General features: G+C 60.8%; 80 protein-coding genes and 1 pseudogene. 35 read left to right on the top strand and 46 right to left on the bottom strand.

The window, feature by feature from the left end; all coding sequences use genetic code 11:
• Positions 1-208, bottom strand: a 208-nt coding sequence (rpsB, locus tag ACIP8I_RS19150) for a 30S ribosomal protein S2 (protein ID WP_400763042.1), incomplete at its 3' end; no start/stop codon positions are given.
• Positions 209-528: 320 nt separating this feature from the next.
• Here rpsB and map point away from each other — a divergent pair.
• The 5 genes and pseudogenes from map to ACIP8I_RS19125 form a co-directional block, all read left to right on the top strand.
• Positions 529-1365: pseudogene (gene map / locus ACIP8I_RS19145) on the top strand (type I methionyl aminopeptidase); the annotation flags it as partial.
• Positions 1366-1406: 41 nt separating this feature from the next.
• Positions 1407-4109 (top strand): [protein-PII] uridylyltransferase, encoded by a 2703-nt coding sequence (locus ACIP8I_RS19140; protein WP_400763040.1) that lies wholly within the window; start codon positions 1407-1409, stop codon positions 4107-4109.
• Between the two features lie 209 nt (positions 4110-4318).
• A complete protein-coding gene (gene dapC / locus ACIP8I_RS19135; protein WP_400763038.1) occupies positions 4319-5518 on the top strand; it encodes a succinyldiaminopimelate transaminase in 1200 nt (399 codons plus the stop codon).
• A gap of 117 nt (positions 5519-5635) precedes the next feature.
• Positions 5636-6373, top strand: coding sequence for a M12 family metallopeptidase (locus ACIP8I_RS19130; protein WP_400763036.1), 738 nt, complete (start codon positions 5636-5638; stop codon positions 6371-6373).
• Positions 6374-6632: 259 nt separating this feature from the next.
• Positions 6633-7283 (top strand): hypothetical protein, encoded by a 651-nt coding sequence (locus ACIP8I_RS19125; protein ID WP_400763034.1) that lies wholly within the window; start codon positions 6633-6635, stop codon positions 7281-7283.
• 20 nt (positions 7284-7303) lie between these two features.
• Here the strand turns inward: ACIP8I_RS19125 and ACIP8I_RS19120 are convergent, their stop codons facing one another.
• On the bottom strand, positions 7304-8935 hold the full coding sequence (locus tag ACIP8I_RS19120) for a Na+/H+ antiporter (RefSeq protein ID WP_400763032.1): 1632 nt from the start codon (positions 8933-8935) through the stop codon (positions 7304-7306).
• 293 nt (positions 8936-9228) lie between these two features.
• Here ACIP8I_RS19120 and ACIP8I_RS19115 point away from each other — a divergent pair, with 293 nt between their 5' ends.
• The 4 genes from ACIP8I_RS19115 (at position 9229) to ACIP8I_RS19100 (ending at position 12401) form a co-directional block, all read left to right on the top strand.
• Positions 9229-9591, top strand: coding sequence for an ArsC family reductase (locus ACIP8I_RS19115; protein WP_003222107.1), 363 nt, complete (start codon positions 9229-9231; stop codon positions 9589-9591).
• 32 nt (positions 9592-9623) lie between these two features.
• The gene (gene dapD, locus ACIP8I_RS19110) at positions 9624-10658 is read left to right on the top strand and encodes a 2,3,4,5-tetrahydropyridine-2,6-dicarboxylate N-succinyltransferase (RefSeq protein ID WP_003222105.1); all 1035 of its coding nucleotides are present in this window, start codon (positions 9624-9626) and stop codon (positions 10656-10658) included.
• A gap of 130 nt (positions 10659-10788) precedes the next feature.
• A complete protein-coding gene (locus ACIP8I_RS19105) occupies positions 10789-11994 on the top strand; it encodes an aminotransferase class V-fold PLP-dependent enzyme (RefSeq protein WP_400763029.1) in 1206 nt (401 codons plus the stop codon).
• Positions 11991-12401 carry a SufE family protein gene (locus ACIP8I_RS19100; protein ID WP_400763027.1) on the top strand — a complete coding sequence of 137 codons (411 nt, stop codon included), beginning with the start codon at positions 11991-11993 and terminating at the stop codon, positions 12399-12401. The genes ACIP8I_RS19105 and ACIP8I_RS19100 overlap by 4 nt, the downstream gene beginning before the upstream one ends.
• A gap of 132 nt (positions 12402-12533) precedes the next feature.
• Here the strand turns inward: ACIP8I_RS19100 and tcdA are convergent, their stop codons facing one another.
• Positions 12534-13352, bottom strand: coding sequence for a tRNA cyclic N6-threonylcarbamoyladenosine(37) synthase TcdA (gene tcdA, locus ACIP8I_RS19095; protein ID WP_400763025.1), 819 nt, complete (start codon positions 13350-13352; stop codon positions 12534-12536).
• A gap of 383 nt (positions 13353-13735) precedes the next feature.
• Between tcdA and ACIP8I_RS19090 the strand changes: the two genes are divergently transcribed.
• The 4 genes from ACIP8I_RS19090 (at position 13736) to ACIP8I_RS19075 (ending at position 18979) form a co-directional block, all read left to right on the top strand.
• Positions 13736-16327 carry a glycosyltransferase gene (locus tag ACIP8I_RS19090; protein ID WP_400763023.1) on the top strand — a complete coding sequence of 864 codons (2592 nt, stop codon included), beginning with the start codon at positions 13736-13738 and terminating at the stop codon, positions 16325-16327.
• Between the two features lie 238 nt (positions 16328-16565).
• Positions 16566-17717: a succinyl-diaminopimelate desuccinylase gene (gene dapE / locus ACIP8I_RS19085; protein WP_400763021.1), complete on the top strand. Its 1152-nt coding sequence runs from the start codon at positions 16566-16568 to the stop codon at positions 17715-17717.
• On the top strand, positions 17717-18526 hold the full coding sequence (locus ACIP8I_RS19080) for a putative RNA methyltransferase (RefSeq protein ID WP_400763019.1): 810 nt from the start codon (positions 17717-17719) through the stop codon (positions 18524-18526). The genes dapE and ACIP8I_RS19080 overlap by 1 nt, the downstream gene beginning before the upstream one ends.
• Positions 18527-18601: 75 nt before the next feature.
• Positions 18602-18979 carry a hypothetical protein gene (locus ACIP8I_RS19075; RefSeq protein ID WP_007964251.1) on the top strand — a complete coding sequence of 126 codons (378 nt, stop codon included), beginning with the start codon at positions 18602-18604 and terminating at the stop codon, positions 18977-18979.
• Between the two features lie 144 nt (positions 18980-19123).
• Here the strand turns inward: ACIP8I_RS19075 and ACIP8I_RS19070 are convergent, their stop codons facing one another.
• Complete coding sequence (locus ACIP8I_RS19070; protein WP_003222087.1) at positions 19124-19333, bottom strand: cold-shock protein; 210 nt, start codon at positions 19331-19333, stop codon at positions 19124-19126.
• 236 nt (positions 19334-19569) lie between these two features.
• Here ACIP8I_RS19070 and plsB point away from each other — a divergent pair, with 236 nt between their 5' ends.
• The 4 genes from plsB (at position 19570) to ACIP8I_RS19050 (ending at position 24012) form a co-directional block, all read left to right on the top strand.
• On the top strand, positions 19570-22068 hold the full coding sequence (plsB, locus tag ACIP8I_RS19065; protein ID WP_400763016.1) for a glycerol-3-phosphate 1-O-acyltransferase PlsB: 2499 nt from the start codon (positions 19570-19572) through the stop codon (positions 22066-22068).
• A 97-nt stretch (positions 22069-22165) separates the two neighbouring features.
• Positions 22166-22852: a hypothetical protein gene (locus tag ACIP8I_RS19060; RefSeq protein WP_400763014.1), complete on the top strand. Its 687-nt coding sequence runs from the start codon at positions 22166-22168 to the stop codon at positions 22850-22852.
• 50 nt (positions 22853-22902) lie between these two features.
• Entirely contained in the window at positions 22903-23301 is a 399-nt protein-coding gene (locus ACIP8I_RS19055; protein WP_003222082.1) for a YbaY family lipoprotein, read from the top strand.
• 21 nt (positions 23302-23322) lie between these two features.
• A complete protein-coding gene (locus ACIP8I_RS19050; protein WP_367083327.1) occupies positions 23323-24012 on the top strand; it encodes a DUF4197 domain-containing protein in 690 nt (229 codons plus the stop codon).
• A gap of 63 nt (positions 24013-24075) precedes the next feature.
• Here ACIP8I_RS19050 and ACIP8I_RS19045 read toward each other — a convergent pair whose 3' ends face one another.
• The 3 genes from ACIP8I_RS19045 to ACIP8I_RS19035 all read right to left on the bottom strand — a co-directional run bounded on the left by ACIP8I_RS19045 (position 24076) and on the right by ACIP8I_RS19035 (position 29858).
• Positions 24076-24471: a DUF6124 family protein gene (locus ACIP8I_RS19045; RefSeq protein ID WP_400763012.1), complete on the bottom strand. Its 396-nt coding sequence runs from the start codon at positions 24469-24471 to the stop codon at positions 24076-24078.
• 1211 nt (positions 24472-25682) lie between these two features.
• On the bottom strand, positions 25683-28751 hold the full coding sequence (locus ACIP8I_RS19040; protein WP_400763010.1) for an efflux RND transporter permease subunit: 3069 nt from the start codon (positions 28749-28751) through the stop codon (positions 25683-25685).
• A gap of 6 nt (positions 28752-28757) precedes the next feature.
• Positions 28758-29858, bottom strand: coding sequence for an efflux RND transporter periplasmic adaptor subunit (locus ACIP8I_RS19035; RefSeq protein WP_400763008.1), 1101 nt, complete (start codon positions 29856-29858; stop codon positions 28758-28760).
• Between the two features lie 94 nt (positions 29859-29952).
• On the opposite strand from ACIP8I_RS19035, the gene ACIP8I_RS19030 reads away from it, so the two are divergent.
• Positions 29953-30588: a TetR/AcrR family transcriptional regulator gene (locus ACIP8I_RS19030; RefSeq protein ID WP_007964234.1), complete on the top strand. Its 636-nt coding sequence runs from the start codon at positions 29953-29955 to the stop codon at positions 30586-30588.
• A 129-nt stretch (positions 30589-30717) separates the two neighbouring features.
• Here ACIP8I_RS19030 and ACIP8I_RS19025 read toward each other — a convergent pair whose 3' ends face one another.
• Positions 30718-31500 carry a class I SAM-dependent methyltransferase gene (locus tag ACIP8I_RS19025; RefSeq protein ID WP_400763006.1) on the bottom strand — a complete coding sequence of 261 codons (783 nt, stop codon included), beginning with the start codon at positions 31498-31500 and terminating at the stop codon, positions 30718-30720.
• A gap of 93 nt (positions 31501-31593) precedes the next feature.
• On the opposite strand from ACIP8I_RS19025, the gene ACIP8I_RS19020 reads away from it, so the two are divergent.
• The gene (locus ACIP8I_RS19020; RefSeq protein WP_041063310.1) at positions 31594-32214 is read left to right on the top strand and encodes a hypothetical protein; all 621 of its coding nucleotides are present in this window, start codon (positions 31594-31596) and stop codon (positions 32212-32214) included.
• A 4-nt stretch (positions 32215-32218) separates the two neighbouring features.
• Here ACIP8I_RS19020 and ACIP8I_RS19015 read toward each other — a convergent pair whose 3' ends face one another.
• The 7 genes from ACIP8I_RS19015 to ppc form a co-directional block, all read right to left on the bottom strand.
• Positions 32219-32911 (bottom strand): extensin family protein, encoded by a 693-nt coding sequence (locus ACIP8I_RS19015; protein WP_400763004.1) that lies wholly within the window; start codon positions 32909-32911, stop codon positions 32219-32221.
• A 2-nt stretch (positions 32912-32913) separates the two neighbouring features.
• On the bottom strand, positions 32914-33750 hold the full coding sequence (locus tag ACIP8I_RS19010; RefSeq protein ID WP_400763002.1) for an oxaloacetate decarboxylase: 837 nt from the start codon (positions 33748-33750) through the stop codon (positions 32914-32916).
• Between the two features lie 31 nt (positions 33751-33781).
• Positions 33782-34642 (bottom strand): DUF72 domain-containing protein, encoded by an 861-nt coding sequence (locus ACIP8I_RS19005; protein WP_400763000.1) that lies wholly within the window; start codon positions 34640-34642, stop codon positions 33782-33784.
• Complete coding sequence (locus ACIP8I_RS19000) at positions 34642-34950, bottom strand: hypothetical protein (protein WP_003222071.1); 309 nt, start codon at positions 34948-34950, stop codon at positions 34642-34644. Before ACIP8I_RS19000 ends, ACIP8I_RS19005 begins: the two co-directional genes overlap by 1 nt.
• Before the next feature lie 312 nt (positions 34951-35262).
• Positions 35263-35937: a tRNA (adenosine(37)-N6)-threonylcarbamoyltransferase complex dimerization subunit type 1 TsaB gene (tsaB, locus tag ACIP8I_RS18995; protein WP_400762998.1), complete on the bottom strand. Its 675-nt coding sequence runs from the start codon at positions 35935-35937 to the stop codon at positions 35263-35265.
• Between the two features lie 93 nt (positions 35938-36030).
• Positions 36031-36678, bottom strand: coding sequence for an adenylate kinase (adk, locus tag ACIP8I_RS18990; RefSeq protein WP_258678598.1), 648 nt, complete (start codon positions 36676-36678; stop codon positions 36031-36033).
• Between the two features lie 289 nt (positions 36679-36967).
• Complete coding sequence (gene ppc, locus ACIP8I_RS18985; protein WP_400762996.1) at positions 36968-39598, bottom strand: phosphoenolpyruvate carboxylase; 2631 nt, start codon at positions 39596-39598, stop codon at positions 36968-36970.
• Positions 39599-39811: 213 nt separating this feature from the next.
• Here ppc and ACIP8I_RS18980 point away from each other — a divergent pair, with 213 nt between their 5' ends.
• The 3 genes from ACIP8I_RS18980 (at position 39812) to ACIP8I_RS18970 (ending at position 41771) form a co-directional block, all read left to right on the top strand.
• On the top strand, positions 39812-40156 hold the full coding sequence (locus ACIP8I_RS18980; protein ID WP_400762994.1) for a pilin assembly protein: 345 nt from the start codon (positions 39812-39814) through the stop codon (positions 40154-40156).
• A 365-nt stretch (positions 40157-40521) separates the two neighbouring features.
• On the top strand, positions 40522-40926 hold the full coding sequence (locus tag ACIP8I_RS18975) for a DUF4398 domain-containing protein (RefSeq protein WP_007964219.1): 405 nt from the start codon (positions 40522-40524) through the stop codon (positions 40924-40926).
• Positions 40927-40982: 56 nt separating this feature from the next.
• Positions 40983-41771: an OmpA family protein gene (locus ACIP8I_RS18970; RefSeq protein WP_007964218.1), complete on the top strand. Its 789-nt coding sequence runs from the start codon at positions 40983-40985 to the stop codon at positions 41769-41771.
• 141 nt (positions 41772-41912) lie between these two features.
• Here the strand turns inward: ACIP8I_RS18970 and ACIP8I_RS18965 are convergent, their stop codons facing one another.
• From ACIP8I_RS18965 to ACIP8I_RS18895, 15 genes are all read right to left on the bottom strand, one after another.
• Positions 41913-42242: a hypothetical protein gene (locus ACIP8I_RS18965; RefSeq protein WP_007964217.1), complete on the bottom strand. Its 330-nt coding sequence runs from the start codon at positions 42240-42242 to the stop codon at positions 41913-41915.
• The gene (locus tag ACIP8I_RS18960; RefSeq protein ID WP_400762991.1) at positions 42239-43144 is read right to left on the bottom strand and encodes an alpha/beta hydrolase; all 906 of its coding nucleotides are present in this window, start codon (positions 43142-43144) and stop codon (positions 42239-42241) included. Before ACIP8I_RS18960 ends, ACIP8I_RS18965 begins: the two co-directional genes overlap by 4 nt.
• A gap of 177 nt (positions 43145-43321) precedes the next feature.
• The gene (locus ACIP8I_RS18955; protein WP_095667407.1) at positions 43322-44599 is read right to left on the bottom strand and encodes a flavohemoglobin expression-modulating QEGLA motif protein; all 1278 of its coding nucleotides are present in this window, start codon (positions 44597-44599) and stop codon (positions 43322-43324) included.
• Positions 44600-44623: 24 nt separating this feature from the next.
• Positions 44624-45181 carry a hypothetical protein gene (locus ACIP8I_RS18950; protein WP_367083304.1) on the bottom strand — a complete coding sequence of 186 codons (558 nt, stop codon included), beginning with the start codon at positions 45179-45181 and terminating at the stop codon, positions 44624-44626.
• A 156-nt stretch (positions 45182-45337) separates the two neighbouring features.
• The gene (locus ACIP8I_RS18945; RefSeq protein WP_007964212.1) at positions 45338-46051 is read right to left on the bottom strand and encodes a TetR/AcrR family transcriptional regulator; all 714 of its coding nucleotides are present in this window, start codon (positions 46049-46051) and stop codon (positions 45338-45340) included.
• Positions 46052-46156: 105 nt separating this feature from the next.
• Complete coding sequence (gene lysS, locus ACIP8I_RS18940) at positions 46157-47659, bottom strand: lysine--tRNA ligase (RefSeq protein ID WP_041063265.1); 1503 nt, start codon at positions 47657-47659, stop codon at positions 46157-46159.
• A gap of 113 nt (positions 47660-47772) precedes the next feature.
• A protein-coding gene (gene prfB / locus ACIP8I_RS18935; protein WP_400762988.1) for a peptide chain release factor 2 occupies positions 47773-48868 on the bottom strand; the annotation gives its coding sequence in 2 pieces (ribosomal slippage) (positions 47773-48795 and positions 48797-48868; 1095 coding nt in all).
• Positions 48869-49178: 310 nt separating this feature from the next.
• Positions 49179-50180 (bottom strand): PleD family two-component system response regulator, encoded by a 1002-nt coding sequence (locus tag ACIP8I_RS18930; protein WP_367083302.1) that lies wholly within the window; start codon positions 50178-50180, stop codon positions 49179-49181.
• A gap of 48 nt (positions 50181-50228) precedes the next feature.
• Positions 50229-51239 (bottom strand): chemotaxis response regulator protein-glutamate methylesterase, encoded by a 1011-nt coding sequence (locus tag ACIP8I_RS18925; RefSeq protein ID WP_007964205.1) that lies wholly within the window; start codon positions 51237-51239, stop codon positions 50229-50231.
• Positions 51236-53524, bottom strand: a complete 2289-nt coding sequence (locus ACIP8I_RS18920; RefSeq protein ID WP_400762985.1) for a hybrid sensor histidine kinase/response regulator — start codon at positions 53522-53524, stop codon at positions 51236-51238. Before ACIP8I_RS18920 ends, ACIP8I_RS18925 begins: the two co-directional genes overlap by 4 nt.
• On the bottom strand, positions 53521-54216 hold the full coding sequence (locus ACIP8I_RS18915; protein ID WP_400762983.1) for a chemotaxis protein CheW: 696 nt from the start codon (positions 54214-54216) through the stop codon (positions 53521-53523). Before ACIP8I_RS18915 ends, ACIP8I_RS18920 begins: the two co-directional genes overlap by 4 nt.
• Positions 54213-55490 carry a CheR family methyltransferase gene (locus tag ACIP8I_RS18910; protein ID WP_400762982.1) on the bottom strand — a complete coding sequence of 426 codons (1278 nt, stop codon included), beginning with the start codon at positions 55488-55490 and terminating at the stop codon, positions 54213-54215. The genes ACIP8I_RS18915 and ACIP8I_RS18910 overlap by 4 nt, the downstream gene beginning before the upstream one ends.
• Complete coding sequence (locus ACIP8I_RS18905) at positions 55487-56005, bottom strand: chemotaxis protein CheW (protein WP_400762980.1); 519 nt, start codon at positions 56003-56005, stop codon at positions 55487-55489. The genes ACIP8I_RS18910 and ACIP8I_RS18905 overlap by 4 nt, the downstream gene beginning before the upstream one ends.
• Positions 56005-57627 carry a methyl-accepting chemotaxis protein gene (locus ACIP8I_RS18900; RefSeq protein WP_007964198.1) on the bottom strand — a complete coding sequence of 541 codons (1623 nt, stop codon included), beginning with the start codon at positions 57625-57627 and terminating at the stop codon, positions 56005-56007. The genes ACIP8I_RS18905 and ACIP8I_RS18900 overlap by 1 nt, the downstream gene beginning before the upstream one ends.
• A gap of 352 nt (positions 57628-57979) precedes the next feature.
• Positions 57980-58711 carry a tellurite resistance TerB family protein gene (locus ACIP8I_RS18895; protein ID WP_400762978.1) on the bottom strand — a complete coding sequence of 244 codons (732 nt, stop codon included), beginning with the start codon at positions 58709-58711 and terminating at the stop codon, positions 57980-57982.
• 197 nt (positions 58712-58908) lie between these two features.
• Between ACIP8I_RS18895 and ACIP8I_RS18890 the strand changes: the two genes are divergently transcribed.
• The 8 genes from ACIP8I_RS18890 (at position 58909) to ACIP8I_RS18855 (ending at position 68937) form a co-directional block, all read left to right on the top strand.
• On the top strand, positions 58909-59823 hold the full coding sequence (locus ACIP8I_RS18890) for a LysR family transcriptional regulator (protein ID WP_007967749.1): 915 nt from the start codon (positions 58909-58911) through the stop codon (positions 59821-59823).
• 130 nt (positions 59824-59953) lie between these two features.
• Positions 59954-61411 carry a gamma-aminobutyraldehyde dehydrogenase gene (locus tag ACIP8I_RS18885; protein WP_045122138.1) on the top strand — a complete coding sequence of 486 codons (1458 nt, stop codon included), beginning with the start codon at positions 59954-59956 and terminating at the stop codon, positions 61409-61411.
• A gap of 83 nt (positions 61412-61494) precedes the next feature.
• Complete coding sequence (ydcS, locus tag ACIP8I_RS18880) at positions 61495-62646, top strand: putative ABC transporter substrate-binding protein YdcS (RefSeq protein WP_258678590.1); 1152 nt, start codon at positions 61495-61497, stop codon at positions 62644-62646.
• Positions 62647-62870: 224 nt separating this feature from the next.
• Entirely contained in the window at positions 62871-63908 is a 1038-nt protein-coding gene (locus tag ACIP8I_RS18875; RefSeq protein WP_400762976.1) for an ABC transporter ATP-binding protein, read from the top strand.
• Position 63909: 1 nt separating this feature from the next.
• Positions 63910-64845 (top strand): ABC transporter permease, encoded by a 936-nt coding sequence (locus ACIP8I_RS18870; RefSeq protein ID WP_400762974.1) that lies wholly within the window; start codon positions 63910-63912, stop codon positions 64843-64845.
• The gene (locus tag ACIP8I_RS18865) at positions 64835-65644 is read left to right on the top strand and encodes an ABC transporter permease (RefSeq protein WP_003222021.1); all 810 of its coding nucleotides are present in this window, start codon (positions 64835-64837) and stop codon (positions 65642-65644) included. Before ACIP8I_RS18870 ends, ACIP8I_RS18865 begins: the two co-directional genes overlap by 11 nt.
• 165 nt (positions 65645-65809) lie before the next feature.
• Positions 65810-67234: a gamma-aminobutyraldehyde dehydrogenase gene (locus ACIP8I_RS18860; RefSeq protein ID WP_400762971.1), complete on the top strand. Its 1425-nt coding sequence runs from the start codon at positions 65810-65812 to the stop codon at positions 67232-67234.
• Between the two features lie 218 nt (positions 67235-67452).
• Positions 67453-68937, top strand: coding sequence for an APC family permease (locus ACIP8I_RS18855; RefSeq protein ID WP_400762969.1), 1485 nt, complete (start codon positions 67453-67455; stop codon positions 68935-68937).
• Positions 68938-68995: 58 nt separating this feature from the next.
• Here the strand turns inward: ACIP8I_RS18855 and ACIP8I_RS18850 are convergent, their stop codons facing one another.
• Both ACIP8I_RS18850 and ACIP8I_RS18845 read right to left on the bottom strand, forming a co-directional pair.
• A complete protein-coding gene (locus tag ACIP8I_RS18850) occupies positions 68996-69553 on the bottom strand; it encodes a hypothetical protein (protein ID WP_007967760.1) in 558 nt (185 codons plus the stop codon).
• A gap of 5 nt (positions 69554-69558) precedes the next feature.
• Complete coding sequence (locus ACIP8I_RS18845) at positions 69559-70140, bottom strand: ComF family protein (RefSeq protein ID WP_400762967.1); 582 nt, start codon at positions 70138-70140, stop codon at positions 69559-69561.
• A 346-nt stretch (positions 70141-70486) separates the two neighbouring features.
• Between ACIP8I_RS18845 and ACIP8I_RS18840 the strand changes: the two genes are divergently transcribed.
• On the top strand, positions 70487-70999 hold the full coding sequence (locus ACIP8I_RS18840) for a Bro-N domain-containing protein (RefSeq protein WP_400763046.1): 513 nt from the start codon (positions 70487-70489) through the stop codon (positions 70997-70999).
• A gap of 376 nt (positions 71000-71375) precedes the next feature.
• On the opposite strand, the gene ACIP8I_RS18835 is transcribed toward ACIP8I_RS18840, so the two are convergent.
• Positions 71376-71561: a hypothetical protein gene (locus ACIP8I_RS18835; RefSeq protein WP_041063212.1), complete on the bottom strand. Its 186-nt coding sequence runs from the start codon at positions 71559-71561 to the stop codon at positions 71376-71378.
• 393 nt (positions 71562-71954) lie between these two features.
• On the opposite strand from ACIP8I_RS18835, the gene ACIP8I_RS18830 reads away from it, so the two are divergent.
• Complete coding sequence (locus tag ACIP8I_RS18830; RefSeq protein WP_115988137.1) at positions 71955-73583, top strand: glucan biosynthesis protein D; 1629 nt, start codon at positions 71955-71957, stop codon at positions 73581-73583.
• A 125-nt stretch (positions 73584-73708) separates the two neighbouring features.
• Here the strand turns inward: ACIP8I_RS18830 and ACIP8I_RS18825 are convergent, their stop codons facing one another.
• From ACIP8I_RS18825 to ACIP8I_RS18810, 4 genes are all read right to left on the bottom strand, one after another.
• Positions 73709-74242: a GNAT family N-acetyltransferase gene (locus ACIP8I_RS18825; RefSeq protein ID WP_400762966.1), complete on the bottom strand. Its 534-nt coding sequence runs from the start codon at positions 74240-74242 to the stop codon at positions 73709-73711.
• An 89-nt stretch (positions 74243-74331) separates the two neighbouring features.
• Positions 74332-75438 (bottom strand): NADH:flavin oxidoreductase/NADH oxidase, encoded by a 1107-nt coding sequence (locus ACIP8I_RS18820; protein ID WP_400762965.1) that lies wholly within the window; start codon positions 75436-75438, stop codon positions 74332-74334.
• Positions 75439-75708: 270 nt separating this feature from the next.
• Entirely contained in the window at positions 75709-77418 is a 1710-nt protein-coding gene (recJ, locus tag ACIP8I_RS18815; protein ID WP_367083270.1) for a single-stranded-DNA-specific exonuclease RecJ, read from the bottom strand.
• Between the two features lie 55 nt (positions 77419-77473).
• On the bottom strand, positions 77474-78016 hold the full coding sequence (locus ACIP8I_RS18810) for a YaeQ family protein (protein ID WP_041063193.1): 543 nt from the start codon (positions 78014-78016) through the stop codon (positions 77474-77476).
• Positions 78017-78162: 146 nt separating this feature from the next.
• On the opposite strand from ACIP8I_RS18810, the gene ACIP8I_RS18805 reads away from it, so the two are divergent.
• Both ACIP8I_RS18805 and ACIP8I_RS18800 read left to right on the top strand, forming a co-directional pair.
• Positions 78163-79362: a CaiB/BaiF CoA transferase family protein gene (locus ACIP8I_RS18805; RefSeq protein ID WP_400762963.1), complete on the top strand. Its 1200-nt coding sequence runs from the start codon at positions 78163-78165 to the stop codon at positions 79360-79362.
• Entirely contained in the window at positions 79310-80269 is a 960-nt protein-coding gene (locus ACIP8I_RS18800) for a TIGR02285 family protein (RefSeq protein WP_400762961.1), read from the top strand. Before ACIP8I_RS18805 ends, ACIP8I_RS18800 begins: the two co-directional genes overlap by 53 nt.
• Positions 80270-80444: 175 nt before the next feature.
• Here the strand turns inward: ACIP8I_RS18800 and ACIP8I_RS18795 are convergent, their stop codons facing one another.
• From ACIP8I_RS18795 to xerD, 7 genes are all read right to left on the bottom strand, one after another.
• Entirely contained in the window at positions 80445-80726 is a 282-nt protein-coding gene (locus ACIP8I_RS18795; RefSeq protein ID WP_367083266.1) for a DUF3509 domain-containing protein, read from the bottom strand.
• A gap of 162 nt (positions 80727-80888) precedes the next feature.
• Positions 80889-81296, bottom strand: coding sequence for a response regulator (locus ACIP8I_RS18790; RefSeq protein WP_367083264.1), 408 nt, complete (start codon positions 81294-81296; stop codon positions 80889-80891).
• 128 nt (positions 81297-81424) lie between these two features.
• Positions 81425-82777, bottom strand: coding sequence for a transporter substrate-binding domain-containing protein (locus tag ACIP8I_RS18785; protein WP_400762959.1), 1353 nt, complete (start codon positions 82775-82777; stop codon positions 81425-81427).
• A gap of 119 nt (positions 82778-82896) precedes the next feature.
• Positions 82897-84306 (bottom strand): threonine synthase, encoded by a 1410-nt coding sequence (gene thrC, locus ACIP8I_RS18780; protein ID WP_108181786.1) that lies wholly within the window; start codon positions 84304-84306, stop codon positions 82897-82899.
• Between the two features lie 66 nt (positions 84307-84372).
• Positions 84373-85677 carry a homoserine dehydrogenase gene (locus ACIP8I_RS18775; protein ID WP_400762957.1) on the bottom strand — a complete coding sequence of 435 codons (1305 nt, stop codon included), beginning with the start codon at positions 85675-85677 and terminating at the stop codon, positions 84373-84375.
• Positions 85678-85808: 131 nt separating this feature from the next.
• Complete coding sequence (gene dsbC, locus ACIP8I_RS18770) at positions 85809-86540, bottom strand: bifunctional protein-disulfide isomerase/oxidoreductase DsbC (protein WP_007967782.1); 732 nt, start codon at positions 86538-86540, stop codon at positions 85809-85811.
• Between the two features lie 210 nt (positions 86541-86750).
• Positions 86751-87647: a site-specific tyrosine recombinase XerD gene (xerD, locus tag ACIP8I_RS18765; RefSeq protein WP_096795208.1), complete on the bottom strand. Its 897-nt coding sequence runs from the start codon at positions 87645-87647 to the stop codon at positions 86751-86753.
• Positions 87648-87755: 108 nt separating this feature from the next.
• Here xerD and ACIP8I_RS18760 point away from each other — a divergent pair, with 108 nt between their 5' ends.
• Complete coding sequence (locus ACIP8I_RS18760; RefSeq protein WP_400762954.1) at positions 87756-89564, top strand: cation:proton antiporter; 1809 nt, start codon at positions 87756-87758, stop codon at positions 89562-89564.
• Between the two features lie 115 nt (positions 89565-89679).
• Here ACIP8I_RS18760 and ACIP8I_RS18755 read toward each other — a convergent pair whose 3' ends face one another.
• Together ACIP8I_RS18755 and ACIP8I_RS18750 are read right to left on the bottom strand one after the other, a co-directional pair.
• Positions 89680-90093 carry an acyl-CoA thioesterase gene (locus ACIP8I_RS18755; RefSeq protein WP_108591035.1) on the bottom strand — a complete coding sequence of 138 codons (414 nt, stop codon included), beginning with the start codon at positions 90091-90093 and terminating at the stop codon, positions 89680-89682.
• A 148-nt stretch (positions 90094-90241) separates the two neighbouring features.
• Positions 90242-90327: 50S ribosomal protein L19 (locus ACIP8I_RS18750; RefSeq protein WP_400763044.1), on the bottom strand; the 86-nt coding region annotated here is incomplete at its 5' end.

Raw genomic sequence — 90327 nt, 5'->3', positions numbered from 1 at the left:
CGAACAGAATATTTTTGTTGCCCTTTGACATTTTATATAAGAATTTCATATCTTCTTTGTACTTTTGCTGGGTTTTTTCAAGGTTGATGATGTGAATCTTGTTACGCGCGCCGAAAATGTACTTACCCATTTTCGGATTCCAGTAACGGGTTTGGTGACCGAAGTGCACACCGGCCTTCAGCATATCGCGCATGTTGACTTGGGACATGATAGTTCCTTAATAAGTCGGGTTTGGCCTCCACGTATCCCAATGACCAACCAGTAGCATAAAGCCAAAGGCACCCAGGTCATCGTGTCGACACGTGTGTGGATTTAAGCTTTTCGGGGTATCCCCGGAAAGCGGCGCATTTTATACCACAGGGTGCGCAGAAACGGAACCCGGAATCTGTAATCGCACCAGGGACATGGGCGCAGCCCCCTTGGAATCGCCTCAAGGCCCACCATTGTATAGAGAGAGACGATGCATGCAGGCGCGGATTTGCGCCTTTCGTCTGTTAGAATCGGGTTTTTCAGGGTCGCAAATCGCACACCTGCCACCCTCGTCCGTATCAGCAAGCGCCGCCGAGCGCAGAGAGAGCCTGTATGACCGTCAACCTCAAAACCCCCGAGGACATCGCTGGCATGCGTGTCGCCGGCAAACTGGCCGCCGATGTGCTGGAAATGATTGCCGAACACGTCAAACCGGGCGTGACCACCGATCAACTGAACCAGATCTGCCACGAATACATCGTCAACGTGCAGCAGGCCATCCCTGCCCCGCTCAACTACAAGGGCTACCCGAAGTCGATCTGCACCTCGATCAACCACGTGGTCTGCCACGGCATTCCGAATGACAAGCCACTGAAGAATGGCGACACGCTGAACATCGATGTCACCGTGATCAAGGACGGCTACCACGGCGACACCAGCCGCATGTTCCACGTCGGCGAAGTGCCGGTCTGGGCCGAGCGCCTGTCGCAGGTCACCCAGGAATGCATGTACAAGGCGATCGAAATCGTCAAGCCTGGCTGCCGCCTCGGCGACATCGGTGAAATCATCCAGAAGCACGCGGAAAAGAACGGCTTCTCGGTGGTTCGCGAATTCTGCGGCCACGGCATCGGCAAGGTGTTCCACGAAGAGCCACAGATCCTGCATTACGGCCGTGCCGGCACCGGCATGGAACTGAAGGCCGGCATGACCTTCACCATCGAGCCGATGATCAACCAGGGCAAGGCCGACACCAAGGTACTGGGCGACGGCTGGACCGCGATCACCAAGGACCGCAAGCTCTCGGCGCAGTGGGAACACACCCTGCTGGTGACCGACACCGGCTACGAGATCTTCACCCTGCGCGCCGACGACACCATCCCGCGCGTCTCGGCCTGATCCCAAGAACGCTCCCAGCCTTATAGAAGGAAAGCCAATCGATGCCGCAGGTGGATCCCGAACTCTTCGACCGCGGCCAGTTCCAGGCTGAACTGGCCCTGAAAGCGAGTCCCATCGCGGCGTTCAAGAAGGCGATCCGCCAGGCTCGCGAGGTCCTCGACACGCGCTTTCGCAGTGGCCGCGACATCCGCCGGCTGATCGAAGACCGGGCGTGGTTCGTCGACAACATCCTGCAAAAGGCCTGGGAGCAGTTCAACTGGAGCGAAGACGCCGATATCGCGCTGGTCGCGGTCGGCGGGTACGGCCGGGGTGAGTTGCACCCCTATTCCGACATCGACCTGCTGATCCTGCTCGACAGCGCCGATCACGAAGTCTTCCGCGATTCCATCGAGCGTTTTCTGACGCTGCTGTGGGATATCGGCCTGGAAGTCGGTCAGAGCGTGCGCTCGGTCGACGAATGCGCCGAAGAGGCCCGCGCCGACCTGACGGTGGTCACCAACCTGATGGAAAGCCGCACCATCTGCGGCCCCGAACGTCTGCGCCAGCGCATGCTCGATGTCACCAGCACCGCGCACATGTGGCCGGCCAAGGAGTTTTTCCTGGCCAAGCGCGCCGAGCAAAAGGCCCGTCACCACAAGTACAACGACACCGAATACAACCTGGAACCCAACGTCAAAGGCTCGCCCGGCGGCCTGCGGGATATTCAGACGATTCTGTGGGTGGCCCGGCGTCAGTACGGCACCCTGAACCTGCGCGCTCTGGCCGGCGAAGGTTTCCTGGTCGAAAGCGAAAACGCCCTGTTGGCGTCCTCCCAGGAATTTCTCTGGAAAGTGCGTTACGCCCTGCACATGCTCGCCGGGCGCTCCGAAGACCGCCTGTTGTTCGATCATCAACGGACCATCGCCGGCCTGCTCGGTTTTGAAGGCGACGACGCCAAACAGGCGGTCGAAAACTTCATGCAGCAGTACTTCCGCGTGGTGATGAGCATCGCCCAGCTCAGCGACCTGATCATCCAGCATTTCGAGGAAGTGATCCTCGCCCCGGAAGACGAAGCGCCGCCGCAGCCAATCAATTCGCGCTTCCAGTTGCACGACGGCTACATCGAAGCACGCAACGACAACGTGTTCCGCCGCACGCCGTTCGCCATGCTCGAGATCTTCGTGCTGATGGCCCAGCAGCCGGAAATCAAAGGCGTGCGCGCCGACACCATTCGTCTGCTGCGCGAAAACCGGCACCTGATCGACGACAACTTCCGCAACGATATCCGCAACACCAGCCTGTTCATCGAGCTGTTCAAGTGCAAGATCGGCGTGCACCGCAACCTGCGCCGGATGAACCGCTACGGCATCCTCGGGCGCTATCTGCCGGAGTTCGGCTTCATCGTCGGGCAGATGCAGCATGACCTGTTCCACATCTATACGGTCGATGCGCACACCCTGAACCTGATCAAACACCTGCGTAAGTTGCAGTACACCCAGGTGTCGGAAAAATTCCCGTTGGCCGCCAAGCTCATGGCCAAACTGCCCAAGCCCGAACTGATCTACATGGCCGGTCTGTACCACGACATCGGCAAAGGCCGGCATGGCGATCACTCGGACATCGGCGCGGTCGATGCCGAAGCGTTCTGCCAGCGCCATCAGTTGCCGCTGTGGGACAGCCGCCTGATCGTCTGGCTGGTACAGAACCATCTGGTGATGTCGACCACCGCGCAGCGCAAGGATCTGTCCGATCCCCAGGTGATCCACGACTTCGCGCAAATCGTCAGCGACGAAACCCGTCTGGACTACCTGTACGTGCTGACCGTGGCCGACATCAACGCGACCAACCCGACCCTGTGGAACTCATGGCGCGCCAGCCTGTTGCGCCAGCTCTACACCGAGACCAAGCGTGCCCTGCGCCGAGGCCTGGAAAACCCGGTCGATCGCGAAGAGCAGATTCGCCAGACCCAGAGCGCGGCACTGGACATCCTGGTGCGCGGCGGCACCGATCCGGACGACGTCGAGCAGTTGTGGGCGCAGTTAGGTGATGACTATTTCCTGCGTCACACCGCCGGCGATGTGGCCTGGCACAGTGACGCGATCCTGCAGCAGCCGGCCGATGGCGGCCCGCTGGTGCTGATCAAGGAAACCACCCAACGCGAGTTCGAGGGTGGCACGCAGATCTTCATTTATGCCCCCGACCAGCACGACTTTTTCGCGGTGACTGTGGCCGCGATGGACCAGCTCAACCTGAACATTCACGACGCCCGGGTCATCACCTCGAGCAGCCAGTTCACCCTCGATACCTACATCGTGCTCGACAACGACGGTGAATCCATCGGCGACAACCCGACCCGGATCAAACAGATCCGCGACGGCCTGACCGAAGCCCTGCGCAACCCTGACGACTACCCGACGATCATCCAGCGCCGGGTGCCGCGCCAGCTCAAGCACTTCGCCTTTGCGCCGCAGGTGACGATCCACAACGACGCCCAGCGTCCGGTGACGGTGCTGGAACTGACGGCACCGGATCGCCCGGGTTTGCTGGCACGCATCGGCGGGATCTTCCTCGAATTCGACCTGTCGCTGCAGAACGCCAAGATTGCGACCTTGGGCGAACGGGTGGAAGACGTGTTCTTCATCACCGACGCCCACAACCAGCCGCTCTCCGACCCGCTGCTGTGCAGCCGCCTGCAGGATGCAATCGTCGAGCAACTGAGCGTCAATCAGGAACCGGATATCAAGCTTTCGCGCATCAGTATTTGAATTGAATTAATCCATTACCCCGGTGGGAAGGATCACTCCGATACCAACCTGTTAATCACCCCCCTGTAGGAGCGAGCCTGCTCGCGATAGCGGCACATCAGTTTGCATGGATGTTGAATGTGCAGCCCTCATCGCGAGCGGGCTCACTCCTACAGATTTTGTGCATTGGTCAGTATCAGAGTTTTCTTTCCACATTGAACGAGGCCCCCATGAACAACGCTCTGAACCAGCTCCAGCCCTACCCGTTCGAAAAGCTCCGTGCCTTGCTTGGCACTGTGACCCCGAACCCGGACAAACGCCCGATCGCCCTGTCGATCGGCGAGCCGAAACACCGCTCGCCAAGCTTTGTCGCCGAAGCGCTGGCGAACAATCTGGATCAAATGGCGGTGTATCCGACCACCCTCGGCATCCCGGCCCTGCGCGAAGCCATCGCCGGCTGGTGTGAACGTCGCTTCGGCGTGCCGAGCGGCTGGATTGATCCGGCGCGCAATGTGCTGCCGGTCAACGGTACCCGCGAAGCGCTGTTCGCCTTCACCCAGACCGTGGTCAACCGCGGTGACGATGCACTGGTGGTCAGCCCGAACCCGTTCTATCAGATCTACGAAGGCGCAGCGTTTCTCGCCGGGGCCAAGCCGCACTACCTGCCGTGCCTGGACGAAAACGGCTTCAACCCGGATTTCGACGCTGTGTCGCCAGATATCTGGAAACGCTGCCAGATCCTGTTTCTGTGCTCCCCTGGCAACCCGACCGGCGCGCTGATTCCTGTCGATGTGCTGAAAAAACTCATCGCTCTGGCCGACGAATACGACTTCGTGATCGCCGCCGACGAGTGCTACAGCGAACTGTACTTCGACGAACAGACCCCGCCGCCGGGCCTGCTCAGCGCCTGCGTCGAATTGGGCCGCAAGGACTTCAAGCGTTGCGTGGTGTTCCACAGCCTGTCCAAGCGTTCGAACCTGCCGGGGCTGCGCTCCGGGTTCGTCGCCGGTGACGCCGACGTGCTCAAGGGCTTCCTGCTGTACCGCACCTACCACGGCTGCGCGATGCCGGTGCAAACCCAACTGGCCAGCGTCGCCGCCTGGAATGACGAAGTGCACGTTCGCGCCAACCGTGCGCTGTACCGCGAAAAGTTCGACGCCGTTCTGGCGATCCTCAGCCCGGTGATGGACGTGCAGCGTCCGGACGGCAGCTTCTACCTGTGGCCGAACGTGGCCGGTGACGATGCCGCATTCTGTCGCGACTTGTTCGAACAGGAACACGTGACCGTGGTGCCAGGCTCGTATCTGTCGCGCGAAGCAGACGGTGTCAATCCAGGCGCAGGCCGAGTGCGGATGGCGCTGGTTGCACCGTTGGCTGAATGTGTTGAAGCAGCAGAACGGATTCGCGACTTCATTACCCGCCAACACTAACTTTCTAATATCCGTGCCAGTCATCTGGCACGGACACATCCCCAAGTTACATTTAAAACCACTTTACGACTATTCCAGACACTGCCCAAAGCTTAATCTTGCGCAGTGATCTTTTGCATGCGCAAAAAACAACTAAAACAAATCAAGGAAGAAAACAAAAATATGGATAGTTTTCAATACTGCACACTTCAGGAACCGCCTAAAGAGGCAAAAGCCAAGAGTCTCGGAAACAGCCGAAAAAAACGTGCTTTAGTGCACTACTCCAAAACCTGGCCAAGCCGATCCACCCTGAAAATAGCGTTCATGGACAATCCAACTCCGGAACACAAAAAGAAAATCATTGCCGCCGCCGAACGCTGGCTTCCTTATATCAGTTTGAAATTTGAGTTCGTCGAGGGCGCAGAGGGTCACATCCGAATTTCCACAGAGGGCGTTGGGAACAGTTCATTTCTGGGCACCGACGCACTGGAGATGTTTCCTGACACGCCAACCATGTGGCTTGGCATCGACCCCGAACACGAAGACTTCGAGACCGTCGTCACGCATGAGTTTGGCCACGCACTGGGCGCGATGCACGAACACCAGCACCCCAAGGCGCAAATCCCCTGGAACAAAGAAAATGTTTACAACTACTATCAAAACAGACCGTTAGATCCTCTGTCGCGAGGCCAAGTTGACGACAACATATTCACCCCTTTTAACGATGCCGACGCGCTTTATTTACCCTACGATCGAAAATCCATCATGCACCATCCGATTTCCAACAATTTGACACTTGGCAATTGGGCAAACCCGATAAACCGTGAAATCAGTGAGAAAGACAAAGAGCTCATGCGCTTGATTTACCCACGTTGAATCGGGACTTTCCGTGCCAGTGCTTCTGACACGGTAATCCGCCATAAAAACCTTACACAATCAATTTACCTACTCAAGCTCTGCTACTACCCCCCCACTCAAATGACTTTTCGAAAATAACAAACAACTCAAAAAGTCAAATTTCACTATCGAAAACATGGATGTTCAATTATGTACCTGACACGGCTTCAGCCAAACAAAAAACCCGAACACACACTTGACTGCCGCAACATCAAGCGCACGCGGGAGATTCAATAAAATGTGGGCCAAGAACAATCCGGCAAAATTCTGGACGCCTGGCAGCACACTGCGCATCGCCTTCCTCAACGGCACGCAGGCATTCAAGGATGCGACCATCGCCGCTGCCAGCAACTGGTTGCCGCACATCAACCTGAGGTTCGATTTCGTCGAGGGTGAAGCAGGCGACATCCGCATACTCAGTGAAGAAGGAACGTTTTCGTCTCGGATAGGTACGGATGCCCTGTTATATCCCGATGAGCCGACCATGAAACTCTGGCCGCATCCGAGCCTGCCACGTTACTTTGCCGCCAATGTCATGCATGAGTTCGGTCATATGCTGGGCGCGGAGCATGAACAGACCAATCCCGTGGCAGATATTCCCTGGGACAAACCAGCCATCTACGCGCTGCATGGAATCACCGAAAATCCGGAAGATGATGACGCTCAAGGCAGAGAGACGCGTAAAAGACTGCACCAATGGTATCTGGATCGTGCAGATCCCAGCGCGAGCATTTATTCGGAGTACGACCGAAAATCGATCATGCACTACGTCATTTATCAGTCCTGGACACAAGGCGACTTCCAGAACCTTTTAAATTTCAGTTTGAGCGACAAGGATAAAGCCTTCATGGCGAAGGCCTATCCCTATCCGGCAGCAACAAGTCAGTAAGATCATCCGACAGCGAACAGCTATTTGACCTGTCCCAGATTCGCTTCGCTTAAATCCAGGTCTGCCAATACTTCGCGCAACACGTCGTCCCCGATCTGGTGCTGACGGCTGAGACTATAGAGCTCAAGGCGCTGCGCACGCAGCGCCTTGAGCCGCAGACGGCGTTCGAGCAGGTCCATCTGGAACGCCAGCGCCTGCGCCTCTGCAGAATCGTTGAACACCTCGAGTTGATGGCGATACTCGGACATGATCCGTGCCTTGAGTTCCGCCGAGAGCGCGGCTTGGGCGGCATCCTGCGGCGCGACCTCTTCGGTTTCCAGCGCATGGATCGCCGCCTCGGCAGTCTTGCGCCAGGCATCGCGCACTTCCTGACGACGCTTGTCGTCCGGGCTTTTCTCGATGCCGCGCAGCAGCAACGGCAAGGCGATGCAGGCACAAATCAGCGACAACAGAATCACCCCGGCGGCGATGAAGATCAGTAGATCACGCTCGGGGAACGCCTCGCTGCCCATCAACATCGGCACCGACATCACACCGGCCAGCGTCACCGCCCCGCGCACCCCGCCAACGGTCAACAGCCAGCAGGATCGCGCGGTTGGCACTTGCGTCAGGTCGCCCTTGCCGCGCAAACGGCGCAACAGCACTGACAAGCGCCAGATGCTTTGCACCCAGATAAAGCGCAACAGCACCAGGGCAAGGAAAATCGCCACCACGTCGAGGCCGCGGTACAGCAGCGTCGGCCACAGCGTCGGTTCGTGGCTGACCACCGCTTTGATGATGTCCGGCAGTTGCAGGCCCAGCAGCAGAAAGATCAGGCCGTTGAAGGCAAATTCCAGCAGCGACCAGACACTGCGATTGAGCAGGCGGGTGCTGGTCTGTCGGGGCAACAGATCGAGCCAGCTCTGCATCATGCCCGCCGCGACGGCCGACAGAATCCCCGAAGCGCCCAGTCGCTCGGCCAATACATAGGCGGCGAACGGCAGCAACAACATGAACACCACGTGGGTGGCCGGGTCGTCCCAGCCACGGGCGATCATCCACGCGCGCAAGCGCCCGACCAGCCAGCTCAGCGCGACACCGACGGCCAAGCCCCCGACCGCCACCAGCACGAACGTCAGGCTGGCATTGGCCAGCGAGAACACCCCGGTCACCGCCGCCACCAAGGCAAACTTGAACGTCACCAGACCCGACGCATCGTTCATCAGCGCCTCGCCTTGCAGGATGTGCATCAGCGGCGTCGGCAAGCGGTTCTGCGAGATCGCCGAGACCGCCACGGCATCGGTCGGCGACAGCACGGCGGCCAGCGCGAAGGCCACCGGCAGCGGAATGCTCGGCAGCAGCCAGTGAATGAAGTACCCGGCGCCGACCACGGTGAACAGCACCAGCCCGACCGCCAGCGTCAGGATCGGCCCACGTAGGTGCCAGAACTCGCGTTTGGGCATGCGCCAACCGTCGGAAAACAGCAGCGGCGGCAGGAACAGAAACAGGAACAGTTCGGGGTCCAGCGCGACGTGCAGGCCCAGTGTCGGCCAGGCCAGCAAGGCACCGGCAGCGATTTGCACGAGGGGCAGCGGCAGCGGGATGACCCGTCCTACCAGACGCGAGACGCTGACCAGCATCAGCAGGATCAGGACGGTGTAAGCGGTTTGCATAAAGCGGAAATCTCAGACAATCGACAGCGTTGAACTGCCATATTAGCCGCTTAGCATGCGTCTGGCGTTTGCACCTATGTCGCACGCCCGCAACGCCATTCCAATGTGGGAGCGAGCTTGCTCGCGAATACGGTTTGTCATTAACAGAGATTTTGACTGACACGCCCCCTTCGCGAGCAAGCTCGCTCCCACAGGGTTTTGCATTGCCAAATGAAGCCGGGCGCCGCGAAACGCTTTGGTCATGGCATAATCCGACACCATTTTTTTCCAGCACCTGTAAAGGGGGCGATTCCTTGACCGTTTCAAGTAAAACGTTGCACCTTTTCGGCATCAAAGCCTGCGACACCATGAAGAAGGCGCGCACCTGGCTCGATGAACACGCTGTCAGCTACGACTTCCACGATTACAAAACCGCCGGCATCGACCGTGAGCACCTGACCCAATGGTGTGACGAGCACGGCTGGCAAACGGTGTTGAACCGTGCAGGCACGACCTTTCGCAAACTCGACGACGAACGTAAAGCCGATCTCGACCAGTCGAAAGCCATCGAACTGATGCTCGCTCAACCCTCGATGATCAAGCGCCCGGTGCTCGATCTCGGTGACCGAACCCTGATTGGCTTCAAGCCAGACATCTACGCGGCCGCACTCAAGTAAGCAGCCCGTCACTTATTGCTAGAGGTATTCACATGTCCAACTCTCTGTTCAGCATCGCCTTTGGTGTCGGCACTCAGAACCGTCAAGGCGCGTGGCTGGAAGTGTTCTACGCCCAGCCACTGCTCAACCCGTCGGCCGAACTGGTCGCTGCCGTTGCGCCGATCCTCGGCTACACCGAAGGCAACCAGGCCATCACCTTCACCACCGCGCAGGCGGCGCAACTGGCTGAAGCGGTCAAAGGCATCGACGCCGTTCAAGGCAAACTGCTGACCCGTCTGGCCGAGAGCCACAAACCGCTGGTCGCCACCCTGCTGGCCGAAGACGCACAGCTGACCTCGACGCCAGAGGCCTACCTCAAGCTGCACCTGCTGTCGCATCGTCTGGTCAAGCCGCACGGCGTGAGCCTGGCCGGGATCTTCCCGCTGCTGCCGAACGTGGCCTGGACCAGCCAGGGCGCAATCGACCTGAGCGAACTGGCCGAGATGCAACTCGAAGCGCGTCTGCGTGGCGAGCTGCTGGAAGTGTTCTCGGTGGACAAGTTCCCGAAAATGACCGACTACGTGGTGCCGGCCGGTGTGCGTATCGCTGACGCGGCACGTCTGCGCCTGGGCGCCTACGTGGGCGAAGGCACCACCGTGATGCACGAAGGCTTCATCAACTTCAACGCCGGCACCGAAGGCCCGGGCATGATCGAAGGCCGCGTTTCCGCTGGCGTATTCGTCGGCAAGGGCTCGGACCTGGGCGGCGGTTGCTCGACCATGGGCACCCTGTCGGGCGGCGGCAACATCGTGATCAAGGTTGGCGAAGGCTGCCTGATCGGCGCCAACGCCGGTATCGGTATTCCGTTGGGCGACCGCAACACCGTCGAGTCGGGCCTGTACGTGACCGCCGGCACCAAGGTCGCGCTGCTCGACGAGCACAACAACCTGGTCAAGGTTGTGAAGGCGCGTGAGCTGGCCGGTCAGACTGACCTGCTGTTCCGTCGCAATTCGGAAACCGGTGCCGTGGAGTGCAAAACCCACAAATCGGCGATCGAGCTGAACGAAGCGCTGCACGCTCACAACTAAGCGTTTAGACGATCCATTGTAGGAGTGAGCCTGCTCGCGATGCTTTTGGCGTCCTTGCGGACGCTATCGCGAGCAGGCTCACTCCTACAAGTCTGGCGTACACCCCGCCCAAGTTCACAGGGCTGAACAGATGATGATTCCCTCCCCGTGGCGCGCCGACTTTCCGGCCATCGCCGCCCTGCAACGGCAAGACCAGACCTATCTGGACAATGCCGCCACCACGCAAAAACCCCAGGCCCTGCTCGACGCACTGACGCATTACTACGCCAATGGCGCGGCCAATGTGCATCGCGCGCAGCACCTGCCCGGCGCCCACGCCACGCAGGCGTTCGAAGACAGTCGGCTCAAGGTTGCCCAGTGGCTGAATGCCGGTGACAGCGGGCAGATCGTCTTCACTCACGGCGCCACCAGTGCGCTGAATCTCTTGGCCTATGGCCTGGAACATCTTTTCCGCCCGGGCGATGAGATTGTCATCAGCGCCCTGGAGCATCACGCCAACTTGCTGCCGTGGCAGCAACTGGCACAGCGTCGCGAGCTGAAACTGGTGATCCTGCCGCTGGACGCCGACGGGGTGATCGACCTCGGCGCCGCCGTGCGCCTGATCACCCCGCGCACCCGCTTGCTGGCGGTCAGCCAGCTGTCCAACGTGCTCGGTGCCTGGCAACCGTTACCGGCGCTGCTGGCGATGGCCAAGGCGCACAACGCGCTGACCGTGGTCGATGGCGCCCAAGGTGTGGTGCATGGTCGCCACGACGTGCAGGCGCTGGGTTGCGACTTCTATGTGTTTTCCAGCCACAAGCTGTACGGCCCCGATGGCCTCGGCGTGCTGTTCGGGCGCAACACCGCACTTGAGCAACTGCAGCCGTGGCAGTTCGGCGGCGAAATGGTGCTGGAAGCCAACTATCACGATTCACGCTTCCGCCCTGCCCCGCTGGGTTTCGAGGCGGGTACGCCGCCGATTGCCAGCGTGATCGGCCTCGGCGCGACCCTCGACTATCTGGCCGGGCTGGATCAGGACGCGGTGTCGGCCCACGAAGCGGCGCTGCACGCCTATCTGCTGCAAGGCCTCGCCGCGCGTAACGGCATTCGCCTGCTGGGCAAGCCGCAATTGGCGCTGGCGAGTTTTGTTGTCGAAGGTGTGCACAACGCCGATCTGGCGCACCTGCTGACCGAGCAAGGCATCGCCGTGCGCGCCGGGCATCATTGCGCAATGCCGTTGCTGAAAAGCTTCGAACTGGCGGGCGCGATCCGTGTGTCGCTGGCGCTGTACAACGATTCCGAGGATCTGGAACGTTTCTTCGAAGCGCTGGATCAGGCCCTGGAGTTGCTGCGATGAGCCTGCCGCTGGCCGCCGCCGAAGCGTTGCTGACTTTTCAGAATGCTGCCGGTTGGGAACAACGCGCACGGTTGCTGATGCAGTTTGGCGATCGTCTGCCACCGCTGGATGACGCGGACAAATGCGAGGCCAACCGGGTGCATGGCTGTGAGAGTCAGGTGTGGCTGGTGGGGGAATTGCAGGACGGCCACTGGCAGTTCAGCGCTGCCAGCGATGCGCGGATGATTCGCGGATTGGTGGCGTTGCTGCTGTTGCGGGTCAACGGTTTGAGCGCTGGCGAGTTGCAGCAGGTGGACTTGCCGGACTGGTTCAATCAGCTGGGACTTTCGCGTCAGCTATCGCCGTCGCGCAGCAATGGCTTGAATGCCGTGCTCAAGCGCATGAATGAACTGGCCACCACCCTGTAGGAGCTGCCGCAGGCTGCGATCTTTTGATCTTGCTTTTTAAAAATCAGGATCAAAAGATCGCAGCCTGCGGCAGCTCCTACAAGGGAATTGTGGGAGCTGGCTTGCCAGCGATGAGGGCATCAGCCTCACAGATCAGACCTGAGGCTTGCCCCTATCCGCCGGCCGCCGCACACCCGCCACAATCTTGTCCACTGCCTTGGTCGCCGCGACCATGCCGAACGTCGCCGTGACCATCATCACCGCGCCAAACCCGCCGGCGCAGTCGAGCTTCACCCCGTCGCCGACAAAACTCTTCTGCAAACAGATGCTGCCATCCGGTTTCGGATAGCGCAGTTGCTCGGTGGAAAACACACACGGTACGCTGTAATGGCGGGTCACGGTACGCGAGAAGCCATAGTCGCGACGCAACGTCGAACGCACTTTCGAGGCCAACGGATCGTTGAACGTGCGGTTGAGGTCGCAGACCTGAATCAGCGTCGGATCGATCTGCCCACCGGCACCGCCAGTGGTAATGATCTGAATCTTGCGACGTTTGCACCAGGCGATCAGCGCAGCCTTGGCGTTGACCGCGTCGATGCAGTCGATCACGCAGTCGATGTTCGGCGTGATGTATTCGGCCATGGTGTCGCGGGTAACGAAATCCCCCACCGCATGCACGGTGCAGTCCGGGTTGATCCCGCGCAGACGCTCGGCCATCACCTCGACCTTGGGTTTGCCGACGGTACTGTCCAGCGCGTGCAACTGGCGGTTGGCGTTGCTGACGCAGACGTCATCGAGGTCGAACAGCGAAATTTCGCCGACGCCACAGCGGGCCATGGCTTCCGCCGCCCAGGAACCGACACCACCGACGCCGACAATCGCCACATGGGCCGCACGCAGGCGCTCGAGGCCCTCGATGCCATACAAACGGGCGATGCCTGCAAACCGTGGATCTTCTGTACTCATGACCATTACCCCAAAAACCGGCGCGCATTATAGGGCCGTCGGCGGCCAAGAGCATCTTTGACGCTATGAACGGCAACCACAGCCGTTTTCACACAACCTTTGTGGCGAGGGAGCTTGCTCCCGCTGGGTCGCGAAGCGGCCCTCAAAAAGCGGCCTGCTTCGCAGTCCAGCGGGAGCAAGCTCCCTCGCCACTGGGAATTGCTATAACTGAACAACAAAGTTTTCTCTTACAAGCTGTTACTAAAGAACTTAAATCAGGTTGGACTGCCCAACATCGGGCATTTCCCTGTCCGGTGTACGACCAGTGAACTGCCGGTGTAGGATTCGCGCCCTTTTGGCGTAAGCCGAACCGTTCCTTCGTTCCACAGCCTTTGGAACCCGAAATAGCTATGTCATCGCGTAAATTTGGTCTCAACCTGGTGGTGGTTCTGGCAATCGCCGCCCTGTTCACCGGTTTCTGGGCGCTGATCAACCGCCCGGTCTCCGCGCCCAACTGGCCGGAGCAGATCTCCGGTTTCTCCTATTCGCCATTTCAGCAGGGCCAATTCCCACAGAAGGATCAGTATCCGACTGACGACGAAATGCGCCGCGACCTGGAGATCATGAGCAAGCTGACGGACAACATCCGCATCTACTCGGTCGACGGTTCGCTGCAGGACATCCCGAAACTGGCGGAAGAGTTCGGTCTGCGCGTGACCCTCGGGATCTGGATCAGCCCCGATCAGGAACGCAACGAGCGCGAGATCGCGAAAGCCATCGAACTGGCGAACTCTTCGCGCAGTGTTGTTCGCGTGGTGGTTGGTAACGAAGCATTGTTTCGAGAGGAGATCACTCCCGAGGCACTGATCGTCCTGCTGGATCGTGTTCGCGCAGCGGTGAAAGTACCGGTCACAACCTCCGAACAGTGGCATATCTGGGAAAAATACCCGCAACTTGCCAAGCACGTCGACCTGATCGCCGCGCACGTGCTGCCGTACTGGGAATTCATTCCGGTGGACAAGGCCGGGCAGTTTGTTTTCGACCGCGCCCGCGACCTGAAAAAGCTGTTCCCGAAAAAACCGTTGCTGCTGTCCGAAGTCGGCTGGCCGAGCAACGGTCGCATGCGCGGTGGCGCCGATGCGTCGCCGGCGGATCAGGCGATCTACCTGCGCACGCTGGTCAACAAACTCAACCGTCAGGGCTTCAACTACTTCGTGATCGAAGCCTTCGACCAGCCGTGGAAGGCCAGTGATGAAGGTTCGGTGGGCGCTTACTGGGGCGTGTTCAACGCCGCGCGCCAGCAGAAATTCAACTTCGAAGGCCCGGTCGTCGCCATCCCGCAATGGCGCGTGCTGGCCATCGGCTCGGTGGTCTTGGCACTGCTGTCGCTGACCCTGCTGATGATCGACGGCTCGGCCCTGCGCCAGCGTGGCCGGACCTTCCTGACCTTTATCGCGTTCCTTTGCGGCTCGGTGCTGGTGTGGATCGGCTATGACTACAGCCAGCAATACAGCACGTGGTTCAGCCTGACGGTGGGTTTCCTCCTGGCGCTCGGTGCGCTCGGGGTGTTCATCGTGCTGCTGACCGAGGCCCACGAACTGGCCGAAGCGGTGTGGATTCACAAGCGTCGGCGGGAATTCCTGCCGGTGATCGGTGATTCGCACTACCGGCCGAAAGTCTCGATTCACGTGCCCTGCTACAACGAGCCGCCGGACATGGTCAAACAGACCCTCGACGCCTTGGCCGCTCTCGATTACCCGGACTATGAAGTCCTGATCATCGACAACAACACCAAAGACCCGGCCGTGTGGGAGCCGGTGCGTGACTACTGCGCAACCCTCGGCCCGCGTTTCAAGTTCTTCCACGTATCGCCCCTGGCCGGGTTCAAGGGCGGCGCGCTGAACTACCTGATTCCGCACACCGCCAAGGACGCCGAAGTCATCGCGGTGATCGACTCCGACTACTGCGTGCACCCGAACTGGCTCAAGCACATGGTGCCGCACTTCGCCGATCCGAAAATCGCCGTGGTGCAGTCGCCGCAGGACTACCGCGACCAGAACGAAAGTACTTTCAAGAAGCTCTGCTACGCCGAATACAAAGGCTTCTTCCACATCGGCATGGTCACCCGTAACGACCGCGACGCGATCATCCAGCACGGCACCATGACCATGACCCGGCGTTCGGTTCTGGAAGAGCTGGGCTGGGCCGACTGGTGCATCTGTGAAGACGCCGAACTCGGTCTGCGCGTGTTCGAAAAAGGCCTGTCGGCGGCGTATTACCACGATAGTTACGGCAAGGGTCTGATGCCGGATACGTTTATCGACTTCAAGAAGCAGCGTTTCCGCTGGGCCTACGGCGCAATCCAGATCATCAAGCGCCACACCCGCAGCCTGCTGCGCGGCAAGGACACCGAGCTGACCCGTGGCCAGCGTTACCACTTCCTCGCGGGCTGGCTGCCGTGGGTCGCGGACGGCATGAACATCTTCTTCACCGTCGGCGCCCTGCTGTGGTCGGCGGCGATGATCATCGTGCCGCAACGGGTCGATCCGCCGCTGCTGATTTTCGCCATCCCGCCATTGGCGCTGTTCGTGTTCAAGGTCGGCAAGATCATCTTCCTCTACCGTCGCGCCGTCGGCGTGAACCTCAAGGATGCGTTCTGCGCGGCACTGGCCGGACTGGCGTTGTCGCACACCATCGCCAAAGCGGTGCTGTACGGCTTCTTCACCAGCAGCATTCCGTTCTTCCGCACGCCGAAAAACGCCGACAACCACGGCTTCTGGGTGGCGATTTCCGAGGCACGCGAAGAGCTGTTCATCATGCTGCTGTTGTGGGGCGCGGCGCTGGGGATCTACCTGGTGCAGGGCATACCGAGCAACGACATGCGTTTCTGGGTCGCAATGCTGCTGGTGCAGTCGCTGCCGTACGTCGCGGCGCTGATCATGGCGTTCCTCTCGTCGCTGCCGAAACCGGCCGCTGCGCCTGAGCCGACGCCTGTCGTCTAATTCTTCTTCGAAGCACTAAACGGCGGCCAATGGTCGCCGTTTTGCTTTAAGATAACCGCCATTTTGCGGGGCTTGGCGTGATACGCGGTGTAACCGACCGAACCCAATCCCTGTGGGAGCGAGCTTGCTCGCGAAGGCTTTGTAACATTCAACCCTTAAGTTGCCTGATACACCGCTTTCGCGAGCAAGCTCGCTCCCACAGTGGCCCCAGCCCAATTTCAAGCTCCCGGAGTTTCCCATGACGGCCCACGCCGACCTTTCGTCGACCCTCCAACTCGCCATCGACCTGATCCGCCGTCCGTCCGTGACGCCGGTCGACGCCGATTGCCAGAAGCAGATGATGCAGCGCCTGGGCGATGCCGGTTTCACCCTTGAGCCGATGCGCATCGAGGATGTGGACAACTTCTGGGCCACCCACGGCAATGACGACGGCCCGGTGCTGTGCTTCGCCGGCCATACCGACGTGGTGCCGACCGGTCCGGTGACCGCCTGGCAGATTGACCCGTTCAACGCCGTCATCGACGAACACGGCATGCTCTGCGGCCGTGGCGCGGCGGACATGAAAGGCAGCCTGGCGTCGATGACCGTGGCCGCCGAGCGCTTCGTCGCCGACTACCCGAATCACAAGGGCAAGGTCGCGTTCCTGATCACCAGCGACGAAGAAGGCCCGGCGCACCACGGCACCAAGGCTGTGGTAGAACGTCTCGTCGCGCGCAAGGAACGTCTGGACTGGTGCATCGTCGGCGAACCGTCGAGCACCACGCTGGTCGGTGATGTAGTGAAAAACGGTCGTCGCGGCTCGTTGGGCGCCAAGCTCACCGTGCGCGGTGTGCAGGGTCACGTGGCCTACCCGCACCTGGCGAAGAACCCGATCCACCTCGCCGCCCCGGCGCTGGCCGAACTGGCCGCCGAGCACTGGGACCACGGCAACGATTTCTTCCCGCCGACCAGTTTCCAGATTTCCAACCTCAACTCGGGCACCGGCGCGACCAACGTGATCCCGGGTGATCTGGTGGCGGTGTTCAACTTCCGCTTCTCCACCGAATCCACCGTCGAAGGCCTGCAGAAACGCGTGGCCGACATCCTCGACAAACACGGTCTGGACTGGCACATCGACTGGGCGCTGTCCGGCCTGCCGTTCCTCACCGAGCCGGGCGCGCTGCTCGACGCGGTGTCGTCGAGCATCAAGGACATCACCGGCCGCGAGACCAAGGCGTCGACCAGCGGCGGTACATCCGACGGTCGTTTCATCGCGACCATGGGCACCCAAGTGGTTGAGCTGGGCCCGGTCAACGCGACCATTCACCAGGTCAACGAGCGTGTGCTGGCGGCCGATCTCGACGTGCTGACCGAGATCTACTACCAGACCCTGATCAAGTTGCTCGCCTGATGCTCGCGTGCCCGATCTGCAGTGAACCGCTCAATGCGGTGGACAACGGCGTGGTCTGCCCCGCCGGCCACCGCTTCGACCGTGCGCGTCAGGGTTACCTGAACCTGTTGCCGGTACAGCACAAGAACAGCCGTGATCCTGGCGACAATCAGGCGATGGTCGAGGCACGCCGCGACTTCTTGAACGCCGGGCATTACGCGCCGGTGGCCAAGCGTCTGGCCGAGCTGGCGGCGAGTTATGTGCCGGCACGCTGGGTCGATATCGGTTGCGGCGAGGGTTACTACACCGCACAAATCGCCGAAGCTTTGCCGGATGCCGATGGCTACGCGCTGGACATCTCCCGCGAGGCGGTGAAACGCGCGTGCAAGCGCAACCCGGCGCTTACCTGGTTGATCGCCAGCATGGCCCGCGTGCCGTTGGCGTCGGGCAGTTGCCAGTTTCTTGCCAGCGTGTTCAGTCCGCTGGACTGGGAGGAAGCCAAGCGCCTGCTCAGCGTCGGCGGCGGCCTGATGAAGGTCGGCCCGACCAGCGGCCACTTGATGGAACTGCGCGAACGCCTGTACGACGAAGTGCGCGAGTACACCGACGACAAGCATCTGGCATTAGTGCCCGAAGGCATGGCGCTGGCGCACAGCGAAACCCTGGAATTCCAACTGACGCTGGACAAGCCCGAGGATCGCGCCAACCTGTTGGCGATGACACCCCACGGCTGGCGCGCCAGTGCCGAACGCCGCGCCGCAGTGATCGAACAGCCCGAGCCGTTCGTGACCACCGTGTCGATGCGCTACGATTATTTCGTTCTTCAATAATTTTTGGTCTCGGGCAAGTGCCCGGGGCCGGCTAAATCCGCGAATGGATTTTTCAGAACCGCAGTGAGGACATCCATGCGCCAACCGGATATTGAGATTTACCTGAAAGACGCCGACGTCGACCACAAGGCGATTTCCGCCTGGCTCGGTGAGGCTCTGGGCCCGTGCAGCGACTGGGTACAGAAAGGCCAGACCTACAAGTGCAAGGCCGGCAACATCCCGGTGACCTGGCTGCCGAAAGCCGTGGGCAAGTGGAACAGCCTGTACCTGGAAAGCGATGCGACCCCATGGGACGACGACATCGCCTGCGCCCGCGCCGCCTTTGCCGCGCTGAACGTCGAAGTGCGTTGCGCGCCGGGCACCTGGGTCGAGGAAGAAGGTGAGGAAACGGCGGATCGCTGGATTCGCATCAGCGCCGATGGTGAAGAAGAGATCACCTGGAAAACCGCTTAAACGAAGATCCCATGTAGGAGTGAGCCTGCTCCGGGCGGCGTTCCGACGATTGCGGTGCATCAGTCAACATTGATATCGACTGGTGCTACGCAATCGCGAGCAGGCTCACTCCTACAATGGTTTTTGGCGTTCTGAAGGTTTGCGCTACAGACCTACCACATCCTCAGCCTGCAACCCCTTCTCGCCAGTCACCACCGCATATTCAACCTGCTGACCTTCAGTCAGCGAGCGATGCCCTTCGCCGCGGATCGCGCGGTAGTGCACGAACACGTCCACCCCGTCGTCGCGCTGGATGAAGCCATAGCCCTTGGCGTCGTTGAACCACTTCACATTGCCGGTTTCACGTGTTGCCATCTGTTCATACTCCTTTTTTATTATTGAACAGGCTTTTCGCAGGAAAGCCTTTGCGGAACGTCAGCCTGCGCCCGACGTCCATAAAGGGCCCCGGCGACAGATTGCCGAGTATATGACAGGCGCAAAAACTCTCAACAGGAGATTACTTCGCCGCTTTTTTGCCGATTTTCGATGAATCCGGCAAACTGTCCGCCCCCGAGCATCTGCTCGGTTTTATCAACTCACGCAGAAGCCGTATGACCCGTTCCCCGTTCCGCCGTCTAGTGTTTGGCACCTTGCGCCGACTGTTGTACCTCTGGGTTCGCTCGGAGACGATCAACCAGTCGTCGTTCACCCTCAACCTCGACCGCAGTCGTCCGGTGTTCTACGTCCTGCAAAACCCTTCGCTCACCGATCTGGCGGTGGTCGACACCGAGTGCACCAAGGCCGGCCTGCCGCGCCCGGTGCTGCCGGTGTCCGTCGGGCCGTTGATCGAACCAGCCGCGTTTTTCTATCTGACGCCGGATCCGGACTGGCTCGGCCGGCAGGACAAGCGCGGCGCACCGCCGACCCTGACCCGTCTGGTCAGCGCCCTGACCCAGAACGCCGCCGAAGACGCGCAGATCATTCCGGTCAGCGTGTTCTGGGGCCAGTCGCCGGACAGCGAAAACAGTCCGTGGAAGCTGCTGTTCGCCGACAGCTGGGCGGTCACCGGGCGTCTGCGTCGCCTGCTGAGCATCATCGTCCTCGGGCGCAAGACCCGCGTGCAGTTCTCGGCGCCGATCCACCTGCGCGAACTAATCGAGCACAACAAGGGCCACGAACGCACCGTGCGCATGGCCCAGCGCATCCTGCGCGTGCACTTCCGCAATCTGAAAGCCGCCGTGATCGGCCCGGACATTTCCCACCGCCGTAACTTGGTCAAGGGCTTGCTCAACCAGCCCTTGGTCAAGCAAGCGATCCTCGACGAAGCCGAACGCGAGAACATCTCCCCGGAAAAAGCCAAGGCCCAGGCCCTGCGCTACGGTAACGAGATCGCCTCGGACTACACCTACACCGCGATCCGTTTCCTCGAAGTGGTGCTGAGCTGGTTCTGGAACAAGATCTACGACGGGATCAAGGTCAACCACATCGAAGGCGTGCAGAAGGTCGCCCAGGGTCACGAAGTGATCTACGTGCCGTGCCACCGCAGCCACATCGACTACCTGCTGCTGTCGTACTTGCTGTTTCGCAACGGCCTGACCCCGCCGCACATCGCCGCCGGGATCAACCTGAACATGCCGGTGATCGGCAGCCTGCTGCGCCGTGGCGGCGCGTTCTTCATGCGCCGCACGTTCAAGGGCAATCCGCTGTACACCTCGGTGTTCAACGAATACCTGCACACCCTGTTCACCAAAGGTTTCCCGGTCGAATACTTCGTCGAGGGCGGCCGCTCGCGCACCGGGCGCATGCTGCAACCGAAAACCGGGATGCTCGCGATCACGATGCGCAGCTTCCTGCGTTCATCGCGGATGCCGATCGTCTTCGTGCCGGTGTACATCGGTTACGAGCGCGTGCTGGAAGGTCGCACCTACCTCGGCGAACTGCGCGGTGCAAGCAAGAAGAAAGAGTCGATCTTCGACATCTTCAAAGTCATCGGCGCGCTCAAGCAGCGCTTCGGTCAGGTCGCGGTGAACTTCGGCGAGCCGATCAAACTGGCGGAATTTCTCGACAGCGAACAGCCAGACTGGCGCCAACAGGAACTCGGCCCGCAATACAAACCGGCGTGGCTCAACGAGACCACCAACCGACTCGGCGAAAAAGTCGCGCAGCACTTGAACGAAGCCGCGGCGATCAACCCGGTCAATCTGGTGGCGCTGGCGCTGCTCTCGACCACCCGCCTGGCACTGGACGATCGGGCCATGGCGCGGGTGCTGGATCTGTATCTGGCGCTGTTGCGCAAAGTCCCGTACTCGCCGCACACCACGTTGCCCGAAGGCGATGGTCGGGCGCTGATCGAGCATGTGAAGGACATGGATCTGCTGTCCGAGCAGAACGATGCGCTGGGCAAGATTCTTTATCTGGACGAGCAGAACGCCGTCCTGATGACCTACTACCGCAACAACGTGCTGCACATCTTCGCCCTGCCGGCGCTGCTGGCGAGCTTCTTCCAGAGCACCTCGCGCATGAGTCGCGAGCAGATCCTGCGCTACACCCGCGCGCTGTATCCGTACCTGCAGGCGGAGCTGTTCATTCGCTGGTCGCTGGACGAACTGGACGGCGTGGTCGACCAATGGCTGGAAGCGTTTGTCGAGCAAGGCCTGCTGCGTTTCGAGAAGGACGTGTATATGCGTCCGGCGCCAAGCTCGCGGCACTTTGTGTTGCTGACCCTGCTGTCGAAAAGCATCGCGCAAACCTTGCAGCGTTTCTACATGACCGTGTCCCTGCTGCTCAACAGCGGCCAGCACAGCATCAGCGCCGAAGAACTGGAAGACCTGTGCACGGTCATGGCCCAGCGCCTGTCGATCCTCCACGGTTTGAACGCCCCGGAGTTCTTCGACAAGAGCCTGTTCCGCCACTTCATCCAGACGATGCTCGATCTGGACGTGCTGCGCCGCGACGAAGCCGGCAAGTTGAGCTATCACGAACTGCTCGGCGAACTGGCCGAAGGCGCAGCCAAACGCGTGTTGCCGGCGGAGATTCGTCTGTCGATTCGTCAGGTGGCCTTGCATCGCAGTGAAGATGCCGCCGAAACAGCAGATACGCCACAAGTCTGAAACTTGCTGACAACTAACGGGCGCACACTTCAATGGCCCCGTTAGTTGATTCATGGATTAATAGGCTCAATCCACCAATCACGATACGGATATCGAGATGAGCCTGTTAATCGAAGAAACTTCTGCAGTAATCCTGGACTTCCGTCTACCACCCGAATTCCGCGCACCTGCCGATGGCGTTAATGAAACCATTGTCAGCGTCAAAGTATTCAATTCCCAATCGCCTATTAACATCAAGGACTGGCACCGTGCTTCGATCTACGACGCCGGCTGGAAATTTGACTTCCCTCATCACTACGGCGATGTAGGGGTCAGGTACCAAGTCAATGTCCAGATCCTTCATGACCAAATACCCTTGCTGATCGAGCAGGACTACTTTGTTACTGTCAACAACACTCCCCACCGTCAGACCTTGCACCTGAGCCCGATCGGGCTTCTGTATGTCGAAGCTCAAGAGGCAGAGGTTGTTGCGCCAGAAGAAGCGGTCACCATCAGTCTGCATGAAGCAGAGTCTCCCGACGTTGAGCTGGTCAGTGTCAAACAGGACGAACAATCAGTCTCCGGGTTTTATCTGAAATATGATCCTGACCGCGTTGTACCCGGTAAGCGCTATGCACTGACAGGTATTGAAAACCGCTACCATCAACGTCTCAAGATTTCGCCTGAACAAGTAGAGCTGGTTCCCGCGGTGCCCAATACAAGCGCGCTGTCGTTTAAAAAATTAATGCAGTGGCTGGAAAAGCCCTTACGTTTGTTCACTGACGCTGGCGCCAAAATCCGCTAGATTTGCTTCGGCGCCGGGATTCTTCCGGCGCAAAAGTCTCAGAGGTCCCGATGAAAAAACTCACCCTTCTCGCCGCAGCCACCCTGTTGAGCGCCTGCCAGTCGACCACCCCCGCCGGCAAAGTCGGCCTCGATGGCGAAGTGTTCTACCTGCAACGCATCGCCCTGCCACCGAGCGCGACTTTGAGCGTGAGCCTGCAGGACGTGTCGCTGGCCGACGCCCCGGCGGTGGTCCTCGACGAACAGAAAGGCCCGGTCAAAGGTCAGGTGCCGCTGCCGTTCCACTTGAGTTACGATCCGGCCCAGGTCAAACCCGGTCACCGCTACTCGGTCAGCGCGCGCATTGAAGTCAACGGCGAGCTGATGTTCATCACCACCGAGAATCACGCCGTGCAACTGGACGGCAACGATCCGCAGCCGCTGAAAATCCGCGTCGACGCGATTCGCTAATTGTCTTTCAAGGAAGCCGCCATGTTCCGCCCTACCCTTCGCCTCGCCGGCCTGTGCGCGGGCCTGATGATCTCTGCCAGCGCTCTGGCATTGTCGCTCAGCGACCTCTCGCAACAAGACGCCACCGGCGGCCTCAAGGACGCCCTGACCCAAGGCGCGCAAATCGCCGTCAAACAACTCGGCACCCCGGGCGGTTTCAGCAACAACCCGGAGGTGAAAATCGAATTGCCGGGCAAACTCGGCAAAGTCGCCGGCAAGATGAAAGCCTTCGGCATGGGCGCCCAGGTCGACGAACTCGAAACCGCGATGAACAAGGCCGCAGAAAGCGCCGTGACCCAGGCCCAGCCGATCCTCGTCGACGCCGTGAAGAAAATGACCGTGGCCGACGCCAAGGGCATCCTCAGCGGCGGCACCGACTCGGCCACCCAATACCTGGACAAGACCAGCCGCGAACAGATCCGCGCCAAGTTCCTGCCCATCGTCAAACAAGCCACTGACAAAGTCGGCGTAGCGCAAAAGTACAACGCCTTCGCCGGCCAGGCCGCGACCCTGGGCGTGGTGGATGCGAAAAGCGCCAACGTCGAAAACTACGTCACCGAACAAGCGCTCAATGGCCTGTTCGAAATGATCGGCAAACAGGAAGAAACCATCCGCAAGAATCCCGCTGCTGCAGCGACGGGTCTGGCGAAGAAGGTGTTCGGCACTTTGTAATTCTTGCCGCTGCACGAAAAAGCCCGCTGAACCGGTAATGGTCAGCGGGCTTTTTGTTGCGTGTCAGCCTTGCGGATCGACTTGATCGAGGACGCGGTTTACCGACAGCTCAGCGAGCGAAATCATCTGCTGAATACCGAGAAGCTGACTGCACGTCGGGCCGCTCAGGGTAAACGCCAACTCACTGGCCATGACATTGGCCGAGGCCAGCGTTTCACAGGCATGGGCCAGCAGGGTTTCGGAATCGACTTCGGGGAGGACAGTGAAGATTGTGCTGGGCTGAGTGGCAGGCTTGGGCTGTTTTTCAGCCTCGGGCAGCAGGTAGTGATCGAGCGCACGCAGGGCTGCGTCGTGGAGCTTGCGCGAATCGAGGAAGGCGTAGGGGGAAACGGGATCGGTTGGCCGCTCGGGGGTGGTTTCGGGTTCGGATTCTGGGGGATTCGGGGTGTGTTTGAACATGGTGGAACTCCTGAAGTAGTGGAGCCGCCACCATTCGCTGCGAAACGAATGTAGGGTGGCAGCTGTACGCAGGTTCGCAGACCGGGACTTCAGGCACCCGGCATACCCGAAGGTATCCCGCGCACAACCGCCATGACACGGGCATAAAAAAGCGCCCGCTTTCGGATGGTGGACGCTGTGCGTCTGAAGTTTAACCGGGCTGCGAAACCCGGTCGCTGATTTTTGCAGCGACAGACTCAGGCTAGAGATCGCGCTTCCGACGGGCAACCTGAAAACCTTGTGGGAAGGTTCTGGTTATCTGGAACATTTTTAAACAGACCAAAGAGGTTGGATGGCTGGGCGGGCCTCTTCGCGAGCAAGCTCGCTCCCACAGTTGGATTGAGTGCAGGCAGTTGGAGATTGGTCGGCTGTCAGGCCGCCATCGCTGGCAAGCCAGCTCCCACAATGGGATTGGCTGCGGTCAGTTGGAGATTGGTCGACTGTCAGGCCGCCATCGCGAGCAGGCTCACTCCTACAGTGGGATTGGGTGCAGGCAGTTGGAGATTGGTCGGCTACTAGGCCGCCATCGCGAGCAGGCTCACTCCTACAGTGAGATTGGGTGCAGGCAGTTGGAGATTGGTCGGCTACTAGGCCGCCATCGCGAGCAGGCTCACTCCTACAGTGGGATTGGGTGCAGGCAGTTGGAGATTGGTCGGCTACTAGGCCGCCATCGCGAGCAGGCTCACTCCTACGGTGGGATTGGGTGAGTCAGTTAGAGCCTGGTCGGCTGTCAGGCCGCCATCGCTGGCAAGCCAGCGTCCACAGAAAAGCAAAGCAGTCCAGACAAACCGCATGCTTTTCACCACTCAAATGGCCGAGTGTCAGCTCGCCGAAAGCTCTTGATCTTGCCGTGCCGGCCCCTTCGGCAGGCTGAGTGGAGGGGTTTATCCGGGGGTGGGAGCGCAGCGACCGTTTGGCGCAGCCAAACACATCGAGAGGAGGTGCAGCGAAGCAAACCGGAGGCGATGCCCCCGGATGAGCCCCGCAACGAAGGAACCCGAGCCTAGGCGAGGGCCGTACGCCGGGGCCAAGACCTTTGCTTCCTTTGGGGCGTTTGCCAAAGGGAGTCGCCGTAAGGGCGAAACCGCCAGTGGCACCACCCGAAGCAACGGATATACACCCAAAACCCCAGGAACCTGGTCGGCCCAAAGGCCGCCAAGTCCAAAAAAGCCTCACCCCTCCCGACGCACCCGGAACCAGGCCGCATACAAAGCAGGCAAAAACAAAAGCGTCAAAGCCGTAGCCACAATCAACCCCCCCATGATCGCCACCGCCATCGGCCCGAAAAACACACTGCGCGACAAAGGAATCATCGCCAGCACCGCCGCCAGCGCCGTCAAGACAATAGGCCGAAACCGCCGCACCGTCGCCTCGATAATCGCCTGCCAAGGCTTAAGACCAGAGGCAATATCCTGCTCGATCTGATCCACCAGAATCACCGAGTTACGCATGATCATCCCCGACAGCGCGATCGTCCCCAGCATCGCCACAAACCCGAACGGCTGGCGGAACACCATCAGAAACAACACCACCCCGATCAACCCCAGCGGCGCCGTCAGAAACACCATCGCCGTGCGCGAGAAACTGCGCAGTTGCACCATCAGCAGCGTCAGCACCACCACGATGAACATCGGCACCCCGGCATTCACCGACTTCTGCCCACGCTCCGAATCCTCTACCGTGCCGCCAACCTCCAGCAGATACCCGTCAGGCAATTCGGCACGGATCGGGTCCAGCGTCGGCTCGATCTGCTTGACCAGCGTGGCCGGCTGCTCCTTGCCATAAATGTCCGCCCGCACTGTCACGGTCGGCAGACGATTACGGTGCCAGATGATCCCTTCCTCAAAGCCGTATTCCAGCGTGGCAATCTGCGACAACGCCACACTGCGACCGTTATCGGTCGGCACCGCCAGACTCGGCAGCAGCGACAACTCAGTGCGTTCATGCACCGTGCCGCGCAGCAGAATCTCGATCAACTCGTTGTCCTCGCGGTACTGGCTGACACTCGAGCCGGTCAGCGAACTCTGGAGGAATTTCGCCAGATTGGCCGTGCTCACACCGAGCGCCCGGGCACGGTCCTGATCGATGTTCAGGTACACCACCTTGCTCGGCTCTTCCCAATCCAGATGCACATTGACCACGTGCGGGTTCTCGCGCACCTTGGCCGCCACTTTGCGCGCCAGCGCACGGACTTCCTCGATGTGTTCACCGGTGACGCGGAACTGCACCGGATAGCCAACCGGCGGACCGTTTTCCAGACGCGTGACCCGCGAACGCAGAGTCGGGAATTGCTCGTTAAGGGTCTCGATCAACCAGGTGCGCAGGGTCTCGCGCTCTTCGATGTTTTTCGCCAATACCACAAACTGGGCGAAGCTCGCCGCCGGCAGTTGTTGATCCAGCGGCAGGTAGAAACGCGGCGAGCCGGTGCCGACATACGCTACGTAGTTATCGATGCCGGCGTGATCCTTGAGCAGCGCTTCCAGGCGTTTGACCTCGGCCGTGGTGTTGGCCAGCGATGCCCCTTCAGCGAGTTTCAGATCGACCATCAACTCCAGTCGATTGGAGGCCGGGAAGAACTGCTGCGGGACGAAACGGAACAGCATCACCGACGCGATGAACAGCCCCACCGTCAGCACGATCACGGTTTTGCGGTGCGCCACGCACCACTCCACCAGACGTCGAACCCGTTGATAGAACGGCGTGCCATAAGGGTCCGCTTGGCCGTCAGTTGTGCCGTGTTTAGCCGCATGAATCTTTGCCAGATCCGGCAGGAGTTTTTCCCCCAGATACGGCACGAACATCACCGCCGCCACCCATGAGGCGAGCAAGGCGATGGTCACTACCTGAAAGATCGAACGGGTGTATTCGCCGGTGCCGGACTGCGCGGTGGCGATCGGCAGGAAGCCGGCAGCGGTGATCAGCGTACCGGTGAGCATCGGGAACGCGGTGCTGGTCCAGGCGTAGCTTGCGGCCTTGATCCGGTCGAAGCCCTGTTCCATTTTGATCGCCATCATTTCCACAGCGATGATCGCGTCGTCCACCAGCAAGCCCAGCGCCAGCACCAGCGCGCCGAGCGAGATCTTGTGCAGACCGATGCCGAGGTAATACATGCAGGCGAAGGTCATCGCCAGCACCAACGGAATGGTCAGCGCGACCACCATGCCGGTGCGCACGCCGAGGGAGAAGAAGCTCACCAGCAACACGATCGCCAGCGCCTCGACCAACACCTGGACGAACTCGCCGACTCCGGTTTTCACCGCCGCCGGTTGGTCGGAAACTTTGCGCAGTTGCATGCCGGCCGGGAGGTTTTTCTGCAGCCGCGAGAATTCGCCCTCCAGCGCTTTACCCAGCACCAGAATGTCGCCACCGTCCTTCATCGCTACGGCGAGGCCAATGGCGTCTTCGCCCATGAAGCGCATGCGCGGCGCCGGTGGATCGTTGAAACCTCGACGCACATCGGCGACATCGGAGATGCGGAACGTCCGGTCACCGACCCGGATCGGGAAGTTCTTGATCTCCTCGACCGTCTGAAAATTCCCTGAAACCCGCAATTGCACGCGCTCGCTGCCGGTCTCGAAGAAGCCGGCGGTGGACACCGCGTTCTGCTCTTGCAGCGCTTGCTGCACGGCCGCCAGCGGCAAACCGAGAGTGGCGAGTTTGACGTTGGACAGTTCGACCCAGATTTTCTCGTCCTGCAAACCGAGCAGATCGACCTTGCCGACATCCTTGACCCGTTGCAGCTGGATCTGGATGCGGTCGGCGTAGTCCTTGAGCACCGCGTAGTCGAAGCCGTCGCCGGTCAGCGCATAGATGTTGCCGAACGTGGTGCCGAATTCATCGTTGAAGAACGGTCCCTGAATATCCGGCGGCAAGGTCTGGCGAATGTCGCTGACCTTCTTGCGCACCTGATACCAGAGGTCAGGGATTTCCTTGGAATGCATCGAATCGCGGGCAATGAAGGTCACCTGCGACTCACCGGGGCGGGAGAACGACACGATGCGTTCGTACTCGCCGGTTTCCATCAGTTTCTTTTCGATGCGTTCGGTGACCTGGCGCGAGACTTCCTGCGCGGTCGCCCCCGGCCAGCGGGTCTGGATGACCATGGCCTTGAAGGTGAACGGCGGGTCTTCGCTCTGGCCGAGTTTGGTGTAGGACAAGGCGCCGACGATGGCCAGCAAAAGCATCAGGAACAGTACGATCTGGCGATTACGCAGCGCCCATTCGGAAAGGTTGAAGCGCATCGGGACTTACTCCTTGTCCGCCAGATTGACCACACGGTTGGAGCGATCCACAGGCCGCACCTGCTGACCTTCGAGCAATACGTGAACCCCGGCGGCGACTACCCAGTCGCTGGCATTCAGGCCTTCGAGCACCGGCACGCTTTTCTCGCCAAACGGGCCGATACGCACTGGAGTCTTTTTCAGGGTGTTGTTGGCGTTGACGACCCAGACGTAGGTCGCGCCGTTTTCTGCGGTCAGCGCCGAGAGCGGTACCGACAGCGGCACGGCATCCGTCGATTGCACGAACACCCGGGCGCTCTGGCCGAGCTCAGCCGGGACTTTGCCGCTGGTGAACGAGATGCGCGCGGCGAAGGTGCGGGATTTCGGATCGGCTGCCGGCGACAGTTCACGAATCTGCCCGGCGAAGCGCTGATTCTGCTGGGTCCACAGTTCAACGGTGACTGGCTGGCCGACCTTGAACCGCCCGAAGCTCTGCTCCGGCAGGCTGATCGACACTTCGCGCTCGCCATCGGTGGCAAGCGTGAACACGGTTTGCCCGGCGGCAACCACTTGCCCGACTTCCACCGAACGCTTGGCCACCACGCCGTCCTGCGGCGCACGCAACACGGCGTAACTGGCCTGGTTGGTCGAGACGTTGAATTCGGCCTTGATCTGCTTGAGGCGGGCTTCGCCGGAGCGGTAGAGGTTTTCCGCGTTGTCGTAGGCGGAACGACTGACCATCTGCCGATCCATCAGCGTCTTGTAGCGGTCACGCTCGGCGCGCACCAGATTGAGATTGGCTTCGGCGGCGGCGACCTGTGCGCGGGTGGCTTCCAGTTGCAGGCGCACATCCTGCGGATCGAGTTCGGCCAATGGTTGATCAGCCTTCACGCGCTGGCCTTCCTCGACCAGTCGTCGGCTGACTTTGCCGCCAATGCGGAACGCCAGATCGGGTTCGTAGCGGGCACGAACTTCGCCCGGATAACTTTCCATCGCCTGCGCCGAAGGCTCTGGCTGCACCACCATGGCCGGTCGAACGCTGACTTGCGTCGCCTCTTCCTGACCGCATGCGGACAATAAAACAGCCAGGCTGACTGGCACGGCAAACGACAACGCATGGCGGAACATGGTGACGGACCTTTCGCTAATGGTGCTTGGAATATTTATACTGGCCGGTATGGTATTAATAGCAAACTCACCAGTCCAGTATTAAAAGCGAAGAATGTCGAACAATCTTTCAGCTCCAAACGGCCCGGGCCGTCCGAAGGATCCGGCCAAGCGCCGGGCAATCCTCGACGCGGCGAAAACCCTGTTTCTGAGTCACGGCTACGCCAACACCAGCATGGACGCGGTCGCCGCCGAGGCTGGCGTGTCGAAACTGACGGTTTACAGCCACTTCAACGACAAGGAGACGCTGTTCTCCTCCGCGGTGATGGCCAAATGCGAGGAGCAGTTACCACCGCTGTTCTTCGAATTGCCCGCCGGAATCCCCGTGGAAAATGTGTTGCTGAACATTGCCCGAGGCTTTCATCAACTGATCAACAGCGACGAGTCGGTGAATCTGCATCGCTTGATGATGGCGCTGGGCACCCAGGATCCGAAGCTGTCACAGATTTTCTTCGAGGCCGGCCCCGAGCGCATGGTGCAAGGCATGGAGCGGCTGCTGAAACGCATCGACGAGACCGGCGCGCTGAGCATCGACCTGCCGCGTAATGCGGCCGAGCATTTCTTCTGCCTGCTCAAGGGCGCGGGGAATTTTCGTTTGCTGTATTGCTGCGGTGAGCCGCTGAGCGAAGAGGCTTCCGAGAGTCATGTGCAGGAGGTGGTAGGGTTGTTCATGCGGGCGTATCGGCCCTGATTTTTTAGCGCCTGTTCTGACGTCATCGCTGGCAAGCCAGCTCCCACAGGGATCGTGCTGAACACAAATTGTGCGAACGACACAAAAACTTGTGGGAGCTGGCTTGCCAGCGATTGAGGCGACGCGGTCTCAGCCCTTGAGCGCTTTCTTCGGGTAGATGTCATATCGACTGGATTTACCATCCAGCGCATGACTCGGCTTCGGCCCCTCGATGCACGGCGCCTTGCGCGGGCGCTTGACCACCACCCGGTGCGTCGCCAATGCCAGCGCCGCCTCCAGCAATGCCGGTGCATCCGGATCATCCCCGACCAGCGGCCGGAACAGGCGCATTTCCTTCTTCACCAGCGCGGTTTTCTCGCGATGCGGGAACATCGGGTCGAGGTAGATCACCTGCGGCGGCTCGCCCTCCCAGTTGCGCATGACTTCGATCGAGTTGCCCTTGAGCAACTTCATCCGCGCGACAATCGGCGCCACGTCGAAATCTTCCGCCGCCCGCGCCAGACCATCCTCCAGCAGCGCCCCGATCAGCGGCTGGCGCTCGATCAGGCTCATCTCGCAGCCCAGACTGGCCAGCACGAACGCGTCCTTGCCCAGCCCCGCCGTGGCGTCCAGCACTCGCGGGCGCACGCCTTGAGCGATGCCGACCGCCTTGGCGATCATCTGCCCGCTGCCGCCGCCGTACAGACGCCGGTGCGCCGCGCCACCCTCGACAAAGTCCACCCGCACCGGCCCCGGTGCATCCGGACCGAGCTGCTGCAGCTGCAGACCCTGCTCGCCGACCTGCAAGGCAAACTCGCCGTCGTCCACCTGCAGCGGCAGGCCCAGACGCTTGGCCCACTGCTCGGCCTGCGCTTCAAACGTCGGGCCGAGGGCCTGGACATGGATGCGGCAGGCCGCGGGTTGCTCAATCATGAAAACACGCTCAAAAAAGTTAAGGATCGGCAAAAAGTGGCCGATAAACCAATCAACGCGCATTTTGCCAGAGCTGAGCGTCAACCGAAAAAAATGTCAGGCATTCTTCCCACATCGATTGGCTACATTTCGCCCAAGGGCGACTTCAGCCGTCATAACACTCAAGCATTGGGCGGCGTCAGTCACCTGTGGCAGGATTTCTTTGCCCAGGCGATGGCCGAACAGACGAGTGATGTGGTGCCGGCCTGTGGCACCTTTCCACCGGTTGACCTGAACAGCCCGGAAGAACCGACCCTGGGCAGCGAGTTGCACGCGCACATCGTCGAGCAGCGTCAGTGCGATGTGGTCGAGACCGAAGTGCGCCCGCCGGAGCCGCTGTTCCTGCCGATCGCCGAGTTCGAAACCGATCTGCTGGACAAGCCGTTCCCGCCGTTCCCGCCAGAAGAACTCAAGGCTCAGCAAGAGCAGCAGGATTTCGACAGCAGCTGGGTCCGGCCGATCGTGATCAACAATGGTCAGCCGGTGCCAGAGCCCGGCCCGGCACCGCAGAAGAAGCCGTTGTATCTGCCGATTGCCGAATTCGATCTCGACCTGCTGCAAAAACCTTATCCGCCGTTCCCGCCGGAAGAAATCGTCGAGCAGCAGAAGGCACTGGACTTCGACAACGGCTGGGCGCGCCCGATCGTCCTGCAGAACCTGCGCCTCGCCGCCTGACACCTCAGCGACACACGCTCCAGCGTCCGACATCGACATGAAAGTGATTGCGATGCGCGGCGTTGTAATCCGGGCTCAACACCACACTGAACGCCTCGCAGGCGCCATCGCGCACCTGCCGCAGAAACTGCGCGTCCTGATTTTGCTTCGGCCAGTCCTTGAGCACGCTGATGCTGCGTCCGTCCGCCAGACGGAAGCCGGCGATGTCCAGCGCATCGGCACTGGCGTGGCGGCTGAGCGCCCCGCTCTCGCGGTTATAGACATTGCGACAGGCGAAGCTGCCGAGGTGATCAAGCCGCGCGACCCTCTGCCCGTAAGCAGACTGTGCGGCGGGTTGCAGGGTATGCCGTTCAAACATCGCGTAAGCCACCGCCAGCGGACAACTGGCGAGGAAGCTGCTGCTCAGCGCCACCTCACCGCCCTGCACGCGCACGGCGCCGATCAGCGGGCACTTGGCGTCGGGGCTGTCGGCTTGCGCTGTGACGCGCAGACCCGAGCTGCTCAGGACTTGTGCGCACAATTCGGGATTGCCGCGCAGGCGCATCAGTTTGAAACCGGTCAGCCAGTTGGGCGCGGCCTTCACGTCCAGCGGCGCCCACGGGTTCCACTCGGCCGGGACATCGAGCCAGCCGCGCCAGACGCCGACCACGGCGCCCGCAATCATCAACAGTAGCGACAGCGCAATCCAGCGACCCATGCTCAGCCTTTGAAAAACTGATTGGCCTTGGCGTACGGCATCGATTGCGACGTGAAACCGAAGGTGCCGCGCTGCCGGATTTCTTCAGCCGCGCGGTAAAACTCGCCGTACGCCGCCAGCGCCAGGGCCGAACCGGTACTGATGCGCCGCACCCCCATCTCTTCGAGCTGCTGCACCGTCAGTTTCAAACCGCCGGACATCAGCACGTTGACCGGTTTCGGCGCTACCGCGCGCACCACCGCCAGCACTTCTTCGGCATTGCGCAAACCCGGCGCATACAACACGTCGGCACCCGCCTCGGCAAAGGCTTGCAGGCGGCGGATGGTGTCGTTGAGATCCGGATTGCCGTGCAGATAGTTTTCCGCGCGGGCGGTCAGGGTAAAGGGAAATGGCAGCGTGCGCACCGCAGCGACAGCAGCTTCGATGCGCGCCACGGCGTGTTCAAAGCAGTAGATCGGTGCGTCGGCACGGCCCGTGGCGTCTTCGATCGAACCGCCCACCGCGCCCGCCTCGGCGGCACGCAGCAAGCTTTTGGCGCACTCGGCCGGGTCATCGGCAAAACCGTTTTCCAGGTCCACCGCCACCGGCAGATCGGTCGCCGCGACAATCGCCCGGACGTTGTCCAGAGTCTCATCGAGGCTCAAGGCGCCGTCGGCCTTGCCTTGGGAAAACGCATAACCGGCACTGGTGGTCGCCAGCGCCTGATAGCCCAGACTGGCGAGCATCTTCGCCGAGCCTGCATCCCATGGATTGGGAATCACGAAAATCCCCGCACGCTCATGCAGGGCCTTGAAGGCCTGGGCTTTGCGGGCTTGTTCTTGAAGGGCGTGGGCGTCCATCGGCAGGCTCCTGGGCAGGGAAAAAACCGCCTCAGAGCAAGCCGAGTTGCTCGGCGGCGGGTTCTCTGTATAGCTCAGGCAGGGATGGCAGGCCAGGCAAACGTTGCATCAATTGTGCGTGAAAACGTTGCGCCAGCTTCGCCGCCAGGATGTTGTCGGCGGTGTGCAGGAAGATGTACGGCGTGCGGCCCTCTTCGATCCACTCGGCGATTTTCGCCACCCACGGCACCAGGAACGGATCATTGGCTTCCAGCTGCGGGTGGCCAATGAAGCGCACCTGCGGGAACTGGGTGAACGCCGCCGGACGGGTCGGCACTCGGGGCTTTTTCGATTGCGCGTGGATCACCGAAGACTCGGTCGACAGGCAACTGAACAGCGCCCGTGGATCGAGGCAGATGCGCTCCACACCACGGTCCAGCAGCAGGCGATTGAGCAGACGTTCGCTTTCGCCCTTGGCGAAGAACTGCTCGTGGCGCACTTCCACCGCCAGAGGCCGGTCCAGCGCGTCGATGAACGCAGTCAGCTCCGGCAGTCGATGCGGGGTGAAGCTTTTCGAAAGCTGCAGCCACAGCGGCGTAACGCGTTCGCCGAGCGGGCTGAGAAGATTTACGAAGGTTTCGGCGGCGGTCAGTTGATCGCGCAGGTCACCGCTGTGGCTGATGTCGCCGGGAAACTTGGCGGTGAAGCGAAAGTGTTCGGGCATGGTCTCGGCCCAACGCTGCACGGTGGCCGGAGACGGGCTGGCGTAGAAGGTCGTGTTGCCTTCCACGGCGTTGAACACTTGAGAGTAGAGACTGAGGAAGTCGGAGGTCTTGGCATCTTCGGGGTACAGATAATCGCGCCAGGCGTTTTCGCTCCAGGACGGACAACCGAGGTAGTAAGGCAGATCCATCAGATGTACAGGTCGAGGCCCAGCACATCCGCATCCCAATCGACAAAACCGGCGGTGCTCAGGTAGCTGGCCAGGGCCATCGCTACGCTTTTGCTCATGGCGCGGTGATAAATCATGTCTTGCTGACGGGCGGGCAGATTGGCCAGGCGTTGTGCGGAGGCTTTGGCAGCGCGGGCGGCCAGTTGCTCTTCAGTCGGAAATTCCAGCTCGCCGTCGATATCGTCGACGGATTCATCCAGCGCCACATTGCCTTTGCGAGGCTTGCGCTTGATGGGGTAGGACTGAGAGGAAAGGCCGTCTATACGCATAATTTCATGCTCGGTATCGATGATGGCAATTTAGCGGCACTTGACCGACTTAGCAAACCGCCGAGTGATAACTAGAACACATAAAGCGCAAAAGGTTTAAAGCGCGGGGTTGGAAACTGACGATTGGCAGAATTTGGAATAAGCCACTGAATTCTGCGTGAGTGCTTTTGTGGCGAGGGAGCTTGCTCCCGCTGGGCTGCGAAGCGGCCCCACTGGATTATCAGATAAATCGCGGTCGCAAGTTTTGCGACTGCTCCGCAGCCGAGCGGGAGCAAGCTCCCTCGCCACAATAGCCCCCGCCGCTTTGAATGATCAGCGAGCCTTCGGGGTGGCGACTTTGTCGCGCAGGTAAACCGGTTGCGCATCATCGGCCGGGATCGACTCGCCGCGTTCCCAGGCAAACCGCGCCAGGGTCAGCAGGTCTTCGGCGTGAGGCAACATGCCGGCGTCGGAGCCGGTGAGGTTGACCGCGATCCGCTCGCCATAGCCCCAACCGGTGCCCGCACCGAACCACTCGCCGCTGGCATCATCCGGCAACGCCGCGACCTCCGGCGGCAGTACCGCCTCGACGCCGACCAGACGCATTTCGCCCGCGGTCTCGTGGTAGCAGCCCCAATACACCTCATCCATTCGCGCATCGATGGCCGCCGCGACCTGGCTCACGCCGTGTTCGCGATACGCACGTTGCGCCAGGACGGCGAGGTTGGACACCGGCAGCACCGGACGATCCAGCGCGAACGCCAGCCCCTGCACCACGCCAATCGCAATCCGCACACCGGTAAACGCACCCGGCCCACGACCGAAAGCGATCGCGTCCACCGCTTGCAACGTGGTGCCGGCATCGGCCAGCAGCTGCTGGATCATCGGCAGCAGCTTCTGCGCGTGCAGACGCGGGATCACCTCGTAATGGCTCGTGACCTTGCCGTCATGCAGCAAGGCAACGGAGCAAGCTTCGGTCGCGGTGTCCAGGGCCAGCAAGGTGCTCATCGATGTATCCAAAACAGGTGGGGGAAAAAGTGCGTCAGTATAAACAACTACGGCCCGCAAGCGGGCCGTGGATGATGCAGCCGATCAGCTTTTTCAGCTCAGCGCTTCGAGCACCTTGGCGGTGATCGCTTCAACCGAACCTACGCCCGGAATGTGGCTGTACTTCGGCTTGCCGTTGGCGGCGGAAAGCTTCTGGTAGAAGTCCACCAGCGGCTTGGTCTGTGAATGGTAGACCGACAGGCGATGACGCACGGTTTCTTCGGTGTCGTCCTTGCGCTGCACCAGATCGTCGCCGGTAACGTCGTCTTTGCCAGCCACTTTCGGCGGGTTGTAGACGATGTGGTAAACGCGGCCACTGGCCTCGTGAACGCGACGACCGGCGATACGCTGCACGATTTCTTCGTCTTCAACAGCGATTTCAACCACGGCGTCCAGCTCGACACCGGCAGTTACCAGCGCTTCGGCCTGTGGAATGGTGCGCGGGAAACCGTCGAACAGAAAGCCGTTGGCGCAGTCTGGTTGAGCGATGCGATCCTGCACCAGCGCGATGATCAGGTCATCCGACACCAGGCCGCCGGCATCCATGATGCTCTTGGCTTGAATGCCCAGCGGAGTGCCGGCCTTGACCGCAGCACGCAGCATGTCGCCAGTGGAGATTTGCGGAATGCCGAATTTCTCGGTGATGAACTTAGCCTGAGTACCTTTACCGGCCCCGGGAGCTCCCAGCAGAATGACGCGCATCGATGTGCTCCTCAATTTTTTATATAGAAAACAACGGGATTCGCCTCTTTGGGCCAATCTTAAAAAACGGGTCGTGGCCGCACAAACGGCCAAAGGCTGATCAAGATACACAGCAGGCTGCGCCCACACAAGACGCCAAAAGTCGGAGAAACCGGCGTCTGCCGTGACCTTGAGACACGGTAACCCAAGTCGCAACCCCATCACTAACTGTCGCCTGCCCGCACTTTCTCCCTGTGTACAAAGCGACACCCGGCCTGTGCACCGGGTGCCTGATGCCAGCGCAGAAACCTTAGCCGGTATTGCGCAACCCGGCGGCAATCCCCGCCACAGACACCAGCAGCGCCTGCTCCACCGGGCTGCCCTGCTCGACATTTTGCTGCCGTGATCGGGCCAACAGCTCGGCCTGCAATAGATGTAGCGGATCAAGATAGGTGTTGCGCAGACGGATGAATTCCAGGGTGTCTGGGCTATGTGCCAGCAGCTGCGACTGCCCGGTCAGACCAAGCACCACCGCACACGCCTGCGACAATAGGTCGCGTAACTGCGCGCCCAACGGCAGCAAGTCCGGCTCGACCAGACGCTGGTCGTACGACAGCGCGATATCGGCGTCGGCCTTGGCCAGGACCATTTCCAGCATGTCGATACGGGTGCGGAAAAATGGCCATTGCTCGCGCATCTGCCCGAGCAATTCGCCTTCGCCGCGCTCCAGCGCCTTGCTCAACGCGCTTTCCCAGCCGAGCCAGGCCGGTAGCATCAGACGAGTCTGGGTCCAGCCGAAGATCCACGGAATCGCCCGCAGGCTCTCGATCCCACCGGCACGGCGCTTGGCCGGACGGCTGCCAAGGGGCAAGCGCCCCAGCTCCTGCTCCGGTGTCGACTGGCGGAAATACTCGACGAACTGCGGATTTTCACGCACCACGGCGCGGTACGCGGCGACGCCATCAGCCGCCAGTTCATCCATCAGGTGCCGCCATTCCGGCGTCGGCGGTGGTGGTGGCAGTAACGTCGCTTCGAGTACGGCAGCCAGATACAGATTGAGGTTCTGCTCGGCGATGTCCGGCAGGCCGAATTTGAATCGAATCATTTCACCCTGTTCGGTGGTACGGAAACGCCCCGCCACCGACCCCGGCGGCTGCGACAGAATCGCCGCGTGTGCCGGACCGCCGCCGCGACCCACGGTGCCACCGCGACCGTGGAACAACAGCAGTTCGACTTGCTGCTCGCGGCAGATCTCCACCAGCCGCTCCTGCGCGCGGTATTGCGCCCAAGCGGCGGCGGTGGTGCCGGCGTCCTTGGCCGAGTCGGAGTAACCGATCATCACTTCCTGCGGGCCTTGCAGCCTGGCGCGGTAGCCCGGCAACAGCAACAGCCGCTCCATCACTGGCCCGGCGTTGTCGAGGTCAGCGAGGGTTTCGAACAGCGGCACCACGCGCATTGGCCGCAGTACGCCGGACTCTTTGAGCAGCAGTTGCACCGCCAGCACGTCGGAGGCGGCGCCCGCCATCGAGATCACGTAAGAACCCAGCGAGGCGCCCGGTGCGGCAGCGATTTCCTTGCAGGTGGCGAGCACTTCCGCAGTGTCGGCGGACGGTTTGAAATGCGCCGGGAGCAAGGGCCGACGATTGCTCAACTCTCGGGTGAGGAAGCTGATGCGCTGCTCTTCGTCCCAGTCTTCGTAGCGACCGAGGCCGAGGTAGTCGGTGATTTCGGTCATCGCAGAGCTATGCCGCGTCGAATCCTGACGCACATCGAGGCGCACCAGGAACAGGCCGAAGGTCACCGCCCGGCGCAGGCAATCGAGCAACGGCCCATCGGCGATCACGCCCATGCCGCATTCGTGCAGCGAGTTGAAACACAGCTCCAGCGGATCGAGCAGATCGCGGTTGTTGTGCAACACGTCGGCTGGCGGTGGCGTTGTCGCGCTGAGCGACGCATGCGCCCAGTTGCGCGTGGCGCGCAGGCGTTCGCGCAATTGCTTGAGCACCGCCCGGTAAGGTTCGGCACTGTCACCGGCCTTGGCCTTGAGCGCATCGCTGGCCTGCTGCATCGACAGCTCGGCCGCCAGGTGATCGACATCGCGCAGATACAGGTCGGCGGCCATCCAGCGCGCCAGCAACAGCACTTCGCGGGTTACCGCCGCCGTGACATTCGGGTTGCCGTCACGGTCGCCGCCCATCCACGAAGCAAAGCGGATCGGCGCCGCCTCCAGTGGCAAACGCAGGCCAGTGGCGGCAAACAACGCCTGATCGGCCTTGCGCATATGGTTGGGAATCGCCTGCCACAGCGAATGTTCGATCACCGCAAAGCCCCATTTCGCTTCGTCGACCGGGGTCGGCCGGGTGCGGCGGATTTCTTCGGTGTGCCAGGCTTCGGCAATCAGCCGTTGCAGGGTGTTCTGGATCTGTTCGCGTTCGGCGCTGGTCAGATCGCGATGATCCTGCGCGGCCAGTTGCGCAGCGATCGCGTCGTACTTCTGGATCAAGGTGCGCCGCGCCACCTCGGTCGGGTGCGCGGTCAGCACCAGTTCGATTTCCAGGCGCGCCAGTTGCCGGGCCAGGGATTCGGCGCTGTGACCTTCGTTACGCAGGCGGGCGAGCAGTTCCGGCAGCACGCGGGACTCGAACGGCGCCGGTTGCGACTCTTCGCGGCGATGAATCAATTGATACTGCTCGGCGATGTTCGCCAGGTTGAGGAACTGGTTGAACGCCCGCGCCACCGGCAGCAGTTCGTCTTCGCTCAACTGATTGAGGCTGGCGCTGAGTTCGGCGTCCATCGAGCCACGGCGGTCGGCCTTGGCCCCCTTGCGAATCTGCTCGATCTTGTCGAGAAATTCCTCGCCGTATTGATCTCGAATGGTGTTGCCCAACAGCTCACCGAGCAGGTGAACGTCCTCGCGCAAGCGTGCATCAATATCGGTCATCAGCAGTTCTCCAGCGTTAATCGGGACGGCGCAGAAACGAATGCTTTGCCCAGAGAGTGCCGCTCTGTGGCGCTTCTTACAAGCAGACGACGAAGGGACTTTAAACCTTGCGGCCTGAAGCTAGTCTCAACAGTAAGCCGTACAACGGCTTGCCGCCGGCCCCGCCGGACATTCACCAGATCCTGCCATGAGCAGGTGTGACATGAGGTCATCATGAAAATCCGTGAACTCGCCCAGCATTGGGAAGAAAACGCCAAGGGTCGCCTGACCGACACTGGCTACACGATCCATCTGGACGTCGAGGCCGCTGCGCGACTGGCGGCGATTGCCGAGATGTACCCCAAGCGCCACCCCGAAGAACTGCTTGGCGAACTGATCGGCGCCGCGCTCGAAGAGTTCGAGGCGAGCCTGCCGTATGTGAAAGGTTCGACGGTGGTGGCGACTGATGAAGAAGGCGATCCGCTGTATGAAGATGTCGGCCCGACGCCGCGTTTTCTGGCGCTGTCGCGCCGGCATCTGCAGGATTTATCCGCCGCTGTCGGCAAGCAAAAGCACTGACACAACAAAGATCAACCTGTGGGAGCGAGCTTGCTCGCGAATGCGCTATTTCAGCCGACATTGAAGCGACTGATTCACCGCATTCGCGAGCAAGCTCGCTCCCACATTGACTGTATTGAACTTCAAAAATCGTACACTTCTACCCCGCGCGTACCTCTCCCCGCCTCCAAAGTTCCCGGTTTAGAGCCTTGTCGGTTTGGTCAAAAAAAATTTTGGCGATAGGCCATCTTTTCTGAACTTTTGAAAAACGCCTCCGGTCGGAAGCTGTAACCACGCCTGGAACGAGCGTTTCAAAAACGCGCTTTTACACGACGCTTGCGGCTCCTCGACCAGGATGGATTTTCGGTTTTATCAGGAGTTAAACAATGGAGTTGAAGACCATGAAGACCCAAACCTCGTTCTCCCACCTGCGCGGTCTGAAACTGGCTGCTCTGGCTATCGGTACCAGCTTCGTTCTGGCCGGTTGCGCCGGTAACCCGCCGACCGAGCAGTACGCCGTGACTCAATCGGCCGTCAACAGCGCCGTCAGCGCCGGTGGTACCGAGTTCGCCGCAGTGGAAATGAAGCAGGCTCAGGACAAGCTCAAGCAAGCCGAAATCGCCATGCACGACAAGAAGTATGAACAGGCTCGCACCCTCGCCGAACAAGCCGAATGGGACGCTCGCGTAGCAGAACGCAAGGCTCAGGCTGCCAAGGCCGAACAGGCTGTGAAGGATTCCCAGAAAGGTGTTCAGGAACTGCGTCAGGAAAGTCAGCGCACCGTGCAGTAAGCGCGCATCCCGAATCGCAAAGCTGAAACTTTTATCGATAGAAAGGACGACAAATTATGCGTAAGCAACTGATGATCCCCGCTCTTCTGGCCGCAAGCGTTGCCCTGGCTGCCTGCTCCACTCCGCCTAACCCGAACCTGGAACAGGCGCGCACCAACTACGCCGGCCTGCAGGCCAACCCACAGGCGAGCAAAGTTGCTGCCCTGGAAACCAAGGACGCCAGCGACTACCTGGATAAGGCCGACAAAGCTTATCTGGACAAGCAAGACGCGGCCAAGGTAGACCAACTGGCCTACCTGACCAACCAGCGCGTGGAAGTGGCCAAGCAGACCATCGCCCTGCGCACCGCTGAAAACAATCTGAAGAACGCTGCCGCGCAACGTGCCCAGGCGCGTCTGGACGCTCGTGATCAGCAGATCAAACAACTGCAGCAGAGCCTGAACGCCAAGCAGACCGATCGCGGTACCCTGGTGACTTTCGGTGACGTGCTGTTCGCCACCAACAAGGCTGATCTGAAATCCAGCGGTCTGGTGAACATCAACAAACTGGCGCAATTCCTTCAGGAAAACCCTGATCGCAAAGTGATCGTCGAGGGTTACACCGACAGCACCGGCGCGGCTTCGTACAACCAGTCGCTGTCCGAGCGTCGCGCGACCTCGGTACAAGTCGCTCTGATCAAGATGGGCGTAGATCCTTCGCGCATCGTGGTTCAGGGTTATGGCAAGGAATACCCGGTTGCTGATAACAGCAGCGTCTCGGGTCGTGCGATGAACCGTCGTGTGGAAGTGACCATTTCCAACGACAACCAGCCAGTGATGCCACGTTCGGCGGTCAGCTCGAACTAAGCAGCACGCGCTAACGCAAAAGCCCCGCCTGAGTGATCAGGCGGGGCTTTTTGTTGAAGATCAAAAGATCGCAGCCTGCGGCAGCTCCTACATGAGAATGCGTTCCCTGTAGGAGCTGCCGCAGGCTGCGATCTTTTGCTTTTAAGGTTCAAGTTTCTGCGGCGTTTCCTGGCCCATGCAGCGCACCGCTTTTTTCTGCGCATTGATCAGCACCCCGGTCAGGCCTTTCTGCTCGGTGTCGAACAGCACCAGCACGCCATCGATGCACTGCGCCACTTGCGGCGCGGGGTCCAGTGAGACTTTGTAGTCTTCGCCCGGCACGGTCTTGAGCATGGTGAATTCGTTGAGCAGCAGCGCATCCTCGGGTTTGGCGAAATGCAGGTAGCCGTAGTACCACAGCGCCCCGACCGTGCCGAGGATGCTGCAGATACCGGTGATGATCAGCGGGATGGCGTTACGTTCTTCAGTCATTGCGGATTCTCATCTTCAGAATTCGGGGGTTGCGGATAATTCGGGATCTCGCCGAGGCGGCGCAGGCCGTTGAAGTGTTCGGGATCTTCCAGATAGCGCAGCATCACCTGGCGCCAGACCGGGTCACCGAAGGTCTGCACGTGGCCGCCGCGGGTCAGCTGCAGCACCCGTGGTGGCGGCGCAGCCTGATACAGGCGGATGGCGTTGGACATTGGTACCAGCGGATCGTCGATGCTGTGAAAGATCAGCTTCGGCACCCCGTTGAGCTGCGGCATCGAGTTGATCGCGCTGTCGCCGTCCGGCACCAGCCACGACAGCGGCACCTGCAACGGCCAGGTCAGCCACGAGGTGCTGAGGGCATACTGGCCGACACTGCGGTAACTGGCGGGCACACCGTCGAGCACGAAGGCCTTGAGTTGCTTCTGCCGCTCCGGGTGCTGCACCAGCCAATGCACGGCCATCGAGCCGCCGAGGCTCTGGCCGAGCAGGATAAGCGGTTTGCCTTTGACTTCTGGTGCCTTGTCGAGCCAGGCGAACGCAGCGTCGATGTCCTGATAGATCGCCGGCAGACTCGGTTTGCCCTCGGACAAGCCATAGCCGCGATAATCCACCAGCAGCACCTGATAACCGTTTTTCGGCAACCACCAACTGCCGCCGAGGTGCATCGGCAGATTGCCGCCGTTGCCGTGCAGGTGCAGGACTGTGCCTTTGACCTCGACCCCGGGTTTGGCCGGTAGCCACCAGGCGTTCAGCTTGAGGCCATCCGCCGTGACCAGTGTCACGGTGCGGTATTCGAGCCTGGCTTTTTCCGGGGTAAAGATCTGGCCCGGTTCGGGGTAAAACAGCAGCGAACTGCAACCACCGAGGGTCAGGAGCAGGCAAAGGATGCCGAGGATTCTCATCCGGTGAAACCTCGCAGAATTCGGGTTGAAAACAATAATTGTGTCAACAAATAACCCTGTGGGAGCTGCGGTGCGACGATTCGACTTGCCAGCGATAGCGGTGGGTCAGCCAACATCAATATTGACTGACAGAATGCAATCGCTGGCAAGCCAGCTCCCACAGGATTTGAGTGTGGTCTACAGGATATTGGAGTAATCCGCCTCGATCCGGTCCAGGCTCAAGTGATTGAGGAAGTTGGAGAAGCACATCCACGCCGACAGCGCGTTCATGTCACGGAACTGCTCCGGCAGATATTTCGGCGGCACCACCAGGCCTTCATCGACCAACTGACGCAGGGTACGCATGTCCTCCAGCGTGGTCTTGCCGCAAAACAGCAGCGGCACTTGCTCTAGCTTGCCTTTACGCACGGCCAACTGAATGTAGTTGTAAACCATGATAAAGCCCTTGAGGTAGGACAAGTCTTTGGTGAATGGCAGACCGGTCGGCGTCGAGCCACGGAAAACACGACTGGCATTGCCGTAGCTTTCGGCCATTTCAAAACCCTGTTCGCGGAAAAACTCGAACACCTGCAAAAAGTCCGCGCCCTCCTCGACCATGTGAATGGCACGGGTGCGGTTGGTCAGTTTGCGCAGACGGCTTGGGTAGGAGGCGAAGGTGATAATTTCCATCAAGATCGCCAGGCCTTCCTGGGTCACCGTCGACGAGGGTGGGCCTTTGGACAGGAAGGTGCAGATCGGCTGATTCAAGCCGTTGAGGGTGGTGCCGACGTGCACCAGGCCTTCGTGGACTTCCAGTGCGCGCACGTCGCGGTCGTTGAACAGCGCGTCGGTGCGGATCTTGATGTAGTCGGCGCCCGCCGCCGCGTCGGCAACTATGCCGTCGGACTCGAACACCCGGATGGTTTCTTCGGCCTCACCGAACACCTTGTTCAAACGAGTTTGCAGCAGGTGCACGGCGTCCTTGGCGGTGAGGACTTTCGGCTCGTCCTTCAGGTCGCCACGGCCATCGATGTTGTTCAGGTAGTCGGACATCATCAGGCCGAGGTCGGCCAGGGTCGGGTCGCCGGCGTGGAACGCATCGGAGGCGGCGCCGTAGAGTTCCTGGGAGATCAAGCCAAAATCCTCGGTGCCGCGCGCTTCGAGCATGCGCACCACCATGCGGTATTCCTTGCACATGCGCCGCATGATCTGCCCGACCGGGTTGAACTGGCCGAGCTGGCGGGTGATGTCGCGCTCGATGTTCTGGAATTCCAGTTTGACCTTGCTCGAATCGAAGGACAGCGGCCGATTGAGGTAGTAGTCGCGATCCACCGCCGGCATTTCCTTGCCCTTGGCCTTGAGAAAGCCCTTGCGGATGTTCTCGTCCCACTTCACCGCATCGAGCACGCGGATCGGCGTCTGCGCCAGCACAATGCGATCGGACAGCGTGCGTATCGTCTGCTGGTAATCGTCCACCCGAAACTCCTGTAGAAAACTGAATTATTTGGCGCGGGCCTGGCGCTGATAGCGCGCGGCCTCGACGAAGACATCGGAATTGGCCGGATCGTCGAGGTAAGCAAAGACCTTGTCGAGGCTGCTGTCGACCTGCACGCCGTCGCCGTCGTCCTCAGTCTGGAAAGCCTTGCCGTCGAGGGCTCGCTGTTTGATCGCCTGATTGATCTGTTCGAGGTCGAGGTTGTACACCACCAACTCGTGTTTGTCGGTGAGTTCGAAACCGGCGATGGTGTATTGGCCACCGTAACGCGCCGGCACTTTCGCCGACAGGTACCAGCGACTGCCATGGCGCGACACGGTGAACGGGTAAGCCTCGCGCTCGTGAGGTCGGGCCTTGAACCAGGTGACGGCCTGATAGCGATCGTTGCCGACGCGGCTCAGCTCAAGGTTCATCGGCTCGCCCCAGGCATTGGTGCTCGCCCACGTGCCCAGCAGGCCCTTGGGCGCCGGGTCACTGGCAGGCAGCGGATCCTTGAAGGTCACCAGACAGCCACTGAGCAGCAGGAACGACAAGGCGATCAGCACGCCACGCCAGGCTTTCATTCAATACTCCCTATGAACCCATAGCCCTGAACACCGCCACATTCCCCCTGTGGGAGCGAGCTTGCTCACGAAAGCGGTGGTACCGCCAACATTAATGTTGAATGTCAGTCCGCCTTCGCGAGCAAGCTCGCTCCCACAGGGTAAATCAACAGTGGCTTACACCGAGGCCAGGACCAGATGCATGTACCGCGTCAGAATCCCGAGCATGTCCTGTTCGGCCAAAGGCTCGGCGTCGTTGAGCAGGCCCTGATATTCCATCCGTCCGATAATCGCCGTCAACACCTTGGCATCCTGTTGCGGTTCACGCGAGCCCAGCACCTGGAACAACTGGCAGGTGCCCTGCAGCAGAATCTGCTGATGCGAGCGCACCAGATCCGCCAGCCGCGGGTTGAGCAGCGCTTCCTGGCGGAACGCCTGCTCGGCCATCAGGTGCTCGCGCCGGTTGACCAGTTGCCGGTGCACATAGTCGGCCATCAGCCGCGCGATATCGTCCGCCAGTTGCGAGCGCGACTCGGGGCTGCCGTCACCACTGACGACCATCTCGCGCAGCAGGCCTTCGTTGTTGATCCACAGCTTGGCCATGTAGGCCGCGCTGCGTTCGACGTATTGGGCGAAGGTATCGGTGAGCAGGTCATCGATATCCTTGAAGTAATAAGTGGTGGCCGACAGCGGCACACCGGCCTCGGCCGCCACCGCACGGTGGCGCACGGCGCGCACGCCGTCACGCACGACAATACGCATCGCCGCGTCGAGAATGTCCTGTCGACGCTGCTCACTGCCCTGTCGGCTGGCCTTGCGGCCCTGGTACTGAACACTTTCAGCGACCGCAGTGGCGATACCCGCTGCACCTTCTTGAGCGATTGCAACCATCACGACTGGACTTCCTCTGCTATTGCAAAATTAACCAATTGATACATTTGTACCAGACAGGCAATAAAAAGCCGCCTGTTTTAGGCGGCTTTTTAACTGAAACGTTTACGCTTGCGGTCGCATGTGCGGGAACAGGATCACATCGCGGATCGACGGCGAGTTGGTCAGCAACATCACCAGACGGTCGATGCCGATACCCTCACCGGCCGTTGGCGGCATGCCGTACTCCAGCGCACGCACGAAGTCGGCGTCGTAGTGCATGGCTTCGTCGTCGCCGGCGTCCTTGTCGGCCACCTGCGCCATGAAGCGCTCGGCCTGGTCTTCCGCGTCGTTCAACTCGGAGTAGGCGTTGGCGATTTCACGGCCGCCGATGAACAGCTCGAAACGGTCGGTGACGTTCGGGTTCTCGTCGTTACGACGAGCCAGCGGCGACACTTCGAACGGGTACTGCGTGATGAAGTGCGGCTGCTCCAGCTTGTGCTCGACCAGCTCTTCGAAAATCATCACCTGCAGCTTGCCCAGACCTTCGAAGCCCAGCACCTTGGCGCCGGCCTTCTTGGCAATGGCGCGCGCCTTGTCGATGTCGTTCAGGTCATCGGCGGTCAGCTCAGGGTTGTACTTGAGGATCGAGTCGAACACCGACAGACGGGCAAACGGCTCGCCGAAGTGGAACACCTTGTCGCCGTACGGCACGTCGGTGCTGCCCAGAACCAGCTGTGCCAGTTCACGGAACAGTTCTTCGGTCAGGTCCATGTTGTCTTCGTAGTCGGCGTAAGCCTGGTAGAACTCCAACATGGTGAATTCAGGATTGTGACGAGTCGAAACGCCTTCGTTACGGAAGTTGCGGTTGATCTCGAACACTTTCTCGAAACCGCCAACCACCAGACGCTTGAGGTACAGCTCTGGGGCGATACGCAGGAACATTTCCATGTCCAGCGCGTTGTGGTGGGTTTCGAACGGCTTGGCTGCGGCGCCGCCAGGAATGGTCTGCAGCATCGGCGTTTCGACTTCGAGGAAGTCGCGCTTCATCAGGAAGCTGCGGATGTGCGCGATCACTTGCGAGCGTACGCGGAACGTCTGGCGTACTTCTTCGTTGACGATCAGGTCAACGTAGCGCTGACGGTAGCGCTGTTCGGTGTCGGTCAGGCCGTGGTGCTTGTCCGGCAGCGGGCGCAGCGACTTGGTCAGCAGGCGCACGTTGGTCATTTCGACGTACAGGTCGCCCTTGCCGGAACGCGCCAGGGTGCCTTCGGCGGCAATGATGTCGCCCATGTCCCAGGTCTTGACGGCGGCCAGGGTGTCTTCGGACAGGGTTTTACGGTTGACGTAGACCTGGATGCGACCGGTCATGTCCTGGATCACCATGAACGAGCCACGGTTGAGCATGATGCGACCGGCAACCTTGACCGGGATTGCAGCCTCGGCCAGCTCTTCCTTGGTCTTGTCCGCGTATTTCTTCTGCAGATCTTCGCAGTAGTTTTCGCGGCGGAAGTCGTTCGGGAAGGCGTTGCCCTTGGCGCGCTCGGCAGCCAGCTTTTCCTTGCGCAGGGCGATCAGGGAGTTTTCTTCCTGTTGCAGGGCTTGCGGGTCGAGTTGTTGGTCGCTCATGTCTTCAGATATTCCATCAGGTTCGTTGCCCCCGGGCCTGGCGGCCCGGGAATCGCCAGCAGGGCTGGCTCCTACAGGGATCGCCTTGAATCAGCGACCCTGTGTGCGTCTTTTTACAGCCCCGATTTCAGGCTGGCTTCCAGGTATTCGTCGATGTCGCCGTCGAGCACCTTGTCGCAGTCGCTACGTTCGATGTTGGTACGCAGGTCCTTGATCCGCGACGCGTCGAGCACGTACGAACGGATCTGGTGACCCCAGCCGATGTCCGACTTGGTGTCTTCCAGCGCCTGGGAAGCGGCGTTGCGCTTCTGCATTTCCTGCTCGTACAACTTGGCCCGCAGCATTTTCATGGCGGTGTCGTTGTTGGCGTGCTGGGAACGTTCGTTCTGGCAGCTGACCACGGTGTTGGTCGGTACGTGGGTGATACGTACGGCCGAGTCGGTGGTGTTTACGTGCTGACCACCGGCACCGGAGGAACGATAGGTGTCGATCCGCAAGTCTGCCGGGTTGATTTCGATTTCGACCTTGTCGTCGATCTCTGGCGAGACGAAAACGGCGGAAAACGAGGTGTGGCGACGGTTGCCAGAGTCGAACGGGCTCTTGCGTACCAGACGGTGCACGCCGATCTCGGTACGCAGCCAGCCAAAGGCGTATTCACCCTTGATGTGCACGGTCGCGCCCTTGATACCGGCGACTTCACCGGCCGACAGTTCCATGATGGTCGCGTCGAAACCGCGCTTGTCCGCCCAGCGCAGGTACATGCGCAGCAGGATGTTGGCCCAGTCCTGGGCCTCGGTGCCGCCGGAGCCGGCCTGGATGTCCAGGTAGGCGTTGTTCGGGTCCATCTCGTGGCTGAACATGCGGCGGAATTCAAGCTTGGCCAGTGACTCTTCAAGCCCTTGAAGCAGTTCAACGACGTCGTTTACCGCGCCTTCGTCGTTTTCTTCAACGGCCATGTCGAGCAGCTCGCGGGAATCGGCCAAACCGCTGGACAGCTCATCCAGGGTGTCGACGATCTGCGCCAGCGATGCTCGCTCGCGACCCAGTTCCTGGGCGTATTCAGGTTTGTTCCAGACTGCAGGATCTTCAAGCTCGCGATTGACTTCGATCAGACGCTCATGCTTTTGATCGTAGTCAAAGATACCCCCGAATAGTTTCGGAGCGCTCGGACAGGTCCTTGATGGTGTTCAGGATCGGGTTGATTTCCATGACGGGCAGCACTCGTTGGCGAACTTTTGAAAGCCGGCGAGTATAACGTAATCACGCTGTCACGGCAGCCCGTCTGGCGGGTGTGGGGATCATTAAACCCTTTGCCCTCACCCTAGCCCTCTCCCAGAGGTAGAGGGGACCGATCGGGGGATATTTGAGAGGTACGCCGACGTGAAAGAGCTTTGCTGAATCCGGAAGTGCCAAGCTTGAAGATCCATAATCGACTCGGTCGATCAGGTCGATGTACAGTGCTAGACACCTCGGTCGGCCCCCTCTCCCTTTGGGAGAGGGCTGGGGTGAGGGTAAGCGTTTATTCGATGCCGACTTGGTTGCGGCCGTTGTTCTTCGCCAGGTACAGGCCACGATCCGCCGCCGAAATCAGCAGCCGGCAATCGCTGCCCGCCTGCGGCACCATCGTCGCCAAACCAATGCTGATGGTCAGGCTCGCGCCCTCCCCCGGGGTGTTGTGCGGAATCTTCAGCGCTGCCACGGTCTGGCGCAGTTTCTCCGCCACCAGGCGTGCGCCGCCCGGCGAGGTGTTCGGCAGCACCAGCGCGAACTCTTCACCGCCGTAGCGTGCCGGCAGGTCCGATGGTCGGGCGCTGGCGTCGCGGATCGCCGTGGCGACCTTGCGCAGCGCTTCGTCGCCCTCGACGTGGCCAAAGCTGTCGTTGTAGGACTTAAAGTAATCGACGTCGATCATCAGCAACGACAACTGGCTCTGGTCGCGCAGCGAGCGGCGCCATTCCAGCTCCAGGTACTCGTCGAAGTGCCGGCGGTTGGACAGCCCGGTCAGCCCATCGGAGTTCATCAGCCGTTGCAGCACCAGGTTGGTGTCGAGCAACTGCTGCTGGCTGACGCGCAACGCACGGTACGCCGCATCGCGCTGCAACAGGGTCATGTACGAGCGCGAGTGGTAACGGATGCGCGCCACCAGCTCGATGGTGTCCGGCAGCTTGACCAGATAATCGTTGGCCCCGGCGGAGAACGCCGCACTCTTGATCAGCGGGTCTTCCTTGGTCGACAGCACGATGATCGGGATGTCCTTGGTCGCCGGGTGATTGCGGTATTCGCGCACCAGGCTCAGGCCGTCGAGGCCGGGCATCACCAGGTCCTGCAGAATCACCGTCGGCTTGATCCGTACCGCCTGGGCGATGGCCTGGTGCGGGTCGGAGCAGAAGTGGAAGTCGATGTTCTCTTCGTTCGACAGCCCACGGCGCACAGCTTCGCCGATCATCGCCTGATCGTCCACCAACAACACCATGGCGGCGTTTTCGTCGGTTTTAATGTCGTCGATTTGTAAATCATTCATGGGCGGTCACCTGAATACTGCGGGGGCCAGGATTGCGGAATAGCCTGTTCATTTTGGGAAAACCTCCAGCAACCGTGGCGCTATCTTTTCCAGTGGACGGATTTCGACGGCCGCATCGATCGCCGCTGCGGCCTTGGGCATGCCGTACACCGCACTGCTTTGCTGGTCCTGCGCGATGGTCAGATAACCCTGCTGGCGCATGAGCTTAAGCCCTTGCGCCCCGTCGCGTCCCATCCCGGTCAATAAAACCCCGATGGCATCGCCATTCCAATAGCTGGCGACACTTTCGAAAAACACGTCGATCGAGGGCCGGTAGATCTCGTTGACCGGCTCGGCGGTGTAGGCCAGCGTGCCGTTTTTCAATAAACGAATATGGTGGTTGGTGCCGGCCAGCAGCACCGCGCCGGCCTGCGGTGGCTCGCCTTCGCGGGCCAGGCGTACATCGAGGCCGCTGGCGCTGGCCAGCCATTCGGCCATGCCCGCGGCGAACACCTGATCCACATGCTGCACCAGCACGATGGCTGCCGAGAAATGGCGTGGCAGGCCCTTGAGCAGCACTTCCAGCGCGGCCGGTCCGCCGGCGGACGAGCCGATCGCCACCAGCCGCTTGCACGACGCCGAACTGCGGTGAGGCGTCGGCACCGGACGCGAGCGCGGGGTTTTCTCGCCGATCAGCCAGCCGATGTTGAGGATCTTGCGCAGCAACGGCGCCGCCGCCTCCTGCGCGTTCCCCGCACCAATGGCCGGGGTATCGACCACATCCAGCGCGCCGTGGCCCATGGCTTCGAAGACCCGGTGCACGTTCTGCTGACGGTCGACCGTGACGATGACGATCGCGCACGGGGTTTCGGCCATGATCCGTCGCGTGGCCTCGACGCCATCCATGACCGGCATGATCAGGTCCATCAGGATCAGATCCGGCGTGTTTTCGGCGCACAGACGCACCGCCTCGGCGCCGTTGTTGGCGACCCAGACCACCTGATGCGCCGGCTCGAAGGCCAGCGCACGGCGCAAAGCCTCCACCGCCAGGGGCATGTCGTTGACGATTGCGATTTTCATGCCCGCGCTCCTCCAATGAGCTCAACCACTGCATCAAGCAGGGCGTCGTCATGAAAACTGGCCTTGGCTAAATAATAGTCGGCGCCAGCGTCCAGTCCACGACGCCGGTCCTCTTCACGATCCTTGTACGAGACCACCATCACCGGCAGCGATTGCAGGCGGTTGTCGCGGCGCAACAGGGTGACCAGTTCGATGCCATCCATGCGCGGCATGTCGATGTCGGTGATGAGCAAATCGAAGTCCTCCGAACGCAAGGCGTTCCAGCCGTCCATGCCGTCCACCGCGACTGCCACGTCGTAGCCGCGATTGAGCAGCAACTTGCGTTGCAACTCGCGCACGGTCAGCGAGTCGTCGACCACCAGAATCCGTTTGCGCACCACTTCGGCGGCCTGATTGCCGTGACGGGCGATGCGCTCCAGACGCCCGGTGTTGAGCAGTTTGTCCACCGAGCGCAGCATGTCTTCGACATCGACGATCAGCACTACCGAACCATCGTCGAGCAAGGCTCCGGCGGAAATGTCCTGCACCTTGCCCAGCCGCTCATCCAGCGGCAGCACCACCAGCGTGCGCTCGCCGACAAAACGCTCGACCGCCACCCCGTAGATCGCATCACGCTCGCGAATCACTACGACCTTGAGGGTTTCGCCGCTGCTCTGACTGGCCGGACGATTCAGCAACTGACTGGCCGCGACCAGTCCGACGTGTCGGCCCTCGTGCCAGAAATGCTGGCGGCCCTCGATCTGCACAATGTCCTGTGGCTCGAGATCGCACATGCGTTCGATATGCGCCAGCGGAAACGCATAAGCCTCCTCGCCGACTTCCACCACCAGACTGCGCACCACCGACAGGGTCAACGGTACTTCCAGATGAAAGCGGCTGCCCTCGCCCGCCGTCTGCTCCAGCACCACCGCGCCGCGCAGTTGCCGCACCATATGCTGCACCGCATCGAGACCGACGCCACGCCCGGACACTTCGGTGACCGTGTCGCGCAGACTGAAACCTGGCAGAAAGAGGAACGTCAGCAACTCTTCTTCGCTCAACTGCGCGGCAGTTTCTGCCGGCGACAGCTGACGCTCGACGATGCTGCGGCGGACCTTTTCCAGATCGACGCCATTGCCATCATCGCTCAATTCCAGCACCAGCAAACCGGCCTGATGCGAAGCACGCAGGCGGATCAGGCCTTCTTCGGACTTGCCTTTGAGCAGGCGTTGTTCCGGGGTTTCGATACCGTGGTCAACGGCGTTGCGCAGCAAGTGAGTCAGCGGCGCTTCGAGCTTTTCCAGCACGTCGCGATCGACCTGAGTCTTCTCGCCTTCGATCTCCAGCCGCACCTGTTTGCCAAGGCTGCGCCCCAGGTCTCGAACCATGCGCACCTGACCGGTGAGCACATCGGCGAACGGACGCATGCGGCAGGCCAGCGCGGTGTCGTAGAGCACTTGCGCGCGCTGGCTGGCTTGCCAAGCGAACTCGTCGAGCTCGGCGTTCTTTTCCGCGAGCAATTGCTGGGATTCGGCCAGCAGGCGCCGCGCGTCTTCAAGGGCTTCTTGGGCTTCGAGGCTCAGCGCATGTTCCTTGAGGTGCACATTGAGGCTTTCCAGGGCTCGCAGACCATTGTTCTGCATGCGTTTGAGGCGCTGCATGGTTGCCAGATGCGGTTTGAGGCGCTGGGTTTCGACCAGCGATTTACTCGACAGGTCGAGCAGGCTGTTCAGGCGTTCGGCGGTGACCCGCAACACGCGCTCGCCACCCTCGGTGGTGCGCTTGTTCTTGCGCGGGGCCGGGTCGGAGGTTTCCAACGGTGTTTCGATCGATGGCGCCGGGCTTTCAATCGGCGCAGGCGGCGGCGCCTGCATCTGCAATTCGGCCATCGGCGGCGGCGCGACTGCGGGCGCTGCCGAAGGGTCAAGCAGGCGCCCCATCAACGCCACATACGCTTCGATGTCCGGCGCTTGCGGAGCATTGACCGGCGTGGCGATGCGCATCAACAGATCAGTGCCTTGCAGCAACGCATCGATGTGCTCGGGACGCAGCAACAGCCGCCCTTCCTGGGCGCTGACCAGACAATCTTCCATCACGTGGGCGACGCTGACACCGCTGTCGATACCGACGATCCGCGCCGCGCCCTTGAGCGAGTGCGCCGCACGCATGCACGATTCCAGATAGTCGGCCTGAGTCGGGTTACGCTCCAGCGCCAGCAGCCCGCTGCTGAGCACCTGGGTCTGGGCCTCGGCTTCGAGGCTGAACAGCTCCAGCAGCGAGGCGTCGCGCATTTGCTCGGGGGTCATGTAAGGCTCCGGGTCACGGCGGACAGCAGCTGTTCTTCATCCAGCCAACGCAGGCTGCGCCCGCGGAATTGCAAAACGCCACGGGTGTATTTGGCGCTGGCCGTGCTGTTGTGTTCACCGCCGGCACGCGAAGCGGCGTCGAGAATTTTTTCATCGATCGCATGGATGCCGTCGACTTCGTCCACCGGCACCACCACCGGCCCGCCGTGGGCGGCGATGATCAGCATGCGCGGGATGATCCGCGCGCCAGTGGCCGGTGCGGCGTTGCCGTCCAGGTCGAGCAATTCGACCAGCGACAGACACGCGACCAGCGCCCCGCGCACGTTCGCCACGCCGAGCAAGGCCCGCGAGCGCTGGTGCGGCAGCGAGTGGATCGCCTGCAGCGGCGCCACTTCCACCAGGCTGCGAGTCGCCAGTCCCAGCCATTCTTCGCCGAGGCGGAACATCAGCAGCGAACGGGTTTTCACATCGGTTTCGACCGCCACGGCGACCGGATCGCGTTCGTCCTGCTGCAACGCATAACGGTCGAGCAGGCGCGTGGCAGCGGCGGAATACACCGCACAGTTGCGGCAATGAATGTGCTCGGCCAGCAACGGGCACGACTTGTCGCCATGAATACCGATACGGTTCCAGCAATCATCGATGGCCCGGGCGTCTTCGTGGGTGACGTTCAAGGTGTCGGACGGGATCATCGTTTACGCTCACTGTCGGCGGTGCGGCCGCTGCGCGCGGCGCGTTCCTGCAATCGTCTGGCACCGGCGCTGTCGCCCTGGGCCTGCAGCAAGGCGGCGAGGTGCATCAACGCTTCGGGGTGTTGCGGTTCAAGGTACAAGGCCTTGCGGTAATGACCCTGTGCTTCGAGCGCGGCGCCGGCCACGTCGCTGAGCAGACCGAGCCAGTAGAACACCTGCGCCACTGGCTCGTGACTGCGCAGATACTGCTCGCATGCCGCGCGGGCCTCGGCGCTTTTGCCTTCGTTGGCCAGCGCAGCGATGTTGGCGAGCAAGGTCGCCGCGTCCGGGTTGGCGCTTTTGCTGCTGACCGGCAACGGTGCAACGCTGGCAAACGGCCGCGGACGCACCGGCGGCGGTACTGGCGGCGGACTGCGCAGCGGTTGGCGCACCGGCAAAGGGGTCGGGGTCGGCAATGCCACAGGTTCGGGCATGGGTTCAGCGTGTCGACTGAAGGCAAACGACTGCGGGATGCCGATCGAACGCATGCCCAGGCGCCCGAGCAGACTGCCCTCGGCCGGGCCGATGAACAACACGCCATCGACGTGCGTCAGACGCTTGAGCACTTCAAAGACTTGCTTCTGGGTCGGCTGGTCGAAATAGATCAACAGGTTGCGGCAGAACACGAAATCGAACGGCGGCTCACCCGCCAGCAGCGTCGGATCCAGCACATTGCCGGCCTGCAGGCGCACCTGCTCACGCACCGCTTCGCTGACCCGATGGCCGTCCTGTTCGGCGGTGAAATGACGCTCGCGAAAATCCAGATCCTGCCCCCGAAACGAGTTCTTGCCGTACAACCCGCGCCGCGCCTTGTCCACCGACAGCGGGCTAACGTCCATACCGTCGACCTTGAACTGATGCGGTTTGAGACCGGTATCGAGCAAGGCCATGGCAATCGAATAGGGTTCTTCGCCGGTCGAGCACGGCAAGCTGAGGATGCGCAGCGCGCGCATGTTGTTCAATTGGTCCAGACGCTTGCGCGCCAGTTTGCCGAGGGTGGCGAAGGATTCCGGATAACGGAAAAACCAGGTTTCAGGGACGATCACCGCTTCGATCAACGCCTGCTGTTCGTCCCGCGAACCTTGCAGCAGTTGCCAGTATTCATCGCTGTGCGCCGCTTGCGAGAGCGTGGTGCGTTGGCGCACCGCGCGCTCGATGATCGCCGGCCCCACCGACGTGACATCCAGGCCGATGCGCTCCTTGAGGAAATCGAAAAAACGCTGGTCGCTGCTCATGACTGCGCCTCAAGTGGCGCCGGGAACAGCAGGCTGCGCACCGCGTCATCCAGCAAGTCGTTGACCCGCACCCATTGCACCAGCCCCTGGGCGTCTTCGCGCACCGGGCCGAGGTACGGCGCCTGACGATTGTCCAGGCCATATGGCTGAAAATCCTCTGGGTTGCAGCGCAGGGTGTCGGTCGCCTGCTCAAGGATCAGCCCGAGCCAGCGCGACGGCTGCCGTTCATCCGGACGGTAATGCACCAGCACCAGCCGCGTACTGGTGCGCGCCTCGGCGGGATGGCCGAAGGTCAGCGCACTGAGATCGATCACCGGCACCACCGTGCCGCGATAGGCGAACACCCCGGCGACCCACTTCGGCGCCTGGGCAATCGGCTTCAATGGCAGGCGCGGCAGCACTTCCGCCACCTCGGTGGCGCGCAAGGCGTAACGCTCGCTGCCGATGCGAAACAGCAGGAACAACGCCTGCTTCGCTACGGGCGCAGCGCTGCGTTTGGCGGTGATTTCGCTCATCAGACTTTGAATCGCGAAACGCCGCTGCGCAGCCCGACGGCCACCTGGCTCAGTTCGTCAATGGCGAAACTGGCCTGACGCAGAGACTCGACGGTCTGGCTGCTGGCATCGCCCAACTGCACCAGCGCATGGTTGATCTGTTCGGCACCGGTGGCCTGGGCCTGCATGCCTTCGTTGACCATCAACACCCGCGGCGCCAGCGCCTGCACCTGATGGATGATCTGCGACAGCTGTTCGCCGACCTGTTGCACCTCGGCCATGCCACGGCGCACTTCTTCGGAGAACTTGTCCATGCCCATCACGCCGGCAGACACCGCCGACTGGATCTCGCGGACCATCTGTTCGATGTCGTAAGTGGCGACGGCGGTCTGATCCGCCAGACGCCGCACTTCGGTGGCGACCACGGCAAAACCGCGACCGTATTCACCGGCCTTCTCGGCCTCGATGGCGGCGTTGAGCGACAGCAGGTTGGTCTGGTCGGCGACCTTGACGATGGTCACCACCACCTGATTGATGTTGCCGGCCTTCTCGTTGAGGATCGCCAGTTTGGCATTGACCAGATCGGCCGCGCCCATTACCGAGTGCATGGTGTCTTCCATGCGCGCCAGGCCTTGCTGGCCGGAGCCGGCAAGCACCGAGGCCTGATCGGCGGCGGTGGACACTTCGGTCATGGTGCGCACCAGATCCCGCGAGGTGGCGGCGATTTCCCGTGAAGTCGCGCCGATTTCGGTGGTGGTGGCCGCGGTTTCGGTGGCGGTGGCCTGTTGCTGTTTGGACGTAGCGGCGATTTCGGTCACCGAAGTGGTCACCTGCACCGAGGAGCGCTGGGCCTGGGACACCAGCGAAGTCAGCTCGGTCATCATGTCGTTGAAGCCGGTTTCCACCGCGCCGAACTCGTCCTTGCGGTCCAGATTCAGCCGGCTGCTCAAGTCGCCGGTACGCATAATTTCGAGGATCTTCACGATGCGGTTCATCGGCGCCATGATCGCGCGCATCAGCAGCAGACCGCAGGCACCGGCCGCCAGCACGGCCACCAGCAGCGAGACGAACATGCTGACCTTGGCCGCCGCCACCGCTTCGTCGATGTTGGCCATGGCCTGATCAGCGACCCGTTTGTTCTCGCCGATGATGTCATTGAGTTTCATGCGACCGGTGTACCAGGCCGGGGTCAGCTTCTCGGTGAACAGCTTGACTGCCTCGGCTTCCAGATTGCGCTTGTGCAGATCGAGTACCTGATCCTGGATCTGCATGTAGGTGTCGTGGTCCTTCTCGAACGCGGCGAACTCGACCCGGTCTTCGTCGGTGGTGACGGTGTTGCGGTAGTTGGCCATCTGCTCTTGCAGGCGCGTCTCGAACGCCTTGTAGTCCGCCGCGTCTTCGCTGCTGATGCCCTGCCCTTCCTTGAGGCCGAGCAGTTCCTGGGTCTGCAGATAGCTGTCAACCCACGCGCCACGGATCATCGAGCTGTAATAGACGCCGGGAACCGCGTCGTCACGCACGCTGCTTTCACTGGCCTCGATCTTCAGCAACCGTGAATACGAGACAACGACCATCAGCAACATGATCGCGATAATCACCGCAAAGCTCGCCAAAATGCGTTGGCGCAACGTCCAGTTCTTCACAGTGATTCCTCGTGCCTAAGTCGAAATGCGGGGAGTATAGCCGAGGGCGGTGTTTCATTTATAAGACGCTTTTTAACCCTCGGGCCGGCCCGACGTGGTTCGCGGGAAGGCTCTGGGGTGGGACTGTCCGACAATCCGGGGCTGGCGTGCCAGTGATGGAACGGCAAAAGGAGGCGCTGGATCGGCCATTGCTGTGGTTGTGAGGCTGGAAACGCAATCGCGAGCAGGCTTCGGCGTCTGGCCGAAAACCCTGTAGGAGCTGCGGTACGCTGCGATCTTTTGATGTTGGCTTTGAAAATCAAAAGATCGCAGCGTGCCGCAGCTCTTACATAAGCACCGTGTTCAGGCAGTGCTATTGCGATGCCTGGCGCACCTGCTTCTCCAGCTCGACCTTCAAGCCCGGCTCCAGCTTCAGTTGCTTGGCCAATTCCTCCAGATACGCCTTCTCCATAAAGCTCTCCTCATCCACCAGCATCACGCTGGCGATGTACATTTCTGCCGCCATTTCGGGGGTGCTGGCGGCACGGGCGACGTCGGCCGGGTCGAGGGGTTTGTTGAGTTCGGCGTGCAGCCAATGCTGTAGCTCCTGATCGTTGTCGAGTCTGGTGAACTCGCCTTCGATCAACTGGCGTTCGCGGTCGTCGATGTGGCCGTCGGCCTTGGCGGCTGCAACCAGCGCCTTGAGAATCGCCTGACTGTGCTGCTCGGCTTGCGCGGGCGGCAGTCGATCCAGCGTCTGCGGTTCGCTTTGTGGGGCCGTGCCCTTTTGTGCGTTCCAGTTGCCGTAAGCCTTGTAGGCCAGCACACCAAGGGCAGCGAGGCCGCCGTAAATCGCGACTTTGCCGCCAACCTTGCGCGCTTTTTTGCTGCCGAGCAGCAGGCCCATCGCCCCGGCCGCCAGCGCACCACCGCCCGCCCCCGAGAGCAAGCCGCCCAGCGCACCGGAGCCTGAAGACCCGCCAAGCAAACCGCCAAGGCCGCCAGCCGCCGGTTTGTGCTGATCGTTCTGCGCCCCGCCGGCCTTGTTCTGCAACAGCTCCTGGCCGGATTTGAGTAGTTGATCGAGCAATCCACGGGTGTTCATGTTCCGCCTCCAAAACAGGGGTTATCCGGATCTATCAGGCCCTCAGCCTAGTTCGAAAGTGCCCCTGCCCTGCTTGCCAGTGTGCTTCCAGATGTTGCTCGGGCTTCGACTTGCAGCATGCCGCTCACCGCTACCCTCTAAAAAAACGATATACACTCAGGCCAATCTATAAAAACCGCCCACCGGGTACCCTGCTCATGATGACCCTGCGTCAGATCCGCCACTTCATCGCGGTGGCCGAGACCGGCTCGATCTCCGCAGCCGCGCAAACCGCGTTCATTTCCCAATCGACGTTGACCCTGGCGATCCAGCAACTGGAAGAAGAGATTGGCGTCAGCCTGTTCAGCCGTCATGCCAAGGGCATGACCCTGACCCATCAAGGCCATCAGTTCCTGCGCCAGGCGCATCTGATTCTGGCAACCGTGGATAACGCCAAACGCAGCCTGCAACAAAGTACCGATCAGGTCGCTGGACAGTTGATTGTTGGCGTGACCAGCCTGGTCGCCGGTTATTACCTCGCCGATTTGCTCACCCGGTTCCAGCGTGCCTATCCCAATGTCGAGATCCGCGTGATGGAGGACGAGCGGCCGTACATCGAGCATTTGCTGGTCAGCGGCGAGATCGATGTCGGCGTGCTGATCCTGTCCAACCTCGAAGACCGCCACGCCTTGCAGACCGAAGTGCTGACCCACTCGCCGCATCGTCTGTGGCTGCCGGCCCAGCATCCGTTGCTGGAACACGACAGCATCAACCTCGCCGACGTCGCTCGCGAGCCGCTGATTCAACTGAACGTCGACGAAATGGATCGCAACGCCCAGCGCCTGTGGCGCGGCGCCGGGCTGCAACCGAAGATCACCCTAAGAACCGCATCCACCGAGGCGGTGCGAAGTCTGGTGGCGGCAGGGCTAGGCGTTTCGATTCAACCCGACATGACTTACCGCCCGTGGTCACTGGAGGGCGACATCATCGAAGCGCGGCCGATTGCCGACCTCAACCAGACCCTCGACGTCGGACTGGCCTGGCGCCGAGGGACCGCGCGCCCTGCCCTGGTTGATCCATTTCTGACCGTGGCCCGCGAACAACCGCACGGCGGACGCAAGCCATCTATTTAATCGAATGCCACCTTCAGTATTTAGAATTTGTCGACCTCGGAGCCGCCCACTAGTCTTGCTGCATCTATAAGACGGTCGGCTCCCGGGCATGGGAGCCTCAATGACCACACAAGAAAAGAGATCGCGGAAAATGGCTGGCGTGCAGACCCCGATGTGTACCGCGTTGCTGATCGATGGCGAACTGGTCGCCGGGCAAGGTTTCGTCGAGCCGATCCTCAACCCGGCCAGCGGTGAAATCCTCACCCACATCGCCGAGGCCAGCACCGAGCAGGTCGAAACCGCGATCCTCGCCGCCCACCGCGCCTTTGCCGAATGGTCACGCACCACGCCACAGCAACGTTCGAACCTGCTGCTGGACATCGCCAGTGCGGTGGAAAAACACGCCGATCACCTCGCCCGCCTCGAAGCGCTGAACTGTGGCAAGCCGCTGCATCTGGCGCGGCAGGACGATTTGACTGCGACCGTCGACGTATTCCGCTTCTTCGCTGGTGCCGTGCGCTGCCAGACCGGTCAGCTCAGTGGCGAGTACCTGCCGGGTTACACCAGCATGGTGCGTCGCGATCCGATTGGCGTGGTGGCATCGATTGCGCCGTGGAACTATCCGATTATGATGGCCGCGTGGAAAATCGCCCCGGCCCTCGCCGCCGGCAACACCCTGGTGTTCAAGCCGTCGGAACACACGCCGCTGTCGATCCTCGCACTGGCGCCAGCACTCGCCGAGATCCTGCCGCGTGGGGTGATCAACATCATCTGCGGTGGCGGTGAAGGCGTCGGCAGCCATCTGGTCGGGCATGCCAAGGTGCGCATGGTCTCGCTGACCGGCGATATCGTCACCGGGCAGAAAATCCTTCAAGCCGCTGCAAAAACCCTCAAGCGCACGCATCTGGAACTCGGCGGCAAGGCCCCGGTGATCGTCTGCAACGATGCCGACATTCAGGCGGTGGTTGAAGGCGTGCGCACCTACGGTTACTACAACGCCGGGCAGGACTGCACCGCGGCGTGCCGCATCTACGCCCAGGCCGGGATTCACGACAAACTGGTCGCCGAACTCGGCGCGGCAGTCAGCAGCCTGCGCTTCGCCGGCAAACGCGACGCCGACAACGAGATCGGCCCGCTGATCAGCACCCGCCAGCGCGACCGCGTCGCCAGTTTCGTCGAGCGCGCCCTCGGCCAGCCGCACATCGAACGGGTAACCGGCGCGGCGGTGCATTCCGGCGCCGGGTTCTTCTACCAACCGACATTGCTCGCCGGCTGCAAACAGAGCGATGAAATCGTCCAGCGCGAAGTGTTCGGCCCGGTGGTCACCGTGACCCGCTTCGATGAACTCGCGCAAGCCGTGGACTGGGCCAACGACTCCGAATACGGCCTCGCCTCGTCGGTGTGGACGCAGAATCTGGACAAGGCAATGCAGGTCGCCGCCCGTTTGCAGTACGGCTGCACCTGGATCAACAGCCACTTCATGCTGGTCAGCGAAATGCCCCACGGCGGGCTGAAACGCTCCGGATACGGCAAAGACTTATCCAGTGATTCGCTGCAGGACTACAGCGTGGTGCGGCACATCATGGCCCGCCACGGCCAGCATCTCTGACTACGCTAATAACAAGCCGCCAACGGCATGCTGCACCGCGTTCACAACTGCCCCGACCATAATTTAAAGAAGAGGGTTCAACCATGTTCGTGCACAAGACCGCACTGCTCAGTGCAATCACCACAGCCTTGCTGGCCAGCGCCAGCCTGCAAGCTGCCGAGCCGCTGAAGGCGGTCGGCGCCGGCGAGGGTCAGCTGGATATCGTGGCCTGGCCGGGCTACATCGAACGTGGCGAGAGCGACAAGGCTTACGACTGGGTGAGCGGTTTCGAGAAAGAAACCGGCTGCAAGGTCAACGTCAAGACCGCCGCCACCTCCGACGAGATGGTCAGCCTGATGGCCAAGGGTGGTTACGACCTGGTGACCGCGTCCGGTGATGCCTCGCTGCGGTTGATCGTCGGCAAGCGTGTGCAACCGATCAACACCGCGTTGATCCCGAACTGGAACACCCTCGACCCACGCCTCAAAGATGCGCCGTGGTACGTGGTCAACAAGCAGACCTACGGCACCCCGTATCAGTGGGGCCCGAACGTGCTGATGTACAACACCAACGTGTTCAAGACGCCGCCGACCAGCTGGAATGTGCTGTTCGACGCGCAGAACTTCCCCGACGGCAAGCCGAACAAGGGTCGCGTGCAGGCCTATGACGGCCCGATCTACATCGCCGATGCGGCGCTGTACCTGAAGACCGCCAAACCTGAGCTGGGGATCAAGGATCCGTATCAACTCACCGAAGCGCAGTACAAGGCCGTGCTCGATCTGCTGCGCGCGCAGCAGCCATTGATTCACCGTTACTGGCACGACACCACGGTACAGATGAGCGACTTCAAGAACGAAGGAGTGGTCGCCTCCAGCGCCTGGCCGTATCAGGTCAACGGCCTGATCAACGAGAAACAGCCGATCGCTTCGACCATTCCGAAAGAAGGCGCCACCGGCTGGGCCGACACCACCATGCTGCACGCCGAGGCCAAGCACCCGAACTGCGCCTACAAGTGGATGGACTGGTCACTGCAGCCGAAAGTCCAGGGTGACGTGGCGGCGTGGTTCGGCTCGTTGCCGGCTGTGCCGGCGGCGTGCAAGGAGAGCGAACTGCTCGGCGCCGAGGGCTGCAAGACCAACGGTTTCGACCAGTTTGACAAGATCGCCTTCTGGAAAACCCCGCAGGCTGAAGGGGGCAAGTTTGTGCCTTATAGCCGCTGGACCCAGGACTACATCGCGATCATGGGCGGCCGCTGACAAGCCGCTCACCTGTGGCGAGGGAGCTTGCTCCCGCTGGGTGGCGAAGCCGCCCCAAGACCTGTCAATGCGGTCTGCCCGTCAAATCGCACATGGCCAATTGGGAGTGCTGCGCACTCCAGCGGGAGCAAGCTCCCTCGCCACAAAAGCAACAGGATTCAGTTTTTTCAGAAGTCCAGGCGAGGACCGCTGCGACGGCCCACGCCTTTTTGGAGCACCGCACCATGACGCTTGCAGTCCAGTTCACCAACGTTTCCAGGCAGTTCGGCGAGGTGAAGGCCGTTGACCGGGTTTCCATCGATATCCAGGACGGCGAGTTCTTTTCCATGCTCGGCCCTTCCGGCTCGGGCAAGACCACCTGCCTGCGCCTGATCGCCGGGTTCGAACAACCGAGCGCCGGCTCGATCCGCATTCACGGCGCCGAAGCGGCCGGTCTGCCGCCGTATCAGCGTGATGTGAACACGGTATTCCAGGACTACGCGTTGTTCCCGCACATGAACGTGCTGGACAACGTCGCCTACGGTTTGAAGGTCAAGGGCGTGAGCAAAACCGAACGCCACAAGCGCGCCGAAGAGGCGTTGGACATGGTCGCCCTCGGCGGCTACGGCGCACGCAAACCGGTGCAGTTGTCCGGCGGTCAACGCCAGCGCGTGGCCCTCGCCCGCGCCTTGGTCAATCGCCCGCGCGTGCTGTTGCTCGATGAACCGTTGGGCGCGCTCGACCTGAAGTTGCGCGAGCAGATGCAAAGCGAACTGAAAAAACTGCAACGCCAGCTCGGTATCACCTTCATCTTCGTCACCCACGATCAGACCGAAGCGCTGTCGATGTCAGATCGCGTGGCGGTGTTCAATAAGGGCCGCATCGAACAGGTCGACAGCCCGCGCAACCTGTACATGAAACCGACCACCACGTTCGTCGCCGAATTCGTCGGCACTTCGAATGTGATCCGTGGCGATCTCGCCCGACAAATCAGCGGCCATCCGCAGCCGTTTTCGATCCGCCCCGAGCACGTGCGTTTCGCCGAAGGGCCGCTTGCCAGTCACGAAATCGAAGTCAGTGGTCTGCTTCACGACATCCAGTATCAGGGCAGCGCCACACGCTATGAATTGAAACTGGAAAACGGCCAGACCCTGAGCATCAGCCACGCCAACAATCAGTGGATCGACAGCAGCGCGCAGCACCAGACCGGCCAGCGCCTGAGCGCACGCTGGGCGCGGGAAGCGATGATTCCGCTGCACGACACTGTGGCGAGCGGGGTGTGAAATGAGCACGCTCGCGATGACTCAAGCGCCGCCGTTGCGCCGGTTTTCCAACCTGCTCTACCGCAAGCCGAATCTGTACCTGTCGCTGCTGCTGGTGCCGCCACTGCTGTGGTTTGGCGCAATCTATCTCGGCTCGTTGCTGGTGCTGTTGTGGCAGGGTTTCTACACCTTCGACGACTTCACCATGGCGGTCACCCCCGACCTGACCCTGGCGAATTTCGCCGCGCTGTTTCAGCCGTCGAACTTCGACATCATCCTGCGCACGCTGAGCATGGCCATCGTCGTGTCGATCGCCAGCGCCATCGTCGCGTTCCCGATTGCCTACTACATGGCGCGCTACACCACGGGCAAGACCAAGGCGTTTTTCTACATCGCGGTGATGCTGCCGATGTGGGCCAGTTACATCGTCAAGGCCTACGCCTGGACGTTGCTGCTGGCCAAGGGCGGTGTCGCGCAGTGGTTCGTCCAGCACCTGGGGCTGGAACCGGTGTTGCAGTTCATTCTGGGCATACCCGGGGTGGGCGGCAGCACCCTGTCGACCTCGCACGTGGGGCGGTTCATGGTGTTCGTCTACATCTGGCTGCCGTTCATGATCCTGCCGATTCAGGCCTCGCTGGAGCGCTTGCCGCCGTCGCTGCTGCAGGCGTCTGCCGACCTTGGCGCCAAGCCGCGCCAGACCTTCATGCAGGTGATCTTGCCGCTGTCGATCCCAGGGATTGCTGCCGGTTCAATCTTCACGTTTTCGCTGACCCTGGGCGACTTCATCGTGCCGCAACTGGTGGGCCCGCCGGGCTACTTCGTCGGCAGCATGGTCTACGCGCAGCAAGGTGCAATCGGCAACATGCCGATGGCGGCGGCCTTCACGCTGGTGCCGATTGTGCTGATCGCGGTTTACCTGTCCATCGTCAAACGTCTGGGGGCCTTCGATGCACTCTGAGCGCGCTTCACTGGGCCTGCGTATCGCCGCCTGGGGCGGGTTGGTGTTTCTGCACTTCCCGATCCTGATCATCTTCCTTTACGCCTTCAACACCGAGGAAGCCGCGTTCAGCTTTCCGCCGAAGGGCTTCACCCTGCACTGGTTCAGCGTGGCGTTTTCGCGGCCGGATGTGTTGGAGGCAATCAAGCTCTCGCTGCAGATCGCGGCCATCGCCACCTTGATCGCGATGGTGCTCGGTACGCTGGCTTCGGCAGCGTTGTACCGCCGCGATTTCTTCGGCAAGCAGGGCATTTCGCTGATGCTGATTTTGCCGATTGCGCTGCCGGGGATCATCACCGGGATCGCACTGTTGGCAACGTTCAAGACGCTGGGGATCGAGCCGGGGATGTTCACCATCATCGTCGGCCACGCGACGTTCTGCGTGGTGATCGTCTACAACAACGTCATCGCCCGCCTGCGCCGCACCTCGCACAGCCTGATCGAGGCCTCGATGGATCTCGGCGCCGACGGCTGGCAGACCTTTCGCTACATCATCCTGCCGAACCTCGGCTCGGCGTTGCTGGCCGGTGGCATGTTGGCGTTTGCGCTGTCGTTCGACGAAATCATCGTCACCACGTTTACCGCCGGGCATGAGCGCACGTTGCCGTTGTGGCTGCTCAATCAACTGAGCCGGCCACGGGATGTGCCGGTGACCAATGTCGTCGCCATGCTGGTGATGATGGTGACCATGCTGCCGATTCTCGGGGCGTATTACCTGACCCGGGGTGGAGAGAGTGTCGCGGGCAGTGGTGGGAAATAGACATCTATCGGACACCTAGATCCCCTGTGGGAGCGAGCTTGCTCGCGAAGGGGCCATGACATCCAACATTGATGTCGGCTGACACACCGCCTTCGCGAGCAAGCTCGCTCCCACAGGTTTCTCAATTCGGCCAGAACAATAAAAGTGTTAGTGAGGACAACAGACATGCAAACCAGACTCTTGATCAACGGCCATCTGGTCAACGGCGAAGGCCCGGCCCAACCGGTGCTCAACCCGGCGCTCGGCAGTGTGCTGGTGGAAATCAACGAAGCCAGCGAGGCCCAGGTCGATGCCGCCGTGCGCGCCGCCGACAATGCCTTTGCCGAGTGGTCGCAAACCGCGCCGAAGGACCGCTCGCTGCTGCTGCTCAAACTTGCCGACGCCATCGAAGCCCATGGCGAGGAACTGGCGAAACTCGAATCCGACAACTGCGGCAAACCCTACAGCGCCGCGCTGAACGACGAGATCCCGGCGATTGCCGACGTGTTCCGTTTCTTCGCCGGCGCCAGCCGTTGCATGAGCGGTTCGGCTGGTGGCGAATACCTGCCCGGCCACACCTCGATGATCCGCCGCGATCCGGTGGGCGTGATCGCGTCCATCGCGCCGTGGAACTACCCGTTGATGATGGTCGCCTGGAAAATTGCCCCGGCGCTGGCCGCCGGTAATACCGTGGTGCTCAAGCCGTCAGAACAAACCCCGCTGACCGCGTTGCGTCTGGCCGAACTGGCGTCGGAAATCTTCCCGGCCGGTGTACTCAATCTGGTGTTCGGCCGTGGTCCTACCGTCGGCAGCCCGCTGGTCACGCATCCGAAAGTGCGCATGGTCTCGCTGACTGGCTCCATCGCCACGGGCGCCAACATCATTTCCAGCACCGCCGACAGCGTCAAACGCATGCACATGGAACTGGGCGGCAAGGCGCCGGTGATCATCTTCGACGACGCCGACATCGATGCCGCCGTCGAAGGCATTCGCACCTTCGGTTTCTACAACGCCGGGCAGGACTGCACCGCCGCGTGCCGGATCTATGCGCAGCAGGGCATTTACGACAAGTTTGTCGAGAAGCTTGGCGCGGCGGTGAGCAGCATCAAATACGGCTTGCAGGATGATCCGTCGACCGAGTTGGGACCGTTGATCACCGCGCAGCATCGCGACCGCGTCGCCGCGTTCGTCGAGCGTGCCGTGGCGCAGTCGCACATTCGCTTGATCACCGGTGGCAAGGCTGTGGAAGGCAACGGCTTCTTCTTCGAACCGACGGTGCTGGCTGACGCGCAACAAGATGACGAGATCGTCCGCCGCGAAGTGTTCGGGCCGGTGGTGTCGGTGACCAAGTTCACCGATGAAGCGCAGGCGCTGGAGTGGGCCAACGATTCCGACTACGGCCTCGCCTCCTCGGTTTGGACGGCCGATGTAGGCCGCGCACATCGGATGTCCGCACGTTTGCAGTACGGCTGCACCTGGGTCAACACGCACTTCATGCTCGTCAGCGAAATGCCGCATGGCGGTCAGAAATTGTCCGGCTACGGCAAGGACATGTCCATGTACGGGCTGGAGGACTACACCACGGTTCGGCATGTGATGTTCAAGCACTAAAGCATCGCCAGCAGGCTAGCTCCTACAAGGAATCGCATTTCAACCTGTAGGAGTGAGCCTGCTCGCGATGGCGTCAACTCCGGCTTCAAGGCAGAAACCGGCCACACGCACCACCAGGATTCAACACCTAACAATAACCACCGACCCGGGCGGCGCCCGCAAAGCCCCGCCACGGCCTCGGCCATCCGAAATCTGCCGATTTCCCGGAGCAAACACCCATGAGTGCCTCACCCGAATTCTCGGCCGCCGTTGCCGACAGCGATGCCGAACAACTGCGCAAACTCGGCTACACCTCGAACTTCAACCGCAGCATGAGCCTGTGGGAAAACTTCGCTTTGGGCTTCACTTATCTGTCACCGGTCGTAGGGGTTTATACCCTGTTCGGCCTATGCCTCGCCGCCGGCGGGCCACCGATGTTCTGGGCCTACTTGCTGGTCGGCTGTGGGCAGTTGCTGGTGTGCCTGATCTTCGGCGAAGTAGTCTCGCAGTTCCCGATTTCCGGTGGCGTTTATCCATGGGCACGGCGTCTGGTCGGCAAAAAATGGGCGTGGATGGTCGGCTGGATCTACTCCATCGCCCTGTGCGTGACCATCGCTGCGGTGGCCGTCGGTGCCGGCCCGTATCTGGCGGCGATGCTCGGGTTTGAGCCGAGCAACAACACCAATATCGTCATCGCGCTGGTGCTGACGTTGTTCGCCACGCTGGTCAATCTGAGCGGCACCAAAGTGCTGGCGCGTATCGCCATGTTCGGCTTCCTCTGCGAACTGGTCGGCGCGGTGATCGTCGGCGTGTACCTGCTGATCTTCGAGCGTCATCAGCCGCTGAGCGTGCTGTTCAACACTTTCGACATCCGCGTCGACGGCTCCTACCTGCCGGCGTTCCTCACCGCGTCGCTGGCGGGGATGTTCCTCTACTACGGCTTCGAGGCCTGCGGCGACGTTGCCGAAGAAACCCCGAACCCGAGCGCGAAAATCCCGGTGGCCATGCGCATGACCATCTACATCGGCGGCATCGCGGCGATGTTCGCCTGCCTGGCGCTGATCCTCGCCGTGCCGGACATGCAAGCGGTGATCAACGGCACCGACAAAGACCCGGTCACCACCATCCTCAACAATGCCTTCGGCCCGATCGGCTCGAAAGTGGTGATGGGCGTAGTGATGATTTCCTTCATCTCCTGCGTCATCAGCCTGCAGGCAGCGGCGAGCCGTCTGCTGTACTCCTACGCTCGCGATGAGATGGTCATCGGCAGCCGACTGCTGAAAAAGATTTCTCCTACCACCCAAGTGCCAGTTGCCGCGCTGTTCGTGTCCGGCGTCCTGCCCGGCCTGATCATCGCTCTCGGTTTCTTCCTGCAAGACGCCGTGGCCACCATCGTCAGCTTCGCCGCCATCGGCATCTACCTCGCGTTCCAGATGATCGTGCTGGCCGCATTGTATGCACGCAGCAAAGGCTGGAAACCCAGCGGCAAATTCACCCTCGGCGCGTGGGGCTGGCCAGTGAACATCGGCGCGCTGGTGTACGGCGTCGGCGCAATCATCAACATGGCCTGGCCACGCACACCGGATGCGGCGTGGTACGTGAACTATGCGATGGTGTTGAGCACGGTGATCGTGATTGGGCTGGGGCTGGTTTACATGTGGATTGGCAAGCCGTATGACCATGGGAAGGCGCCGGCTGGGGATGCGTGGAAGGTGAGTCGCTAAGAGCGTTTGATCCCGGCACCGACAAGGTGCCGGGGTTCAGGAAGGCCGAGAAAAAACATCAAAAAGAAAGCTCTGCCTGATCGTGCTTCAGCAAGGAAATACGATCGAACAACCTGATTTTTTCATTGGCTTTTTGCCTGGCGTGATCGGACATGAATGCAATCAACTCTTCGAGCTGACTGACGTCTCCGACCACTTTGAATTCCTTTTCCTTGTTGACGAAGACAAGCGATTTCTTCTTTCTCGATAACAGTTCAATGACGTTGCTGAGCGTACCGGTGCTCTTTGCATCCCAGATCATCAAGCCGTAATCAGCCGCTTCAGCCATCACCACGTCTTTTTCGGTGAAGAAGGCTCTCGACCCTTTGGAGTGTTTGGAGTCGACTGTTCTGGCGGGCCATTTCCCAAGGTTATTCCTCGGTGCCGAACCGCTGCAGAACACCGTGGTTCTGGATCGCTCAAGACTCAGCAGATACTCCTGAATGGAAGTGTCGGCGCCACCTGCATCACCCACCACCACCTCAAAATCGGACGCAACGATATTATTGATACGCTCTTTAACCTTCGGATCAAGGTTCTTGATGTTGATAGAGCCAGCAATAAATACAGTCGTCATTGAGTTCACTTCCAAGTTAGCGCCGCTACGTAAATCTTCCCTACCTTGGGATATTTACGCAAAACAGCGCAGGCCGCGTCCATCGACGCCCCGCTATCAAACAGATCATCTACAACCAAAACATTCCAGCGCCCATCCGTGGTGATTTCGTCATTGACGCTGAAACTGTCTCCAATCGCAGCAACCTTGTCTGCTTTGGAGTGCAAATCCTTGAGCGATTTTCCAGTGGCCGCTTTCCGAAGCAAATCAGAGAAAACCAGCAGCCCAGTAATTTGTCCCAACGCCAGGGCAACCTCGGTTACCGGTTGTCGCTGACGAATATTTGAAGCAGGCATAGGTACTACAAATCCGACCTGATCCAGTTTTGGGAACACATTTGTCGCTACCGCTTGGGCGAGTGGGCCGACCTGAGTCCAATCCTTCTGGTATTTGAGCTGGTAGGTCGCTTCGCCGATCTCGGTGCGCTGGTTATCGAAGCATGGATACCCGCGATCATCGTTGCCAAGAAAGGTACTACTTACCATGTGTTTGTCCAGCACCCAGCCCTGATCCCAAGGTCCATTGATCTGTTTGAGGGATACCTTCATTTAATTCTCCATTATTCATAACGATCCTTTGAGCCCTGAAACCAAGGGCCGAGCATCTGAAGCGATGCGCGAGATTCAAACAAATAGCGGAAAAAACATTGGTTAGGGGTCGTTTCACTGGCGCCAGTGCAAAAACAGGTATCTCCTACAGACGCAGCCCTCCTGGAAAAGCTCCGTTTCCTACAGTTAGTGTCGATAGCGCAGACTTGGCGCGGAGAGCATCCGGGAGATAGTCTTCTTTCCGGCTGTGAAATCAGCAGCCCGGTGTCGAAGCCGGAACAAAATCAACATGGCGCAACCGCGCTCATTTGAGTGGCGGCTCTATTCTGAATATTGGAGTCGACAAATGCCTAAACAAATCAAAAACACCTCTGAAAACTTTCCTCACTTCACCCCCACCGTCTTCACGCGCCACAACCGCTTCCTCCACGCCTTCATGCAAGACCACGAAGCCTGGTTCTGCGTTCAGGATCTAGGTCGCCTGATGGGCTATCCGCTAAACGAACGCCTCACCCTGAAACTCGATCCCGATCAGCGCCGCCATGTCCTCCTGCGTCGGGATGGCGAAATTATCGATTTCGCGATGGTCAGCGAATCCGGCCTGTTCGCACTGCTCGTTCATCACTTCGTTCCGGAAAACCGCAACCTGCGCCAATGGCTGAGCCATGAAGTGATTCCGATGTTGCGCGAAACCAGCGCGGTATCTCTGGAGAACTGCCCGAGCCTGAGTTCGGTGAACTGGGCTGGCGTCACTGTGCCGCTGCTGCACTGGCAGCAACAGGCGTGGGTCAAATGGCGTGACGTGCCGGAGTTGATGCACGGCCAGCAGCCGTATCCGGTGCTCGGAACCTGTAGCTGAAGCCCATCTAACAAAAAACCTGTGGCGAGGGAGCTTGTCGAATCGTCGCACCGTCCCACTGGGTCGCGCAGCGGCCCCTCTACAAAAAGCAGGGGACTGCTGCGCAGTCCAGCGGGAGCAAGCTCCCTCGCCACAGGTCCAGCGTTTAAACCTCCAGACGAGTTGTTTTGCAGATGAGATTGCCAATCACTGAAATGCCCCAAGTTCTGGAAGTTATCCCAAGCGATGAGTTCTTCGCAGAGTGTTACCTAAAGCAAATCAGCGTAGCCATGCGCCAGGAAGCAATAAAAGTCGGCATCGCTGATGCCGACGCAGGCAAGTTGATTGACTTGGCGACCGTAAAAGCCAAGTGGCTTTCACGGGCCCTCTCCCGGCGCTAGAACCGCGAAACACTCCGCATCGCATCCACCAGATACCGCATCGCTATCCGGTCACTCTCCGACAACTCGCGATAACGCTCCACCAGCTTCAGCTCTTCAGAACTCAATCGACGTCTTCTGCGCCCGCTGCTCAGGCAGGGAAAGATGCCGAGCATTTCGGCGATGCCTTGAATTTTTGCCATGGACGATGTCCTTCTCTGATACTTCGAAGAATTGCTTGATCACCACATCGCCCTGCCCCTTACAGCAGCGCCTGTGCCCTGCCGGTCGCGCCGGCCATGCCCATAGAATAGAAATTTAATCGGCGCTGAAAAGCGGTTTTTAGAGTAATTAGTCGAAAAAAGCAGATATGCCCTGTAAATCAGAAAGTGCCGTCAGACATTTAACCGACATGTCTTGTTTCATTGACACTCTGTCGCCGTGTATCAACGAATTTTGCTCGGCGAGCGAACCGTTTAAGCTAGCCGGCATCTGTTTATAGTCCGTTGCGTTTGGCCGAAGGCTTGTCCGAACCGTTATCTCTGATCCAGCACGTGCCAGGAAAGGCGCGGGATTGCTCACGACAGGTTGTATTTATGCACCGCAGGAATTTGCTCAAAGCGTCGATGGCCATTGCGGCTTACACCGGTCTCTCGGCTTCCGGCCTGCTCGCCGCCCGTGCCTGGGCCGCCAATGGTGGCGCCGCCGATGGTGAAGCGCAGGCCTTCGACTTCGAAGCGCTCAAGCGTCAGGCCAAGCAACTGGCCGGCTCGGCCTATCAGGACACTAAACAGGTGCTGCCGCCGACCCTGGCGACCATGACCCCGCAGAACTTCAACGCGATCCGCTACGACGGCGACCATTCGCTGTGGAAGGAAAACAAGGGTCAGCTGGACGTGCAGTTCTTCCATGTCGGCATGGGTTTCCGCCAGCCGGTGCGCATGTACAGCGTCGATCCCAAGACCCGCACGGCCCGCGAAGTCCACTTCCGCCCGACGCTGTTCAACTACGAGAACACCTCGGTCGATACCCAGCAGCTCAAGGGCGACCTGGGGTTTGCCGGCTTCAAGCTGTTCAAGGCGCCGGAGCTGGATCGCCATGACGTGGTGTCGTTCCTCGGCGCCAGCTATTTCCGCGCGGTGGACGCGACTGGCCAATATGGCCTCTCCGCTCGCGGTCTGGCCGTCGACACCTACGCGAAAAAGCGCGAAGAATTCCCGGACTTCACCAAATTCTGGTTCGAGACCCCGGATCAGAACGCCACGCGCTTCGTGGTCTACGCCCTGCTCGACTCGCCGAGCGCCACCGGTGCCTACCGCTTCGACATCGATTGCCAGGCCGAGCGCGTGGTGATGGAGATCGACGCCCACATCAACGCGCGTACCGCCATCGAACAACTGGGCATCGCACCGATGACCAGCATGTTCAGCTGCGGCACCCACGAACGCCGCATGTGCGACACCATCCACCCGCAGATTCACGACTCCGATCGCCTGGCGATGTGGCGTGGCAATGGCGAGTGGATCTGCCGCCCGCTGAACAACCCGGCGACCCTGCAATTCAACGCGTTCGCCGACACCGATCCGAAGGGCTTCGGTCTGGTGCAGACCGACCACGAGTTCGCCAACTATCAGGACACTGTCGACTGGTACAGCAAGCGCCCGAGCCTGTGGGTCGAACCAACCACCGCGTGGGGCGAAGGCTCCATCGATCTGCTGGAAATTCCTACCACCGGCGAAACCCTCGATAACATCGTCGCGTTCTGGACCCCGAAGAAGCCAGTGGCTGCCGGCGACTCGCTGAACTATGGCTACAAGCTCTACTGGAGCGCCCTGCCACCGGTCGGCACGCCGCTGGCGCGGGTGCATGCGACCCGTTCGGGCATGGGTGGCTTCGTCGAAGGCTGGGCACCGGGCGAGCATTACCCGCCGGTCTGGGCCCGTCGTTTTGCCGTGGACTTCACCGGTGGCGGTCTGGATCGCCTGCCGCAGGGCACCGGGATCGAACCGGTGGTCACCTGCTCCAATGGCAAGGTGCAGGACTTCAGCGTGCTGGTGCTCGATGACATCAAGGGTTACCGGATCCTGTTCGACTGGTACCCGACCAGCGACAGTGTCGATCCGGTGGAACTGCGGCTGTTCATCCGCACCAATGACCGCACGTTGAGCGAGACCTGGTTGTACCAGTACTTCCCGCCGGCGCCGGACAAGCGCAAGTATCCTTGAAGGTTGTCTAGCGTCTGATCGGACCTCATCGCTGGCAAGCCAGCTCCCACAAGTTCGGCGCCGTCCACAAATTTCGTGATCGACACCGACCATTGTGGGAGCTGGCTTGCCAGCGATGGCGTCCGTCAGGCCAGCGGCAAATACAAATGGATATCGCAGGGTTCCAGAGCGAATAAATCCGGATCCGCCTGATCAACCAGCCGGCAACCCTGACGCTGATAAAACTCCACGGTATTGCGCGATTCAGTGGCTGAGACATACAACGCCTCGGCACCGAACCGCCGCCCCTGCTCACAGGCCAGCGCAAACAACTTCACTCCCAGCCCCTGCCCCCGATAGTCGCGGCTGATGTGCAGAAACTTCATCTGCCGCATGCTCAGCCCCTGATTGTGCATAACCCGGTTATCCACAACGACCGCCGCGACCAGCGCCTGCCCATCGAAAACCCCGTATAACCAGCCACCGCGCCGCAAGCACTGCGCCAGCGTCAGCGCATTCTCTTCGGCTTCGCCTTCCGGCCAGCCACGCATGTCGAAATGCACCGGATACAGAATCAATTCACCGTTTTCCAGCCGATAGCACTCCTCCACCAGCTCGCTGCGGTCGATCAGTGTCAGCAATGGCAAGTCGTGTTCGGTCAGTTCTCGTTCGCTCAACATGGCAGTCTTCCCTGATATCCGCGAATGGCAGGCAAGAAAAAACCCGCCGGTTCAATGGCGGGTTTTATAGACGTTGCGCCGGTTTGAAATCAATCGCGCAGATCAGCCTCGTGAATCGGCTGATCACGGTGGGTCGCACGCTGATACTGCGCCGGCCACACCGCTTTACGCCCACCCAGATCATCGTCGGCATGCAGCGGCCAGTACGGATCACGCAGCAGCTCCCGGGCGAGGAAGATGATGTCGGCCTGACAGGTGCGCAGAATGTGCTCGGCCTGCGCCGGCTCGGTAATCATGCCGACGGTGCCGGTGGCGATACCTGATTCCTTGCGCACCCGTTCGGCGAAGCGCGTCTGATAACCCGGCCCCACTGGAATCTCGGCTTTGGCGGCGGTACCACCGGAAGAGACATCGATCAGATCCGCTCCCAGTGCCTTGAGGCGGCGCGCCAGCTCCACGGTTTCATCCGGGTTCCAGCCGTCTTCCACCCAGTCGGTGGCCGACACCCGGACAAACACCGGCAACTCTTGTGGCCAGACCTCGCGCACGGCCTCAGTGACTTGCAACACCAACCGAATACGGTTTTCGAACGAACCACCGTATTGATCGCGGCGCTGATTGCTCAATGGCGACAGAAACTGATGCAGCAGATAACCATGGGCGGCATGCACTTCGACCACGCTGAAACCTGCGGTCAACGCACGTTTGGCCGCAGCAACGAAGGCCTGGATGACTTCGGCGATCTGCCCTTCATCGAGCTGCCTGGGTTGGGTGTGCTGCGGGTCGAAGGCAATCGGCGACGGCCCGACCGGGGTCCAGCCGCCATCCTCCGGTTTGACGCTACCGTGTTTGCCGATCCATGGCCGATGGGTGCTGGCCTTGCGCCCGGCGTGGGCCAGTTGAATGCCAGCAACCGCGCCCTGAGCGGTGATGAAACGGGTGATGCGTTGCAGCGGTTCGATCTGTTCGTCGTTCCACAAACCAAGGTCTTCGGCGGTGATTCGCCCATCGGCGGTGACCGCCGTGGCCTCGGTGAAAATCAGGCCGGCACCGCCCACCGCGCGGCTGCCCAGATGCACCAGATGCCAGTCGTTGGCCAGACCGTCGACGCTGGAATACTGGCACATCGGCGACACGGCGATGCGGTTGGGCAGGGTCAGTTGGCGAAGGGTAAAGGGTTCGAGCAGCAGACTCATGGGGCACCTCTCAAATCAGTGGGCAGGCTCCAGGGTTCTGTTTGAAAAGTCGACGAGTGACAGGAAATGGTGCAGCACCCGCCCCCGCGGGCAAAAAATTCGACAAGACGTCACAAGGCCAATCAAGCAGTGCTTAGAGCCTAGTCGACAACCGGGGATGAGGGAGGGTTCAGAGTGATTCAGTGTGTGAAAGACCGCCTTCGCGAGCAGGCTCGCTCCCACATTTTGGAATGCATATCCCTGTGGGAGCGAGCCTGCTCGCGAATGGCGTCAGCGCGGTTCGATGTGGGCAATCATCAGTTGCACCGTCTCGTTGCCCCGAAATTCGTTTACATCGAGTTTGTAGGCCAGCTCGACCCACTGAATGGTCGGGTTCGGCCAGACATCGCGGTCGATACCGAAAGCGATGCCATCCAGCTTCACCGACCCGCACTCGCTTTTCAGCACCACTTTCAGGTGCCGCTCGCCGACCACCCGTTGCTCGACCAACTGGAACACGCCATGGAACAGCGGCTCCGGGAAGTGCTGGCCCCAAGGCCCGGCATGGCGCAGGGCGCGAGCCAGTTCCAGATGGAACTCCTCGACCGCCAACGTACCGTCTGTGAGCATCCGCCCGGTCAGGTCTTCTTCACGAAGTTGCCGACGCACTTCGGCATCGAAAGCCTCAGCGAACAGCGGAAAATTCTCCTGCGGCAAGGTCAGACCGGCCGCCATCGCATGGCCACCGTACTTGGCAATCAGGTTCGGATGCTGCGCCGCCACCACGCTCAAAGCATCGCGAATATGGAAACCCTGCACCGAACGCCCCGAGCCCTTGAGCAGGCCATCACCGGCATCGGCGAAAGCAATGGTCGGGCGGAAATAGCGCTCTTTCATCCGCGAGGCAAGAATGCCGATCACCCCTTGGTGCCATTCGGGATCGAACAGGCACAGGCCGAACGGCATCGACTCCACCGGCAAATCCTTGAGCTGGGCCAGCGCCTCGCGCTGCATGCCCTGCTCGATGGATTTGCGGTCCTGGTTCATGCCGTCCAGTTGCGCGGCCATTTCCCGCGCCAGATTGGCGTCGGAGGTGAGCAGGCATTCGATACCCAGGCTCATGTCGTCCAGGCGCCCCGCCGCGTTCAGGCGCGGGCCAACAATAAAGCCCAGATCCGTGGAGGTAATCCGCGCCGCGTCACGCTTGGCGACTTCGAGAATCGCCTTGATCCCCGGCCGTGCGCGCCCGGCGCGAATCCGCTCGAGGCCCTGATGCACCAGAATCCGGTTGTTGGCGTCCAGCGGCACCACGTCGGCGACGCTGCCCAGCGCCACCAGATCCAGCAGTTCGCCGATGTTCGGCTGCGGCTTGCTCTCGTACCAGCCGAGATTGCGCAGGCGCGCGCGCAAGGCCATCAACACGTAGAAAATCACCCCGACCCCGGCCAGCGCCTTGCTCGGAAACTCGCAACCGGGCTGGTTCGGATTGACCAGCGCATCGGCCAGCGGCAGTTCATCACCGGGCAAGTGGTGGTCGGTGATCAAGACTTTCAGCCCTGCGCGCTTGGCGGCGGCCACGCCTTCGACGCTGGAGATGCCGTTGTCGACGGTGATCAGCAACTGCGGCTCGCGGGTCAGGGCGACTTCGACGATTTCCGGGGTCAGGCCATAGCCGTATTCGAAGCGGTTCGGCACCAGATAATCGACATGCGCCGCGCCCAGCAGACGCAAGCCGAGCACGCCGACCGTACTGGCCGTCGCGCCATCGGCGTCAAAGTCGCCGACGATCAGAATCCGTTGACGCTGCTCCAGTGCCGTCACCAGCAGATCCACCGCCGCCTCAATGCCCTTGAGCTGCTGAAACGGAATCAGCCGCGCCAGACTTTTATCCAGCTCCGCTTCGGACTGCACACCCCGCGCCGCGTACAAACGGGTCAGCAAAGGTGGCAGGTCACCGAGAAACGGCAGCGTGGCAGGCAACGGGCGAGGATCAATACGCATGGGCTAACGGAAACTTCTCTTGAGTACGTGGGATTAATCAGCGGACGGCGCGGGATCAGCCGCGCTCGCCTGCCAGCCATTCCAGTTGGACTTCGTGCTGACCGCGGTCGTCGGTGACGAAGATCGTGCCTTCGCTGATCATCACGTCCCACTTGATGACACGCGGCATGTCCTTGGCCAGGGTTTCCAGCACTTCCTGCGGCACGGCGGCGATATTGACGTTTTTCAGGTTCTTGGCTACCGGTACGACTTTGCCTTCCCATACACGCAGGCTGCCATAGGCCAGCAGGCTGGTGCGTTCGGTGCGACGCGAGCACCAGGTCAGGCGATCGGCGTCCGGCTGGCCGACTTCGATCCAGTGCAGCACGCGGTCATCCAGGCTTTTTTCCCACAGTGCAGGTTCATCCACATCCGACAGACCACGGCCGAACGACAGCAGTTCGTTGTACCAGAGGGCGTAGGCCAGCAGCCGCACGGTCATGCGTTCTTCGGTTTCCGAAGGGTGACGGGCGATGGTCTGCTTGACGCTCTCGTAGACGCCACGGTCGAGGTCGGTGAGGTTCAGTTCGAATTTGTAGGTGGTAGACGGCTGGGCCATGAACGGGCTTCTTGATACGAGGAAAGTCGGCAAGTCTAACCGATGCGGTAGGCAATCATCGAATTGATGGCGATCAACCTGCGGCGTCTGACAGCCGGCTATGTTAAAACGCTGTATCCGCTCAGCCTTGTCCTACAGGATTCAGTATGCCGTTCGCCAACAAACCGCTCAGCGGTGTGAAAGTCATTGAATTGGGTACGTTGATTGCCGGGCCGTTTGCCTCGCGCATTTGCGGCGAGTTCGGCGCCGAAGTGATCAAGATCGAATCGCCCGACGGCGGTGATCCGCTGCGCAAGTGGCGCAAATTGTATGAAGGCACCTCGCTGTGGTGGTTCGTCCAGGCGCGCAACAAGAAGTCGCTGACCCTGAACCTCAAGCATCCGGAAGGTCTGGCGATCCTGAAAAAACTGCTGGGCGAAGCCGACATCCTGATCGAAAACTTTCGCCCCGGCGTGCTGGAAAAACTCGGGCTGAGCTGGGAAACCCTGCACGCGCTGAATCCGAAACTGGTGATGGTGCGCCTCTCGGGCTTCGGCCAGACCGGGCCGATGAAAGATCAACCGGGCTTCGGTGCGGTCGGCGAATCCATGGGCGGCTTGCGCTACATCACCGGTTTCGACGACCGGCCACCGGTGCGCACCGGGATCTCCATCGGTGACTCGATTGCCGCGCTGTGGGGCGTGATCGGTGCGTTGATGGCGCTGCGTCATCGTGAGGTCAACGGTGGTCTCGGCCAAGTCGTCGATGTCGCGTTGTACGAGGCGATTTTCGCCATGATGGAAAGCATGGTGCCGGAGTTCGACGTGTTCGGTTTCACCCGCGAGCGCACCGGCAACATCATGCCAGGCATCACGCCGTCATCGATCCACACCAGCGCCGACGGCAAGCACGTGCAGATCGGCGCCAATGGCGACGCGATCTTCAAGCGCTTCATGCTGATCATCGGCCGCGAGGATCTGGCCAACGACCCGACACTGGTGAGCAATGACGGGCGCGACACCCGCCGCGACGAGTTGTATGGGGTGATCGACCGCTGGGTCAATTCGCTGCCGCTGCAAAGCGTGCTCGATTTGCTCAACCAGGCAGAAGTACCGGCCAGCCGGATCTTCAGTGCCGAAGACATGTTCAGCGATCCGCAGTACCTGGCCCGGGAAATGTTCCTGCAGGCGAAACTGCCGGACGGCAAGCCTTTCAAGATGCCGGGGATCGTGCCGAAACTCTCCGAGACACCGGGTACGTCAGAATGGGTCGGGCCGCAGCTCGGTGAACACAATGCGCAGGTACTGCACGATCTTGGCTACGACGAACAGCAGATCGCCCGCTTGCGCGCAGACGGAGCTATTTAAGCTGAAACATTGGCAGACATCGGACGCCAACCGCGCTCACCATTGGTGGACGTGGCGGCTGTTCGGCCTGCTGTTTCTGCTCGCCCTGCCCGCCTGGGCGCAAGCCAAACCCACGCTGGTCTGGCTGTTGCGCGACCTGCCGCCCCTGACCATCTTCGAAGGCCCGAAAAAGGGCCAGGGCGTGATCGATCAACTGCTGCCGATGCTGATCGCCGGCATGCCGCAATACGAACACACGCTGATGCGGGTCAATCGCGCCCGTGGCATGCAGATGCTGCACGAGCCGTCCTTCACCTGCGACCCCTCGCTGATCTGGAGCAAGGAGCGCACGCAATGGATCGCCTTCTCTATCCCGGCGTTTCGCGCTGTCAGTAATGGTCTGGTGGTGCGTCAGAAAGATCGCAACGTCCTGGCGCCGTACCTGATCGACGGAGAAGTCGATCTGACGGCATTTCTGGCCAACGGCGAAACCAAAGTCGGAGTGGTCGCCGAGCGCAGTTACGGCGAGTATCTCGACACGCTACTCAAGCAGGCCCCGGACGGTGCGCTGACGCCGCATTATGGCAACGACGCCCTGAGCAGCCTGCTGTCAATGCAACGCCTGGGGCGTCTGCAAGTAGTGTTGGGTTACTGGCCGGAGATCCGCTATCAGGCGCAGCAGGCGCAAATTGCCGAAGATGAACTGGTGTTCTACCCGATTCGCGGCACCGGCAAGTATCTGTCTGGCTATGTCGGATGTTCCGATACGCCCCAGGGCCGTCAGGCGATCAGCGAGATCAACCAACTGCTGCGGACCCTGCCCCATGAGCAAATGAACCAGTCGTACGCCGACTGGCTGGACCCCGAAATGCGCACGGATTACCTGCAACAGGCGCGGATTTTTTTCGAGCAGCAAGCCGCACCATAAAACCTGCGGGCAAAAAGAAACCCCGAGAAGTGGGGAGACGACTCGGGGTTAAACGCGGTCTACATAAAGACCCGTAGCAGCAAGCGACAAGCACCGGAGCACAATGCTTGATCCTGCTGTTATGGGGTCTGACTGACGGGGATGCAGGAAGGTTCCCACAAAAAATATTTCATCTTCACAATGCTGCACGCTTATCGAGTGCTGCGTTGCGCAAGGCCGCGATCACACAGGGTTCCAGTCGCCCCTCGGCGATCAGGACGTCGCGGTGCAAACCGTCGACCACATCGGTCAGCAGGCGCTTGTCGCTCAACTGCGCCTGATTGAATTCGCGCTCCACCACGAGGGCGCCGCTGCTGTTTCTCAAGGTCACCAGGCACTCGCCATGGGCACCGCGGGGGGTCAACGTCACCTGATACGGGCTCAGAGCCTCACCGAGCAATAGACTGATACTTTCCATCTCGATCTCCACTCAATAGTCCGAAAACATTGTGCCTGGGGCGTGTTCACCATAAATGACCACCGGCCCGAGAAGAAAGTTCTGAATACCGCGCTGCTCCCGGAGCAGTGAGCGGTCTGTCAGAGCATGCACGGTGAAGATGACAGAAACATAACCGTCGGCTCAAGCTCGCGCCGGCTGGGCTGCCGCTTGCAGGTAGGTGTCCAGCAGCCCGCGCATCAGCACTGCCGAGACCGGCGTCTGCAGGCGCCCCAGCAGCGTCAACGCCTGCTCGTGCAGCAGGCTTTCGAGATCGCTCAGCAGACCCGGTGCTACTCGCCCCAGCAGAATGAGCGCGCTGGCCTGCCGTTCGGTCGCCAGATGGCGGATCAGCGCCAGGCCTTCTCCGCCTTTCAGCTGCGGATCGCAGATCGCGATGTCGACCCGGGTGCGCCGCTCCAGCGAGCTGCGTGCCGAGGCCAGCGATGGTGCCGTGAGTACGTCATAAATACCGACCGCGTTGAGCATCTGGTGCAACGCCATCATTCGATAAGGATCAGGTTCGAGAATCAGGACTTTGAGCGAGCGCATGGGCGACCTCGGAAACGGCAATCGCGGACGCGTCCGCAGTTGCTGCCCACTTTAGGGCAGCCTCCTTCAGTCCCCCATCGGAAAAAGAGGCGCGTGACATAGGAAATTTCCCTATATCGATGCGGACACTATCCCGCCGCCGCACCACGCTGGGTGATATCCGTCCAGCCCCCGAGCAGACCGCGCAATTCCCCATTGGCGCTGTAGAACGGGACGGTCCACTGGTAGATTTCCCGATTGCCATCGCTGAATTGCAAACGGCGTCGGCTGAAGCGGGTCCTGCGTGTTCTCAACTGAATCATGAACTCAGCATGCAGCATGTCGGCGGTGGCTCGCGGTAGCGCATCGACGTCGATCAAGCGGCATCCCTGCACCTGCTCAAAGCGGAGCGACAATGCCTCTTCGTAACTTTTGTTGCACAGGATCAGGCGCCCCTCCAGGTCACGGACAAATACCGGATCAGGCATGGCATCAATCAATGCGCGCTGGAAGACCAACTGATCGCCGAGTTCGCCTTGCACGTCCCGATGCTGTTTGATCACGGCCGCCATGCGCCGATTCCATAACAGCGACATCACACAAAAGCCGCCCACCAACACCACCCCCCAGCAGCTTGAGCGGAGCCAGTGCTGCCAACCGGCGGCGGCCGGTTTCGGCCCGATGCCGCCCAGCCATTTCAGGCGAATGGCTCGCAGTTCGGAGGCCGGGAACGCTTCGAGCGCCTTGTTCAGAATGCTCAGTAATTGCGGCTGGCCTCTGCGCACCGCCAAAAGATCGGCTTCCCATTTGCCTTCCAGCAGTTCGCCGACCTGGAGCAAGCCTGAGGGATAGAGCTGCGCACCGATTTCATTTTCGATGGTGGCATAGGCCTCACCGCTTTCGACCAGCGCCCGCGCCTCGGCATAGGTTTTCACCGAACGTAATTCGATGGACGGATAATCGCGTCGGATCACCCCCTCCAGCGCATGCCGACCCGGCAATACCAGTACCCGTTTGGCCAACTGCTCCAGCGATTGCACCCCCGGCTCGCCGGCGCGACCGACAAATACCCAGCCGGCACCGCCAAAGGCATGACTGAAATCCAGACTCAATCGGCGCTCATCATTCATCGCCAGGGTCGTGCTCATATCGGCGGCACCGGTCTCCAGGCGCTCGAGCATTTGCGCGGTGGAAAACGACTCGCGGTAAACGAATTGCAACCCGGTCATGGCACTGATGCGTTTGAGCACATCGTTGTTCAAGCCGCTCCAATGACCATGCTCATCCAGAAACAGGTACAACGGGTACTGCTCCGCCGCCACGATCACCGTCGGGTTATCGCGAACCCATTGCCGCTCGGCTTCATTCAGCACAACGGTGCCGATGTTCAACTGCTCTTCATCATGCGCCAGATGCGCCGCAACGCCCACGCGCCAGCCAACCAACAGGTACAGCAGAAAAACCCGCTTCAGGGTGTGTTTCCATCCTCTTTCAAACAGCATTGCCACTTCCTTCGAGATCGACTCACCCGTCCTTCATGGGCGAAAACCCGAGCAGTGTGGCAGCACAAACAAAAAAGCCCGTCAGGAGACGGGCTTCAAAATGTGACAGCTTTTTCGGCTTACAGCGGCTTGCCGCGGTTGCCATGCTGGCTGACAAAGGCCTGTACGGCTTTCAGCTCGTTTGGCAGAACGGTGCAGCGCTCGTTTCGCTCAAACAAATCAGAAAGATGTGCAGGCAGTTCGAGAGCTTTTCCTACACCCGCTTTCTCCACGGCATCCGGGAATTTCACTGGATGGGCAGTGCCCAGGATCACCATCGGGATGTCCAGGCTGCGACGGCATTCGCGGGCAGCACGCACGCCAATGGCGGTGTGCGGGTCGAGCACTTCGCCGCACTGCGCGTAGACTTCGGCGATGGTTTCGCAGGTCTGCGCATCGTCCACGGCCAGCGAGTCGAACAGCTTGCGGGCTTCGGTCCAGCGCTCTTGCTCGACGCTGAAACCACCGCCCTGCTTGAACGAATCCATCAAACCGGCGATGGCCGCACCGTTGCGACCGTGCAGGTCGAACAGCAGGCGTTCGAAGTTCGACGAGACCATGATATCCATCGACGGCGACAGCGTGGCGTGCAGGGTTTCCTTGACATACTGGTTGCCGCTCATGAAGCGGTGCAGGATGTCGTTGCGGTTGGTGGCGACGATCAACTGGTTGATCGGCAGGCCCATGTTGCGCGCCAGATAACCGGCGAAGATGTCGCCGAAGTTGCCGGTCGGCACCGAGAACGCCACCGAACGCGCCGGGCCGCCCAGCTGCAGGGCTGCGTGGAAGTAGTAGACGATCTGGGCCATGATCCGCGCCCAGTTGATCGAGTTCACCGCTACCAGGCGCGTGCCCTTGAGGAAGCTCTGGTCGGCGAAGCTGTTCTTGACCATTTCCTGGCAGTCATCGAAGTTGCCTTCGATGGCGATGTTGTGGATGTTCTCGCCGACAATCGTCGTCATCTGCCGACGCTGCACTTCGGACACACGGTTGTGCGGGTGCAGGATGAAGATGTCGACGTTTTCGCAGTGCTTGCAGCCTTCGATGGCGGCCGAACCGGTGTCACCCGAGGTGGCACCGACGATGACCACGCGCTCGCCGCGCTTTTCCAGCACGTAGTCGAGCAGACGACCGAGCAGTTGCAGGGCGAAGTCCTTGAACGCCAGGGTCGGGCCGTGGAACAGCTCCAATACCCATTCGTTGCCGTTGAGCTGACGCAGCGGCGCAACGGCGCTGTGCGAGAACACACCGTAGGTTTCTTCGAGGATCTTTTTGAAATCGGCGTCCGGGATGCTGCCGGTGACAAACGGGCGCATCACGCGGAAGGCCAGCTCGTGATACGGCAGGCCGGCCCAGGAAGCGATTTCTTCCTGGGTGAAACGTGGCAGGTTTTCCGGGACGTACAGACCGCCGTCAGTGGCCAGACCGGCCAGCAGGACGTCTTCGAAATTCAGGGCCGGTGCCTGGCCGCGGGTACTGATGTAACGCATGACTGACTCCAATGGAGAGTGTGCACAACAGTGACCCCTTTCACGGGGCCATTGCAGGCCAACGACTTAGTTCAGGTGCTCGACGCGGATCCGCACAACCGGACCATTCACGCCGGCCAGGGCTTCGAGGGCGGCGATCGCATCGTTGATACGCTGCTCGACCACGCGGTGGGTCAGCAGGATCATCGGTACCAGACCGTCGTGTTCCTCGACTTCCTTCTGCATGATCGACTCGATGTTGATGCCGCGCTCCGAGAGGATGCTCGCCACCTGAGCCAGTACGCCCGGATGGTCCTTGGCCTGGATGCGCAGGTAGTAGGCGCTTTCGCAGGCTTCGATCGGCAGGATCGGATGCGCCGACAGCGAGTCCGGCTGGAAGGCCAGGTGCGGCACGCGGTTTTCCGGATCGGACGTCATGGCGCGAACCACGTCCACCAGGTCGGCGATCACCGACGAAGCGGTCGGCTCCATGCCGGCACCGGCGCCGTAAAACAGCGTCGAACCGGCAGCGTCACCGTTGACCATCACCGCGTTCATCACGCCGTTGACGTTGGCGATCAGACGATCGGCCGGGATCAGCGTCGGGTGCACGCGCAGCTCGATGCCGGCAGCGGTGCTGCGCGCCACACCGAGGTGCTTGATGCGGTAGCCCAGCGCTTCGGCGTAGTTCACGTCAGCGGTGGTCAGCTTGGTGATGCCTTCGGTGTAAGCCTTGTCGAATTGCAGCGGAACGCCGAACGCGATCGACGCCAGAATCGTCAGCTTGTGCGCCGCATCGATGCCTTCGACGTCGAAGGTCGGATCGGCTTCGGCGTAGCCCAGCGCTTGCGCTTCGGCCAGCACGTCTTCGAAGGTGCGACCCTTCTCGCGCATTTCGGTGAGGATGAAGTTACCGGTGCCGTTGATGATGCCGGCGACCCAGTTGATGCGGTTGGCGGACAGGCCTTCACGGATCGCCTTGATCACCGGAATGCCACCGGCCACAGCCGCTTCGAACGCCACGATCACGCCTTTCTCGCGTGCCTTGGCGAAAATTTCATTACCGTGAACGGCGATCAGTGCCTTGTTCGCGGTGACCACATGCTTGCCATTCTCGATGGCCTTGAGTACCAGCTCGCGGGCAACGGTGTAGCCGCCCAGCAGCTCTATCACGATGTCGATCTCAGGGTTCGTGGCCACTTCGAAGACATCGTTGGTAATCGCAATACCGGTCGTCTGGAACTGAGGCTTTGGCGTGCGCGTGGCAATTTGTGCCACTTCAATCCCACGCCCGGCACGACGAGCAATTTCCTCGGCGTTGCGCTGAAGTACGTTGAAGGTACCGCCACCGACGGTCCCTAACCCACAGATGCCTACTTTGACCGGATTCACTGTGAACTCCCCATGAAACGGCCGACGCAAGGTCGGCCGGAAAACAACCGCGTGTTCGCGGCTCTCTATTAATGGCCCGGCGAAGTTACCACCGGACCATGATCGTCAAAGGCTGACCGTGACGATGCGAATTACTTGGCGCCCAGCGCCAGTTTGGCGACTTGTGGCGCCGGCTGGTAGCCCGGAATGACTTGTCCGTCGGCCAAAACGATGGCCGGTGTGCCGTTCACGCCGATCGACTGACCCAAAGCGAACTGTTTGGAAACCGGGTTGGCGCACTTGGCGGCCTTGATTTCCTTGCCATCGACCATTTTGTCCATGGCGGCTTTCTTGTCGGTCGAGCACCACACGGCCTGCAGTTGTTCGTCACCCGGCGAGCCGAGGCCCTGACGCGGGAACGCCACGTAACGCACTTCGATGCCGCGCTTGTTCAGCTCAGGCACTTCGGCGTGCAGCTTGTGGCAGTACGGGCAGGTGGTGTCGGTGAACACGGTGATGTGCGATTTGGTCTCGCCCACCGCCGGATACACCACGGTTTCGGCCACTGGAATGGCATTGATCAGTTTGGAGATGCCCAGGCGTTCGGTCTTCTCGGTCAGGTTGACCGGTTTGCCGTCCTTGAGCTGAAACAGGTAGCCCTGAACGATGTACTGGCCGTCAGCGCTGGCGTACAGCACGCGGCTGCCCTTGAGCTTGACTTCATACATGCCCGGCAACGGGCTGGCACTGATACTTTCTACCGGAACCTCGAGTTCGAGTTTTTCCAGGCTTTGACGAATGGCTTTGTCGGCCGCGTCATCGGCGACGGCAAAGGTGCTGACCAACGCAATGGCTGCGGCGGCGAAAATCTGGGTCAGACGCATGAGAACTCCTGAAGGCGGACAAATGAAACGGTCAGAACGCCCGTGCCGGAACACCGGGTCATAACCGTCCATCGTGCAAACCGGCAAAGCCTAACACATAAGGCCCGCATGGCCGAATGCGCCTGTCGCCAGACACTCACTGCAGGGGATGACTCGAATTTCCCTGTGGCGAGGGAGCTTGCTCCCTCGCCACAAAAAGCTGACTTTGCATCAGCCTCTTGGGTGGTGCTTGGCGTGAAGGTCCTGCAGACGTGCCCGGGCCACATGGGTGTAAATCTGTGTGGTCGACAGGTCACTATGGCCGAGCAGCATCTGCACCACCCGCAGATCGGCGCCGTGGTTGAGCAGGTGCGTGGCGAAGGCGTGGCGCAACGTGTGCGGCGACAGCGATTTGCCGATCCCGGCGACCTTGGCCCAATGCTTGATCCGGTGCCAGAAGGTCTGGCGGGTCATCTGCTCGCCGCGCTGGCTGGGGAACAGCACATCGCTGGGGCGTCCGCCGAGCAGCTCGCTGCGACCATCGCGCATGTAGCGTTCGACCCAGACAATTGCCTCCTCGCCCATCGGCACCAGGCGCTCTTTGCTGCCCTTGCCCATCACCCGCAACACGCCCTGACGCAGGTTGACCTGCTCCAGCGTGAGGCTGACCAACTCGGTCACGCGCAGCCCGCAGGCGTACAACACCTCAAGCATGGCGCGATCACGCTGGCCGATGGCTTCGCTCAGATCCGGCGCCTTGAGCAGCGCTTCGACGTCGGCTTCCGACAACGACTTGGGTAACGGCCGGCCCAGTTGCGGCATGTCGACGCGCAAGGTCGGATCGACGCTGATCAGCTTTTCCCGCAGCAGGTAGCGATAAAAGCCACGTACACCGGAGAGAAATCTGGCGGTGGAGCGCGGTTTGTAGTTCTGCTCCAGGCGCCAGGACAGGTGATCGAGGATCAACTCGCGACCGGCATTGATCAGCTCGAGGTTTTTCTCCTGCAGCCAGCCGTTGAACAGCGCCAGATCGCTGCGGTAGGCACCGCGGGTGTTGTCGGACAGGCCTTTTTCCAGCCACAGGGCGTCGAGGAATTGGTCAATCAGCGGATGGTCGATGGCAGGCATGGGCGCTCAAGACACACAACCTCCGGGGCTGTGCGCAAATGTAGAGTGAACTGTAGGAATGGCCGCTAGTCTTTCATAGCCCGCAATTTCAAGGAACAGGGAGCTTCAATGAACGAGCAGCAAATTCTCTTGGCATTTGGCGGGATCGGCGTCGCTGCGCTGGGTTGCCAGTGGCTGGCGTGGCGCCTGAAGCTGCCGGCGATTCTGTTTCTGTTGCTGACCGGGATACTCGCCGGACCGGTGCTCGGCTGGCTCGACCCGCAGGAAATGTTCGGCCCGCTGCTGATGCCGCTGGTGTCGCTGGCGGTGGCGTTGATCCTGTTTGAAGGCAGTCTGACCCTGCACCTGTCGGAATGGCGCGAGATCGGCAGCGTCGTGCATCGGTTGGTGACAATCGGCGCGCTCACGACCTGGGTGGTGATCGCGGTCGCAACCCACTTCTTGCTCGGCTTCGACTGGCTGCTGGCGATTCTGTTCGGCAGCCTGACGCTGGTGACCGGGCCGACGGTGATCGTGCCGATGCTGCGGGTGGTGCGACCGAAAGCCTCGATCGCCAACATTCTGCGCTGGGAAGGCATCGTCATTGACCCGATCGGCGCCCTGCTCGCGGTGGTGGTCTACAGCTTCATCATTGCCCGCGCCGAGGGCAACGGCCTCGAACAGAGTCTGCTGACCTTCGGCGGCGTGATTGTTTGCGGCAGCGTGTTCGGGGTGGTCGGCGGCTGGGTGCTGGGCACCGTCATCCGGCGTCAGTGGTTGCCGGAATACCTGCACAACCTCGCCTCGCTGGCGGCGGTGCTGGGGATTTTCATTGCGTCCAATCAGGTGATGCACGAGTCCGGCCTGCTGGCGGTGACGCTAATGGGCATGTGGCTGGCGAACATGAAGGGCGTGGATGTGCGGCACATCCTGCACTTCAAGGAAAACCTCAGCGTGCTGCTGATTTCCGGACTGTTCATCCTGCTCGCGGCGCGCCTGGATCTGCATGCCTTGATCGGTCTCGGGCCGTTGGTGCTGATTCTGTTGCTGGTGATTCAGTTGATCGCGCGCCCGCTGAACGTGTTGTTGAGCACGGCCGGCTCCAGCCTGAGCTGGCGTGAACGCGCCCTGCTTTGCTGGATCGCCCCGCGCGGGATCGTGGCGGCGGCGGTGTCGGCGATTTTCGCGATTCGTCTGGATCAGGCCGGGCACGAAGGTGCGCTGCTGCTGGTGCCACTGACCTTCGCCGTGATCATCGGCACCGTGGTGCTGCAAAGCGCAACCGCTCGGCCACTGGCACGCTTGCTGAACGTCGCCGAACCGGCGCCGAGCGGCTTCCTGATCGTCGGCGCCAACAGTCCTGCTCGTCTGCTGGGCAAGTCGCTGCAGCAACTGGGTAGCCGCGTGCTGTTGACCGATTCGAGCTGGGAGAATATTCGTGCGGCGCGCATGGAGGGGTTGCCGACGTACTTTGGCAATCCGGCCTCGCAGCATGCCGATGCGCATCTGGATCTGGTCGGGCTGGGGCATCTATTGGCGCTGTCACCTTCAGGCGAGCTGAACACTTTGGCGGCCATGCGCTTTCGCCACGACTTTGGCCATCAACGCCTGTTTGGTCTGGCCAGCGGTCAGGAAAGCCGTCGCAGTGACAAGCACCGGGCAAGTCTTGAGCATCGCGGCAATCAGCTGGGGAGCGAGGCCCTGACCTACGCCAAGCTGGCCAGTCTGATCAGCAATGGCGCCGAGCTGTACAGCACGACGCTGACCGATGGGTTTGGCTGGGAAGATTACCAGGCACTGCATGGCAATCGGGCGACCTTGCTGTTCATGCGTGACGACAGTGGCTGGGTGCATGTGGTGACGCCGGAGACTGCTTTGAAACCGGGATCCGGGTGGACGTTGTTGGCGTTGATTCAGCCTGAGAGCAGCGGCGCCTGATAAATCGAATCGCGAGCAGGCTCACTCCTACAGTGTCCGTGTCGTAAAAAAGGTGTGGACGACACAGATACTGTAGGAGTGAGCCTGCTCGCGATGGCCGCGACTCGGTTCCGGATCAGGCAGGAAATCCGGGCAGTACCGGCACCGGCCGCTTGTCATCGTCGATGGCCACAAAGCTGAACTGCCCATGAATCGCCTTCTCGCGGCCATCGCAACTCATGCTCTCGACAAACACTTCCACCTCGACCTTGAGGCTGGTGTTGCCGACCTTGATCACTTTGCCGACCAGCTCGACGATGGAACCGGCCGGGATCGCGTGATTGAAGTCGATGCGGTCGGTTGAGACAGTCACCAGCGGCAAACGGCAGAAGCGCGTGGCGGTGATGAACGACACTTCGTCCATCCAAGCCAGCGCGGTACCGCCGAACAGGGTGTTGTGGTGGTTGGTGGTCGGCGGGAAGACGGCTTTGGTCACGCGGGTTACCGAGAGTTCGGTGCGGCGCTGGATTTCCTGGTCGCGGGTGGTCATGGGTTATTGCTCGTAAATCGCGGGCTTCCGAATACAAAGCAAGATCAAAAGATCGCAGCCTTCGGCAGCTCCTACAGGGGGACGGGTTAAATTGCAGGCAACAAAAAAGCAGCCCGTAGGCTGCTTTTTTCTGCATCGGAAGCTGGACTTAAGCCAGTTTTTCCTTGATGCGAGCTGCTTTACCCGACAGGTCGCGCAGGTAGTACAGCTTGGCTTTACGTACGTCACGGCGAC

This window comes from Pseudomonas sp. NPDC088414 (assembly GCF_044753325.1).
GTDB lineage: Bacteria > Pseudomonadota > Gammaproteobacteria > Pseudomonadales > Pseudomonadaceae > Aquipseudomonas.
This window is presented reverse-complemented; position numbering and strand designations above follow the sequence as displayed.

What these genes read in the sequence shown, in the direction of transcription:
- ACIP8I_RS18945 (WP_007964212.1), bottom strand. Translation starts at nt 46,051, where the DNA reads ATGGTTGCAATCGCTCAAGAAGGTGCAGCGGGTATCGCCACTGCGGTC.
- ACIP8I_RS18870 (WP_400762974.1), top strand. Translation starts at nt 63,910, where the DNA reads ATGAGCACGCTCGCGATGACTCAAGCGCCGCCGTTGCGCCGGTTTTCC.
- ACIP8I_RS19035 (WP_400763008.1), bottom strand. Translation starts at nt 29,858, where the DNA reads ATGTTCCGCCATGCGTTGTCGTTTGCCGTGCCAGTCAGCCTGGCTGTT.
- ACIP8I_RS18850 (WP_007967760.1), bottom strand. Translation starts at nt 69,553, where the DNA reads ATGACGACTGTATTTATTGCTGGCTCTATCAACATCAAGAACCTTGAT.
- ACIP8I_RS19120 (WP_400763032.1), bottom strand. Translation starts at nt 8,935, where the DNA reads ATGCAAACCGCTTACACCGTCCTGATCCTGCTGATGCTGGTCAGCGTC.
- ACIP8I_RS18965 (WP_007964217.1), bottom strand. Translation starts at nt 42,242, where the DNA reads ATGACTGAAGAACGTAACGCCATCCCGCTGATCATCACCGGTATCTGC.
- ACIP8I_RS18790 (WP_367083264.1), bottom strand. Translation starts at nt 81,296, where the DNA reads ATGCGCTCGCTCAAAGTCCTGATTCTCGAACCTGATCCTTATCGAATG.
- ACIP8I_RS18860 (WP_400762971.1), top strand. Translation starts at nt 65,810, where the DNA reads ATGCAAACCAGACTCTTGATCAACGGCCATCTGGTCAACGGCGAAGGC.
- ACIP8I_RS18875 (WP_400762976.1), top strand. Translation starts at nt 62,871, where the DNA reads ATGACGCTTGCAGTCCAGTTCACCAACGTTTCCAGGCAGTTCGGCGAG.
- ACIP8I_RS18975 (WP_007964219.1), top strand. Translation starts at nt 40,522, where the DNA reads ATGGAGTTGAAGACCATGAAGACCCAAACCTCGTTCTCCCACCTGCGC.
- dapD (WP_003222105.1), top strand. Translation starts at nt 9,624, where the DNA reads ATGTCCAACTCTCTGTTCAGCATCGCCTTTGGTGTCGGCACTCAGAAC.
- ACIP8I_RS19025 (WP_400763006.1), bottom strand. Translation starts at nt 31,500, where the DNA reads ATGATTGAGCAACCCGCGGCCTGCCGCATCCATGTCCAGGCCCTCGGC.
- plsB (WP_400763016.1), top strand. Translation starts at nt 19,570, where the DNA reads ATGACCCGTTCCCCGTTCCGCCGTCTAGTGTTTGGCACCTTGCGCCGA.
- ACIP8I_RS18915 (WP_400762983.1), bottom strand. Translation starts at nt 54,216, where the DNA reads ATGATCCCGTCCGACACCTTGAACGTCACCCACGAAGACGCCCGGGCC.
- thrC (WP_108181786.1), bottom strand. Translation starts at nt 84,306, where the DNA reads ATGCGTTACATCAGTACCCGCGGCCAGGCACCGGCCCTGAATTTCGAA.
- tcdA (WP_400763025.1), bottom strand. Translation starts at nt 13,352, where the DNA reads ATGGTCATGAGTACAGAAGATCCACGGTTTGCAGGCATCGCCCGTTTG.
- ACIP8I_RS19000 (WP_003222071.1), bottom strand. Translation starts at nt 34,950, where the DNA reads ATGCGTATAGACGGCCTTTCCTCTCAGTCCTACCCCATCAAGCGCAAG.
- ACIP8I_RS18885 (WP_045122138.1), top strand. Translation starts at nt 59,954, where the DNA reads ATGGCTGGCGTGCAGACCCCGATGTGTACCGCGTTGCTGATCGATGGC.
- ACIP8I_RS18795 (WP_367083266.1), bottom strand. Translation starts at nt 80,726, where the DNA reads ATGGAAAGTATCAGTCTATTGCTCGGTGAGGCTCTGAGCCCGTATCAG.
- ACIP8I_RS19060 (WP_400763014.1), top strand. Translation starts at nt 22,166, where the DNA reads ATGAGCCTGTTAATCGAAGAAACTTCTGCAGTAATCCTGGACTTCCGT.
- ACIP8I_RS18950 (WP_367083304.1), bottom strand. Translation starts at nt 45,181, where the DNA reads ATGAAAGCCTGGCGTGGCGTGCTGATCGCCTTGTCGTTCCTGCTGCTC.
- ACIP8I_RS18825 (WP_400762966.1), bottom strand. Translation starts at nt 74,242, where the DNA reads ATGTTGAGCGAACGAGAACTGACCGAACACGACTTGCCATTGCTGACA.
- ACIP8I_RS18835 (WP_041063212.1), bottom strand. Translation starts at nt 71,561, where the DNA reads ATGGCAAAAATTCAAGGCATCGCCGAAATGCTCGGCATCTTTCCCTGC.
- ACIP8I_RS18930 (WP_367083302.1), bottom strand. Translation starts at nt 50,180, where the DNA reads ATGAATGATTTACAAATCGACGACATTAAAACCGACGAAAACGCCGCC.
- ACIP8I_RS18970 (WP_007964218.1), top strand. Translation starts at nt 40,983, where the DNA reads ATGCGTAAGCAACTGATGATCCCCGCTCTTCTGGCCGCAAGCGTTGCC.
- ACIP8I_RS19020 (WP_041063310.1), top strand. Translation starts at nt 31,594, where the DNA reads ATGTCAGGCATTCTTCCCACATCGATTGGCTACATTTCGCCCAAGGGC.
- ACIP8I_RS19005 (WP_400763000.1), bottom strand. Translation starts at nt 34,642, where the DNA reads ATGGATCTGCCTTACTACCTCGGTTGTCCGTCCTGGAGCGAAAACGCC.
- ACIP8I_RS18865 (WP_003222021.1), top strand. Translation starts at nt 64,835, where the DNA reads ATGCACTCTGAGCGCGCTTCACTGGGCCTGCGTATCGCCGCCTGGGGC.
- ACIP8I_RS18980 (WP_400762994.1), top strand. Translation starts at nt 39,812, where the DNA reads ATGAAAATCCGTGAACTCGCCCAGCATTGGGAAGAAAACGCCAAGGGT.
- ACIP8I_RS19040 (WP_400763010.1), bottom strand. Translation starts at nt 28,751, where the DNA reads ATGCGCTTCAACCTTTCCGAATGGGCGCTGCGTAATCGCCAGATCGTA.
- ACIP8I_RS19105 (WP_400763029.1), top strand. Translation starts at nt 10,789, where the DNA reads ATGATGATTCCCTCCCCGTGGCGCGCCGACTTTCCGGCCATCGCCGCC.
- dapE (WP_400763021.1), top strand. Translation starts at nt 16,566, where the DNA reads ATGACGGCCCACGCCGACCTTTCGTCGACCCTCCAACTCGCCATCGAC.
- ACIP8I_RS19130 (WP_400763036.1), top strand. Translation starts at nt 5,636, where the DNA reads ATGCGCAAAAAACAACTAAAACAAATCAAGGAAGAAAACAAAAATATG.
- ACIP8I_RS18920 (WP_400762985.1), bottom strand. Translation starts at nt 53,524, where the DNA reads ATGACCCCCGAGCAAATGCGCGACGCCTCGCTGCTGGAGCTGTTCAGC.
- ACIP8I_RS18890 (WP_007967749.1), top strand. Translation starts at nt 58,909, where the DNA reads ATGATGACCCTGCGTCAGATCCGCCACTTCATCGCGGTGGCCGAGACC.
- tsaB (WP_400762998.1), bottom strand. Translation starts at nt 35,937, where the DNA reads ATGAGCACCTTGCTGGCCCTGGACACCGCGACCGAAGCTTGCTCCGTT.
- ACIP8I_RS18840 (WP_400763046.1), top strand. Translation starts at nt 70,487, where the DNA reads ATGCCTAAACAAATCAAAAACACCTCTGAAAACTTTCCTCACTTCACC.
- ACIP8I_RS19015 (WP_400763004.1), bottom strand. Translation starts at nt 32,911, where the DNA reads ATGGGTCGCTGGATTGCGCTGTCGCTACTGTTGATGATTGCGGGCGCC.
- ACIP8I_RS18810 (WP_041063193.1), bottom strand. Translation starts at nt 78,016, where the DNA reads ATGGCCCAGCCGTCTACCACCTACAAATTCGAACTGAACCTCACCGAC.
- dapC (WP_400763038.1), top strand. Translation starts at nt 4,319, where the DNA reads ATGAACAACGCTCTGAACCAGCTCCAGCCCTACCCGTTCGAAAAGCTC.
- ACIP8I_RS18820 (WP_400762965.1), bottom strand. Translation starts at nt 75,438, where the DNA reads ATGAGTCTGCTGCTCGAACCCTTTACCCTTCGCCAACTGACCCTGCCC.
- ACIP8I_RS18855 (WP_400762969.1), top strand. Translation starts at nt 67,453, where the DNA reads ATGAGTGCCTCACCCGAATTCTCGGCCGCCGTTGCCGACAGCGATGCC.
- ACIP8I_RS19090 (WP_400763023.1), top strand. Translation starts at nt 13,736, where the DNA reads ATGTCATCGCGTAAATTTGGTCTCAACCTGGTGGTGGTTCTGGCAATC.
- ACIP8I_RS18905 (WP_400762980.1), bottom strand. Translation starts at nt 56,005, where the DNA reads ATGAGCGAAATCACCGCCAAACGCAGCGCTGCGCCCGTAGCGAAGCAG.
- ACIP8I_RS18895 (WP_400762978.1), bottom strand. Translation starts at nt 58,711, where the DNA reads ATGAACACCCGTGGATTGCTCGATCAACTACTCAAATCCGGCCAGGAG.
- dsbC (WP_007967782.1), bottom strand. Translation starts at nt 86,540, where the DNA reads ATGCGTCTGACCCAGATTTTCGCCGCCGCAGCCATTGCGTTGGTCAGC.
- ACIP8I_RS18830 (WP_115988137.1), top strand. Translation starts at nt 71,955, where the DNA reads ATGCACCGCAGGAATTTGCTCAAAGCGTCGATGGCCATTGCGGCTTAC.
- lysS (WP_041063265.1), bottom strand. Translation starts at nt 47,659, where the DNA reads ATGAGCGACCAACAACTCGACCCGCAAGCCCTGCAACAGGAAGAAAAC.
- ACIP8I_RS19080 (WP_400763019.1), top strand. Translation starts at nt 17,717, where the DNA reads ATGCTCGCGTGCCCGATCTGCAGTGAACCGCTCAATGCGGTGGACAAC.
- recJ (WP_367083270.1), bottom strand. Translation starts at nt 77,418, where the DNA reads ATGCGTATTGATCCTCGCCCGTTGCCTGCCACGCTGCCGTTTCTCGGT.
- ACIP8I_RS18755 (WP_108591035.1), bottom strand. Translation starts at nt 90,093, where the DNA reads ATGACCACCCGCGACCAGGAAATCCAGCGCCGCACCGAACTCTCGGTA.
- ppc (WP_400762996.1), bottom strand. Translation starts at nt 39,598, where the DNA reads ATGACCGATATTGATGCACGCTTGCGCGAGGACGTTCACCTGCTCGGT.
- ACIP8I_RS19075 (WP_007964251.1), top strand. Translation starts at nt 18,602, where the DNA reads ATGCGCCAACCGGATATTGAGATTTACCTGAAAGACGCCGACGTCGAC.
- adk (WP_258678598.1), bottom strand. Translation starts at nt 36,678, where the DNA reads ATGCGCGTCATTCTGCTGGGAGCTCCCGGGGCCGGTAAAGGTACTCAG.
- ACIP8I_RS18760 (WP_400762954.1), top strand. Translation starts at nt 87,756, where the DNA reads ATGAACGAGCAGCAAATTCTCTTGGCATTTGGCGGGATCGGCGTCGCT.
- ACIP8I_RS19140 (WP_400763040.1), top strand. Translation starts at nt 1,407, where the DNA reads ATGCCGCAGGTGGATCCCGAACTCTTCGACCGCGGCCAGTTCCAGGCT.
- ACIP8I_RS18910 (WP_400762982.1), bottom strand. Translation starts at nt 55,490, where the DNA reads ATGAGCAGCGACCAGCGTTTTTTCGATTTCCTCAAGGAGCGCATCGGC.
- ACIP8I_RS18960 (WP_400762991.1), bottom strand. Translation starts at nt 43,144, where the DNA reads ATGAGAATCCTCGGCATCCTTTGCCTGCTCCTGACCCTCGGTGGTTGC.
- ACIP8I_RS19125 (WP_400763034.1), top strand. Translation starts at nt 6,633, where the DNA reads ATGTGGGCCAAGAACAATCCGGCAAAATTCTGGACGCCTGGCAGCACA.
- ACIP8I_RS18805 (WP_400762963.1), top strand. Translation starts at nt 78,163, where the DNA reads ATGCCGTTCGCCAACAAACCGCTCAGCGGTGTGAAAGTCATTGAATTG.
- ACIP8I_RS19030 (WP_007964234.1), top strand. Translation starts at nt 29,953, where the DNA reads ATGTCGAACAATCTTTCAGCTCCAAACGGCCCGGGCCGTCCGAAGGAT.
- ACIP8I_RS18925 (WP_007964205.1), bottom strand. Translation starts at nt 51,239, where the DNA reads ATGAAAATCGCAATCGTCAACGACATGCCCCTGGCGGTGGAGGCTTTG.
- ACIP8I_RS19100 (WP_400763027.1), top strand. Translation starts at nt 11,991, where the DNA reads ATGAGCCTGCCGCTGGCCGCCGCCGAAGCGTTGCTGACTTTTCAGAAT.
- ACIP8I_RS19070 (WP_003222087.1), bottom strand. Translation starts at nt 19,333, where the DNA reads ATGGCAACACGTGAAACCGGCAATGTGAAGTGGTTCAACGACGCCAAG.
- xerD (WP_096795208.1), bottom strand. Translation starts at nt 87,647, where the DNA reads ATGCCTGCCATCGACCATCCGCTGATTGACCAATTCCTCGACGCCCTG.
- ACIP8I_RS18785 (WP_400762959.1), bottom strand. Translation starts at nt 82,777, where the DNA reads ATGCTGTTTGAAAGAGGATGGAAACACACCCTGAAGCGGGTTTTTCTG.
- ACIP8I_RS19045 (WP_400763012.1), bottom strand. Translation starts at nt 24,471, where the DNA reads ATGTTCAAACACACCCCGAATCCCCCAGAATCCGAACCCGAAACCACC.
- ACIP8I_RS19010 (WP_400763002.1), bottom strand. Translation starts at nt 33,750, where the DNA reads ATGGACGCCCACGCCCTTCAAGAACAAGCCCGCAAAGCCCAGGCCTTC.
- ydcS (WP_258678590.1), top strand. Translation starts at nt 61,495, where the DNA reads ATGTTCGTGCACAAGACCGCACTGCTCAGTGCAATCACCACAGCCTTG.
- ACIP8I_RS19050 (WP_367083327.1), top strand. Translation starts at nt 23,323, where the DNA reads ATGTTCCGCCCTACCCTTCGCCTCGCCGGCCTGTGCGCGGGCCTGATG.
- ACIP8I_RS19055 (WP_003222082.1), top strand. Translation starts at nt 22,903, where the DNA reads ATGAAAAAACTCACCCTTCTCGCCGCAGCCACCCTGTTGAGCGCCTGC.
- ACIP8I_RS18845 (WP_400762967.1), bottom strand. Translation starts at nt 70,140, where the DNA reads ATGAAGGTATCCCTCAAACAGATCAATGGACCTTGGGATCAGGGCTGG.